This window comes from Streptomyces guryensis, from assembly GCF_021261325.1.
Taxonomy (GTDB): Bacteria; Actinomycetota; Actinomycetes; order Streptomycetales; family Streptomycetaceae; genus Streptomyces; species Streptomyces guryensis.
Genome location: NZ_JAJSBI010000019.1, coordinates 1 through 115343, shown reverse-complemented (window position 1 = coordinate 115343; position 115343 = coordinate 1). Strand labels below are relative to the sequence as shown.

The 115343-nt window shown below is 70.1% G+C and carries 94 protein-coding genes, 1 tRNA gene and 6 pseudogenes; 42 read left to right on the top strand and 59 right to left on the bottom strand.

Translation table 11 applies throughout. The features are described 5' to 3' along the window. Positions 1-273: 273 nt before the first annotated feature. From LJ657_RS31630 to LJ657_RS31555, 16 genes are all read right to left on the bottom strand, one after another. Positions 274-1599 (bottom strand): MraY family glycosyltransferase, encoded by a 1326-nt coding sequence (locus tag LJ657_RS31630; RefSeq protein ID WP_232652282.1) that lies wholly within the window; start codon positions 1597-1599, stop codon positions 274-276. 150 nt (positions 1600-1749) lie between these two features. Beyond that, positions 1750-2988 carry a serine hydroxymethyltransferase gene (gene glyA / locus LJ657_RS31625; protein ID WP_232652281.1) on the bottom strand — a complete coding sequence of 413 codons (1239 nt, stop codon included), beginning with the start codon at positions 2986-2988 and terminating at the stop codon, positions 1750-1752. A gap of 104 nt (positions 2989-3092) precedes the next feature. Next, a complete protein-coding gene (locus LJ657_RS31620) occupies positions 3093-3770 on the bottom strand; it encodes an arsenate reductase/protein-tyrosine-phosphatase family protein (RefSeq protein ID WP_232652280.1) in 678 nt (225 codons plus the stop codon). Further along, positions 3767-4414 carry an L-threonylcarbamoyladenylate synthase gene (locus tag LJ657_RS31615; protein WP_232652279.1) on the bottom strand — a complete coding sequence of 216 codons (648 nt, stop codon included), beginning with the start codon at positions 4412-4414 and terminating at the stop codon, positions 3767-3769. The genes LJ657_RS31620 and LJ657_RS31615 overlap by 4 nt, the downstream gene beginning before the upstream one ends. A 52-nt stretch (positions 4415-4466) precedes the next feature. Beyond that, positions 4467-5312 carry a peptide chain release factor N(5)-glutamine methyltransferase gene (prmC, locus tag LJ657_RS31610; RefSeq protein ID WP_232652278.1) on the bottom strand — a complete coding sequence of 282 codons (846 nt, stop codon included), beginning with the start codon at positions 5310-5312 and terminating at the stop codon, positions 4467-4469. Between the two features lie 39 nt (positions 5313-5351). Continuing rightward, positions 5352-6428 (bottom strand): peptide chain release factor 1, encoded by a 1077-nt coding sequence (gene prfA / locus LJ657_RS31605; protein ID WP_232652276.1) that lies wholly within the window; start codon positions 6426-6428, stop codon positions 5352-5354. A gap of 108 nt (positions 6429-6536) precedes the next feature. Further along, positions 6537-6761 carry a 50S ribosomal protein L31 gene (gene rpmE, locus LJ657_RS31600; RefSeq protein ID WP_019753312.1) on the bottom strand — a complete coding sequence of 75 codons (225 nt, stop codon included), beginning with the start codon at positions 6759-6761 and terminating at the stop codon, positions 6537-6539. 196 nt (positions 6762-6957) lie between these two features. Beyond that, on the bottom strand, positions 6958-8097 hold the full coding sequence (locus LJ657_RS31595) for an LCP family protein (protein ID WP_232652274.1): 1140 nt from the start codon (positions 8095-8097) through the stop codon (positions 6958-6960). A gap of 211 nt (positions 8098-8308) precedes the next feature. Further along, positions 8309-10192, bottom strand: coding sequence for a trypsin-like serine protease (locus tag LJ657_RS31590; RefSeq protein ID WP_232652272.1), 1884 nt, complete (start codon positions 10190-10192; stop codon positions 8309-8311). 109 nt (positions 10193-10301) lie between these two features. Further along, positions 10302-12302 (bottom strand): transcription termination factor Rho, encoded by a 2001-nt coding sequence (gene rho, locus LJ657_RS31585; RefSeq protein WP_232652270.1) that lies wholly within the window; start codon positions 12300-12302, stop codon positions 10302-10304. Between the two features lie 413 nt (positions 12303-12715). Further along, positions 12716-13633 carry a homoserine kinase gene (gene thrB / locus LJ657_RS31580; protein ID WP_232652268.1) on the bottom strand — a complete coding sequence of 306 codons (918 nt, stop codon included), beginning with the start codon at positions 13631-13633 and terminating at the stop codon, positions 12716-12718. Positions 13634-13893: 260 nt separating this feature from the next. After that, a complete protein-coding gene (gene thrC / locus LJ657_RS31575; RefSeq protein WP_232652266.1) occupies positions 13894-14952 on the bottom strand; it encodes a threonine synthase in 1059 nt (352 codons plus the stop codon). 6 nt (positions 14953-14958) lie between these two features. Further along, positions 14959-16251 (bottom strand): homoserine dehydrogenase, encoded by a 1293-nt coding sequence (locus LJ657_RS31570; RefSeq protein ID WP_232652264.1) that lies wholly within the window; start codon positions 16249-16251, stop codon positions 14959-14961. Positions 16252-16409: 158 nt separating this feature from the next. Then, on the bottom strand, positions 16410-17801 hold the full coding sequence (gene lysA, locus LJ657_RS31565) for a diaminopimelate decarboxylase (protein ID WP_232652262.1): 1392 nt from the start codon (positions 17799-17801) through the stop codon (positions 16410-16412). Between the two features lie 16 nt (positions 17802-17817). Continuing rightward, positions 17818-18804 (bottom strand): ArgS-related anticodon-binding protein NrtL, encoded by a 987-nt coding sequence (gene nrtL, locus LJ657_RS31560; protein WP_232652260.1) that lies wholly within the window; start codon positions 18802-18804, stop codon positions 17818-17820. Positions 18805-18913: 109 nt separating this feature from the next. Next, positions 18914-19393 carry a response regulator gene (locus LJ657_RS31555; RefSeq protein ID WP_232652258.1) on the bottom strand — a complete coding sequence of 160 codons (480 nt, stop codon included), beginning with the start codon at positions 19391-19393 and terminating at the stop codon, positions 18914-18916. A gap of 379 nt (positions 19394-19772) precedes the next feature. On the opposite strand from LJ657_RS31555, the gene LJ657_RS31550 reads away from it, so the two are divergent. Further along, positions 19773-19844: transfer RNA gene (locus LJ657_RS31550), tRNA-Arg, on the top strand. Between the two features lie 290 nt (positions 19845-20134). On the opposite strand, the gene LJ657_RS31545 is transcribed toward LJ657_RS31550, so the two are convergent. Beyond that, on the bottom strand, positions 20135-20317 hold the full coding sequence (locus tag LJ657_RS31545) for a hypothetical protein (RefSeq protein WP_232652256.1): 183 nt from the start codon (positions 20315-20317) through the stop codon (positions 20135-20137). Between the two features lie 122 nt (positions 20318-20439). On the opposite strand from LJ657_RS31545, the gene LJ657_RS31540 reads away from it, so the two are divergent. After that, positions 20440-21683, top strand: a protein-coding gene (locus LJ657_RS31540; RefSeq protein ID WP_232652254.1) for an IS3 family transposase whose coding sequence is annotated in 2 segments (ribosomal slippage) — positions 20440-20722 and positions 20722-21683 — 1245 coding nt in all. Because the reading frame shifts where the segments join, the coding sequence is not laid out codon by codon here. A 34-nt stretch (positions 21684-21717) separates the two neighbouring features. Here LJ657_RS31540 and LJ657_RS31535 read toward each other — a convergent pair. The 4 genes and pseudogenes from LJ657_RS31535 to LJ657_RS31520 all read right to left on the bottom strand — a co-directional run bounded on the left by LJ657_RS31535 (position 21718) and on the right by LJ657_RS31520 (position 26780). Further along, positions 21718-23003: pseudogene (locus LJ657_RS31535) on the bottom strand (IS256 family transposase). A 262-nt stretch (positions 23004-23265) separates the two neighbouring features. Then, positions 23266-23631, bottom strand: coding sequence for a hypothetical protein (locus LJ657_RS31530; RefSeq protein ID WP_232652252.1), 366 nt, complete (start codon positions 23629-23631; stop codon positions 23266-23268). 310 nt (positions 23632-23941) lie between these two features. Continuing rightward, positions 23942-24124, bottom strand: coding sequence for a hypothetical protein (locus LJ657_RS31525; protein WP_232652251.1), 183 nt, complete (start codon positions 24122-24124; stop codon positions 23942-23944). 208 nt (positions 24125-24332) lie between these two features. Then, on the bottom strand, positions 24333-26780 hold the full coding sequence (locus LJ657_RS31520; RefSeq protein ID WP_232652250.1) for a hypothetical protein: 2448 nt from the start codon (positions 26778-26780) through the stop codon (positions 24333-24335). A 396-nt stretch (positions 26781-27176) separates the two neighbouring features. Here LJ657_RS31520 and LJ657_RS31515 point away from each other — a divergent pair, with 396 nt between their 5' ends. After that, positions 27177-28694: an AAA family ATPase gene (locus LJ657_RS31515; RefSeq protein WP_232652249.1), complete on the top strand. Its 1518-nt coding sequence runs from the start codon at positions 27177-27179 to the stop codon at positions 28692-28694. A gap of 1197 nt (positions 28695-29891) precedes the next feature. Next, positions 29892-30042: pseudogene (locus tag LJ657_RS49390) on the top strand (ATP-binding protein); the annotation flags it as partial. 735 nt (positions 30043-30777) lie between these two features. On the opposite strand, the pseudogene LJ657_RS49385 reads toward LJ657_RS49390, so the two are convergent. From LJ657_RS49385 to LJ657_RS31495, 3 genes and pseudogenes are all read right to left on the bottom strand, one after another. Further along, positions 30778-31956, bottom strand: a pseudogene (locus LJ657_RS49385) (RHS repeat-associated core domain-containing protein); the annotation flags it as partial. A gap of 3504 nt (positions 31957-35460) precedes the next feature. Continuing rightward, positions 35461-35778 (bottom strand): annotated as a pseudogene (locus LJ657_RS31500) (tyrosine-type recombinase/integrase); the annotation flags it as partial. A gap of 52 nt (positions 35779-35830) precedes the next feature. Further along, a complete protein-coding gene (locus tag LJ657_RS31495; protein WP_232652248.1) occupies positions 35831-37420 on the bottom strand; it encodes a PucR family transcriptional regulator in 1590 nt (529 codons plus the stop codon). Positions 37421-37528: 108 nt separating this feature from the next. Here LJ657_RS31495 and LJ657_RS31490 point away from each other — a divergent pair, with 108 nt between their 5' ends. The 5 genes from LJ657_RS31490 (at position 37529) to LJ657_RS31470 (ending at position 42426) form a co-directional block, all read left to right on the top strand. After that, positions 37529-38446 (top strand): ABC transporter substrate-binding protein, encoded by a 918-nt coding sequence (locus LJ657_RS31490; RefSeq protein WP_232652247.1) that lies wholly within the window; start codon positions 37529-37531, stop codon positions 38444-38446. Beyond that, positions 38443-39426, top strand: a complete 984-nt coding sequence (locus LJ657_RS31485) for an amino acid ABC transporter permease (protein WP_232652246.1) — start codon at positions 38443-38445, stop codon at positions 39424-39426. The genes LJ657_RS31490 and LJ657_RS31485 overlap by 4 nt, the downstream gene beginning before the upstream one ends. After that, positions 39423-40199, top strand: coding sequence for an amino acid ABC transporter ATP-binding protein (locus tag LJ657_RS31480; RefSeq protein WP_269787145.1), 777 nt, complete (start codon positions 39423-39425; stop codon positions 40197-40199). Before LJ657_RS31485 ends, LJ657_RS31480 begins: the two co-directional genes overlap by 4 nt. Positions 40200-40327: 128 nt before the next feature. Beyond that, a complete protein-coding gene (locus LJ657_RS31475) occupies positions 40328-41089 on the top strand; it encodes a gamma-glutamyl-gamma-aminobutyrate hydrolase family protein (protein WP_232652245.1) in 762 nt (253 codons plus the stop codon). Next, complete coding sequence (locus LJ657_RS31470; RefSeq protein ID WP_232652244.1) at positions 41086-42426, top strand: type III PLP-dependent enzyme domain-containing protein; 1341 nt, start codon at positions 41086-41088, stop codon at positions 42424-42426. The genes LJ657_RS31475 and LJ657_RS31470 overlap by 4 nt, the downstream gene beginning before the upstream one ends. A 71-nt stretch (positions 42427-42497) precedes the next feature. Here LJ657_RS31470 and ku read toward each other — a convergent pair whose 3' ends face one another. Then, positions 42498-43535 (bottom strand): non-homologous end joining protein Ku, encoded by a 1038-nt coding sequence (ku, locus tag LJ657_RS31465; protein ID WP_443735568.1) that lies wholly within the window; start codon positions 43533-43535, stop codon positions 42498-42500. A 71-nt stretch (positions 43536-43606) separates the two neighbouring features. Between ku and ligD the strand changes: the two genes are divergently transcribed. Then, complete coding sequence (gene ligD / locus LJ657_RS31460; protein WP_232652242.1) at positions 43607-44488, top strand: non-homologous end-joining DNA ligase; 882 nt, start codon at positions 43607-43609, stop codon at positions 44486-44488. A 118-nt stretch (positions 44489-44606) separates the two neighbouring features. On the opposite strand, the gene LJ657_RS31455 is transcribed toward ligD, so the two are convergent. Then, positions 44607-45410: a nuclease-related domain-containing protein gene (locus tag LJ657_RS31455; protein ID WP_232652241.1), complete on the bottom strand. Its 804-nt coding sequence runs from the start codon at positions 45408-45410 to the stop codon at positions 44607-44609. Positions 45411-45520: 110 nt separating this feature from the next. Here LJ657_RS31455 and LJ657_RS31450 point away from each other — a divergent pair, with 110 nt between their 5' ends. The 6 genes from LJ657_RS31450 to LJ657_RS31425 all read left to right on the top strand — a co-directional run bounded on the left by LJ657_RS31450 (position 45521) and on the right by LJ657_RS31425 (position 51573). Further along, the gene (locus tag LJ657_RS31450) at positions 45521-46027 is read left to right on the top strand and encodes a protein-tyrosine phosphatase family protein (RefSeq protein WP_232652240.1); all 507 of its coding nucleotides are present in this window, start codon (positions 45521-45523) and stop codon (positions 46025-46027) included. Positions 46028-46096: 69 nt separating this feature from the next. Next, positions 46097-46822, top strand: coding sequence for a hypothetical protein (locus tag LJ657_RS31445; protein ID WP_232652239.1), 726 nt, complete (start codon positions 46097-46099; stop codon positions 46820-46822). Beyond that, complete coding sequence (locus LJ657_RS31440; RefSeq protein ID WP_232652238.1) at positions 46819-48066, top strand: ATP-binding protein; 1248 nt, start codon at positions 46819-46821, stop codon at positions 48064-48066. The genes LJ657_RS31445 and LJ657_RS31440 overlap by 4 nt, the downstream gene beginning before the upstream one ends. A gap of 219 nt (positions 48067-48285) precedes the next feature. Next, the gene (locus LJ657_RS31435; RefSeq protein WP_232652237.1) at positions 48286-48675 is read left to right on the top strand and encodes an SH3 domain-containing protein; all 390 of its coding nucleotides are present in this window, start codon (positions 48286-48288) and stop codon (positions 48673-48675) included. Between the two features lie 43 nt (positions 48676-48718). Continuing rightward, positions 48719-50098, top strand: a complete 1380-nt coding sequence (locus tag LJ657_RS31430; RefSeq protein WP_232652236.1) for an FtsW/RodA/SpoVE family cell cycle protein — start codon at positions 48719-48721, stop codon at positions 50096-50098. Continuing rightward, a complete protein-coding gene (locus LJ657_RS31425; RefSeq protein WP_232652235.1) occupies positions 50098-51573 on the top strand; it encodes a penicillin-binding transpeptidase domain-containing protein in 1476 nt (491 codons plus the stop codon). Before LJ657_RS31430 ends, LJ657_RS31425 begins: the two co-directional genes overlap by 1 nt. A 195-nt stretch (positions 51574-51768) precedes the next feature. Here LJ657_RS31425 and LJ657_RS31420 read toward each other — a convergent pair whose 3' ends face one another. After that, positions 51769-53733 carry a sensor histidine kinase gene (locus tag LJ657_RS31420; RefSeq protein ID WP_232652234.1) on the bottom strand — a complete coding sequence of 655 codons (1965 nt, stop codon included), beginning with the start codon at positions 53731-53733 and terminating at the stop codon, positions 51769-51771. Positions 53734-53900: 167 nt separating this feature from the next. Between LJ657_RS31420 and LJ657_RS31415 the strand changes: the two genes are divergently transcribed. Then, a complete protein-coding gene (locus LJ657_RS31415; protein ID WP_232652233.1) occupies positions 53901-54410 on the top strand; it encodes a DUF3291 domain-containing protein in 510 nt (169 codons plus the stop codon). Positions 54411-54528: 118 nt separating this feature from the next. Here the strand turns inward: LJ657_RS31415 and LJ657_RS31410 are convergent, their stop codons facing one another. Continuing rightward, a complete protein-coding gene (locus tag LJ657_RS31410) occupies positions 54529-55155 on the bottom strand; it encodes a hypothetical protein (RefSeq protein ID WP_232652232.1) in 627 nt (208 codons plus the stop codon). Between the two features lie 73 nt (positions 55156-55228). Next, positions 55229-56338 carry a ferritin-like domain-containing protein gene (locus LJ657_RS31405; RefSeq protein ID WP_232652231.1) on the bottom strand — a complete coding sequence of 370 codons (1110 nt, stop codon included), beginning with the start codon at positions 56336-56338 and terminating at the stop codon, positions 55229-55231. A 127-nt stretch (positions 56339-56465) separates the two neighbouring features. Here LJ657_RS31405 and LJ657_RS31400 point away from each other — a divergent pair, with 127 nt between their 5' ends. From LJ657_RS31400 to LJ657_RS31385, 4 genes are all read left to right on the top strand, one after another. Further along, positions 56466-57404 carry an AurF N-oxygenase family protein gene (locus LJ657_RS31400; RefSeq protein ID WP_232652230.1) on the top strand — a complete coding sequence of 313 codons (939 nt, stop codon included), beginning with the start codon at positions 56466-56468 and terminating at the stop codon, positions 57402-57404. A gap of 188 nt (positions 57405-57592) precedes the next feature. After that, positions 57593-58240, top strand: coding sequence for a TetR/AcrR family transcriptional regulator (locus LJ657_RS31395; protein ID WP_232652229.1), 648 nt, complete (start codon positions 57593-57595; stop codon positions 58238-58240). Positions 58241-58250: 10 nt separating this feature from the next. Continuing rightward, on the top strand, positions 58251-58568 hold the full coding sequence (locus tag LJ657_RS31390) for a DUF8847 domain-containing protein (protein WP_232652228.1): 318 nt from the start codon (positions 58251-58253) through the stop codon (positions 58566-58568). Positions 58569-58672: 104 nt separating this feature from the next. After that, on the top strand, positions 58673-59725 hold the full coding sequence (locus LJ657_RS31385) for a C40 family peptidase (protein ID WP_232652227.1): 1053 nt from the start codon (positions 58673-58675) through the stop codon (positions 59723-59725). On the opposite strand, the gene LJ657_RS31380 is transcribed toward LJ657_RS31385, so the two are convergent. Genes LJ657_RS31380 through LJ657_RS31360 form a run of 5 tightly spaced genes read right to left on the bottom strand, consistent with a single transcriptional unit; the run spans position 59722 to position 65233 of the window. Then, positions 59722-60972, bottom strand: a complete 1251-nt coding sequence (locus LJ657_RS31380) for a styrene monooxygenase/indole monooxygenase family protein (RefSeq protein ID WP_232652226.1) — start codon at positions 60970-60972, stop codon at positions 59722-59724. The two genes, LJ657_RS31385 and LJ657_RS31380, sit on opposite strands and share 4 nt — an antisense overlap. A 14-nt stretch (positions 60973-60986) precedes the next feature. Beyond that, entirely contained in the window at positions 60987-61598 is a 612-nt protein-coding gene (locus LJ657_RS31375; RefSeq protein WP_232652225.1) for a GTP-binding protein, read from the bottom strand. Further along, positions 61579-61989, bottom strand: a complete 411-nt coding sequence (locus LJ657_RS31370) for a DUF742 domain-containing protein (RefSeq protein WP_232652224.1) — start codon at positions 61987-61989, stop codon at positions 61579-61581. Before LJ657_RS31370 ends, LJ657_RS31375 begins: the two co-directional genes overlap by 20 nt. Then, positions 61986-62489, bottom strand: a complete 504-nt coding sequence (locus LJ657_RS31365; RefSeq protein WP_232652223.1) for a roadblock/LC7 domain-containing protein — start codon at positions 62487-62489, stop codon at positions 61986-61988. The genes LJ657_RS31370 and LJ657_RS31365 overlap by 4 nt, the downstream gene beginning before the upstream one ends. Continuing rightward, complete coding sequence (locus LJ657_RS31360) at positions 62486-65233, bottom strand: sensor histidine kinase (protein WP_232652222.1); 2748 nt, start codon at positions 65231-65233, stop codon at positions 62486-62488. The genes LJ657_RS31365 and LJ657_RS31360 overlap by 4 nt, the downstream gene beginning before the upstream one ends. Positions 65234-65611: 378 nt before the next feature. Here LJ657_RS31360 and LJ657_RS31355 point away from each other — a divergent pair, with 378 nt between their 5' ends. Beyond that, on the top strand, positions 65612-66400 hold the full coding sequence (locus tag LJ657_RS31355) for a protein phosphatase 2C domain-containing protein (RefSeq protein WP_232652221.1): 789 nt from the start codon (positions 65612-65614) through the stop codon (positions 66398-66400). A gap of 1 nt (position 66401) precedes the next feature. On the opposite strand, the gene LJ657_RS31350 is transcribed toward LJ657_RS31355, so the two are convergent. The 4 genes from LJ657_RS31350 to LJ657_RS31335 form a co-directional block, all read right to left on the bottom strand. Beyond that, entirely contained in the window at positions 66402-66599 is a 198-nt protein-coding gene (locus LJ657_RS31350) for a DUF397 domain-containing protein (RefSeq protein ID WP_232652220.1), read from the bottom strand. Continuing rightward, on the bottom strand, positions 66596-67036 hold the full coding sequence (locus LJ657_RS31345) for a DUF5753 domain-containing protein (RefSeq protein ID WP_232652219.1): 441 nt from the start codon (positions 67034-67036) through the stop codon (positions 66596-66598). Before LJ657_RS31345 ends, LJ657_RS31350 begins: the two co-directional genes overlap by 4 nt. Before the next feature lie 224 nt (positions 67037-67260). Beyond that, complete coding sequence (locus tag LJ657_RS31340) at positions 67261-67428, bottom strand: helix-turn-helix domain-containing protein (RefSeq protein WP_232652218.1); 168 nt, start codon at positions 67426-67428, stop codon at positions 67261-67263. 99 nt (positions 67429-67527) lie between these two features. Further along, complete coding sequence (locus tag LJ657_RS31335; protein ID WP_232652217.1) at positions 67528-68163, bottom strand: hypothetical protein; 636 nt, start codon at positions 68161-68163, stop codon at positions 67528-67530. 260 nt (positions 68164-68423) lie between these two features. Between LJ657_RS31335 and LJ657_RS31330 the strand changes: the two genes are divergently transcribed. The 3 genes from LJ657_RS31330 (at position 68424) to LJ657_RS31320 (ending at position 70916) form a co-directional block, all read left to right on the top strand. Continuing rightward, positions 68424-68888, top strand: coding sequence for a hypothetical protein (locus tag LJ657_RS31330; protein ID WP_232652216.1), 465 nt, complete (start codon positions 68424-68426; stop codon positions 68886-68888). 97 nt (positions 68889-68985) lie between these two features. After that, positions 68986-69654 carry a two-component system response regulator CseB gene (gene cseB / locus LJ657_RS31325; protein WP_232652215.1) on the top strand — a complete coding sequence of 223 codons (669 nt, stop codon included), beginning with the start codon at positions 68986-68988 and terminating at the stop codon, positions 69652-69654. 26 nt (positions 69655-69680) lie between these two features. Then, complete coding sequence (locus tag LJ657_RS31320; RefSeq protein ID WP_232652214.1) at positions 69681-70916, top strand: ATP-binding protein; 1236 nt, start codon at positions 69681-69683, stop codon at positions 70914-70916. Between the two features lie 183 nt (positions 70917-71099). Here the strand turns inward: LJ657_RS31320 and LJ657_RS31315 are convergent, their stop codons facing one another. After that, a complete protein-coding gene (locus LJ657_RS31315) occupies positions 71100-71591 on the bottom strand; it encodes a MarR family winged helix-turn-helix transcriptional regulator (protein WP_232652213.1) in 492 nt (163 codons plus the stop codon). Positions 71592-71827: 236 nt separating this feature from the next. Between LJ657_RS31315 and LJ657_RS31310 the strand changes: the two genes are divergently transcribed. Next, a complete protein-coding gene (locus LJ657_RS31310) occupies positions 71828-72652 on the top strand; it encodes a lysozyme (protein WP_232652212.1) in 825 nt (274 codons plus the stop codon). A gap of 83 nt (positions 72653-72735) precedes the next feature. Here the strand turns inward: LJ657_RS31310 and lon are convergent, their stop codons facing one another. From lon to LJ657_RS31295, 3 genes are all read right to left on the bottom strand, one after another. Beyond that, the gene (lon, locus tag LJ657_RS31305) at positions 72736-75150 is read right to left on the bottom strand and encodes an endopeptidase La (protein WP_232652211.1); all 2415 of its coding nucleotides are present in this window, start codon (positions 75148-75150) and stop codon (positions 72736-72738) included. Between the two features lie 232 nt (positions 75151-75382). Next, positions 75383-76153, bottom strand: a complete 771-nt coding sequence (locus tag LJ657_RS31300) for a rhomboid-like protein (protein ID WP_232652210.1) — start codon at positions 76151-76153, stop codon at positions 75383-75385. Positions 76154-76575: 422 nt separating this feature from the next. Beyond that, on the bottom strand, positions 76576-76839 hold the full coding sequence (locus LJ657_RS31295; RefSeq protein ID WP_232652209.1) for a cupin domain-containing protein: 264 nt from the start codon (positions 76837-76839) through the stop codon (positions 76576-76578). A gap of 118 nt (positions 76840-76957) precedes the next feature. Between LJ657_RS31295 and LJ657_RS31290 the strand changes: the two genes are divergently transcribed. The 4 genes from LJ657_RS31290 (at position 76958) to LJ657_RS31275 (ending at position 83706) form a co-directional block, all read left to right on the top strand. Next, on the top strand, positions 76958-77635 hold the full coding sequence (locus LJ657_RS31290; RefSeq protein ID WP_232652208.1) for a spermine/spermidine synthase domain-containing protein: 678 nt from the start codon (positions 76958-76960) through the stop codon (positions 77633-77635). Between the two features lie 132 nt (positions 77636-77767). Next, the gene (locus LJ657_RS31285; protein WP_123967420.1) at positions 77768-78505 is read left to right on the top strand and encodes a response regulator transcription factor; all 738 of its coding nucleotides are present in this window, start codon (positions 77768-77770) and stop codon (positions 78503-78505) included. Beyond that, positions 78502-79614 (top strand): HAMP domain-containing sensor histidine kinase, encoded by a 1113-nt coding sequence (locus tag LJ657_RS31280; protein ID WP_232652207.1) that lies wholly within the window; start codon positions 78502-78504, stop codon positions 79612-79614. The genes LJ657_RS31285 and LJ657_RS31280 overlap by 4 nt, the downstream gene beginning before the upstream one ends. Before the next feature lie 291 nt (positions 79615-79905). After that, positions 79906-83706, top strand: a complete 3801-nt coding sequence (locus LJ657_RS31275) for a multifunctional oxoglutarate decarboxylase/oxoglutarate dehydrogenase thiamine pyrophosphate-binding subunit/dihydrolipoyllysine-residue succinyltransferase subunit (protein ID WP_232652206.1) — start codon at positions 79906-79908, stop codon at positions 83704-83706. A 67-nt stretch (positions 83707-83773) separates the two neighbouring features. On the opposite strand, the gene fxsT is transcribed toward LJ657_RS31275, so the two are convergent. The 7 genes from fxsT to LJ657_RS31240 all read right to left on the bottom strand — a co-directional run bounded on the left by fxsT (position 83774) and on the right by LJ657_RS31240 (position 95022). Continuing rightward, positions 83774-86734 (bottom strand): FxSxx-COOH system tetratricopeptide repeat protein, encoded by a 2961-nt coding sequence (gene fxsT, locus LJ657_RS31270; protein ID WP_232652205.1) that lies wholly within the window; start codon positions 86732-86734, stop codon positions 83774-83776. A gap of 101 nt (positions 86735-86835) precedes the next feature. Then, positions 86836-88035, bottom strand: coding sequence for an FxsB family cyclophane-forming radical SAM/SPASM peptide maturase (locus LJ657_RS31265; RefSeq protein WP_232652204.1), 1200 nt, complete (start codon positions 88033-88035; stop codon positions 86836-86838). Next, positions 88032-88184, bottom strand: coding sequence for a hypothetical protein (locus LJ657_RS31260; RefSeq protein WP_232652203.1), 153 nt, complete (start codon positions 88182-88184; stop codon positions 88032-88034). The genes LJ657_RS31265 and LJ657_RS31260 overlap by 4 nt, the downstream gene beginning before the upstream one ends. Continuing rightward, the gene (locus LJ657_RS31255) at positions 88181-91516 is read right to left on the bottom strand and encodes an SAV_2336 N-terminal domain-related protein (protein WP_232652202.1); all 3336 of its coding nucleotides are present in this window, start codon (positions 91514-91516) and stop codon (positions 88181-88183) included. Before LJ657_RS31255 ends, LJ657_RS31260 begins: the two co-directional genes overlap by 4 nt. Positions 91517-91518: 2 nt before the next feature. Further along, positions 91519-92529: a MoxR family ATPase gene (locus LJ657_RS31250; protein WP_232652201.1), complete on the bottom strand. Its 1011-nt coding sequence runs from the start codon at positions 92527-92529 to the stop codon at positions 91519-91521. Between the two features lie 148 nt (positions 92530-92677). Then, on the bottom strand, positions 92678-94642 hold the full coding sequence (locus tag LJ657_RS31245; protein ID WP_232652200.1) for a VMAP-C domain-containing protein: 1965 nt from the start codon (positions 94640-94642) through the stop codon (positions 92678-92680). Continuing rightward, the gene (locus LJ657_RS31240; protein WP_232652199.1) at positions 94639-95022 is read right to left on the bottom strand and encodes a CU044_2847 family protein; all 384 of its coding nucleotides are present in this window, start codon (positions 95020-95022) and stop codon (positions 94639-94641) included. Before LJ657_RS31240 ends, LJ657_RS31245 begins: the two co-directional genes overlap by 4 nt. Positions 95023-95205: 183 nt before the next feature. Here LJ657_RS31240 and LJ657_RS31235 point away from each other — a divergent pair, with 183 nt between their 5' ends. Beyond that, entirely contained in the window at positions 95206-95385 is a 180-nt protein-coding gene (locus LJ657_RS31235) for a DUF6104 family protein (RefSeq protein WP_003992906.1), read from the top strand. A gap of 125 nt (positions 95386-95510) precedes the next feature. Here the strand turns inward: LJ657_RS31235 and LJ657_RS31230 are convergent. Beyond that, positions 95511-96319 (bottom strand): annotated as a pseudogene (locus LJ657_RS31230) (hypothetical protein). 147 nt (positions 96320-96466) lie between these two features. On the opposite strand from LJ657_RS31230, the gene LJ657_RS31225 reads away from it, so the two are divergent. Then, the gene (locus LJ657_RS31225) at positions 96467-97495 is read left to right on the top strand and encodes a DUF4097 family beta strand repeat-containing protein (RefSeq protein ID WP_232652198.1); all 1029 of its coding nucleotides are present in this window, start codon (positions 96467-96469) and stop codon (positions 97493-97495) included. Between the two features lies 1 nt (position 97496). Then, entirely contained in the window at positions 97497-98555 is a 1059-nt protein-coding gene (locus LJ657_RS31220) for a PadR family transcriptional regulator (protein ID WP_232652197.1), read from the top strand. Between the two features lie 39 nt (positions 98556-98594). Here the strand turns inward: LJ657_RS31220 and LJ657_RS31215 are convergent, their stop codons facing one another. The 5 genes from LJ657_RS31215 to LJ657_RS31195 all read right to left on the bottom strand — a co-directional run bounded on the left by LJ657_RS31215 (position 98595) and on the right by LJ657_RS31195 (position 102838). Beyond that, positions 98595-99182, bottom strand: coding sequence for a hypothetical protein (locus LJ657_RS31215; RefSeq protein ID WP_232652196.1), 588 nt, complete (start codon positions 99180-99182; stop codon positions 98595-98597). A gap of 169 nt (positions 99183-99351) precedes the next feature. Beyond that, positions 99352-99921: a Clp protease N-terminal domain-containing protein gene (locus tag LJ657_RS31210; RefSeq protein ID WP_232652195.1), complete on the bottom strand. Its 570-nt coding sequence runs from the start codon at positions 99919-99921 to the stop codon at positions 99352-99354. Continuing rightward, positions 99921-100130: a helix-turn-helix domain-containing protein gene (locus tag LJ657_RS31205; RefSeq protein WP_030038196.1), complete on the bottom strand. Its 210-nt coding sequence runs from the start codon at positions 100128-100130 to the stop codon at positions 99921-99923. The genes LJ657_RS31210 and LJ657_RS31205 overlap by 1 nt, the downstream gene beginning before the upstream one ends. Before the next feature lie 167 nt (positions 100131-100297). Next, the gene (locus LJ657_RS31200; RefSeq protein WP_232652194.1) at positions 100298-101263 is read right to left on the bottom strand and encodes a zinc-binding dehydrogenase; all 966 of its coding nucleotides are present in this window, start codon (positions 101261-101263) and stop codon (positions 100298-100300) included. A gap of 351 nt (positions 101264-101614) precedes the next feature. Further along, positions 101615-102838, bottom strand: a complete 1224-nt coding sequence (locus LJ657_RS31195) for an NAD(P)-dependent malic enzyme (RefSeq protein ID WP_232652193.1) — start codon at positions 102836-102838, stop codon at positions 101615-101617. Between the two features lie 580 nt (positions 102839-103418). Here LJ657_RS31195 and LJ657_RS31190 point away from each other — a divergent pair. The 3 genes from LJ657_RS31190 to LJ657_RS31180 are packed head-to-tail and all read left to right on the top strand — an operon-like array spanning position 103419 to position 106108. Next, positions 103419-104384: an ABC transporter substrate-binding protein gene (locus tag LJ657_RS31190; protein WP_232652192.1), complete on the top strand. Its 966-nt coding sequence runs from the start codon at positions 103419-103421 to the stop codon at positions 104382-104384. Positions 104385-104413: 29 nt separating this feature from the next. Then, complete coding sequence (locus LJ657_RS31185; protein ID WP_232652191.1) at positions 104414-105343, top strand: amino acid ABC transporter permease; 930 nt, start codon at positions 104414-104416, stop codon at positions 105341-105343. Between the two features lie 3 nt (positions 105344-105346). Next, on the top strand, positions 105347-106108 hold the full coding sequence (locus LJ657_RS31180) for an amino acid ABC transporter ATP-binding protein (RefSeq protein ID WP_269787139.1): 762 nt from the start codon (positions 105347-105349) through the stop codon (positions 106106-106108). 80 nt (positions 106109-106188) lie between these two features. Here the strand turns inward: LJ657_RS31180 and LJ657_RS31175 are convergent, their stop codons facing one another. Then, positions 106189-106968, bottom strand: a complete 780-nt coding sequence (locus tag LJ657_RS31175) for a class I SAM-dependent methyltransferase (RefSeq protein WP_232652190.1) — start codon at positions 106966-106968, stop codon at positions 106189-106191. A gap of 98 nt (positions 106969-107066) precedes the next feature. On the opposite strand from LJ657_RS31175, the gene LJ657_RS31170 reads away from it, so the two are divergent. Next, the gene (locus tag LJ657_RS31170; RefSeq protein ID WP_030928922.1) at positions 107067-107696 is read left to right on the top strand and encodes a CGNR zinc finger domain-containing protein; all 630 of its coding nucleotides are present in this window, start codon (positions 107067-107069) and stop codon (positions 107694-107696) included. On the opposite strand, the gene sodX is transcribed toward LJ657_RS31170, so the two are convergent. Then, positions 107600-108034, bottom strand: coding sequence for a nickel-type superoxide dismutase maturation protease (gene sodX, locus LJ657_RS31165; protein ID WP_030928924.1), 435 nt, complete (start codon positions 108032-108034; stop codon positions 107600-107602). The genes LJ657_RS31170 and sodX overlap by 97 nt on opposite strands. Positions 108035-108179: 145 nt before the next feature. On the opposite strand from sodX, the gene sodN reads away from it, so the two are divergent. Then, positions 108180-108575, top strand: a complete 396-nt coding sequence (sodN, locus tag LJ657_RS31160) for a superoxide dismutase, Ni (protein ID WP_007491258.1) — start codon at positions 108180-108182, stop codon at positions 108573-108575. A 7-nt stretch (positions 108576-108582) separates the two neighbouring features. Here sodN and LJ657_RS31155 read toward each other — a convergent pair whose 3' ends face one another. Both LJ657_RS31155 and LJ657_RS31150 read right to left on the bottom strand, forming a co-directional pair. Then, positions 108583-109737 (bottom strand): tyrosine-type recombinase/integrase, encoded by a 1155-nt coding sequence (locus LJ657_RS31155; RefSeq protein ID WP_232652189.1) that lies wholly within the window; start codon positions 109735-109737, stop codon positions 108583-108585. 21 nt (positions 109738-109758) lie between these two features. After that, complete coding sequence (locus tag LJ657_RS31150; RefSeq protein ID WP_232652188.1) at positions 109759-110262, bottom strand: helix-turn-helix transcriptional regulator; 504 nt, start codon at positions 110260-110262, stop codon at positions 109759-109761. A 120-nt stretch (positions 110263-110382) separates the two neighbouring features. Between LJ657_RS31150 and LJ657_RS31145 the strand changes: the two genes are divergently transcribed. From LJ657_RS31145 to LJ657_RS31130, 4 genes and pseudogenes are all read left to right on the top strand, one after another. Further along, positions 110383-110577 (top strand): helix-turn-helix transcriptional regulator, encoded by a 195-nt coding sequence (locus LJ657_RS31145; RefSeq protein ID WP_232652187.1) that lies wholly within the window; start codon positions 110383-110385, stop codon positions 110575-110577. 586 nt (positions 110578-111163) lie between these two features. After that, a complete protein-coding gene (locus tag LJ657_RS31140; protein ID WP_372487997.1) occupies positions 111164-112336 on the top strand; it encodes a DUF3631 domain-containing protein in 1173 nt (390 codons plus the stop codon). A 318-nt stretch (positions 112337-112654) separates the two neighbouring features. Next, positions 112655-113260, top strand: coding sequence for a MobC domain-containing protein (locus tag LJ657_RS31135; protein WP_232652186.1), 606 nt, complete (start codon positions 112655-112657; stop codon positions 113258-113260). Then, positions 113250-114945, top strand: a pseudogene (locus tag LJ657_RS31130) (relaxase/mobilization nuclease domain-containing protein). Before LJ657_RS31135 ends, LJ657_RS31130 begins: the two are co-directional and overlap by 11 nt. Positions 114946-115343 lie beyond the last annotated feature (398 nt).

The following is a 115343-nucleotide window of genomic DNA, read 5'->3' as shown; positions in this document are numbered from 1 at the left end:
TAACGCGAGAAGGTGTGGACGCTTCGGGCCAAAGGACCGTTCCGTCAAGGCCTTTCGAGCGCTTCACTCAACCGGTAGTGAACGCTATCACAAACTATTTGATGCGGTCTTTACCAAGAAGGTGTGCTTGCCGTCACACATGAGAGTGACCGTGCGCGTCTGTGCAAAAACTGGGTCGGTTTGCCTGCTATAGGGTGCTTTGCTCCCCCACGACTTGGCAATGCTCTAGTTAGATTCTTACCTTGCCAAGGTCAGCGCAAGGTCAGCACAAGGTCAGCGCGACGTACCGGCTTTCCGCCGGTCCAGGAAGCGCGGACGGGCGCCGCCGAGGGCGGTCGCACCGTTGACTCCCGCCACACCGGCCACAACAGGTGCGCGCTCTTCCTCGTCAACTGCGGCCGTGTGCGCGGGGGTCGACGCGGATTCGGCGACGGCCCGGCGGCGGCGGTAGCGCGGCGGGACGAAGTGCTCGGCCCAGCGCGGGGCGCGGGGCGCGAAGCGCGGCAGCAGGAGGAGCAGCAGGCCGATGGCGCTGAGGATCACGATGCCCAGCACGATCCACATGGAGGCCGAGTTGACCGAGTACGCCAGGGCGCCGAAGGCGATCAGCGCCGACCAGAAGTACATGATCAGCACCGCCCGGCTGTGCGAGTGCCCGATCTCCAGCAGCCGGTGGTGCAGGTGCCCGCGGTCGGCCGCGAACGGCGACTGGCCGCGCCAGGTGCGGCGCACGATGGCCAGGATCAGGTCGGCCGCCGGGATCGCGATGATCGTCAGCGGCAGCAGCAGCGGGATGTAGACCGGGACCATCTGGTGCACTGCCTGACGCTGGGACCCGCCGAACAGGCTGTCCGGGTCGACCTGCCCCGTGATGGAGATCGCGCCCGCGGCCAGCACCAGCCCGATGAGCATCGAGCCCGAGTCGCCCATGAAGATGCGCGCCGGGTGCATGTTGTGCGGCAGGAAGCCCAGGCACATGCCCATCAGGATGGCCGCGAACAGCGTCGCGGGGGCAGCGGCCTCGATGCCGTACGAGTACCAGAGGCGGTACGCGTACATGAAGAACGCGGCGGCGGCGATGCACACCATGCCGGAGGCGAGGCCGTCCAGGCCGTCCACGAAGTTGACCGCGTTGATGGTGATGACGACCAGCGCCACCGTCAGCAGGGTGCCCTGCCACTGGGTCAGCGCGACGGTGCCGACACTCGGGATCGGCAGCCACAGGATCGTCAGACCCTGCATGACCATGACGCCGGCGGCGATCATCTGGCCGCCGAGCTTGATCAGGGCGTCGATCTCGAACTTGTCGTCCAGGACGCCGATGAGCCAGATGAGCGCCGCTCCGGAGAGCAGCGCCCGCGGTTCGTTGGACTTCTCGAAGACCCCGTTGAGGTTGGTGAGATGGTCCGCGACCAGCAGGCCCGCGCACAGGCCGAAGAACATGGCGATCCCGCCGAGGCGCGGAGTGGGCTCACGGTGCACGTCACGGGCCCTGATCTCCGGCATGGCTCCGGCCACGATCGCGAACTTACGTACCGGCCCTGTCAGCAGATACGTCACCGCGGCCGTGATGCAGAGCGTCAGCAGGTATTCACGCACAGGCTTCCCCACAGGTCTCGCTGGCCATCTCAGCCCCACACCCTAGCGACGCACGCATATGAATGGGGACTGCCGGGTAGCGACGATGGTTGCACGCGTGCCTGTGCACGCAGGCTGCACCCAGTGGTACGCAGGTGCTTCTACCCCCGCTCAGCCGGTGTACGGCTGAAATCTACCGGTGAGCTCGCGCACCTGATCACGCGCCTTCTGGCTCTCGGTCCCGCCCCGCAGCACGTCCGCCAGCAGCGCGGCGATTCCGGCCATTTCCTCCTCTGCCATCCCCTGTGTGGTCACGGCCGCCGTGCCGAGCCGCAGGCCACGGGCGTCCCCGTGTGGCAGAGCACAGCAGTCCAGCACCATTCCGGCCGCGGCGAGTCGGCCGCGCGCGGTGCGTCCGTCGACGCCGAGGGGCGCCGGGTCGGCGGTGATCAGATGGGTGTCGGTGCCGCCGGTGGTGACGACCAGACCCTCGGCGGCCAGCAGGGCCGCCAGTGTCCTGGCGTTGGCGACCACCTGATGGGCGTACAACCTGAACGCCGGTGTTGCCGCCTCGCCGAAGGCGACGGCCTTGGCGGCGATGGTGTGCATCTGCGCGCCGCCCTGGGTGAAGGGGAAGACGGCCCGGTCGACCCGTTCGGCGAGCTCGGCGCCGCACAGGAGCATCCCGCCGCGCGGCCCGCGCAGCACCTTGTGCGTCGTCGCGCAGACCACATCGGCGTACGGCACCGGGCTGGGCGCCGCGCCCCCGGCGACGAGCCCGATGGGATGGGCGGCGTCGGCGATGAGATACGCCCCGACCTCGTCGGCGACCTCACGGAAGAGGGCGTAGTCGAGGTGCCTCGGATAGGCGATCGAGCCGCACACGATCGCCTTGGGGCGGTGCGTACGGGCGAGGGTGCGGACCTGGTCGTAGTCGATGAGCCCGGTCTCGGCGTCGACGCCGTAGCCGACGAAGTCGAACCAGCGGCCGGAGAAGTTCGCGGGCGAGCCGTGTGTGAGGTGGCCGCCGTACGGGAGGCCGAGGGCGAGGACGGTGTCGCCGGGCCGCAGGAGTGCCGCGTACGCGGCGAGGACGGCCGAAGACCCGGAGTGGGACTGCACGTTGGCGTGCTCGGCGCCGAACAGGGCCTTCGCACGGTCCACCGCGAGGCGCTCGGCGACGTCGACGATCTCGCAGCCGCCGTGGTGGCGGGCGCCCGGGTACCCCTCGGCGTACTTGTTGGCCAGGGGTGAGCCGAGCGCGGACAGCACCGCGGGCGAGGAGAAGTTCTCGGCGGCGATGAGCTGCAGCGTCGTCGACTGCCGGTCGAGCTCACCGAGCAGGATCTCGGCCAGCTCGGGGTCCTGCCGGCGCAGGACATCGGCCTCGAGGGTGTGAGTGACCGGCATGATGGGCTCCGGGGGCGTCGACGGTGACGTACGACCAATGTAGGCCTCGGACGCCTGGGGCGCCCGGTATCGGCGTCCCGGTCCCGGTGGGCGCCAGGAGTCGCCTACGCCTTCGCAGGCACCCCCGTCAGCGCCGTCACCACCGGATCCAGCGCCTGATGTATCTCGTCCCCGATGGACCGGAAGAAGGTCAGCGGGGCGCCGTACGGGTCGTACACCTCGTCCGCCTCGGCGGTCGGGGCCAGGAGCCACCCGCGTAGAGCCGCCGCGGCTCGGACCAGGGCACGCGCGCGTGCCACCACGCCCTCCTCCAGGGGCGGCAGGGTCGCGGGGTCGATCGCCCGCACCAGACGGGTGAACTCCTTCAGCGTGAAGGTGCGCAGTCCCGCCGAGTGGCCCATGGAGATGACCTGGGAGCGGTGGTCGCGGGTCGCCGTCAGGACGAGGTCGGCCATGATGACGTGCTCGTCGAGGAGTTCCCGGCCCATGAAGCCGGAGGCGTCCGCGCCGAAGTCGGCGAGGACCGCCTCCGCGTTGGCCTCCATGGGCGCACCCTCGTGGCCCCAGGTGCCCGCGCTCTCCACGATCAGCCCGCCCCACAGGGGGTCGCCGAGCCGGGCCGCCAGGGCATGGCGGGTCAGCCGCTCGGTGATCGGCGAGCGGCACACGTTGCCGGTGCTGACGTGGAGGATGCGGAAGCTGGTCATGGGAAGGCCCTGTTCGAACAGGCTCCCCGTCTCTTCCCCGTTGCCTATGCCACGCCCCGCGTCAGGGGCCGTCAATTCGCCACCTCGAGGTCGGGTACGACCTTCCGCAGCTCGTCCGGCGAGAGCGCGCCCTCGCGCAGCAGCACCGGCACGGGGCCGGTGACGTCGACGATCGAGGACGGGACGTTGCCCGGGGTCGGGCCGCCGTCGAGGTAGACGGAGACCGAGTCGCCGAGCATCTCCTGCGCGGCGTCGCAGTCCTCGGGGGCGGGGTGACCGGTCAGGTTCGCCGAGGACACGGCCATGGGGCCGACCTCGGTCAGCAGCTCGATGGCGACCGGGTGCAGCGGCATACGGACGGCGACGGTGCCCCGGGTCTCGCCCAGGTCCCACTGCAGGGACGGCTGGTGCTTGGCGACGAGCGTGAGCGCGCCCGGCCAGAAGGCGTCGACGAGCTCCCAGGCCAGCTCGGAGAAGTCGGTGACGAGACCGTGGAGCGTGTTCGGGGACCCGATCAGCACCGGGGTGGGCATGTTGCGGCCCCGGCCCTTGGCCTCCAGCAGGTCCGCGACCGCCTCCGAGGAGAACGCGTCGGCGCCGATGCCGTACACCGTGTCGGTCGGGAGGACCACGAGCTCGCCACGGCGGACGGCGGACGCGGCTTCGCGCAGACCGGTCGTGCGGTCCGTCGCGTCGTTGGTGTCGTATCGCCGTGCCATATCTAGCGGGCCTCCTCGTACACGTACATCTGGGATGGGGTCGTCGGGGTGGTCACGGCAGCGCCTTGCGGGCCGTCGCGAACCGGGGGCGGTTGTTGAGGTCCGGGTGGTCGGCCGCGTCGGCCCAGCCCCGCTCCTCGGTGAAGATCCACGGCACCTGACCGCCCTGGGTGTCGGCGTGCTCGATGACGACGACGCCGCCGGGGCGCAGCAGCCGGTGTGCGGTCCGTTCCAGACCGCGGATGAGATCGAGGCCGTCCTCCCCCGAGAACAGGGCGAGTTCGGGATCGTAGTCCCGCGCCTCGGGAGCGACGTACTCCCATTCGGTCAGCGGAATGTACGGCGGGTTGGAGATGACCAGGTCGACATGGCCGTCGAGGTCCCGGAAGGCGTCAAGGGCGTTGCCCTGACGGAGGTCGACGCGCGAACCCTCGACGTTCTTGCGGGTCCACTGGAGGGCGTCCTCGGACAGCTCCACGGCGTGCACGCGCGAGCGCGGGACCTCCTGGGCCAGCGCGAGTGCGATGGCGCCGGAGCCGGTGCACAGGTCGACGATGCGGGGCTCGACGACGTCCATGGCGCGTACGGCGTCTATGGCCCACCCGACCACGGACTCGGTCTCGGGCCGCGGCACGAACACGCCCGGCCCCACCTGGAGTTCGAGGTAGCGGAAGTAGGCCCGCCCGGTGATGTGCTGCAGCGGCTCGCGCTGCTCACGCCGGGCGATGACCTCCCAGTAGCGGGCGTCGAAGTCCGAGTCCTTCACGGAGTGCAGCGCGCCCCGCTTCACGCCGTGCACGAACGCGGCGAGCTCCTCCGCGTCGTTGCGCGGCGAGGGCACACCGGCGTCGGCCAGCCGCTGGGTGGCCTGTGCCACCTCTGCGAGCAGCAGGTTCACGCATTCCTCCGTGTCGTACTGGGTTGTGCGCAGGTGCCTTTAGGCAGCCGCCAGCTTCGCCGCCGAGTCCGCGTCGACGCAGGCCTGGATCACCGCGTCGAGGTCGCCGTCCAGGACCTGGTCCAGGTTGTACGACTTGAAGCCGACGCGGTGGTCCGAGATGCGATTCTCCGGGAAGTTGTACGTGCGGATCTTCTCGGAGCGGTCGACGGTGCGGACCTGGCTGCGGCGGGCGTCGGCGGCTTCCCGCTCTGCCTCCTCCTGCGCCGCCGCGAGCAGCCTGGAGCGCAGGATACGCATCGCCTGCTCCTTGTTCTGCAGCTGGCTCTTCTCGTTCTGGCAGGAGGCGACGACTCCGGTCGGAATGTGCGTGATGCGCACCGCGGAGTCGGTCGTGTTGACGGACTGGCCGCCGGGGCCGGAGGAGCGGTAGACGTCGATGCGGAGGTCGTTCGGGTTGATCTCGACGTCGACCTCCTCGGCCTCGGGCGTGACGAGGACGCCGGCGGCGGAGGTGTGGATCCGCCCCTGCGACTCGGTGGCCGGCACGCGCTGCACGCGGTGCACGCCGCCCTCGTACTTCATCCGCGCCCAGACACCCTGCCCGGGCTCGGTGGCCCCCTGGCCGCCCTTGGTCTTCACGGCGACCTGGACGTCCTTGTAGCCGCCCAGCTCGGACTCGGTGGCGTCGATGATCTCGGTCTTCCAGCCGACGCGCTCGGCGTACCGGAGGTACATGCGCAGCAGGTCACCCGCGAAGAGCGCGGACTCGTCGCCGCCGGCGCCCGCCTTGATCTCGAGGATCACGTCCTTGTCGTCGCTGGGGTCGCGCGGGACCAGCAGCAGGCGCAGTTTCTCGGTCAGCTCCTCGCGCTGCTTCTCCAGCTCCTTGACCTCGGCCGCGAAGTCCGGGTCGTCGGCGGCGAGTTCCTTCGCCGTCTCGATGTCGTCGCCGGTCTGCTTCCAGGAGCGGTACGTGGCGACGATCGGCGTGAGCTCGGCGTAGCGCTTGTTCAGCTTGCGCGCGTTGGCCTGGTCGGAGTGGACCGACGGGTCGGCGAGCTTCGTCTCCAGGTCGGCGTGCTCACCGACGAGTTCCTCGACGGCCTCGAACATCTTGGGCTCCTGTACTGCGTGGAAAAGGGCGGAAGGCGGGCGACCAAAAACGCCGGTCCCGGCGCGCCTGTTTCAGGGCGCGGCCGTGGACCGGCGGATGGGAGCCAGCTACTTCTTGGAGCCGGCCGCAGCCTTGCCGAAGCGGGCCTCGAAGCGGGCCACACGGCCACCGGTGTCGAGGATCTTCTGCTTGCCCGTGTAGAACGGGTGGCACTCGGAGCAGACCTCGGCGCGGATGGTGCCGCTGGAGATCGTGCTACGGGTGGTGAACGACGCGCCACAGGTGCAGCTGACCTGCGTCTCGACGTACTCGGGGTGGATGTCGCGCTTCAAGGTGTCTCCTAGTTTCGGGAGGGCACCGGGTCGCTCCTGCGGGGTGCGGGGGCGTGAACCGGGGCCGACGTACCAGTCTGCCAGGACTGGGGCCATCCCCCAAAACCGGGGGATGGGGTGATCTATTCCCCTGCGGGCCGGTGGGGGTTGATCGCGCCCGCGCGGCGGAGCCGCAGATCGACACAGCCCCGCGCCCCTAAGAGCTGCTCACCACACCCTTGGCTTCGCCGGTTGCCGTTCCCTCAGTGGCCGACTTCGGGATCGTACGGTCGTTCTTCAGGGCGTCCCAGACCTGCTGGGCCTTCGTCTTCTCCACGATGACCCGGTTCGGGTCCGACGGGTCGTACTGGACCGGCATCGTGATCATGTGCATGCTGTTCGAGCCGATGCTCTTCAGGCCGCCGGCGAAGGACATCAGGGAGTTGACCGAGCCGAGGTCGGAGTCGGTCGTCACGGCCTTGGTGGCGGTGTCGGCCAGGTCGTAGAGCTTCTTCGGGCTGGTGAAGACGCCGACGTGCTTGACCTGCTCGACCAGGGCCTTGATGAAGGCCTGCTGGAGCTGGATGCGGCCGAGGTCCGAGCCGTCGCCGACGCCGTGCCGGGTGCGCACCAGGCCGAGGGCCTGCTCGCCGTCGAGCTGGTGCGTGCCGGCCTTGAGGTTCAGGTGACTCTGGGAGTCGTTGATGCTCTTGGACGTGGTGACCTGCACGCCGCCGAGCTCGTCGATGAGCTTCTGGAAGCCGCTGAAGTCGACCTCGAGGTAGTGGTCCATGCGCAGCCCGCTGATCGACTCCACGGTCTTCACGGCGCAGGCGGCGCCGCCGGTGGAGTAGGCGGTGTTGAACATGACGCCGGACACGGCGGGATACGTCTTGCCGTGGGTGTCGGTGCACTCGGGGCGGTCGATGAGGGTGTCGCGCGGCATGGAGACCACGCTGGCCTTCTTGTGCCCCTTGTAGACGTGCACGATCATCGCCGTGTCGGAGCGGGCGCTGCCGTCGTCGGTGCCGCCGCCGAGCTTCTTGTTGCTGCCGGAGCGGCTGTCCGAACCGAGGACCAGGATGTTCTCGGAGCCGTTGTCGACCTTCGTCGGCCGGTTCGTGCCCAGGGCCGAGTCGATGTCGACGCTCTTGATGTTGCCGTTGAGCTTGAAGTACAGGTATCCGGCGCCGGTGCCGCCCAGCACGACGATGCCCGCGGCGGTCCACGCCGTGATCAGCAGGCCTCTGCGGCGCGTGCCGCGGGGCTTGCGACGGCGGCCCTTGGTGCGGCCGCGCGTGCCGGTGGTGCCGGACTCTCCCGGTATGCCGGGTTCCGGCGTGCTCTCGGCGGACATGTGCTCCTCGATCTCGTCCGGTCGGTTACCCCCTGCGTTCAGGGACAGGCCTGTCGGTCGCGGATACGCGTCGTACCGCACCATCGTCACTCCGTCGGGTCAGACGGGGAAACTCGAGAAAGGGTTGCACGACGCTCTGTGCCCAACCCGTGGGAGGCTGGACACAGAGCGTCACGGAGATGTGCCGGGCGTTCCCCGCTCACCTGCGGTTTCAGCCGAAGAGGTCGTACCCCTGGAAACCGGTACCGACCGAGATTCTTGTGGCAAAGATCTCGCTTGTGGCCTTACCGGTACCCGGGTACAGATAGAGCGTGCCACTGGACGTACGGGCCAGGAAGTCGGCCTTGCCGTCGCCCGTGACGTCACCGACCGCGTCGAAGGTGTTGTAGCCGGTCCAGGTACGGACGTTGATCCGGCTGGAGAACGCCCCGGAGCCGGCTGTGCCGGTGCCCCGGTAGAGGTAGACGTAGCCGGTGCTCTTGCTCCAGGCGATCAGGTCGGTCTTGCCGTCGCCGTTGAAGTCGCCGTGGCCGCGCAGGGCGCTGTACTGGCCCCAGCCGGAGCCCACCTCGACGCGGCTTGCGAAGGTGCCGTTGCCCTTGCCCGGGTAGATCCACAGGATGCCCGAGGAGTCCACCGAGAGCAGGTCGGGCAGGTAGTCACCGGTGACGTCACCGGGGGCGACGGTGAACTTCCGGCTGGCCCAGTTGCTGAAGATCTCGCTCTTGCTCCAGCTCTGGGTGGACGGGATGTAGTGCAGCCAGAAGACCGCACCGTCGCTGCTGCGGCGCAGGATGAAGTCCTGGTAGCCGTCCCGGTTGAGGTCCGTCTGCAGGATCGTGTTGTAGCCGCTGAAGCTGCCCCAGGAGACTCGGGCCGCGAACGAGGTGCCCTTGGAGTCCTTCTCGTAGCCGGTGTACGTGGAGTGGTCACGCACGAACAGGTCGGCCTTGCCGTCAGGGGTGGAGGTGGCGCCGTCGCTGAGGTTGGTGTCGTCGATGCGCGGGTAGGCGGCGCCGACGTACGACCTCACCTTGGTGAACACGCTGTACGCGCCCTTGGCGACGCAGTCCTGCACACCCCACGACACGATGCCGACGATGCGGTTGCCCACGATCAGCGGGCCGCCGGAGTCGCCGTTGCAGGCGGAGACGGTGCCGGAGTCGCTGCCGGTCGCCGGATTGCCCGCACAGACCATGTGGCCCGCGATGAACTCGCTGTTGTAGTAGCCGGAGCAGGTGCTGTCGGACTGGATGGGCAGCGTGGCGGACTGCAGGGTCCCCGAGATGTCGTTGCTGGTGGAGCTGGTGCGGCCCCAGCCATAGACCTTGGCGCCGGTACCGGCCGCGTAGGACGCCGTGTCGGTGGACGTCGTCATGCGGATCGGCGTGGCGGTGATCGGGGTGGCCAGGGTCAGGACGGCGACGTCGTTGTCGACGGTCGTCGAGTTGTACGACGGGTGGTTCCACTGCCGCCAGACGCCGGAGACCGTGCCGCCGTGCAGGTCGGTGTTGCCCGAACTGTCGGTGGTGGGCAGCTGGTCGGTGCCGGTGACGATCGATCCGTACGCGTGCCAGTTGTAGCCGTGGACGCAGTGCGCGGCGGTGAGGATCTTCGTGGGCGCCACGACGGCGCCACCGCAGAAGAAGCCGACGTCGTCGCCGGTGTCGCTGGTGCCCTTGTCGTCGTAGTACCAGAGCTGGGCCATCCACGGGGCCGAGGTGATGCTCGTGGTGGTGCCGCCGATGACCATCGGACTGACGGTCGAGGTCGACGAGGACCCGGACGAGGTCGAAGACGTGGAGGACGTGCTCGGGCCGCCCGTCTTCGTGTCCTTGGTCTTCGACGCCTTCCTGAAGTCCTTGTCGGTGGCGAGTGCGCCGGCGATGCGGTCCGTCAGGTCGGTCAGCGATGCGGAGCTCTTGCTGAGCTTGGCCGTCGGGTCCGCCGAGGCCGTCGCCGCGCCTGCGGACGAGACCGTCAGCACGGCGGCGACTGCGGCAGCGACGCCCGCGGCGGCGACAGGCAGGGCGATGCGTATCCGGCGTCTGTGACGACCACCGGACAGGGGTGTAGCCAAGGGAAGTCCCCCCATTGAGACACGAGTTAGGGAGGGGCACAGAGTGCGCCCCTCCCTAACTGCGCCAACAGGTCGCCCCCCCGTTACCGGAGTAACGGGGGGCGACCTGCGTGAAGGCTGTGCCTCAGTCGCCGTTGCCCGGCATGGGCGTCGTCTTCTGAATCTGCAGCAGGAACTCGGCGTTCGACTTCGTCTGCTTCATTTTGTCCAGCAGCAGCTCGATCGCCTGCTGCTGGTCGAGCGCGTGCAGCACCCGCCGCAGCTTCCAGACGATGGCGAGCTCATCGCTGCCGAGCAGGATCTCTTCCTTGCGGGTACCGGACGCGTCGACGTCCACCGCCGGGAAGATGCGCTTGTCGGCGAGCTTCCGGTCGAGCTTGAGCTCGGCGTTGCCGGTGCCCTTGAACTCCTCGAAGATGACCTCGTCCATGCGCGAGCCGGTGTCGACGAGCGCGGTGGCCAGGATCGTCAGCGAGCCGCCGTCCTCGATGTTGCGGGCCGCACCGAAGAAGCGCTTCGGCGGGTAGAGCGCGGTCGAGTCGACACCACCGGACAGGATGCGGCCGGAGGCGGGCGCGGCGAGGTTGTACGCACGGCCCAGACGCGTGATCGAGTCGAGCAGCACGACGACGTCGTGACCCAGCTCCACCAGTCGCTTGGCACGCTCGATGGCGAGTTCGGCGACCGTGGTGTGGTCCTCGGCCGGACGGTCGAAGGTCGAGGAGATGACCTCGCCCTTGACCGACCGCTGCATGTCGGTGACCTCTTCCGGACGCTCGTCGACCAGGACGACCATCAGGTGGCACTCGGGGTTGTTGTGCGTGATCGCGTTGGCGATCGCCTGCATGATCATGGTCTTGCCGGTCTTCGGCGGGGCCACGATCAGACCGCGCTGGCCCTTACCGATCGGCGCGACGAGGTCGATGATGCGGGTGGTGAGGATGCCCGGGTCCGTCTCCAGACGGAGGCGGTCCTGCGGGTACAGCGGCGTCAGCTTGTTGAACTCCGGCCGCCCGCGCCCGGAGTCGGGCGCCATGCCGTTGGTCGAGTCCAGACGGACCAGCGCGTTGAACTTCTCGCGGCGCTCGCCGTCCTTGGGCTGCCGGACCGCGCCGGTGACGTGGTCACCCTTGCGCAGACCGTTCTTGCGGACCTGGGCGAGCGAGACGTAGACGTCGTTGGGACCCGGCAGGTACCCCGACGTACGGATGAAGGCGTAGTTGTCGAGGATGTCCAGGATGCCCGCGACGGGGATCAGGACGTCGTCCTCGTTGAGCTGCGGCTCGGCGCCGCCCATCTCGTCACGGCCACGACGGCCACGACGGTCCCGGTAGCGGCCCCGACGGCCACGGCGGCCGCCGTCGAAGTCGTCGTCGTCCTGCGGGCCGTTGTCGCGCTGCTGACGGTCCTGGCGGGCGCCGCCCTGCTGCCGGTCCTGCCGGTCCGGACGGTCCTGGCGCTGCTGGCCACCGCCCTGGCCGCCCTGCTGCTCGTCGCCCTTGTTGCCGCGGCGGTCGCGGTCACGGCCTCCGCGGTCGCGGTCCCGACGGTCGCGCCGGCCCTGGCGGCCATCGCCGTCACCGGCGTCGCCCTGCGCCTGCGGGGCGGGCGTCTCTGCCTTCGGCTCGCTCTTGGCCTCGGCGGCGACCGTCTCGGGGCTGCCCGCCTCGGCGGTGGCGCGACGACGGCGACGCTCCGCGGGAGCGGCGTCCTCGCTGGCCGGCTGGCCGGGGATCTCGATCTGCTGCTGGGCCACGGCCTTCTCGGCCGGGGCGGCCGCCTTCTTCTCGACGGCGGGAGCGGCGTCCTCGCCCGTACGAGCCTTGGAGGTGGCGCGGCGCTTGGGCTTGGTCTCGGCGGCAGCCTCGGCCTTGGCCGGAGCGGCACCGCCGCCCGCCTGCGCCTCCTTGATGACCTCGATCAGCTGGCTCTTGCGCATGCGCGCGGTGCCCCTGATGCCGAGGCCGGATGCGACCTGCTGCAGCTCGGCCAGCACCATGCCCTCGAGGCCGGTACCGCGGCGCCGCCGGGAGCCTGCACCGTTGGCAGGCGCGGAGGCGTCCGTGGCGGGCGCGGCAGCGGTCTCCTCGACACGTGCGCCCATCAGATCGGTGGTGTCGCTCACGAAGGGTCCTTCCCTGGAGCGGACGTCGGCCTGTCTGGCTCGGCGACCGGTTGTGCTTCCGGCTTCGGTCCTTGCTGTGTGGACCGTGCCGGGGCGGTGGTCCGCCAAAGGTGGCGGAGGCAATATCTGGGATGGCGCTTCCCAAAGCCGTGACCGTGGCACCGAGTGTCGGTGTCACGTGGCTTGGTCGCACCGATTCCGGAGCGTGCCCGGCAAGTCGCTCAGTGCCCGCGTACGAGGTACTGCCCGCGTACGTCGTACGGAACACAGTGCGGCTTGGGAGGCTCCCGGAAGAATGTCTGTCCCGGACGGGGACACGAAGCACCTCGCCATGGTGGGGTCGGGTGCAGACTTGAGATTAACACTACCGGATCCAACAAACATTCCCCCTCTCGAAATCCGGCAACCGTGTGTCAGGTCGCAAGCGGCAGCACGCTCGCTCCCTGGGCGTCGAGGTCGAGCCGGTTCGCGGCCCACCCTTCGCCTGCCAGATGGGCGACCTTGTCGGCGCTGTCGGCGTCGGCCAGCGCCAGCACAGTGGGTCCCGCGCCCGAGATGACCGCCGGGACGCCGTCGGCCCGCAGCCGCTCCACCAGCGCGGCGCTCTCCGGCATGGCGGGCGCGCGGTACTCCTGGTGGAGGCGGTCCTCGGTGGCGGGCAGCAGCAGCTCGGGACGCCTGGTCAGGGCCTCGACGAGCAGGGCGGCGCGGCCCGCGTTGGTGGCGGCGTCGACGTGCGGCACGGTGCGCGGGAGCAGGCCGCGCGCGGTCTCGGTGAGGACCGGCTTTCCGGGCACGAAAACCACCGGAACGATGGAATCGGCGGCGTCCATCCTGATCGCGCGGGCAGCGCCCGCCTCCATCCAGGAGAGCGTGAAACCGCCGAGCAGACAGGCCGCCACGTTGTCGGGGTGGCCCTCGATCTCGGTCGCTAGCTCCAGCAGGGCCGTGTCGTCGAGCTTCGACTCCCCGCCTATGGTCACGGCGCGCGCGGCGACGATGCCGGCGCAGATGGCGGCCGAGGAGGAGCCCAGGCCACGGCCGTGCGGGATGCGGTTGGCGCAGACGATCTCCAGGCCGCGCGGCTGTCCGCCGAGCAGGTCGAAGGCGGTGCGCAGGGAGCGTACGAGGAGGTGTTTCTCGTCACGCGGCAGCGTCTCGCTGCCCTCGCCCGCGATGTCGACGTGCAGCCCGGAGTCGGCCACCCGGACGACTACGTCGTCGTAGAGCCCCAGCGACAGGCCGAAGGCGTCGAAGCCCGGGCCGAGGTTGGCGCTGGTGGCGGGGACGCGCACCCTTACGGCGGCGGCGCGGAAGGCGGGACCGGCCATCTCTCGATGACTCTCCTTGAGCTGCGTGATGGTCGAGAACATTCGATACGACATCGGATACGTACGGGGAGACCCTCAGGCCGTGGAGACGGCGCGGCACCGTCCAGATGCTCCATGGTCGGAGGCATATGCGGCGGGCGGGTTCGGTACAGCCTATCGAAGGATGCTTCTGTGGCGACATAGGGCGCACAGGAGGCGCACGATGCGTGCCGTAAGCCCCCTGTGCACCCTTCGGAGGGAGATCCCCGTCAGGCCGGACGTCAGGCCAGACCGAGGCGCTCGGCCGCCGTCACCGCGTCGACCGGGACGGTGACCGGCTGCGGGGCGCCGGCGACGGCCCAGTCCGGGTCCTTCAGGCCGTTCCCGGTGACCGTGCACACGATCTTCTGGCCCGGGTCGACCTTGCCCTGCTCGGCGGCCTTCAGCAGACCGGCGACGGACGCGGCGGACGCCGGCTCGACGAAAACACCCTCCTGCGCGGCCAACAGCCGGTAGGCGCGCAGGATCTCACGGTCCGTCACCTCGTCGATGAAGCCGCCGGACTCGTCCCGCGCGGCCAGGGCGTACTGCCAGGAGGCGGGGTTGCCGATACGGATCGCGGTGGCGATGGTCGAGGGGTCCTTGACGATCTCGCCGCGCACGATGGGCGCGGAGCCGGAGGCCTGGAAGCCCCACATGCGCGGGGTGCGCGTGGCGACGCCGTCGGCGGCGTACTCCTTGTAGCCCTTCCAGTACGCGGTGATGTTGCCCGCGTTGCCGACCGGGAGGACGTGGATGTCAGGGGCGTCGCCCAGCATGTCGACGATCTCGAAGGAAGCCGTCTTCTGGCCTTCGATGCGCACGGGATTGACCGAATTCACCAGCGCCACGGGGTAGTTGTCGCTCAGTGCGCGGGCCAGGGTGAGGCAGTCGTCGAAGTTGCCGTCGACCTGGAGGATCTTGGCTCCGTGGATGAGCGCCTGCCCCATCTTGCCGAGCGCGATCTTGCCCTGCGGCACGAGAACGGCCGAAACCATGCCGGCCCGTACGGCGTACGCGGCGGCGGAGGCGGACGTGTTGCCCGTGGAGGCGCAGATCACAGCCTTCGCGCCCTCCTCCTTGGCCCTGGTGATGGCCATGGTCATACCGCGGTCCTTGAAGGACCCGGTGGGGTTCGCACCCTCCACCTTGAGGTGGACCTCGCAGCCCGTGCGCTCGGAGAGCACCTGCGCGGGCACGAGGGGCGTGCCGCCCTCGCGGAGCGTCACGACCGGCGTGGTGTCGGATACCGGCAGTCTGTCCCGGTACTCCTCGATGATTCCGCGCCACTGGTGGGTCATTGCTGGTTACTCTCCTTCAACCCGCATGATGCTGGCGACACCCCGCACGGTGTCGAGCTTGCGCAGCGCCTCGACGGTCCCGGAGAGGGAGGCGTCGGACGCGCGGTGGGTGACGACGACCAGAGCGGCCTCGCCGTTGTTGCCCTGCTGCCGAACCGTATCGATGGACACACCGTGCTCGGCGAAGACGGTCGCGACCTGGGCGAGAACACCCGGTTTGTCCGCCACGTCGAGGCTGATGTGGTAGCGGGTGACGACGTCACCCATGCCCGACACGGGCAGCGCGGCATACGCCGACTCGCCGGGCCCCGTTGCCCCGCTGAGCCGGTTGCGGCAGACGGCGACGAGGTCGCCGAGCACGGCGGACGCGGTGGGCGCACCGCCGGCACCGGGCCCGTAGAACATGAGCTGCCCGCTCGCGTCGGACTCGACGAACACGGCGTTGTACGCGCCGCGCACGGAGGCGAGGGGATGGCTCAGCGGAATCATGGCGGGATGCACGCGCGCGGTGACCGATCCGCCGTCCCGCGCCCGCTCGCAGATGGCGAGGAGCTTGATGGTGCAGCCCATGTTCTTCGCCGAGGCGAAGTCGGCCGCGGTGACCTCGGTCATCCCCTCGCGGTAGACGTCGTCGAGGCGCACCCGTGAGTGGAAGGCGATACCGGCGAGGATGGCGGCCTTGGCGGCGGCGTCGAAGCCCTCGACATCGGCGGTGGGATCGGCCTCGGCGTACCCGAGCGCCGTGGCCTCGTCGAGCGCCTCCTGGTACCCCGCCCCCGTGCTGTCCATCTTGTCGAGGATGAAGTTGGTGGTGCCGTTGACGATGCCGAGCACACGGTTGACCTTGTCGCCGGCGAGGGACTCGCGCAGCGGGCGGATCAGCGGGATGGCGCCGGCGACGGCGGCCTCGTAGTAGAGGTCCTTGTCGTGCTGCTCGGCGGCGGCGTGCAGGGCGGCCCCGTCCTGGGCGAGCAGCGCCTTGTTGGCGGAGACGACGGACGCGCCGTGCTCGAAGGCGGTGGTGATGAGGGAGCGGGCCGGCTCGATGCCGCCGATGACCTCGACCACGACGTCGATGTCCCCGCGTTTGACGAGCGCGGTGGCGTCGGTGGTGACGAGGCTCGGGTCGATGCCGTCGCGGACCCGGTCGGGCCGCCGCACGGCCACACCCGCCAGTTCGACGGGCGCCCCGATCCTGGCGGCGAGGTCGTCGGCGTGCGTCGTCATGATGCGCGCCACCTCTGAGCCGACAACCCCACAGCCCAGCAGCGCCACCTTCAGCGGACGCGTACGCATCATCCGACCTCGTTTCCTCATACCGTCTACGGTTGGACCAGTCTCACTCACCGGACGGGAGTTTCTGTCCAATGTCCGGATCGTGAGACATCTATTTCATTTGTACGGGGGTGGAAGACAGGAGATCTTCCACCCACCGGGAGTTTTCCGGTTGTCCGCCCTCATCCGACGTCGAGACGCAGGAGGTCCTCCTCCGTCTCGCGGCGGACGATCACGCGCGCCTCGCCGTCGTGCACAGCGACGACGGGCGGCCGGAGCACGTGGTTGTAGTTGCTGGCCATGGAACGGCAGTACGCGCCCGTGGCGGGCACGGCGACGAGGTCACCCGGTGCCAGGTCGGAGGGCAGGAACGCGTCCTTCACCACGATGTCCCCGCTCTCGCAGTGCTTGCCGACGACACGGGCGAGCATGGGCTCGGCGTCGCTCGTCCGCGACACGAGAGCGACGCTGTACTCGGCGTCGTACAGCGCGGTGCGGATGTTGTCGGACATGCCCCCGTCGACGGAGACGTAGGTCCGCAGCCCGTCGAGAGGCTTGATGGTGCCGACCTCGTACAGCGTGAAGGCGGTCGGCCCGACGATGGCGCGCCCCGGTTCCACGGAGATGCGCGGGGTGCGCAGCCTCGCCGATTCGCACTCCCGGGTCACGATCTCGGTGAGCGCCTTGGCGATCTCGTGCGGCTCGCGGGGATCGTCGTCGCTCGTGTACGCGATCCCGAGCCCGCCGCCGAGGTCGATCTCGGGCAGCTCGACGCCGTGCTCGTCACGGATGTCCTTGAGCAGCCCGACGACCCGGTGCGCGGCGACCTCGAACCCGGACATGTCGAAGATCTGCGACCCGATGTGGCTGTGGATCCCGATGAGTTCGAGCGCGTCGAGCTGAAGGGCCCGCCGCACGGCCTCGGCGGCCTGCCCGCCGGCCAGGGGGATCCCGAACTTCTGGTCCTCGTGGGCGGTGGCGATGAACTCGTGGGTGTGGGCCTCGACACCGACGGTGATCCGAATCTGCACGCGCTGCCGCCTGCCGAGTTCCTGCGCGATGTGGGCGACGCGGACGATCTCCTGGAAGGAGTCGAGGACGATCCGCCCGACACCGGCGCGGACGGCCCGCTCGATCTCCTCCACCGACTTGTTGTTGCCGTGGAAGGCGATGCGGTCGGCGGGCATACCTGCGGACAGGGCGGTGGCGAGCTCGCCGCCGGAGCAGACGTCGAGGTTGAGCCCTTCTTCATGGAGCCAGCGCACGACAGCACGCGACAGGAACGCCTTCCCGGCGTAGAAGACGTCGGCGTCGGCCCCGAAGGCGCTGCGCCAGGCCCGCGCCCGGGCCCGGAAGTCGGCCTCGTCGAGGACATAGGCGGGGGTGCCGTACTGCTCGGCGATGGTCTTCACATCGATACCGCCGACGGTGGTCACACCGTCCTCGTCACGGGTGACCGTCTGGGCCCAGACCTTGGGGTCGAGGACGTTGAGGTCGGTGGGCGGGGCGGAGTAGTGGCCCTCGGGCAGGACGTCGGCGTGACGGGGCCCGGCGGGGTGTGCAGAACGGCTCATCTTCTTCGCTGGCTCTCTAGAGGTGTTGGGGTGCGTCGATACCGAGCAGGGACAGGCCGCCGGCCAGCACCGCCCCGGCGGCTTCGGCGAGCGCGAGCCGGGCACGGTGGGCGGCCGAGGGTTTCTCGTCGCCGCGCGGCAGCACCACGGGAAGGACGGCGAGAGCGGCGTCGGCGACGGTGACGAGGTGCCGGGCGAGGCTGTCGGGCGTGCGCTGTGCGGCTGCGCGCGCGAGAACGCGGGGGTGGTCGGCGAGGAGGGAGAGAAGGCCGCTCACGCCCTCTTCCATGTCTCCCATGTCTCCGGGCTCGGGGGTGAAGCCCAGGTCGGCGGCGTTACGGCTGAGGGCCCGGGTGCGGGCATGGGCGTAACGGATGCGGAAGAGAGGGTTGCTCTCGCGCTGGACCAGATGATCGGCGGTGATACGGGGCCGGTCGTGGGCGGCGGGGTGCAGAAGCGCCCAGCGGGCGGCGTCGGGACCGAGGAGAGCGGGGTCGTCGGAGGCCGGGACGGGCCGGAGGTTCACCGGCTCGCGGTGGCCGACCTCGACGCGGCCGCCCTGGGACCCGACGATGCGCACCAGGGCGTCGGCGACGACTTCGGCCCGGATGTCGTACGGGATACGCAGCTCGACGACTTCTCCGGCGAGGGCGTCGCCGTGACCGTATGCCGTGCCCTCGCGGAGGATCTCGCGAGTGAGCGCGGCGGCGGATGCGGCTGCCCCCTGCAGGCTGATGTTGATGAACCCCGGTCCGGTGACGACGACGTCGGCGACGCCGTCCGTCCGGGCGAGGTGCTGCTGCAGGATCTCGGCGACGCGCCGGGGCGGCTGCCCGGCCGGCCGCGCGAGCTGCAGGGCGATGCTGGTGGCGTAGTCGCCACAGCCGCCCGGACCGGGCGGCGCGACAACGGCCCGTTGCGGCACGGCCACGCTCAGCTCCCCCTCGTCGACAGCACGACGCACCGCGCGCAGCACGGTACGGGAGAGCTCGACGGGGGTCACGGCACAAGCGTATGGGAGGAGCGGGGTGGGTATGCGAGCCGGTTTGGGGAGGTTCCGGGATGTGGACGGGACATGCGCACGTGGCATGGACAGGAGGACGTGGTCCGAGTCAGCCGCCGGCCCGCCCGGCCCGCTCGGCCCGCTCGGCCTCACCGACCCCGAGAATGCCGCCGAACCCGGGCCCGTCCCCCTCTCCCTCACCCCTCGCACTCCTCTTCCGCTCGATCAACTGGTGCACGAGACGCACCAGTTCGGCAGGCTCGAAGGGCTTGGCGAGGAAGGCCTCGACCCCCACGTCCAGGCCGGCCTCGACCTCGTACGAGGTGCAGGCACTGACGATGGCCAAGGGCAGGTCCCGGGTGCGTGGATCGGAGCGGAGCCGGGCGGCGGTCCGCAGACCGTCCAGTCGGGGCATGACGACGTCGAGCGTCACGGCATCGGGCCGCACCTGATGAACGACTTCCAGACACTCGGCACCGTCAGCCGCGGTCACCACCTCGAAACCCTCCAGTTCGAGATTGACCCTGATCAGCTGCCGGATGACCTTGTTGTCGTCCACAACAAGCACCCGGCCCGACGCGCCTGGCACAACTCGAGAGTAGGTCGGCCCCGGCCACCGCGTCCGGCTTTTGCCTACTTCCGGCCCTTGCGGGGGACGGGGGTTCCGGGCCTTGCGGGGGACGGAGGTTCCGGGCCTTGCGGGGGACGGAGGTTCCGGCCCTTGCGGGGGGACTGGGGTTCCGGCCATCCGGACGGGTGCGGCTTCGGGGGGGGTGGGGGCGGTCGGCGGGGGCGGGGTGACGGCAGGGTTGGAGCGGGGGCTGTCGGGCGGCAGGGGAACAGCGGGGTGCCGGCGGGCGATGCGGCGCCGGGCGGCGCCCGGGCCGACGTCGCTAAACCCGTTCATGAACACCCGGGATCAGCTGGTAGGGTTCTACCCGTCGCCGCGCACGCAGCGCAGCGGACACGCCCCCGTAGCTCAGGGGATAGAGCAACGGCCTCCGGAGCCGTGTGCGCAGGTTCGAATCCTGCCGGGGGCACTCGCCTGTGCAACATAACTGCAGGTCAGTGCGCATTTTGGGGCAGCCCGGCAGCTGAGGGTCAGTCAGGTTTTCCTGGCTGACCCTCAGCTGTTTCGCCTTTGCGCAGGTCGGGGCTGGTCTGGGACTCTGCGCAGGTGGGCGCCACTGGGGGGACCCAGTACATGGGAACGCTGAATTCATGGGCTGCGGCTGCTCCAGCAACCGGATGGGCATGGCGGGAATCATCCCGCCGGGCGCCACGCTCTGGGTCCCGCGTGACACGTTCAGCGTGCAGGAGCACGGGGCAGTCACTCTGCGTTGCCGTCCATCTCGCTTATCTCGCTGTCGCACTCCGTGCAGCCCTGGTACGTGTACAGCCACACGAGGACCTCGCGGATGGCCTCGCCCTGCTTGGTCGCCAACTGCTCGCCTTCGGGCCCGTCCACGACGACGTACTCGACGACGACCTTGGGCGGTTCTCTGCGCCTCACCTTCCCCACTCTGCGCCGTGTCGTCGGTCGTTCTGCGGGGTCTGTGTAGCGAACGGTGGAACTCGGTCGGTTTGAACCGCTCCGGGTCTGATGGAGGCTCGATTCCTTGAGAGGATCGAGTCATGGCACGTCCGTCCCCTTACCCTCCCGAGCTTCGCGAGCGCGCGGTGCGCATGGTTGCGGAGATCCGCCCGAACTACCCCACCGAGTGGGCCGCGATGAAGGCGGTCGCGGCCAAGCTGGGGATCGGTGCCGCCGAGACGGTGAGGACCTGGGTCCGCAAGACCGAGGTCGACGCAGGCCAGCGGCCCGGAGTCACGTCGGAAGGGGCCGCGGAGATCAAGCGGCTGCGGGCCGAGAACGCCGAACTGCGACGGGCGAACGAGATCTTGAAGGCGGCCTCGGCTTTCTTCGCGGCCGAGCTCGACCGGCCGTCGAAGCGCTCGTAGCGTTCATCGACGCACACCGCCAGGTGTTCGGGGTCGAGCCGATCTGCCGAGTCCTGACCAGCCACGGACTGAAGATCGCGACGAGCACCTACTACGCCGCCAGGAACCGCACCCCCAGCGACCGGTCGGTCCGCGACAGGGAGCTGAAGACGCAGATCAGCCGCGTCCACGCCGACGATTTCGGCGTCTACGGGGTCCGGAAGGTCTGGCGTCAGCTGCACCGCGAGGGCATACCGGTGGCCCGCTGCACCGTCGCCCGGCTGATGCGCGACCTCGGCCTCGAAGGCGCCCGGCGCGGGAAGAAGATCCGCACCACCGTCCGGGACGATGGCCATGAGCGGTCCGCTGACCTGCTGCAACGTGACTTCACCGCGTCCAGGCCGAACGAGCGGTGGGTGGCTGACTTCACCTATGTCGCCACCTGGTCGGGGATCGTCTACGTCGCGTTCGTCGTGGACGTGTTCTCCCGGGCGATCGTGGGCTGGTCCGCCGCCACCAGCAAGCGGGCCAAGCTCGTTCTCGACGCGCTCGACATGGCCTTGTGGCGCCGCGACCGCGCCGGAACTCCCGCTGGCCCGGGGCTGGTTCATCATTCGGACGCGGGCAGTCAGTACACGTCTTTCGCGTTCACCGCGCACCTGATCGAGGCCGGCATCGACGCCTCGATCGGCACCGTCGGCGACGCCTTGGACAACGCGCTCATGGAATCCCAGATCGGCCTCTACAAGACGGAGTTGATAAAGCCGCGCAGGCCCTGGCACGGCCTGGCCGACGTTGAACTCGCCACCGCGGAATGGGTCGACTGGTTCAACAACCAGCGCCTCCACACAGCGATCGGCGACATCCCGCCCCACGAGCACGAGACCAACCACTACGCTCAACACCAGCCCCAACCGGCGGCTGGAGTCAACGCATAGAGCCTCCACCGATCCCGGAGCGGTTCAGTTTTGTTCAGCGGCGGCCAGCGGTGAGGCGGCCGTCGAAGGTGATGTCGAAAGCCTGGAGTGCTGCCTTCCAGCGCATGGTCCAGCGTTTGCGTCCGGTCCCGGTCGGGTCCAGGCTCATGACGGCCAAGTAGACGCACTTGAGGGCGGCCTGGTCGGTGGGGAAGTGCCCCCGGGCCCGGACGGCCTTGCGGATCCGTGCGTTGATGCTCTCGATTGCGTTGGTGGTGCAGATGATCTTGCGGATCTCCACGTCGAACTGGAGGAAGGGCACGAACTCCGCCCAGGCCGCTTCCCAGAGCCGGACGATCGCCAGATACTTCCCGCCCCAGGCGTCGGTGAACTCCACGAACCGCTCCAGCGCGGCCTTCTCGGTCGGCGCGGTGTAAACGGGCCTGAGCGCCTTCGCGATCTTCTCCCAGTCCTGCCGGGCCGCGTAACGGAAGCTGTTCCGCAGCAGGTGAACGACGCAGGTCTGGACGATCGTCGCAGGCCAGACGGTATTCACGGCGTCCGGGAGGCCGGTCAGGCCGTCACAGACCAGCATCAGGACATCGGCCGCGCCGCGGTTCTTGATCTCGGTCAGGACCTGGAGCCAGTACTTTGCGCCCTCCCCGCCGTCGCCGATCCACAGGCCCAGGATGTCCCGGTGTCCCTCGGCGGTGACCGCCACCGCCATGTAGACGGGCCGGTTGGCGACCTGCCCGTCCCTGACCTTTACGTTCACACAGTCGATGAAGACGACCGGGTAGACGCTGTCCAGCGGGCGGTTCTGCCATTCCATCATGCCGGCCATCACACTGTCGGTGATCGTGGAGATCGTGGACTTGGAGATTTCCGTGCCATACACCTCGGCGAGATGCGCGGAGATCTCCCCATGCGTCAGCCCTTTCGCCGACAGCGACAGGACCATCTCATCCACCCCGCCCAGACGCCGCTGCCGCTTCTTGACCAGTGGGGCTCGAAGGACCCGGCCCTGTCCCGCAGCACCGCGATCTCGACCGGCCCCGACTCGGTGATCACGGTCTTGGACCGGTGCCCGTTGCGGTAGTTGTCCCGACCGCCCTCGGCCCGCTCGCCAGGCTGGTGCCCCAGATGATCAGTGAGCTCGCCCTCCAGCGCGGACTCCAGCACCCGTTTGGTCAGCTGCTGCAGCAGGCCGCCCTCCCCGGTGAGTTTCACGCCACCGGCCTGGGCCCGGGCAACCAACTCGGCGACCAGCCCGTCATCCACGGCGCTCGTCCCACTCACAGGGGCTTGCAGGGCCTCGGTGTCACTCGTCACGTCAGTCATCAACTGTCGCTTCCAGCTCGGGAGTTACACCGCTCACCGTACAGACCCTCTCTGCGCCGTGTCGTCGGTCGTTCGCATGAGCTGGAAGAGTTGTGGCACTTCGGGATCGCTGCTTGGCACCGAAGAGATGGTCCACGACCGTCGGGGTTTCGATATGGATCACGGTCGCCAGAGCGCTGCGTCGCCCGGTCACGTCCATGGACTTCGCAGTGTCGGTAGCCTGACACCCTTCGCCGTGTAGTCGCAGGAGGTCACGTCGCCGTCAGCGCTCCAGTCCGCTGGCCCTGGCGATGCCCTCGACCTCACGGCGTAGGTACTCCCGCTCGGCGTCGCTCTGCACGGGTTCGGCTCCGGTGAGGGTGTTGAAATCGACGAGCGTGTGCGCACCGAACGGGCCCAGAAGATCCAGGAGCTGGTTCAGCCACCGCCCGAACTCGGGAGTGAACAGCTCCTGTTCTCGTGGGGACAGCTCGATGTCGATATCGACGTTGCGGTGGACGAGCGCGTCGTTCGTACCCTTGGGGATGCGCAGCAGCAGCTCGTACGACTCGGGGTCAAGGCCGCCTTGGAGTTCGGAGAGGTAGAGCGCGAACTGCTTGGTGCTCTCCAGGAATACGTCTTCGTCCATGCGCGTATCGTGCCGGATCCCTGGCAATGCTCCGGGGCGTTTCAGGCGATCGGATGTCATTTCGCCCACGGACTTGACAGGAGTGCGGGTTCCCGGCTCCCGAGACACCCCGGCCGACCGCATTCGCATAGCGGGCACCAGCTGGCATCCTGTCGTCAACACCCGGTGAACACCTCCGTCGGCGCCGACCGCGTCCACGTGCCGTCCGCCAGGACGCGATGTGATCACGGCACGTTGAGGGCTGCTGGCGAGCGACACGCACAGAGAGGCGTCGCTCCTCGTGAGGGCGCAACTCGCCGAGGCCAAAGGGTTATTCGGATGGACGCTTTTCCGTGAGGAGGCGGCTGGCCGCCGCCTTGGCCTCGGCCAGAGCGATCACGTGGGGGCTTTCGCGCGCCCGTTCGCGCAGCGCCTGGGTGATCTGGCGGACGTACCGCTTGCATTCCAGGCGCTGCTGCTGGATGGCCGCGAGAAAACGCCGGGCATTCAGCACCCTGATCGTCCGCAGCCCCGGCAGCCCGTCCTCGACGGAGAACCCGGCCTTGGTCTGCAGATGCGCCGGGTGCCGGTAGCTGGCGGGAAAGCGGTTCAGCAGGTCGGGGTCGAGCTTGAGGGACGTACCCGCCGCGAGGACGTGGAGGCGTCTGGGTGTACATCGCCGGTAGCTTCACGCGTGGGTGCAGAGGCGACCCTGCCCTGGTTCAGCGGTGCTTCCTGCGCTTCTTGCCCTTCTTCTTCCCGCCGTTCCCGTTTCCACCGTTCCCGCGCCGTGCTGCCAGCTGTGCCTCCTCGCACGCCTGGTACGCCAGCGCGGCGGGCCGGGCGATCTCCGTGTCCGGGTGGTCCGCCAGTATTTCCAGGGTGTGGGAGGCCGTGAAGGGGTCGGCGCGGGCGAGATCCGCCAGCAGCGCGGCGTCGCCGCCCGGCCAGTCGGCGGCGGCCTGCTCGAACCCGGCGTACAGAGCGCCGAGTTCGGGGGGCGGGGCACCGCCGTCCGCTCCGTCCGGCGATTCCTCCCCGGCTTCGTCCGGGGACGCCCCGCTCCGGGCGAAGGACGCACGCCAGGCCGGAACCGCGAGCGCGTGCAGCCGGTCCAGCCGCCACAGCAGCCGGGACGAGAGAGGCACGGTCTCTTCCTCGACCGTCTGCCCCGCCACCCGCAGCAGCTGAGCGGCCCAGGCGCCGAACACCGGGTCGCCGACGTACCCGGCGAGCAGCCCGGGCGGGGCGTCCGGCACAGTGTGGGCGACCAGCCTGCGATGGCCGGTCAGGTGCGTACGCGGCGCGGGTACGGCCAGCGCCGCAAGCAGCTCCGGCCAGCGGGCCGCGGGGCCCTCCCCGCCCGCCAGCCACGAGCGCAGCAGCCGGTGAGCGGCAGGATCGTCCCAGTCCCGAGCGGCGGCGACCAGCCGCTCGGCGTCCAGCGCGACAACCGCCTCCTCGGTGGGGAAGCGCTCCGCCACGGTCGACGGCGTCCACCCCTCCTGCTCCCCGTCACCCGCGGCCGACCCATCCGCCTCCTGCGCCGACTCACCGGCGCGCGGTGGCCAGCCGCCGCCGTACGCCAGCAGCAGCGCCTCGCGCAGCACCGCGGCGGCGAGCGGTGTCAGCCCGTACGCGTCACCGCGGCGCCACACCACACCGGCCGCGGCCAGCAGATCCAGGCGGGCGGCCCGCCGCCGTGCCGCCGACTCCAGCTCGGCGGCGTCCTCCTCGCCCAACTCACCCAGCTGCAGCAGCCGTTCGAGCTCCGCCAACGGCGGCAGGCGGTACGGCCCAGCAGTCGCCTGCCCCGACTCCGTCGAGTCCTTGTGCTCGTGCACCGGCGCGGCGAGCAAAGCCTCCGGCGGCACCGCCCAGTCGACCGCCGCGGCCGCCTCCCGCGCCACCGAGCGGGTCTCGCCCGCCGCGCCGTAGAGTGCCACCAGATCGCCCAGGATCTCGCCCTCGTACTCCTCCCCCACGTCCGGATCCGCGCCGAGCCGCGCGCACAACTCCACCAGGGCGCGCACGGCGAGCGCCGCGAGCTCGCCCGCATCCCGCTCGCGCCACACCTCCAGGGACGGCCCCGGCCGCGGCCTGCCCTCCGGATCCAGCACGAGAAAACCAGTAGCCAGCGCGAAACCAACGCCGTCCGCGTCGGCGTCGGCGGGCGGGGAGGCGGCGAGCTGCGCCGCGGGCGCGAGCAGCCCGCTGCCGCAAAGCACGGACACGAACCCGGCCCGGTCCGCGGGCAGCAGGTGCGGCGCCGCCAAGGGCTCCTCCCCCCGCAGCAGGTCGTACTGCTCGGCCACCTCGCCCACCGCGGTGACCAGCGCCATGTCGTGCGGACGCGGACCGGGGACGGGAAGCGCCGCCGAGGGCAGCTCGGCCGGACCGAACGACCAGCGCCGGGCCACGCTCAACCCGGCCTTCGTGGCCGCCTCGACCCACTCCTCCATCCCGTCCGCATCCATCAGACGCGCCACCCGCTCCGACCCGAGCAGGTCCAGCACCCACGGCGCCTCGTCCGACTCCGTCAGACACATGGCGAGGCGCTGCCCCAGCGCCATCCCGGCCGCCGCATGTCGTTCCATCGCCAGTCCGCGCCGGTAGGGGGCAAGTGCCCACGCCGCCGCGCCCTCGCCCGCATGACCAGCCTCCGGCAGGGAGAGTAGCCCGGCGCGCTCCGCGTACGGCAGCCCCGCCAACTCCTCCAGCCCGCCGCGCACCGCCTCCGCGTCCCGTACATCGACGCCACGCGCTCGCAACAGGCCGCCCCAGCAGCGCGGGAGCGTCAACTCGCGCGGATCGCGCATCACCCTCAAGTGCTCCTCGGCGCACGTGCCAATCGCATCGCGCAGCCGCGCGTGCCGCTTGGCGTTGAGCCGCCCGTCCGCCCTGGTGCGGTCCACCAGAATCCGCAGGACCGCGAGCGCCGCCCCCTCATCGCCGGGCGCGACGGACAGGAACTGTGGCAGCGCGTCCAGCAGCACCGCGCGCACCAGGTCGGGAGTGGCCTCGGGAAGCCCGCCGCGCACCTTGGCACCGCTCAACGCCAGCAAGTGCACGACCGCGTCCGCGGCCACCGGATCGAGACGTTCGCCCCGCTCCGCGCCCCAGGAGAGCAGCGAGCCGACAGCCAGACGGGATACCGATTCCTGTGTCACCCCCGCACCGTACAGAGCCGTGACTGCTCGGTGCGAACCCATCACGGAACGCACCCGCGGCCGGCGTACTGGCCCGCCGGCCCGGCACTGTTCCACCGGGCGGCGGCGGTCACCGCTGCGTCCACGGCACCCAGTGGAAGATCCGCGCACAGGCGCACCTGCTCCGCAATCCGAACCGGTGACCGTTCTCCGCCTTCCGCGGCGAGAGCGTGCAGGAACACGGCAGTCGGCTTCGCACTGCCGCGGACGCGGAACATTCCGAAACCAGGCAGGGCCACCGTCAGCGGTGAGAACGAGGGAGCCGGATGCCCGCGGCCTGGCGCTCACGGCCCTACTCAGTTTAGATTCAGCTGAACCAAATCGGTTAAGATGTACCTGAACAGATTAGGGAGGGTCATGGCTGGACAGCTGGGCAAGCCGGAGCGGCTGCTGGACCGTGATCACGAGTGGGCGCTGCTGAACGGCTTCCTCACCGATCCGGCCCCCGAGCTGCGGCTGGCCATCGTCTCGGGGCGACGGCGAAACGGGAAGTCGTTCCTGCTGGAGGCACTCACAGAAGCGGTGGGCGGGCTGTATCTGACCGCCGTGCAGGAGGAGGGCCGAGTGCCCGCGCTGCACCGCTTCACCGAGGCGATCGCCGCGCACGCGGGAGTGCGGCCCGGGGCGATGCGGCTGGACGACTGGCGGGACGTGCTCACCGCCGCGCTGGAGGTGGTGAACCGGGCATCGGGGGCGCCGCTGATCGTGATCGACGAGCTGCCGTACCTGCTGCAGCACTCCCCGGAGATCCCCGGCTACCTGCAACTGCTGTACGACCAATCGCAGTCGGGCAAGGCGCCCGGCGGCCGGATCGTCCTGTGCGGCTCGGCGATGAGCGTGATGTCCGAACTACTGTCCGGCACCAAGCCGCTACGCGGCCGAGCGGTGCTCGACCTGCGACTGCCGGCCTTCGACTACCGCACCGCCCGCACCCACTGGGGGATCGAGGACCCGGCAGTGGCGCTGCAGGTCGACGCCGTGCTGGGCGGCGCCCCCGGCTACCGGCCGCTGGCCGCCGGGCCGACGCCGCAGAGCGAGGCGGAATTCGCACCCTGGGTGGAACGCACCCTGCTGGACCCGGGGCGGGCCCTGTACTCCCGAGTGGAGGCGGAGTTCCTGCTCCGCGAGGACCCACGGATCACCCACCGCACGCTGTACTACGACGTGCTGTCCGCGGTCGCCCGGGGCGCCTCGACCCCGGCGAAGGTCGGCTCGATGCTGGAGCGGTCCCGCTCCGCCATGGTCGCCCCGCTGGAGCTGCTTGAATCCACCGGCTACGTTCGCAAGGAACAGGACCTGCTCAAGGCACGGCACCCTGTCATCAGCGTCGCGGACCCGGTAATCCGCTTCAACCAGCTGATCACGCTACCCATGGTGGATCTGGCGGAACGGCGGCGCGGAGCCCAGGTCTGGCAGTCGTCCCGGCCGACGTACCACTCGAAGATCCTCGGCCCGCACTTCGAGGAGGCCGCACGCGAGTGGGCACGCTCCTTCGCCATCGACGACACCAGCCTGTCGCTCGGGGCGGTGGGCACGGCGGAGATCGCCGACCCCACCGCCCGGACCAAGCACGAGGTGGACCTGCTCGCCATGGCCCCCGGCGAGCGCCCGCAAAGCCCACGAGCGACCATCGCCCTGATCGGTGAGGCCAAGGCCACCGTCCAGCCCCGCGGTCTCAAGGACCTCGAGCGCCTCGAACACATCCGGGCCCTCCTCGCCGACCAGGGGTATCGGACCGATGACGCGGCCCTCGCCCTGTTCTCCCTGCACGGCTTCCATCCCGATGTCATCGACGCCGCGCAGCGTCGCCGCGATGTCCTCCTAGTCGACATCGACGCGCTGTACGGCGACGGACCCGTTCGCGGCCTGACATGACATGCACCGCGGGAGTGCCTGATCATGCACCACGGGTCCAGCCCAGGGCGCTTCGGCACGGCGACGCCGACCCGGCACACGAAAGTGCGGCATTCAGGTCTATCGTTTCAGCGGGATGACCGCCTCGATGGTCAGCACAGCCCCGCTGACGTGCGGCTTTTCCAGTTCCCATGTTCCGTGTCCCCCGCCGGGGGCACCCGTACGATTTGCTTCGCCGCAGGTCAGGGTGTCCAGGCCCGTCTCCTTCAGACAGGAGACGGGCCTTTGCGTTATATATCGCGATGCTTGCTTCTCGGACATTGGCCGACATCTGTCCGCGCAAACTCGCAGGTCGGCCGCCCGATACGGTGCTTACCGCATTGAGCGCGAGGTTTGCGCAGGTGTGGGCCCTGCCGGACACCCAGAACATGGGAACGGAACGTGCTACGACACCCCTGTGCGGCCCGGTTCCTCTTCGACTCCCTGATGGAGCCCTTGCTGTTCAGCGAGGCACTGCAGGACATCCAGGATCGCTGCTGCCTGACGCCGCCCCAGCTCCTCCCCTTCAGGCCCATCCACAACGACATACTCAATGACGACCTTGGGCGGTTCGCTACGACTCACTCTTCATACTCTGCACCGTGGCGATGCCCGCTCGCGTGAGTTGGAAGAGTCGCGGCGCTTCAGGAATGTGTGTGCCGCCGACAGGACGATCTGCGACCACTCCGCGGCCACGGCCTGCGGGATAGGCGCGCCCGCCGACGACGCCGAAACTGTCGTAACCTACGAACTCCCCTATGACTCAGGCCCGTTACGTAGATTCGAGCGGTTCACCGAGGTCGTCGCACAGCGCGGCGCGAAAGCCGCGACGGGGGCGGAAGCATGTACATCAGGCCGGCCGACCGCCGCAGCCAGTCCTCCTTCACGGGATTCCTGCTCGCCGTCGTACCCCAGCTGATTCTGTGGCTCTTTCCGTACGTACGACGCCGGCTGCCGCCCGGAAGGAAGCCGCAGCCGCAGCGCAAGCCAAGGCGGCGCCCCGCACCCGCGCAACCCGGTGGATCGCAACTGCTGGTTCGCCCGTGCACTGGCCCTCACCTGCGTTGTCGTGATCGCCGCGACAACCGCCCTCACCTTCGATGAGACCAGGTCGAGTGGAGCTCCCCTGCCCCGCACGGCCGACCTCACCGCTCGTATCGACCAGGTCGCGGCGGGCGCTTCGATTTGATCATGCCCAAGACACTGACCACCGCCGCTGTCGACCGGCTCCTGCACCACGCTCACGTCGCGCTGCCCGAGGGCTCCTCGCTCCGGCTCACCCCAGGCCACGAGCGGACAGGGCGTCGAGCCCCTCACCCCTGCCAGCTGACCTGCCAACCGGGCGACGAAAAGTCATACCGCAACGGGAGACGAGTTGTCCGCCCAACAAGACCCGGACTGTCCGCTCACTCGGACGTCGCACTGCCCGTGGACAGCACTCTGCTCTCAACCTGCCGTGGCATCGCGACCAGGGTGCCCACATGCGGGTAAGGCGTTGCCAACTAGCCTTGCGGGACTGCGCGCTCAATCGCCTTCGCCGGTCCGGCTTCCTCCCCCACGCCTCGGCCACCGCACCACCACGGTGCCGGCTGCACGGTCGTACTTGCTGTGGTGGTAGGTCCCCCGGTCCTTGGCCATCTGCGCCAGCAGGATCGCGCCGATGAGTACGTTCAGCACCGGGATCGCCAGGAAGGCTGCTCGGTCGAATTCCCGGGTGAACGTGTCCTTCCATGACGGCGGGACTGTCCCGTCGGACCATCGCCGGACCTCCCGCTGTCGCTGCCACGCAGGCGACCACTCCGACGACCACGGCGGTGGCCACCACGGCCGCGATCACCGGGTGTTGTTGGATGGCGTGGTAGGTCTTGTGGGCCAGGTTGGACAGGTGGCAGGAGAAGGACCAGCCGCAGCTGTGGTGGTGCGAGCTTCCCCCGCCGCCTCCGCTGCTTCTGGTACCTCCGCTGGCGGTGCCGGTGGAGGGGGTGTCGCCACGCTCTGCCGCGGTGCAGTACTTGATGTCGTACTGGCAGGAGTTGGGCTTGGACCCGATTTCGAGACCGGTGGGATCGCTGTTGGTGAGGGGGTTGTCGGCGGCGTAGGTGTAGCCGTCGATCTGCTGGGCGTCGGTCAGTTCCAGGACCGGGTCGTCCGAGACGAACCGCCCGATCGTCGGGTCGTACTCGCGTGCACCCAGGAGGGTGAGGCCGCTGGTGGCGTTCTGGATGCCGTTGACGAAGCCCTTGTCGCCGAGCCACGCTCCCGAGGCCGGCTGAGTGCCGCGCGGGTTGCCGAACGGGTCGAGACGGCGGCGTGTGATCGCCTGCGAGCCGGCGTCCACCGCTGTCTCGGCCGTGTCGTGGCCGTCCGTGACCTGCCACTGGAGGCTGCCGGAGCTGGTACGAACGGCCACCGTTCGTCCGGCCCAGGTGTAGTAGCGGGTACCCGTGGTCGTGGACGTTCCCTTGGCGAGCTGGACTTCCGTGTCGCCCAGGTAGAGCGTCGTGCCGGAGTCGTCGCGGGCCAGCAGGCGGTTGCCGTCCGCGTCGTAGAGGTAGGAGGCCGACGTGCCATCGGCGTTGGTGACCTTGGCGAGGTGACCCTCGTCGTCCCAGTCGAGGGTCTGCTTCTTGCCGTCGAGGGTGCGCGTGCGGGTGTGGCCGGACGCGTCGTAGGTGTAGGAGTCCGTAGTGGTCGTGCTGCCGGTGACCGTGGCGGACGAGGTCAGAGTGTGGGGCTGGACCGAATCCGCGCCCTGCGGCGGATAGACGAACGACGTCTTGCTGTCGTCGGCCCCGGTCGTGGTCGCGTGGTCGACCTGCGTCTTGCGGTTGCCGAGGTCGTCGTAGGTGTAGCTGTGCCAGTACGGTGCCGGGCCGCCTAGGACGGCGGTCGAGGGATCGGCCGAGCAGCCGTCGGTGGCGGTCCAGGCCTCGGTGAGGCGGTCGTGGCCGTCGTAGCGGTAGCACTGGACGTCGTCGGTGCCGTCGGCGTGGGTGGCGACCTTTGTGGCGTTGCCCGCGTCGTCGTAGGTGTAGTTGGTGTCCTCGACGGGTGCGGTCTGGGCGTCGTCCGTGACCAGCTCACGCTTCAGACGTCGGGTGCCGTCCTCGTACGTGTTGGTGATCTGCAGCCACTTGGCAGTGTCCGACGAGGAAACCCCCAGCGTGATCTGGCCGATGCCGCCGAGCTTGGTGTAGCTCGTGTCCTGCACATAGCCCGTCGCGCCGTTGAGCGTCTTCGGCATGCTCAGGTCGTTGTAGCCGTACTCCAGGGATTCGGCGGGCAGTCCTCCGGCCGCCGGGTCTGCGAGGACCTGGACGGTCCCGTCGAGGTTGTAGCCCGTCGTCGACGTGTAAGTACCGGCCAAGGCCTCCTCGCCGGTGACCGACGGGATGGTGACCCGGGTCAGGGTCGGCCGGTAGAGGGAGTCGTAGGTGCCGACCTGGCTGACGTACGCCTTGCCGGATGAGCCGCCCACGTACCGGATCGCGGAGGTCGGCTGCCCCTTGGCCACGGAGTCGTACGTCCACTTGGCCAGCTCGTGGGCGGCATCCTTGGTGGTGCCGTCGTACATGTCCGTCTTGCGGCCGAGGGCGTCGTAGGAGTAGCTGAGGGTCTTCTCGTCGGAGGTACTGACGGCGTTGGTTGTGGAGGCCACCTGGTCCAGCTCGTTGTACGCCGTGGTGGTCTTGCCGGTGTCCGGATCCGTGGAGCTGATTTTGCGGCCCATCAGGTCGTAGTCGTAGGACCACTTGTTGCCGTCGTCGTCGACGACCTGCTTCAGCCGGCTCTTCGCGTCATACGCGTACTTGATCGACGTGTACGAGCCAGACGGGGTGCCGCTGTCGTACTGCCGGGTCTCGGTGGTGCGGCCGAGAGTGTCGGTCAGGGTCGTGGTGGCGATGCCGCCCTTGGGCGGGGTGACGGTGGTGCGGTCACCGCCGTAGGCCGTGGAGGTCGTCCAGCGCTTGGTGCCGAGGGCGTAGAAGTCGGCTGCGGTGGCGCGGCCAGCGCCGTCGTACGTCGTCAGGGTCTGCGACGGTACGGCGGAGGTGATGGTGGCGAGGGTGCTGGACGGGGAGGTGTTGTCGGTGTAGTCGGCGTCGGCCTCGACGGCCAGGCCGCGGCTGTCGTATTTGGTCTCCGCAATGACACGGCCGCCACCCGGAGCCGGGGTCTGCGTCTGACGCGGGCGCAGCAGGGCGTCGTACAGCGCGTACGTCGTGTCGTACGTCGAGCCGTCGTTGTTGAGCTTGCCGGTGGAGACCACCGAGGCAACGGTGTTGGAGATCGAGTAGCTGTAGACGAGATTCGCGGACTGAGGGGCAGACTTGCTGCGGTTGGGCAGCCAGAGACTCGTGAGGCGGCCGAGGCCGTCGTAGGCGTAGTCGGTGCGCTTCCCATTTAGGTCGACGACCGAGGTGGCCGTGCCCCGGCCGGGGTCGAAGGTGGTGGTGGTCGAGTAGTCCTTGGCGTCGTAGGTGACCGTGCTGGTCAGGGGACCGCCGGTGGAGGGGGTGTAGGTGGTCCTGCTGACGGTCGCCGAGTTGGTGTCCTTGACCGAGTCGACGCGGCCCTGGGTGTCGTAGTGGCTGGTGGAGACCGTCTGGTACACCGGGCTGCCGTCGCTGTTGTATGAGGTCAGCCGCTGGGTGGAGGTCTCGTCGCCGAGCTTGGGTGCGGCGCCGTAAGCCTGGCTGTCGTAAATAGTCCGCACATCGGATATGACGTCATCCGGGCGCTTGGTGGTGGCGTCGCAACCGACATCGACGGTCTCGACTCGGACGGGGAAAGCCATCAACCAGTCGGTGGTGTTGTTGGCGAAGGCGGTGCGGGTGCACTGCTCGTCGCCGGTGACGGCGTCGTCGCCCGAGTCGTCGATCATGGTCGCCGCGCCGGTCTTGTCGTCGTACGTCGTGGTGACCGTGGTGTTGCGGGTGCCACCCGAGGAGAGGTCAGTGCGGGTGTGGACGGCGTGCGCGCGTGTGTAAGTGCTGCTTCGTGTGCCGTCCGTGCCGGTCTGGTGGATCCACTGGTCGGTAATGGCTCCGGAGACCTCGGCGCTGCCGTTGTAGGTGATCGACTCGCGAAGCGCACCAGCTAGGGCATCGGGGTCGGTGACTGAAGTGCCCGTAGAGTCAGTGACCTTGGCGCTGTGACTGGTCCCGTCGGACTGTTTGTCGCCGTCCATGCCGCGGAAGTAGGTGGCGACCGTCTTGGTGCGGGTGGACTGTCCATCGCCCGTGGTCGTGGTCACGCTGCCGTAGCCGCGCCACTGCGACCAGGTCTTGCGCTTGCCGGGGGCGGTGACGTTGTCGGTGTCGTAGTGCCAGGCCGGTGTGTCGTTGTAGGCGTAGTCGGTCTCCTTCAGCGGCGCGCCGCCGGTCGGGTCCGACTCGGTAACCTGTTTGACGACGTATTTGTGGAACCAGTCCAGTTGCGGATCTGCTGTGTAGGGCGGCTGCCAGTAGGCGGGGAAGCAGCGCAGGGTGTTGGAATCCGGGCTGCTGGGCATTGTCGTGCCCGCGACGCACTGCGGGTCGTAGTAGTTGACAGTCAGGACCGAGCCGGTCTCCGAAGTGACCGTCCGCACCCGCCACTTGACCAGCGCGGCGATGTCGTCGTGGGTCGTGTCGACGCGGTTGAACATCTTTATGCCGGCGAAGGTGACCGGCGGCATGGCCGTGGTGGCGCCGTCCTTGCCGGTACGGGTGATGGACTTCAGCCACAGCCCGGCGGAGGTGCCGTCGCCGGGGTCGGGGAAGGACTGGTCGAGCTTCCAGGCGTCGACGTCCCGGTAGGCGGGGGTGGACAGGCTCGCGTCCCAAATGCTGGTGGTGACGCCGGTCAGGCGCTTGCGGGAGAAGAACGTCGGCCCCGTCGCGGAGCAGACCTTGCCCGAAGCGCAGATCTCGTCGAACGGCACGTCCGGCCAATGCGAGGCGGTGCTGGAGGTGAGCGAGGAGCAGTCCTCGCTGCTGGTCACCAGGCAGCGTTCGCCTGTGGTGAAGGAGACCTTCTCAGGAGCGTTGCCGAAGACGGTCGATGACGTGATGCCGTAGTCGATCCGGCTGAGGTAGCTGCCGCGGTCGTAGACGGTGCCGTTGTCGGTGGTGGTGCCGTTCTTGGCGTAGTAGTTGGTCTCCTTGGTGTACCAGTAGGACATCGCGTTGCCATGCGGGTCCACCACGTAGTCCAGGTTCCAGCGCCAGGCCTGGGTGAGTGCGCGTCCGGAGAAGCTGCTGCCCTGGTCGTATCCGGGTTCCCCGGAGTCGTCGCCGAATACCGGGACGGTGTCGACGGAGTTGGTGACGGGGTTGCCGGTGGCCCAGCCAGGCAGGCGGTTCTTGCCGAAGACGTACTGGGTGCCGTCCGACGTGGTGACGGTCCAGTACTCGCCGTCGTTGTCACCGTTGGTGGCGCCGGTGGAGTGCACGACGCGCTCGCCGTCGTCGGTCTTGGGGTGCCAGTCGCCGCTGGTCTTGTCCTTGATGAGCGGGCTGGACTTGCCGCCGAGAACGAGGGTGGCGTTGTCGTTCGCCCAGCACTCGTCGTTCTTGCCGTTCTGGCCGTCGTCGTCACAGGAGTCGTACGAGCGCTCGATATAGGACGTCGAGAGGTCGAAGCCCTCGCCGACCCAGGACGGCTGATTGTTGGTGGAGGGCAGCCGCCCTCGCCACGCTTGGCAGCCCGAAGCCGACGAGGCCCCGGGCAGTACGCCAGGGGCCTCGAACAGCATGTGGTGGTGTCAGTCGTACTCGCACAGCAGGTCCTCGATGCGCCGGTTGGCGACGTCCTGCCGTCCGTCGAGGCACTTCGCATAACGGCCCAGCAGGACCTCAACACTGTTGCCAGCGCGCTCGGCAACCTCGGTGGGATCGGCTCCGGCATTGAGCCAGGTCGACAGGGCCGAGTGCCGAAGGTCGTACGGTCTACTCGCGAGGGGCGAGGCCGCGACGGCCGGCGGGAGACCGAGCAACCGAGCCTCCTGCCAGATACGGTGGTAGGTCGACGACGAGACGACCGAGCCCTTCTCACTGAAGAAGAGCCGCCCGTCTTCCGCCGTGGGGCTTTCGGCATCCGCCCAGTGCCCCACGCCTCGTGGGGTGATGGTCGGCTCAGCGCTGGAGCAGGCGCAGTTGGAGCCATACCGCGAGTCGGTCGTCGGGCTGTTCCAGGGGCAAGCCGAAGAGTTCGGCGGTGCGTCGCAGGCGGTAGCGGAGGGTGTTTGTGTGCACGCCCAGGCGCGCCGCGGCCTCGGCGACGTTGCCCACCGCTTCCAGCCAGGCGAGGAGCGAGACGACGAAGTCCGTTCCGTTCTCGGTGTCATGAGCGACCATCGCGGCGACACCGGGGTGTCTCAGGCGGGGTTCGTGGCTGAGTTCGTCGCCGACGCGGGCCAGCAGGAGCCGTGCGCGCACGTCGTCGAGGGTGGCGACGGGCGGTGCGTCCGGGTGGGCGGTGGTCACCCGGAGAATGTCGTCCGTCTCGCGGCGCATCGCGGGCAGACTTGCCGGATCCGTGTCAGCAGGGGCGATCGCCACGCGTACGAAGTCGCCGAACGAGCCGCGGATCGAGGTGAGCGCGCCTTTGGCGAGGCGGGTCGCGGCCGCGGAGCCGCCGCCGGGCAGCAGGACGTAGATGGCGCGGGATGTCGTGGCGATGCTCGCGTCGGGGCGGACGGGCACGACGTAGCGGGTCAGGGCGTGCCCCAGGTGGGCTGTCAGGGCGAGGAGACCCCTGGCGTCGGCGGAGGCCGCGAATCCGAGAAGGCCGAGTTCGGCTCCTGGCGGGATGGACAGACGGAAGCTGGTCTCGTGGGTGGGCCACAGGCCCTCCAACGCGCCCAGGAGCGCGCTCTCGCGCTTTTGGAGTTCGAGTTCGCTCGCGTTGCGGTTGCGGAGAATGTGCAGTGCGGCCAGTCGTGCGCAGTCGATCAGAGCTCGTTCTCCGTCGGCGCCGATGCCGTCGGGGCTTTCGATCGCCCAGATCGTGCCGAGAGGCTGGGTGCCGGCCCTGATGGTGACGGCTGCTCGTGGCAGGGCGCCGAGGGCCTCGGGGAAGCGGACCACGCCTTCGGAGCCGAGCAGGACGCGATAGCGCTCCAGGTTGTGGTCGATCTCCGGGACTCGGCGGCTGAGAATTCCTTCGCGGCGCAGGGAGTCGATGCGCTGATCGGGAGATGACGAGTAGGCCATCACCCGTCGGTCCAGGTCCTCGATGGCCACGGACCCGCCGATGACGGCGCTGACTGCGTTCGCCAGAGCGAAAAGGCCGTCTCCGCTGTCCGCCGCCGACCCGCCGCCGACGCCTTGCGACCCCAGGACGGAGAGCAGCAACGCGTCGAGGTGGCGCCAGGAGACCTCGTCCGCGGCCGCCAGCAGGGGGAGGCCGCTGCCCTCCGCCTCGGTGACCAGCTCGGTGCCCTTCGCCCCCCTCAGCTTGACGACCATGGCGCTGTACCCGAGGCGGGCCGCTTCCCGTACGAGTTCGGCTGCCGCGGGCTGATCGGCCAGCAGCCCGGGCATCAGCAGCACCTGGTCACGCCCGGGGGGCAGCGGGTCGGCGGGGTCGTGGAGGACGGTGCCCCGCACCGGCTGTTCCAGCGCGCCCTGCGCGGTCAGCGCGTTGAGGATCGGCGCTCCGATGCCGTCGACGAGGTGACGGACGGTAAAGGTCCTGCTGCTTGGCCGATCGGACAACGACATGGCCAGATCCTAGACCATTCGGACTAGGACCCCTAGTGCGGGCGGAATGCAGAATCGCCGCAACACCCGCACCGGACCACACGTCCGACCGACCGAATGGAGACGCACATGGCCAGAACTCATCTCGTCACTGCCGTTGCCGCGACGACCATGGCAGTGCTCCTCACCGCCTGTGGCGGCGGGGGCGCGACCGCCGGCTCCGCGACGGACGGGGGCAAGGCGGCCACCGCACCGGTCGCCGCCGATGCGGCGGTCGCGAAGCTGCTGCCCGCACGCTTCAAGGACGGGATCAACGTGGCCAGCGGCGTCTACGCGCCGATGGAAATGCTCGACTCGCAGCAGAAGTTCACCGGATTCGACTACGACCTGGGGCAGGCGCTCGGAGCCAAGCTCGGCGTCCCCTTCACCTTCACCAACCAGGCGTTCGACAGCATCATCCCGTCGCTGCAGTCCGGCAAGCACCAGATCATCATGTACGGGATGAACGACACGCCGGCACGGCAGAAGAGCCTGTCTTTCGTCGACTACTTCCACGCCGGCATGGACATCGTCGTCAAGAAGGGCAACCCCGAGAAGATCCGCGGCGTGCTGGACCTCTGTGGCAAGTCCGTCACGGTCGCCAAGGCCACCACGCAAGCCGACCTCATGAGGGCGCAGGCCCCGAGCTGCAAGGCCGCCGGCAAGAAGCCGATCACCGTGGTCGAACTGCCCGCCGAGGGTGACTCCCTGGTCGCCGTCCGCGCGGGCAAGGGCACCGCCGACGTCCTCGACGCGGCGGTCGCCGAGTACACCGCCCGGACGGCCGGCAACGGCAAACAGTTCGAGGTCGTCCACGACGCCGCGCACCCCACCGGCTACGCGCCGGTCTTCACCGGCATCGGGGTTCTCCGCAAGGACCACGACCTCGTCCTGGCCCTCCAGGCGGCGCTGACCTCGGTCATCAAGGACGGCACGTACGGCAGGATCCTGACGAAGTACGGCCTGTCGTCGTACGGCGTCACCGCTGCGAAGGTCAACGCCGGATGACCGCCACGGACATGACCGTGAAGTCCACCGCCGGGGCAGACGACGTGGACGCGGTGCCCCGGAGCCACCCGGGGCGTTGGATCACCGCAGCCGCTCTGGTCGCCCTGTGCGCGGGGTGGGTGCTCTCCCTGTGGAACAACCGGAACATCGACCACGCCACCATCGCCGACTTCCTCTTCGACGGGCGGATCCTCCAAGGCGTCCTGCTCACGGTGGGCCTCACCGCCTGCTCGATGCTGCTGGCGACCACCCTCGCCGTCGCGCTCGCCGTGATGCGGCTCTCCGCGAACCCGGTGCTGCGCGTGGTCTCCTGGGGCTACACGTGGTTCTTCAGGGGCACCCCGCTGCTCGTCCAGATCGTCTTCTGGGGCTACCTCGGCCTGCTGTACGAAAAAATCAGCCTCGGTATCCCGTTCACTTCGATCCACTTCTTCTCCGCGAACACCAATACGATCGTGACCCCGTTCGTCGCCGGCCTGCTGGCGCTCGGGATGAACGAAGCCGCCTACGCTTCCGAGATCGTCCGCGCGGGTCTGCTCTCCGTCGACCACGGCCAGGTCGAAGCAGCCCACTCGCTGGGCATGTCACCGACGTACACCCTGCGGCGCATCATCGTGCCCCAGGCGATGCGGGTGATCATCCCGCCGATGGGCAACGAGACGATCTCGATGCTCAAGAACACCGCCCTGCTCCAGCTGATCGCGGTGCCGGAGCTCTACACGCGAGCGAGCTGGATCTCCGCGCAGAACCTCAGCCAGGTCGAGCTGCTGATCGTCGCGAGCGCCTGGTACCTGGTCCTCACCTCGGTGCTGTCCGTACCTCAGTACTACCTCGAACGCCGTTACGGCCGCGGTGCGGGCCGCAGCCTGCCCACCACGCCTTGGCAGCAGGCCCGGCACACGGCCACGCGGATCCGGACCCGCGTCGCACAGGTCGCTCACACCAATCCCCGGAACGCCAGGACGGAGGCGGACTCATGACCCCGAGCCCGTTGGTCGAGGCCAGGAACGTACGCAAACACTTCGGCGCCCACCACGTGCTCAAGGGCATCGACCTCGAAGTCCGGCGCGGGGAGGTGATGTGTCTGCTCGGGCCGTCGGGCTCTGGCAAGTCGACCTTCCTGCGCTGCATCAACCACCTGGAGAAGGTCGACGGCGGCCGTATCCATGTCGACGGCGAGTTGATGGGCTACGAGGAACACGCCTCTCGCAAGGGGCGAGCCAGGGAGATGAAGCCGAAGCAGATCGCGGCTCAGCGCCGCAGCATCGGCATGGTCTTCCAGCGGTTCAACCTGTTCCCCCACCTCACGGCCCTGGGGAACATCACCGAGGCCCCGGTCGGAGTGGCCCACCACAGCCGCGCGGACGCCCGGGCGCGCGGCATGGAACTGCTGCGGCGGGTCGGCCTCACCGACCACGCCGGCGCCTATCCGGCCCATCTGTCAGGAGGCCAGCAGCAAAGGGTCGCCATCGCACGCGCGCTCGCCATGGAACCGAAGCTGATGTTGTTCGACGAGCCGACCTCCGCGCTGGACCCCGAACTCGTCGGTGACGTGCTGAGCGTGATGCGCGACCTCGCGAGGAGCGGAATGACGATGATCGTCGTCACCCATGAGATCGGCTTCGCCCGCGAGGTGGCGGACCAGGTGGTCTTCATGGACGACGGCATCGTCGTCGAGTCCGGCGCGCCGTCCCGTGTCATCGACGATCCGCGGCACGAGCGCACGAGGGCGTTCCTCGACAGCGTCCTGTAGATCGATCACGCGTGCCGCACCCACGCACCCACGCACCCACGCACCCACGCACCCACGCACCCACGCACCCACGCACCCACGCACCCACGCACCCACGCACCCACGCACCCACGAGAGGCAACAACTCCGTGTCTGACAATGTCCATCGGCCCCTGATCGCGGTGACGGTCGGCCGGGACCTGCCCGACCGTCCATCCGTCCTGAGGCTGACGGAGAACTACGTACGGGTGCTGACCGATGCGGGCGCCATACCCATCGTCGTCGTGCCCGGAATCGACGTCGCCGCCGTCCAGTACGTGATGGAACGCGTCGACGGCCTGCTGCTGCCCGGCGGAATCGGCGCGCCCGACCCGCACCCCCGCCGATTCGGGGAGGAGCCGCGGCCCGAGACGGTCATCGACGCGGACCTCGACGCGCTGGAGATCGCCGCCATTCACCGTGCGGTCCGCCTGGGAATGCCCGTACTCGGCATCTGCCGCGGTTGCCAGATCCTCAACGTCGCCCTGGGCGGCAGCCTGATCCAGCACCTGGAGCCGGGCGACGTCTCCCACCTACCGGACCTTCCTCTGAACGCGGAAGCGCATGAGCTTCGTCTCGAAGACGGCTCCCGCCTCGCCGGACTGTCCGGAGCACGACTGCTCCGGGTCAACAGCCTGCACCATCAGGCCATCGCCAGGCCCGCACCGGCCCTACGAGTGGTCGGCAGAGCTGAGGACGGCGTCGTGGAAGCCGTCGAGTCGGCCGACCCCGACCGGTGGATCACCGGCGTCCAGTACCACCCGGAGGAGCTGACCAGCCAACCCGCCCACCGCCGGCTCTTCGAGGACTTCATCTCGTGGTCTGCCCGGTACGCGGCTGATCGCGACCAGGAAAGGAACGTTTCCGCATGACGAACTCCCCAGCAGGCGAGCGGCGCGAACGCATCCTGCGTGCGGCCGTGCGGGATCGTCTCGTCGAACCCGACAGCGCCGCCCTGACCGCCTTCGTCGACCTCGACGGCGTCGCGGCGAGTGTCGCCGCGCTGCACAAGGCGTTTCCGGACTCGGTGAACGTCCTGCACACCTTCGCGGCGAAGGCGAACTGTCTGGTGCCGGTACTGGCGGAGTTGCGCAGCCTCGGCATGGGCTGCGAGGTGGCCAGTCCGGGAGAGCTCGCGCAGGCGCTGGCCGCCGGCTTCGCGCCGGAACAGATCGTCTACGACTCCCCCGCGAAGACCCGCTCCGACCTTCGCCAGGCCCTTGAACTGGGCGTCGCGGTCAACGCGGACAATTTCCAGGAACTCGCCCGCATCGACGAGATCCTCGCGGAGGCCCCCGCCGCCACCTCCGAGTCCGCCTCCACCTCCGAGTCCGCCCCCGCCTCCCGGCTCGGCGTCCGTCTCAATCCCCAGGTCGGTGGCGGTGGAATCGCAGAGATGAGCACGGCCACCGCGACCTCGAAATTCGGCATCGCGCTGGAAGACGACGGAAATCGGCAGCGGCTCCTTGCCGCCTACCGTGACCGGCCATGGCTGACATGGGTCCACGCGCACGTCGGATCGCAGGGCTGCCCGCTCGAACTGATCGCCCAGGGCATCGCGAAGGCCGTGGCCTTCGCCGACGAGGTCAACTCAACCTGTGGCCGACGCCAGGTGATCGGCATCGACATCGGCGGCGGACTCCCCGTCAACTTCGCCGACGACGAGACGACCCCCGGCTTCGACGACTACGTCGCCACTCTCCGGACCCATGCCCCGGCCCTGTTCACCGGCGAATACCGGATCGTCACCGAGTTCGGACGATCCCTGCTGGCCAAGAACGGCTTCACCGCCGCCTGCGTGGAATACACCAAGGTCTCCGGCGGACGCCCGATCGCGATCACCCATGCCGGCGCCCAGGTCGCCACCCGGACGGTGTTCATGCCGACTGCCTGGCCCCTGCGCCTCACCGCCCACGGCCCAGACGGGATCCTGAAGCAAGGCGAACCCGTGCCGCAGGACATCGCGGGCCCCTGCTGCTTCGCCGGCGACCTGCTCGCCGAGGCCCGCCCGCTGCCCCTGCTCGCCCCGGGCGACATCGTCGCCCTCCTGGACACCGGCGCGTACTACTCCTCCACCCCCTTCCACTACAACAGCCTGCCCGACCCCGCAGTCCACGGAGTGCGCGTCGATCCCGACGGCCACGTCCACTTCAGGCCCCTCCGACAGGCTGAGACCCTCGACGATGTCCTCGCACGAACCGGCCACTGACACCGCCCGGAACGACAAGAAGGGCCGGCACCACGGACGTGCTCTCCGCCGCCGTCGATGTCACGCGAGCGTCATGCCGTGCGTTTGCGGGATGTCGTCTTCTTTGCCGCGGTTTTCTTTGCCGTGGTCTCTTTTGCGGTGGTTGTTTTTGACGCCGTCTTTCTCGCCCCCTGCGTCGACTTCGCCGTCGTCTTCTTCGCTGATGTCGACGCCGTCGACTTCTTCGCGGTCGTCTTCTTGGCCGTGGACGTCGACTTCTTTCCGGCTGTCTGCTTCGGGGCCGTGCGAGCGGACTTGCGGGCCGGGAGGTGTGTGACCTCCGCGTCCTCCTCGCCGCGTGACTCCTTGGCGGCCTTCACGCTCTTTTCCAGTGCTGCCATCAGGTCCAGGACCTTGCCGCCCTTTGCCGGTTCCGGGGACTCCGGTGGTGTCTCGCCGGCCGCCTTCGCCGCCACGACCTCCTCGAGCGCCTCGCGGTACTCGTCGTGGAGTTCGTCGAGGTCGATCCCGCCCAGGGTGTCCATCAAGGCGTCCGCCAGGTCGAGTTCCTTGTCGTTGATGTTGACCTTTGCGTCGGGAGCCACGCCCTCGGGGGCGCGGACCTCGTCCGGCCACAGGAGGCCGTGCATGGCGATGGCGTCCTCGACCACGCGCAGCATGCCCAGTCGTTCCCTGCCGCGCAGGGCGTACTTGGCGATCGCGACCTTGTTGCTGCGTTTGAGGGCCTCGCGCAGGAGGGTGTACGGCTTGGCGGCCGGGGCGCCGCCCGCCGCCAGGTAGTACGCCGCGTCCATCTGGAGGGGGTCGATGCTGTCCGCCGGGACGAAGGCCACGATCTCGATCGTCTTCGCCGTGGGGAGCGGCAGGTGGGCCAGGTCCTCGTCCGTGATCGGGACGATCGTGCCGTCCGCGTCCTCGTAGCCCTTGCCGATCTCCGCCCCGCTCACCTCCTTGTCCTCCAGTTCGCAGACCTTGCGGTAGCGGATGCGGCCGCCGTCCTCCAGATGGATCTGGCGGAAGGAGATCGAGTGGCTCTCGGTGGCGTTCACCAGCTTGATCGGGATGCTGACCAGGCCGAACGAGATGGCCCCGTTCCATATGGATCGCACACGCAGCACCCTTTCGGTCGGTTTGCGTCATTCACACAGTCCTCTTGCGTTTTGCGTGAGATTCTCATCGTATGACGCCGATCACAGAGGTGGAGGGGAGACGGCTCGCGCTCAGCAACCTCGAGAAGGTGCTGTATCCCGCGACCGGGTTCACCAAGGGTGAGGTGCTGCACTACTACGCCACCACCGCCGACCACCTGCTCCCTCACCTCCGCGACCGGCCCGTCTCCTTCCTGCGGTATCCGGACGGGCCGGACGGGCAGGTGTTCTTCGCCAAGAACGTGCCCCCCGGTACGCCCGACTGGGTCACCACCGCCGAGGTGCCGCGGATGGAGGGGCCCGCGCGGATGGTGCTCGTACAGGATCTGGCGAGCCTGATGTGGGCCGCGAACCTCGTCACCGAGTTCCACACGCCTCAGTGGGTCGTCCAGGACGCCGGTGTCGCCGACCGGATCGTCTTCGATCTCGATCCGGGAGCGCCCGCGTCCGTCGTCGACTGCTGTGAGGTCGCCCTCTGGCTGCGGGAGCGGCTCGCGGCCGACCGCATCGACGCCTTCGCCAAGACCTCCGGGTCCAAGGGGCTGCACCTGCTCGCAGCGGTACGGCCCACCCCGTCCGAGCAGGTGAGTGAGTACGCCAAGCAGCTCGCCGTCGAGGCCGAGCGCGCCATGCCCCGCCTCGCCCTGCACCGGATGACCCGGAGCCTCAGGCCCGGGAAGGTCTTCGTCGACTGGAGTCAGAACGCCGCCCGGAAGACCACGGCCACGCCCTACACCCTGCGCGCCCGGCCCGAGCCCACCGTCTCCGCACCGGTCACCTGGACCGAGGTCGAGGAGTGCGGGTCGCCCGCGCAGCTCACCTTCCAGGCAGCCGACCTCGCGCCCCGCCTCCAGGACTACGGCGATCTGCTCGCCCCGCTGCTCGACCCCGCCGGTGCGGCGCCCCTGCCCTGAATCCGCTGCCTGGTCGCACGGGCGCCGTCACTGGGGGCTGCGCCCCAGCCCCCCCCCTCGGCCTGAACGGCCTCGTCCTCAAACGCCGGACGGGCTGAAAGACACTGCCCGGCAGCCCTCACACCCGCGTCCACGTCCCCCGATCCCGTGCCATCGCGTGCAGCGCCTCCACGTCGGCCGGCTTGAGGACGCCGCCGAGGCGGGTCAGGCCCGCGAGGTCCGTGTCCTTCAGGACGCGGACCTCGCGGGGCGGGGCCGGGATCGCGACGTCCGCGGGTTCCACGAGGGCCAGGACCGGGTGGACCTCGGCCGTCAGCGCGTACGACGCCCGGTCGGCGTCCGCGCGGACGCGGCGCAGCAGGGGGTGGGGGTCGCGGCGGCCCAGGGTCACCATGGGGTCGGAGACCGTCACCTTCTGCTTACGGGCGTACACCGTGTGGACGGCGAACAGGCCGCCCGGGCCGATCCCCAGGTGGTGGATACGGTCGCCACCGGGCAGCGGGATCGAGTGCAGCACGTGCCAGCCCGCGCCGTCGAGGCGGTCCAGGGCCTCGCCGACCGTCTGCTCGGCCGCCAGCGCCCTGCGGCGGGGGTCCGGGCGCAGCCGGTGCGGCGGGCCGGGCTCCCGGTCCAGGGCGACCAGCAGCGCCTCGCCGGGACGGTTCGGCGCCAGGTCGTCGTCCGGGTGGAGGGAGAGCCGGGCCAGTTCGGCCGGGGTGGGGACCGGCGGCGGGCCGACGGCCACCGGGCCGGTGAGGAAGGGGCCCAGAGCCTGGAGCACGCCCTCCCGCTCGTCCTCACTGAGCAGGTTGACCCTGGCGGCCTCCCTGTCGTACCAGGCGACGTTCCGCCCGTCCGTGTGGCATACGTAGAGCCGTTCCTGGCCGTGCCGCCAGGACGGTACGACCCGCAGTCCGGTCATGCACCATCACCCCTTGACCATGGGAACAGGCGGGGTGCTCCGCGGGCAAGAACCCGGCTACCTTTGAGGAGGACTTGGGCTCCACGGAAGCGGCGCTTGGGGAGGCGTGATTGCGTACCCGCAGGAAGCAGCCCGACGTACCGGCTCCGGACAGTCCATGGAGTGAGATAGTGCCCGGACTGTGGATGGGCGGGCACGAGTTCAGGGGCCGCTCCGGGCAACTGGAGTTCGCCGTCGTGCGGGACGAGTTCGATCTCGTACAGACCCTGCTGAGACTGCCCGGACACGGGCCCGATCCCGGCGTGGAGCACCATGTGTGGGCGATACCGGACGGGCCGCTGGACGGCACCCAGCTCGCGGGCGTGATGCGCCTGGCACAGGCCGCGGGCGAGGCACTGGACGAGGGCCGCAAGGTCCTCGTCCGCTGTTACCACGGGTACAACCGCTCGGGGCTGGTCGTCGCGCACGCCCTGGTACGGCGGGGGCGCGGCACCGAGGAGGCGATACGGCTGATACGGTCCCGCCGCTCCCCCTGGGCGTTGCACAACGAACTGTTCGTGGACTATCTGAGGGCGGGGCTGTCCACGGCCCGGCTGCTGGAGGAGCTGGCCGAGTAGCGAGGTAATCGTTTCGCCGGACGAATAGGGTGTACCGGGTCACCGATCGTTCTCAGCCACAGGAGTACAGTGCTCCGCACTCGCGCCGCATGTACAGCGCTCGCCACTGCCGTCCTCGCCGTACTGGCGGCGGGCTGCGGTGACGCGGGCGGGCTGCAGGGCGCGGGGGCGACCCCGACCGCGACCAGCCCGGACAAGCTGTGGCCGAGCCTGAGCCCCGCGGCCAGTCCTGCCTGGGACTACGACAACGGCGAGGCCGAGGCCATGAAGGGCATCACCGCTCCGGTCGACGACATCCGCAAGGTCGACCCGGTGGCCGTCGTCAAGGCCGAGATGTCCCAGCACCCGTCCGACTACTCCGGCTCCAAGGCGCCGTACCGCGAGACGGCCCGCCGGATGGCCTACTGCGGCAGGACGCCAGCAAACCCGAAGTGTCCGCTGCTCAAGGCGTACTACCGCGACATCACCGGCGACGGGCACGCCGACCTCACGCTGGGCTTCCGGTTGCTGCCCGGCAACCAGACGGCCGTGCGCGTCTACACCGTGGAGGCGGGCCGGGTCGTCCAGGTCATGTCCAACAACGACGCGGTGAGCGGCGTCGAGCTGGCCGGGCGTTCCGTGATCATCCACGCGCCGTCCGATCTCGCCGACTACGAGTACCGCTTCCAGTGGACCTGGGACCCGAACCAGCGCGTGATGCTGCTGACCCACGACGAGATGCTGCACATCGGCAAGCGCGAGCGTCTGACGCACCCTTCCGCATCACCCTCCGCCTCCCCCTCGGCGACCTCATGACGAGGCTCGGGCTCCCCAGGTGGACCGGCACGCTCGCCCTGAAGGCCGCCGTCTTCATCACCGTGATGTGCTGTGCGCTCGCCGCGCTGCTCGGCGTGCTCGTGCACGTGTCGGTGACGAACCAGACCGTCGGCCAGGCCCGCGACCTCGCACTGTCCCGCCTGACGGACGCGACGAAGGCGTACGAGGCCGGGGACTCACTGCTGCCGGGCGCGGGCGTCGATCCTCCCGGGCTCCCCAGGGCGCTGCGGGAGCTGGCGGCGGACGGGGACCGCGGCACGATGGTCTCCGAGCACCACGGGCATCCCACGATGTGGGCGGCGGGTCCCGCCGACCGGAGCAGGGCGCTCGCCGTCGAGGTCGACTACTCGCAGCAGTCCCGTACGATCGTCGCGCTCGACCAGTCGATCCTGTGGTCTTCGGGCCTGGCGATCACCGTGACGCTGCTGGTGGGCGCGTTCGCGGTGACCCGGGTGACACGGCGGCTGCACGCCACGGCGCAGGTGGCCCGCCGGATCAGCGGCGGCGACCTGGACGCGCGCGTCGGCGACCCCCGTACCAAGGATCCGACGCACCCCCAGGACGAGGTGGCCGCCGTCGCCGCCGCGCTGGATTCGATGGCGGCCTCGCTGCAGGGCAAGCTGCTGAGCGAGCAGCGGTTCACCGCGGACGTGGCGCACGAGCTGCGCACCCCGCTGACCGGGCTGCACGCGGCGGCCGAGCTGCTGCCGCCGAGCCGGCCGACGGAGCTGGTACGGGACCGGGTGGCCGCGCTGCGCACGCTCACCGAGGACCTGCTGGAGATCTCCCGGCTGGACACCGGGCGGGAGCAGCTGGAGCTGGACGCGGAGGAACTGGGCGCGCTGGCCGCGCGGGTGGTGCGTGCGTCGGGGACCGACACGGAGGTCGTCGTGGTGCGGGACGCCCGCGTGGAGACGGACCGGCGGCGGCTGGAACGGGTGCTGGGGAATCTTGTGGCCAATGCGCACAAGCACGGGCGGGGGCCGGTGTCCTTGACGGTGGACGGGGCGGTGGTGACCGTGCGGGATCACGGGGACGGGTACCCGGGCTATCTTCTCGAGCATGGGCCGCAGCGGTTCCGTACCGAGGGGGGTGCCAAGGGGCATGGGCTCGGGTTGACCATTGCTGTCGGCCAGGCGGAGGTGCTGGGGGCGCGGCTTGAGTTCGCGAACGCGGTGGATGGTGGGGCGGTTGCGATTCTGACGCTCGGCCAGGCTGACTGAGAGCTCGGGACTTCCAGTGGTTCGTCGGGCGCGAGTCCGTTCGGGTTGATCGCGCCCACGCGGCGGAGCCGCAAATCGATACAGCCCGCGCCCCTCAAGGGGCGCTCCTGCGAGCCGCTCCTATGGACCAGCAGGACAGGCGAGCCTCGCCCCCTCCTCCTAATGTGGCGGGTATGTGGCGAATAGTCAGCTTCGCCCCCGTTCATGGAGGTATCCCCCATGTCGCTGCGCTCCACCCTCATACGCCTGGCCACCGCCACCGCCGCCTGTGCTCTCGTCAGTTCCGTGGCTGTCTCGCCCGCGCTCGCGGACGACGAATGGGGCGACGGTGGCGGTGACCACGGCTCCGGCCAGGAGGACGAACACCACAACGACCGGCTCGCGCGGGGCGTCGTCACTGCGGAGACACTGCTTCTGCGCAGTGCGCCGAACCGCGGCAGCCAGGTGATCCGGGTGGCCCACCGGGGCGAGCGGGTCTCGATCTTCTGCAAGACCCCCGGCCAGAGCGTCGACGGCGACAACCTCTGGTACCTCCTCCCGGACGGCACCTGGGCGTGGGGCGCGGCCCGCTTCATCGAAGTCACCGGCCGCGAACCGCGCTGGTGCTGAGACCCCGAGATCACAAGACCGACTAATTGGGTAGGTTCCGGACATGACCAACGCCGGACCCACCGTGGCGCAGGCGGGCATCCCGGACGCCCCCGCTCCCGTGACCCGCCTGCCCCGGCGCCGTGGCATCGAGCTCGCCCTCATCGTCGTCGCCGTACTGCTCTGTGTGTACGGCTACTGCGCCGTGGGCCTCGCCAGGAACGGCACCGTCCCGCCCGGCGCCGCCGGTTACGGCGCCGGGCTCGGCCTTCTCGCGCTGCTCGCCCACTGCGCGGTGCGGCTGCGGGCGCCGTACGCCGACCCGCTGCTGCTGCCCATCGGCGTGCTGCTCAACGGCATCGGTCTGGTCCTCATCCACCGGCTCGACCTGGAGACTCCCCACGACCATGCCGCTCCGGCCCAACTCGTGTGGTCCACGCTGGGCGTGACCCTGTTCACCGTGCTCGTGCTGATGCTCCGGGACTACCGGGTGCTCCAGCGGTACGCGTACGTCTCGGTCGTCGCCGCTCTCTTCCTGCTTGCGCTCCCGATCCTCTTCCCGGCCGTGAACGGTGCCCGTATCTGGGTCCGGGTCGCCGGGTTCTCCATCCAGCCGGGCGAGTTCGCGAAGGTCCTGCTGGCGGTGTTCTTCGCCGCGTATCTGGCGGCCAACCGCAGCGCGCTCGCGTACACCGGCCGTCAGGTCTGGCGGTTCAGGAAGGTCCAGCTGCCCACGGGCCGGGTGCTCGGCCCGATCCTCGCCGTCTGGCTGCTGAGCGTGGGCGTGCTGGTGCTGGAGCGCGATCTCGGCACCTCGCTGCTGTTCTTCGGTCTGTTCGTGGTCCTGCTGTACGTCGCCACCGGCCGCACCGGCTGGATCGCCGTCGGCCTGCTGCTGGCCACCGCCGGCGCCGTGGCCGTCGGCTGGCTGGAACCGCATGTGAACAGCCGGGTCCAGGACTGGCTGCACCCCTTCGCGACGATCGAGGCGGGACAGGGCGCCAGCCAGGTCGCCCAGTCCCTGTTCGCCTTCGCGGCGGGCGGAGTCCTCGGCACGGGCCTGGGCCTCGGCCACGCGGTGCTCATCGGCTTCGCGACGAAGTCCGACTTCATCCTCGCGACGGCCGGCGAGGAACTGGGCCTGGCGGGCCTGTCCGCGCTCTTCCTCCTCTACGGCCTCCTGGTGGAGCGCGGCTACCGGGCCGGCCTCGCGCTGCGCGAACCCTTCGGCCGTCTGCTGGCGGTCGGGCTGGCCTCGATCGTGGCGCTTCAGGTGTTCGTGATCGCGGGCGGGGTGACCGGGCTGATCCCGCTGACCGGCATGGCGATGCCGTTCCTCGCGCAGGGCGGTTCGTCGCTGGTCACCAACTGGGCGATCGTGGCGCTGCTGGTCCGGGTGAGCCATTCGGCACGCAGACACTACGACGGTGAGGTGGCGCCCTGATGGCGACGCACATCCGGCACTCCGCCTTCTTCTGCGCCCTCCTGCTGGTCGCGCTCCTCGTCAACGCCGTCCGCATCCAGATCTTCAGCGCCCGGTCCTTCGACGACAATCCCGCCAACCGCCGTGCCACCATCGCCCGTTACGAGCGGCCGCGCGGCAACATCCTGGTCGGTGGGAAGAGCGTCACCGGCTCCCGGGACTCCGGCGAGCAGCTCCGCTACGAACGGACCTACACGGACGGCCCGTTGTACGCCCCCGTCACCGGCTTCGCCTCGCAGGTGTACGGCACCACGCTGCTGGAGCACACCGGGGACCCCGTACTGGCCGGCACCGACCCGATGCTCTCGCCGTTCCCCCTGGTGAACGACCTGACGCGGGCCCAGGGCCGGGGCGGGAACGTCGTGACGACCCTCAACCGGGCGGCGCAGCGGGCGGCGTACGAGGGGCTCGACGGACGCAGGGGCGCGGTGGCGGCGATCGAGCCGGCGACGGGGCGGGTGCTGGCCCTGGTGTCGAGTCCGTCGTACGACCCGGCCGTGCTGTCGGGGAACGCCGCGGCGACGGCGCGGTCCTGGGCCCGGCTGAACGACGACCCGGACAAGCCGATGCTCAACCGGGCGGTACGGCAGACGTATCCGCCGGGTTCGACGTTCAAGGTGGTCACCGCGGCGGCCGCGCTGGACGCCGGTGTCGTCCTGGACATCGACCGGACGACCGACTCACCGGACCCGTACCGGCTGCCGGGTACGGCGACCATGCTGATGAACGAGGGCGACGGCTGCGAGGACGCACCGCTGCGGGAGGCCTTCGCGTGGTCCTGCAACACGGTCTTCGCGAAGCTCGGCGTGGACGTGGGGGCGAGGCGGATGGGGGCCGCGGCGAAGGCCTTCGGCTTCAACGACACCCGGCTGCGGATCCCCTTCTCGGTGGCGCCGAGCACCTTCGACACCCACGTCGACCGGGCGCAGCTCGCGCTGTCGTCGATCGGGCAGTACAACACGCGGGCCACGCCGCTGCAGATGGCGATGGTCGCCGCGGCCGTGGCCAACGCCGGGCAGGTGCGCTCGCCCTACCTGGTGGAGCGGACGACCACGGGCAACGGCGCCACGATGACCACGGCGGGCTCGCGCCCCGTGCGCCAGGCGATGCGCCCGGAGACCGCCGACGTCATGAAGCAGCTGATGGAGGACGTCGTGACGGACGGCACCGGCACGAACGCCGCGATCCCGGGCGCGATCGTCGGCGGCAAGACCGGTACCGCCCAGCACGGGGTCGGCAACGCCGGTATGCCGTACGCCTGGTTCGTGTCCTGGGCGCAGAGCGAGCGCGAGGTGATGCCGAGGGTCGCGGTCGCCGTCGTGGTGGAGGACGCGTCGGCGGAGCGGGGGGACATCACCGGGGGCGGGGTGGCCGCGCCGATCGCCCGTGAGGTGATGCAGGCGGTGCTGAAGTCCTCACCGGCCGACGGCAGTTGACTGTCGGCCCGGCGCCAGGTTGCCCCGGCTCGGCGAAAAACGCAGCGACGCCGTTGCCCTGAGTGGGGCGCGGTTCGACGTACGCCCCCCCAGGCCCGCCGTGAGAGAGCCGACGACGTGGCGGCCGGGAAACGGCCGGGGCGACGAGGAGCACGCCCGATCACCCGAATTGACCCACAGGCCGTGCTGAACCCCTCACCCGGCCACAGCAGCTGACGGCTGCTCCTGCACCAGCTTGGCCGGAAGGGCGACGTATGCGGTGACGCCCGCGCCCTGGGTGGGTCGCAGTTCGACGTGTGCGCCCAGGCGGGCCGCGAGGGCGCCGACGACGTGGTGGCCGAGGAAGCGGGTGGGGGCCGTGAGCAGGGCGCCGCCCCGGCCGGTGAGCAGGGAGTTGGCCTGCGCCATCCGTTCCCGCGTCATGCCGATCCCCCGGTCGACGACGGCGAGGCAGTACTCGGTGCCGTCCCGCCAGCCGTAGACCTCGACCGGCTGTTTGGGCGGGCTGAACATGAGGGCGTTCTCCACCAACTCGGCGAGCAAATGGGAGAGTTCGGCGACTGCGTGACCGCGGATGCGGCACTGTTCGAGGTCGACGGCGGCGACCCGCTGGTACTGCTCGACCTCCGCGACGGCCGACCGCACCACGTCGGCGACGGCGATCGTGCCGGACCAGGAGCGGGCCGGGGACTCCTCTCCGGCCAGCACGAGCAGCGACTCGGCGTTGCGGCGCATGCGGGTGGCGAGGTGGTCGAGCTCGAACAGCTCCCCGAGGGCGTCCGGGTCGAGTTCCTGGCTCTCCAGGGTGGTGATGAGGCCGAGCTGGCGGTTGAGGAGGCTCTGGTTGCGGCGGCCGAGGCTGGCCAGGGACTCGGTGCTGTTGCGTCGTAGCACGGCCTGTTCGGCGGCGAGGTCGACGGCGGTGCGCTCGACGTTGCGCAGGGCGGCGGCGAGGCGGGTGATCTCCCGTGCGCCGCCCGGGAGCCCGGGGCTGCCTTCCTGCGCGGGCGGCGGGGTGTCCGGGTCGGTCTGCTGGACGCGCCGGACCGCTTCGGGCAGCCGGCGGCCGGCGACGGCGTCCGCCTCGTCGGCGAGGGCGCCGAGGGGGCGGGTGATGGAGCGGGCGGAGATGACGGCGAGGGCGGTGGCCACGGCGAGGATCAGCGCGCCGAGGGCGAGGTAGCCGACGAGTTCCCGGGTGGCGGAGTCGCCGGTGTCCGCCGCTTGCGCCCGTACGTCGTCGCCCACCTGCTTCTGCACGCCGTGCAGATCGTCGACGAGGGTGGTCATGTCGGCCCACCAGCGGGCAGGGGCGACGTCCAGGGCGGATCCGTCGGCACCGGACTCGGCCTGCTTCTCGTACCCGGAGACACGGTGGGCGGCGGCGGTCGCGAAGGCCTTGTCGAGTGCCGACTCCTGCTGCGCGCCCGCGAGTTGGCGGAACTGGCCGAGGGCGGCGACACGGGTGGCGCGGATCTCGGTGAAGTCGAGGTACTCGCCGGAACGGAAGTGCTTTGCCGCGAACACGCCGTTCAGGGAGCCGCGTTCGAGGGCGACGGCCTCGGTGGCCCGGGCGAGCGCCTGGAGCGCCTGCACCCCCTGGGCGATCCGGCCGTCACCGCCCGGCGCCCCGGCGGACTCGGCGTCGATGAGGGCGGTGACGGCTTTGGTGTAGGTGTTCAGGGTGGCGGTGCGGTCGGCGGTGCCGGCGTCCACGCCGGTACGGGTGGAGGTGAGTGCGGCGAGGGGAAGCTCGGCGGCGTCGAGGGCGGTGACGGCGGCGCGGGGCAGGTCGCCGCGCTCGTCGTCGAGGGCCGCCCTCAGCTTCCCCTCCGCCGCGTCGGTCCGCTCCCGCTGCTTGCGTACGTCGTCCCGGTACTCCTCGGCGCCGCCCAGCAGCCCGTTGGTGAGGCCGCGTTCACGCTGCACCTCCCGTACGGCGTCCTGCACGCGCAGCAGGACGCCGACGTGCGCCTCGGTCGCCCGGGCGGCGGACCAGTCGGAGGCCCGGCCGGCCACGCCCAGCCCGGTCAGGGCGAGCAGGAGACAGGTCGGGACGGCCAGGACGATGGCCATGCGGCCGCGGATGGAGTTCCAGCCGGGCAGCGCGGGCAGGCGGAACCAGGCCGGTCGGAGGGTGGTCGATACGTTCCCCGTCATGCCCGCCGAGACTACGGACGGGCCGGTCAGAGCGCGGTTTCCCCGCCGTAAGGTGCCGGTGCACAGGAGCTCACTCAGGCGGTGGGAGGACTGTGAAAGGCGGACATTGCTCACATGCCGAGACCGGGTCTGGGATCGAGCGGCCCTCCCGACCTATCGTTCGGTCCATGACGACACCCGATGCCGCGTACCAACTCGCCCAGGTCAACATCGGACGCCTCAAAGCCCCGCTGGATTCACCGCAGTTGAAGGACTTCGTCGACAACCTCGACCCCGTGAACGCCGACGCCGACGCGGCGGACGGTTTCGTCTGGCGGCTCCAGTCCGACGGGGGCGACGCGACGGACATCGCGGTCTTCGGGGACGAGTGGCTGATCATCAACATGTCGGTATGGCGGGACGGCAACGCCCTGACCGCGTACATGTACCAGGGCCGCCACCGCGCGATGCTGGCCCGCCGCCGGGAGTTCTTCGAACGGGTGCAGGAGGCCATGGTGGCCCTGTGGTGGGTCCCGGCCGGCCACCGCCCGACGGTGGCGGAGGCGGAGGAACGCCTGCTGCACCTGCGGGCGAACGGGCCCACGCCATATGCCTTCACACCGCGGACGCCGTTCCCGGCGCAGGGGACGGAGCCGGTGTCACTGGCGGTTCCAGAGGATCTGGGGTGCTCGGTCTAGCGGCGGCGGTTCCTCCGAGACGACCTCGACGGCGATCACGACGTCTTCCGGGCGATACCAAGTCTGCTTCGGCCCCGTGTCGGCCCCGGCACGGAACACCAGGATGTTGGCGCTCGCCTCATTCGATCGCCTTCCGCATCTCCGAGCGGACCTGGAGCGTGGTCGCCGCCGCCTTGTCCAGGTCCACCTCCGACGGGTCCTGGGTCATCGTGGCGGTGGTGATCTGGCCCACCGACGCGCCCGTGTTGGCATCCGTCCAGGCGCAGACGGGAACCGTCATCTCCCTGCCGAGCTGGGTCTTCGTGAGGACCTCGCAGGTGACGGTGATGCCGTCGGAGCCGTCCGGGTGGAAGTCCTCCGGCGCCACGGCCACCTCGGCGCCCTCGCCCTCCCCGGCCCCCTTCATCATGTTGTTCCGCGACAGGTCGGGCTCCTTGAACCGCCCGTACATACCCGACACGACGATCTGGCCCGCGCTCGCGTCACCGGCCAGGGTGTACTGCCCGACCGCGGCTCCGTCGACCTTGGCGTCCCAGGAGCCGTCCGCCTCGTCCACGACCTTCTGGCCCGCGGAGCCGGAGAGGTCCTGGGCGAGTTCGTAGCGGCCGTTCAGCAGGGTCTTGGGGACGGAGAGGGTGAACCTGGCCTCCGGGAAGCCGGTGTTCTTCGCCGCCGACCCGAGCATCGCGATCACCGCGACGATCGCCAGGATCAAGGCGACAGCCCCGCCGACAATGCCGATCACCAGTCCGGGCCGCCGCTTCGGGCTGATATGGAGACGTGGGCACGTCAGAACGTTACTGCATGCGAGTGATCCGTCACGCCTCGGCGACCCCTGCCTCGATCGCCTCCTCCACCTCGGCGACCCGCTCCAGTTCCTCCGCGGCGAACCGTTCCGCGTCCAGCCGTTCCGCGATCTCCTCGTCCTGGGCCATCAACAGATCCAGGTTCGAGTCGCCCATCTCGAACACGCCCATGTCGGCGTACGCCTGCTGCAGCCGCTTGCCCCACAGGCCGATGTCCTTGACGCAGGGGACGATCCGGGAGAACAGCAACTGCCGGAACAGCGCGAGGAACTCGGACTGTTCGCTGTACTCCTCCGCCTCGGCCGTCGGGATGCCGAAGTTCTCCAGGACCTCGACCCCGCGCAGCCGGTCCCGCATCAGGTAGCAGCCCTCGATCACGAACTCCTCGCGTTCGCGCAGTTCGGCGTCGGTGAGCTGCTTGTAGTAGTCGCGCAGCGCCATCCGGCCGAAGGCCACATGCCGGGCCTCGTCCTGCATGACGTACGCGAGGATCTGCTTCGGCAGGGGCTTGTCGGTGGTGTCGCGGATCATGCCGAAGGCGGCCAGGGCCAGGCCCTCGATGAGGACCTGCATACCGAGGTAGGGCATGTCCCAGCGGCTGTCGCGGAGGGTGTCGCCGAGCAGGGACTGCAGGTTGTCGTTGATCGGGTAGAGCATCCCGATCTTCTCGTGCAGGAAGCGGCCGTAGATCTCCGCGTGCCGCGCCTCGTCCATGGTCTGGGTCGCCGAGTAGAACTTCGCGTCCAGGTCAGGGACCGATTCGACGATCCGTGCCGCGCAGATCATCGCCCCCTGCTCGCCGTGCAGGAACTGGCTGAACTGCCAGGAGGCGTAGTGCTTGCGGAGTTCGCCCCTGTCGTTGTCGGTCATCCTGGCCCAGTGCTTGGTGCCGTACAGGGACATGGCCTCGTCGGGGGTGCCGAGGGGGTCGTTCGGATCGACTTCGAGATCCCAGTCGATCCGCTTCTGACCGTCCCACTGCTTGTCCTTGCCCTTCTGGTACAGGGCGAGCAGCCGGTCGCGGCCGTCGTCGTACTCCCAGCTGAAGCGGGCCGCGCCGGTCGCCGGCACCTGCCAGTGGGGGTCTCCCGAGTCCATGGCGTACAGGTCGTATGTCGGCATGCCTCGCAGGCTCACACGTGGTAGACGCCGGGTCAACAAGTCGCGCGCAGGGGATTGACGAGCTTGCTGACAAGCAGTCTCATAAGCGGTGGAGGATGTGACCCCGGGTAACAGAGGTGGGAGAACGATGACGACCCTGACGGAAGCCGACGCGCTGGACGGTCTGCGCGACGCGCTCGGGCTGCTCAAGGACCGCGAACAGGTGGCCGAACGGCTCCTCGCATCCTCCGCCAAGCACTCCTTCGACCCGGACCAGGAACTCGACTGGGACGCGCCCTTCGAGGAGGGCAAGTGGTTCTGGCCGCCGGAGCTGGTGTCGCTGTACGACACGCCCCTGTGGAAGCGGATGGGCGAGCAGCAGCGGATCCTGCTGTCGCAGCACGAGGCCGCCGCGCTCGCCTCGCTCGGCATCTGGTTCGAGCTGATCCTGATGCAGCTGCTGGTCCGGCACATCTACGACAAGGCGGCCACGAGCGCGCATGTGCGGTACGCGCTCACCGAGATCGAGGACGAGTGCCGGCACTCGAAGATGTTCGCGCGGCTGATCTCACGCGGGGACGCGCCGTGGTATCCGGTGGCCCGGGCGCACCAGAACCTGGGGCGGCTGTTCAAGACGATCTCGACGACTCCGGGGTCCTTCACGGCCACCCTGCTCGGCGAGGAGGTGCTCGACTGGATGCAGCGGCTCACCTTCCCGGACGAGCGGGTGCAGCCGCTGATACGGGGGGTCACACGCATCCATGTCGTCGAGGAGGCGCGGCATGTGCGGTACGCGCGGGAGGAGCTGCGGCGGCAGATGGTGACGGCGCCGCGGTGGTCGCAGGAGTTCACGAGGGTGACGTCGGGTGAGTTCGCGCGGGTGTTCTCCGTCGCCTTCGTCAACCCCGAGGTGTACACGAATGTCGGGCTGGACAAGCGGGAGGCGATGGCGCAGGTGAAGGCCAGTGGGCATCGGCGGGAGGTCATGCAGACCGGGGCGAAGCGGTTGACGGACTTCCTGGATGACATCGGCGTGCTGCGGGGCGTCGGACGACGGCTGTGGAAGAGCTCGGGGCTGCTGGCCTGATGCGGTCCGCGGGCCGGTGGGGGCTGGTCGCGCCCACGCGGCGGAGCCGCAAATCGATACAGCCCCGCGCCCCTGAGCGGGATGCGGTCCCCCGCTGCGTGACCGTACCCACCCAGGGGTCACCCAGGGGCGCGGGGAACTGCGCGACCAGCCACGACGCACCCGCAGCCGCCCACTACGCTGCATCCATGAGCCCTGCCGCGCCGGCCTACCGCCGCCTGAGCGTCGAGGAGCGGCGAAGCCAGCTGCTCGAAGCCGCGCTGAACCTCTTCGCGCACCGCGCCCCCGAGGACGTCTCCCTCGACGACGTGGCGGAGGCGGCCGGGGTCTCACGGCCGCTCGTCTACCGGTACTTCCCCGGCGGGAAGCAGCAGCTGTACGAAGCCGCGCTGCGGTCCGCCGCGGACGAGTTGCAGCAGTGTTTCGACGAGGCGCGGGTCGGGCCCCTGCTGCCCCGGCTGGCCCGGGCCCTCGACCGGTATCTCGCGTTCGTCGACCAGCACGACGCCGGGTTCAGCGCGCTGCTGCAGGGCGGCAGCGTTGTCGGGACGTCCCGGACGACGGCCATCGTGGACGGTGTGCGGCGGGCCGCCGCCGAGCACATCCTGAGCCATCTGGGGGTCACGGACCCCGGGCTGCTGCTGCGGATGACCGTGCGGATGTGGATCACCGCGGTCGAGGCGGCCTCCCTGATCTGGCTCGACGAGGACAAGCAGCCGTCGCTCGACGAACTGCGGGACTGGCTGGTCGAGCAGTTCGTGGCCGTCCTCTCGGTGACCGCGGACCGGGACCCGCAGACCGCCGCGCTGGTGCGGGCGCTGGCCGAGGATGGCTGAGACTGGTGCCGTGAAGAGCGAACAGACCCCGTTCGAGGGCGGTCCGATGGACGGCCGTGTGCTGCCGGTCCTGGTGGGCCCCACCGGGCACCCGCCCAAGACATACCGCATCCCCGTACCGGACGCCGCCGGCGGTCCCCCCACCGTGCACGTCTACCACCGTGAGCCGCGCGGTCACAGCAGGCGGCTGGGGCTGCCGCAGGGGTGGAAGTACCGGTACGACCCCGAGGGGAAGGCCGCGGACGGCAGGCTGAAATGGCCGTGGTCCAAGCCGGACACCGGGCCAGACGCCACGCCGGGGCGCAAGCCGGACGACACCGACGGGTGACGAGGTTGCGCCGAACCGCGCACATGCGGCGCGCGTTCGTTGCGGCGACGGTCAACACCTGACTGTGCGGAGCGGAGGGGCTGCCCCGCACCGGAGGTGATGATGTGTCGGGAAAGCTTCTGCGCCTGGTCTGCACGGTGGCGATGGCCGCCGGCGCCCTCCTCGTACCGCCGCCCGCCGCGGCCGTACCCGGGCCGGAGCCCGGCACACGCACCGTCGCAGCACAGCTGACGGACCTTCAGCGGCTTTACCGGGAGGCCGAGAAGGCCGCCGAGACCTACAACGCCACCGCGGAGAAGCTGACGAAGCAGCGCGCCGAGGTGGCCCGCCTCGACCGCGAACTGGCCGGGGCCCGCCGCTCCCTGCACGACAGCCGGGTCGCCGCGGGCCGCCTGGCCAGGCAGCAGTACCAGGGCAGCACCGAGATCTCCGCGTACGTACGCCTGCTGCTCGCCCGCAACCCGCAGCAGGCGCTCGACGAGGGGCATGTGATCGGCCGGCTGGCGCGGGAGCGGTCCGAGGCGGTCGACCGGCAGACCGAGAGCGAGAAGAAGGCCACCGCACTGGCCCGCGCGGCCCGCACCGCCCTCGACGCCCAACTCGCCCTCGCCGAACGGCAGAAGAAGGACCGCGACGACGTACAGGCGCGGCTGGAGGACGTCGAGAAAGCCCTTGCCTCCCTCACCCCCGAACAGCTGGCCGCGCTCGGCGAACTGGAGAAGCAGGACACCGACAGGGCGCAGCAGCGGCTCATGGCGTCCGGCACGCTGAGCCGGGAACACCGTCCGTCACGGGCAGGCGCCCGGGCCCTCGGGTACGCCGTGCGGCAACTCGGGAAGCCGTACCGATGGGGGGCACAGGGCCCGAAGTCGTACGACTGCTCGGGCCTGACCTCTCAGGCCTGGGGCAAGGCCGGCAGGCCGATCCCCCGCACCAGCCAGGAGCAGTGGGCGCAGCTGCCGCGGGTCCCGCTGAAGAAGCTGCGCCCCGGCGACCTGGTGATCTACTTCCCGGATGCCACTCATGTGGCGATGTACCTGGGCGAGGGCATGATGATCCAGGCGCCACGGACGGGCGAGAGGGTCAAGGTCTCGCCGGTCGCGTCCTACCCGATCCTGGGAGCCGTACGTCCGGACCAGCGCCCCGAGGACACCTAGCCGGTCACTTCCGCGAGGTAGGCCGCCGTCTTCTCGGGCTCGTAGAAGAAGTTCTCGTAGTCGGACGGGTCGTTGAAGCCGTTGGCGAAGCGGTCGGCGACCGGCTGCAGCTGACCGGCGGCGCCGATCAGGTTGAGGATGTGCTCCGGCGGCGGGGCCAGCATCGCGTTCGTCCACTTGGTGACCTGCTGGGCGGTGTCCCAGTAGCGGTCGAACGTCGACTGCATCCAGGTCTCGTCGAACTCCTTCTCACCGTTCTCCAGGATCGACGCGAGGTACGAAGCGGCGCACTTGGAGGCGGAGTTGGAGCCCTGGCCGGTGATCGGGTCGTTGGCCACGACGACGTCCGCGACGCCGAGGACCAGTCCGCCGCCGGGCAGCCGGCCGATGGGGTTGCGGACGGTGGGGGCGTAGCGGCCGGACAGCACGCCGCCCGCGTCGGTCAGTTCGACCTTCCTGGCCCGCTCGAACTCCCAGGGCGTGAACTTCTCCATGAGTTCCAGGGTCAGGGAGAGGTGCTCCGCCGGGTCCTTGACGCCGTTGAAGACGTCGAGCGGGCCGCCGGGTATGCCCTCCCAGAAGAGGATGTCGGCGCGGCCGGAGGTGGTGAGCGTCGGCATGACGAACAGCTCGCCCACGCCCGGGACCAGGTTGCAGCGGACCGCGTCGTGGTCGGGGTGCTCGGGGCGGGGGCCCAGACCGTGGACGTAGGAGACGGCGAGGGCGCGCTGCGGCTCGGAGTACGGCGAACGGGAGGCGTCCCGGCCGAACATGGAGACCAGCTCGCCCTTGCCCGCCGACACCAGCACCAGGTCGTACGTACGGGAGAAGTAGTCGAGGTCGGAGACCGCAGCGCCGTGGATGACCAGCTGGCCGCCGCGCTGTGCGAAGGTCTCCATCCAGCCGGCCATCTTCACCCGCTGGTCCACCGACTGCGCGTACCCGTCGAGCTTGCCCACCCAGTCGATCACGCGCTGGGTCGGGCCCGGGTCGTGCGAGCCGGGGGCCGCGACCGAGACGCCGAGTCCTTCGATCTTCGGGGCCTGGGACTCCCAGAAGTTCAGCTGGAGATCGCGCTCGTGCTGCAGTGCCGTGTGGAACATGCACTGCGTCGACATGACCCGGCCGGAGCGGATCTCGTCCGCGGTCCGGTTCGACATCAGGGTGACCTCGTACCCGTGCGACTGGAGTCCGAGGGCGATCTGGAGACCGGACTGGCCGGCTCCTACGACGAGTATCTTCCGCATGCGGGACTGTTCTCCTAGTCGGGGGTTTCGTCCAGAGCGTGGGCGACGAGGGACAGCAGGGTCTCGATCACCGTGATCCTGCGCCGCGCATCCATGATCATTACAGGTATGTGCGCGGGGACGGTCAATGCCTCGCGTACGTCCTCCGGTTCGAAGCGCTCGCTGCCGTCGAAGTGGTTGACCGCGACGACGTACGGCAGTCCGCAGCTCTCGAAGTAGTCCAGGGCGGGGAAGCAGTCCTTGAGGCGGCGGGTGTCGGCCATGACGACCGCGCCGATCGCGCCGCGCACCAGGTCGTCCCACATGAACCAGAACCGCTGCTGGCCCGGCGTGCCGAAGAGGTAGAGCACGAGGTCGTCGTCAAGGGTGAGACGGCCGAAGTCCATGGCCACGGTGGTGGTCAGCTTGCCGGGCGTGGCGGTGAGGTCGTCGGTCTCCTCGCTCGCCTCGGTCATCAGCGCCTCGGTCTGCAGGGGCGTGATCTCCGAGACGGCGGTGACCAGGGTCGTCTTGCCGACCCCGAAGCCGCCCGCCACGACTATCTTCGTCGCGATCGGGGCGCGGGTGCGGTCCGTCTGCCAGGACTTCAGGTCCTCATCGGTGTCTTCAAAGACGACGGAGTCCACTCAGCACCCTTTCGAGCAGTGCGCGGTCCGGACGGCCGGTGCCGTGACCGGTACCGGTTCCGTACACGCGGATTCTTCCCTGGTCCGCGAGGTCGCTGAGCAGCACGCGGACCACGCCCAGCGGCATCTTCAGCAGCGCCGCGATCTCGGCCACCGTGCGCATACGGCGGCACAGCTCGACGATGGCCAGCATCTCGGGCATGACCCGGGTGCTGAGGGAGCCCTTCGTCAGTTCCTTGCGCTCCTCGGGGGCGTCGAGCGCCGCCACGAACGTCTCCACGAGGAGGACGTGGCCGAAGCGGGTACGGCCGCCGGTGAGCGAGTAGGGGCGGACACGAGCCGGCTTGCGGTCGCCGCCGCGGACGGGAAGCTTCTCGGGCCCACTGCTCATCGGGGGCCCCCGGCGGACTCCGACTCCAGGGATTTTCGTAGCTCGCTGCGGAGTTCGGGCGTCAGGACGTGGCCGGCGCGGCCCACGAACAGGGCCATGTGGTACGCCACCACGCTCATGTCGCAGTCCGCCGAGCCGTGCACGCCGAGCAGGCTGCCGTCGCTGATGGACATCACGAACAGACTGCCCTCGTCCATCGCGACCATCGTGTGCTTCACGCTGCCGCCGCCCATCAGCCTGGCCGCCCCGATGGTGAGGCTGCCGATGCCGGAGACGATGGTGGCGAGGTCGGCGGAGGAGCCCCTTGGGCCGGTGGGCCTTGTGCCGCGGGCCTGGCGGGCCTCGTCGTTGCGGCCGGGGTCGGAGGAGAGCAGCAGCAGGCCGTCGGAGGAGACCACCGCTACTGACTGGATGCCCGGCACCTCCTCGACCAGGTTCGTCAGCAGCCAGTGCAGGTTGCGGGCTTCACTGCTCAGTCCGAAGGTACTGGGCGCGGTCAACTGCTTGCCTCCTCGACAGTGCCCCCCGTGGATTCCTCGGATACGGCTGGTCCGGTGGCCGGCACCTGGTTCTGGGCGGTCTGTTCTGCGATCTCCGCCTCTACGGCGCGGTAGCCTGCCTGGGCGCCTGTGCGGAATCCGCCGAGTCGCCGGCGGAGGGCTTCCGCGTCCACGGATCCGCTCCGGGGCCGCTGCGCCGGGGCCGGTGCGGTGATCTTAGGGGTGCGCTTGGGCAGGCCCTTGTCGGTGAGCTGCTCGTCCTCGGCACGCTCGTGTTCCGTCTCGGCTTCGCCGTCGACGGACGTGGTCCCACCCTCACCGCCCGTCTCCCCTTCGTCGGGTGCCGGTGACCCCTGTGGGGGTTCCCCGCCATCGGCGACCGCGGGCTCCTCGTGGGTCTTCTCCTGCTCCGGTCCCGTCGTCTGCGCCGGGATCAGGAGTTCCATCGTGGTCTCGGCCGGAGGCACCTCGTGCTGCAGGGCCTGCTCCGCCAGGGCCACCAGTGGGTCGCTCGGCTTCTGGCGGCCGTGCAGTTCGTTGGAGTTGGCCTCGGCGTCCGCCCCGGGGAGGGAGAACGTGAGCGTGCCGCCGGGGGCCTGGGAGGACGACGACGGGACCGCGGCGGACGGGGAAGCCGTCAGCAGGGAGTTCGGGAGGACCACCACCGCTGCGACACCGCCCTGCTTCTGCTCCCGCAGCTGGACGCGGACGCCGTGGCGGTGGGCGAGGCGGGCGACGACGTAGAGGCCGAGGCCCAGGCCCTCCTCGCCCTCCTGGTCGTAGGGGGACTCGGGGTCGAACTCGGCGAGCCGGGTGTTGAGGCGGGTCATGCGCTCGGCGGTCATGCCGATGCCCTCGTCCTGGACGGAGAGCATGACCTCGCCGTTCTCCAGGAGCCAGCCGGAGACCTCGACGGGCAGATCCGGCGGGGAGAACGAGGTGGCGTTCTCCATCAGTTCGGCCAGCAGGTGGGACAGGTCGTCCGCGGCGAAGCCCGCCACGTGCGCGTGCGGCGGCAGCACGGCGATGCGGACGCGCTCGTAGCGCTCGATCTCGCTGACCGCGGCGCGGACGACGTCGACGAGCGGGACGGGGTGCGCGCTCTGCTGGACGTGCTCGGTACCGGCGAGGACCAGGAGGTTCTCGCTGTGGCGGCGCATGACCGTCGCGAAGTGGTCGAGCCTGAAGAGGGTGGCGAGGCGCTCCGGGTCCTGTTCGCGCTCCTCCAGGCTCTCGATCACGGCGAGCTGGCGTTCGACCAGGCCGAGGGTGCGCAGGGAGAGGTTCACGAACGTGCCGCCGATGCTCTCGCGCAGCCGCTCCAACCGGGCTGCGGAGTCGGCGAGTTCGGCGCGCAGCTCCTCGCGGGCGTCCGCCATCTTCTGGCGCTGGCCGACCAGGTGCTTACGGTCGGCCTCCAGCGTGACGATGCGCTCGCTGAGGGCGGCGGCGTGCGCGTGCAGGGTGTTGACGGAGCGGACGACCTGCGCGAACTCGTCGTTGCGGCCGGTGAAGGTGACCGGTTCCTCGGCGGCGGGGTCCGTCGCCTCGGCGAGCCGGGCCGAGCCGCGGCGCAGCACGGAGAGCGGGCGGGTGAGGGTGCGGGCCATGGCCGTGGCGATGCCGACGGCGAGCAGCATCAGGGCGCCGAGGACGGCGATACGGAGCTCCAGCGCGCTGACGTCGTCGTCGCGCAGCCGGGCCAGGTCCTTGGTGCGGCGGTCGTACAGGGCGGACTCCGCGCCGCGCATGGCGTCGACACGGGCGGAGAGCGCGGCGTCGAGCTTCGAGGCGCCGGTGCCGAGTTCGGACGTGGAGAGCGTCGGCTGCTCGGTGAGGGCGGCGAGGTACCTCTCGGCGGAGTTGACCTCGGGACCGGTGACCGTGGAGTCGTACGACGTCCGGGCGGCCCTGGTGGCGGTGTCGTGGAAGTCGGCGAGGGCCGCGTCTGAGCGCAGCCGGGCCTGCTGGGCGGCGGCGGTCAGCGCGCCCCGCTGTTTGGTGTCGGCGGCCGAGGACGTGGTGACCGTGGTCGGCAGGCCGGTCGTCGGGCTGATGACCGTCTGCGTGGACGTCGGCACGTTGAGCGCCGCGAGGAGCAGGCCTCGGGTGGCGGCGGCCTGCTGCACCGCGGAGTCCAGCTCGGCCAGCGCGTACGCGCCGGACCCGGCGCGGGGCGGCATCTGCTGTGCCAGCTGCTCGGCGAGCCCGTGCAGTTCGGTGATGGCTGCGGAGTAGGCGTCGTGCGTCTGCAGGGCGTCGCTCTTGCCGGTGAGCGCGGAGCGGCGCAGGGCGGCGATGCCGTCGAGGTCGCCGCGCAGGGAGGCGGGTGTGTCGGTGTTCTCCCGCAGGTCCTCGACCTGCCGGTCGACGCGGGCGCTGCGCTGCTCGGAGGGCGCCTTGGACTTGGGCCGCCCGGCGGCGATGTAGGACGTCACCTCGTCCCGCTCGTCGGCGAGCGAATGAGCCAGGGCCAGGGCGTCCTGGGTCTGCCCGGCGAGCGTCACCAGGTTCTGGGAGTCGCTGAGCTGCCCGGAGGCGGTGAGGACGGAGGGGACACCGGCCCCGGCTATGGCGGCGGCCACCACGGCCACGGCGACGACGAGCCGGTTGCGTACATGCGTGGGCCGGCCCTTGCCGGTGGTGGTGCCGGTGCTGGTGCCGGTGCTGCCGGGCGTGCGCTCCGCGCCGCCCGCTGCGGGGTCCGTCTGCTTGCCTGTGCGACGAGGCCGCGTCTTCTGCACCGGTGCTCGCATTCCTGACTCGTACTACTCATGGGCCCGGGATGACGCTCCGTCAACTGACGTCGACCGTGCGTACTCCCAGTACGGTGCCGACCCTCCCAGTGCCGGTGGGCAGTGGACGGGCATCACCCGGCCCGCCACCCGAAGGAGTGAACCCCGGAGGAGAGTTGGCGGGCAAGTTTCCCGGACGCGCTCAGCGGCCCTGAGCGGCAGGCCGGTTGGACGTCCGCGCCGGGCGGTGGCAGTATTCGCCGCCACGGCTTCCCGGAACAACGGATTCCACCCCAAACAGGGCGTCTGACCTGCGCCGGTGCGTCAATTCGGCGATCAATGCCGGGCTTTGGCGAACCTTGTGAAGACGTCGTGCAGACTGGCCGAATGCATACGGAACTTGTCTCGGAGCCCGGTGATCCCGCCCGCCCCAACGAGGACTTCGCAGCGGCCGCACTTCCCGCTTGCGGCCAGGGTGGCATCCTCGTCGTCCTGGACGGAGTGACGCCACCGCGGAGCGAGACGGGCTGTCTGCATTCGGTCCCCTGGTACGTCGCCCGCCTGGGCGGGGCCCTGACCGAACTGACCGTTTCCCTCCCGGATGTTCCGCTGCAGGATGCCCTGGCCCGCTCCATCGCGCGTACGGCCGAGGCCCATGCCGAGACCTGTGACCTTTCTCACCCACGCACCCCACAGGCAACGGTGGTGGTGGCGCGGTGGGGTGTTGAGCGGGTCGAGTACCTGGTCCTCTCGGACTCGGCCCTGCTGGTGGAGTCGCCGGAGGGCACGGTGACATCCCTCCTGGACGACCGCCTGTCCCGGCTGCCGCGCTCGTCCCTGGCCACGGACGCCATCGTGGACTCGACGGTCCGGAACAAGGAGGGCGGCTTCTATACGGCCGCCGCGGACCCGGCCGTGGCGGCACGGGCGGTGACGGGCGCGCTGCCGCGGGGCGACGTACGGGCCCTGGCCGCGCTGACGGACGGCGCCACCCGGTGGGTGGAGAAGTTCCGGGAGGGTGACTGGGCGGACTGCTTCCGTTTCGTGCGGAAGGAGGGGGCGCAGGTGCTGGTCGACCGGGTACGGCTGCTGGAGCGGGCCGACGCGGAGGAGCGGAGGTATCTGCGGCGCAGCAAGACGCATGACGACGCGACGGTCGTGTACGTCGTCCTGTGACCTACTTGGCCGCTGCGTGGATGAAGGACGTCCAGGCCGCCGGCGACACCAGCAGGATTGGGCCGTCGGGGACCTTGCTGTCGCGGACGGGTATGACGCCGCGGAAGTTGTCGGCGACCTCCACGCACTCTCCGCCTTCCGCGTTGCTGTACGAGGACTTGTGCCAGCAAGCGGACCGCAGGTCGTGCGTGCTGTTCATGGTGTGAAGTCCTCCGCGAGTAGCCGATCGACAAAGCCCAGGGACGCTTCCGGGGACATGGCCGCGGCCCTGGCCAGATCGTATGACTTAGCGATGCTCGCGACTACGGCCGGATCCTCGATCAGTTGGCCGGTGTGGGCAGTCTCCGTGTAGGCGGCGGACGGCTCCTCGGAAAAGGTCATGACCCTCATCGGGCCGTACATGAGTGGAGTCATCCCGGCTGAGAACGGCAGGACCTGGATGACCGCCTGATGGTTCCGGGAGACGCCGGCGATGTGTTCCAGTTGTTCGCGCATCACCTCGGTTCCGCCGACATGAGTGCGCAGCACGGCCTCATGGATGACGAACCACAGCTCGGGTTCCAGAGGGTTCTTGAGCAGAGCCCCGGCCCGCTCCTGCCGGGCGCCGACGATTTGCTCGATCTCCTGCTCGTCCACCAGGGGCCGGAGCGAACGAATGAAGGCCCGCGTGAAGGCGGGCGTCTGGAGAAGCCCGGCACGACGGTCGTGGCGAAGTCGCAAATGGTCAGGGCCCGTTGCTCCAGCTCGGCTGCCGCCGCGAAATAACCCGCGAACTTGGACCCCTTGAGAACGGCCTCGCACAGCCGCCGGAAGAACCCGTCCGTCTTCAGGACGGAGTCGAACTGCTCGGACATGTCCAACTACGGGTTGCGACCGGCCATTTCCAGGTACCCGATGTACACCCCCGAGCAGAACACGAGATCTCCGAGCCCGGACTGCGACAGCCCCGCTTCCTCGCGGCGCCGCCTGAGCTCGGCCCCGTAGAACTCCTTTATGGAGGCGGGGTCAAGATTCTTCGGCTGAGGCATGCTTCGAGAATAGGCACGCTTCGGAGCCGATCGGGCACGGAAGGTGAAAGTCACGGAACCCCCGGGCTCCCGTCCCGGGGGTTCCTGCCGGACCTGGACTTACTGCTGCTTGCCGAGGTAGGTGAAGCTGTTGTAGTGGTCCCGCGTGAACCACACGTCACCGGTGCTGATCGCACGCACGAACCGGTCCTGGCCCGTCCTCTCGCCCTCCCCGCTGGGGTCGTGGTCGAAGGTGGTCGCGACGTACTCCTGGAACGTTCCCTGGTAGTTCTGCGACGACGAGCCCGCAAACCCCTCGTTCATGAAATCCCGGAGAGAGCCGCCGTTGTCCCAGTATCGACCGCCCGTCTCGACCCACTCACCGTGCTGGCGGCGCTGCTGGTCGACCCAACTGCTGACCTGAATGGAGGTGTCACGGTCGCCGATGTTGCGCCAGTTCGGCCAGCCGATGCGCTGCCAGGTCTTCAGGGTCTTGTCCTGCATCTTTCCCGGAGTCAGCCTTCCGGGGTGCTCTTCGTCGCCCGAGACCGGCGCCTTGCCCTTGTTGGCCGCCCCGCAGGATGGGGGCGCCCCAGGGGGGCACTGCGGGGCGTCGGCGGCGTGCGCGGTGGCGGACAGGCCGAGCCCGCCGACGGTGAGGCTGAGCAGCATGGCGGGAATGGCGACCATCCGGGCACGCCGTGCGCGGCCGCGCCGCTTCTCGGGCGGCGTCTCCAACATCTCGGATGAGGACATGGTGGCTCCTTGGTCTTGTCTCGGATCCTGGTTCCGGACCCTTTCCGGGGCCGTGCGCCCCGGCTGACCACAGAGGACCAGCCGCGCATGACACTGGTCCGGCGGCCGGATCACGGCTGCCGGACGGAAATGACGTACGGCTGTTACAGAGTTGTGGGAGCGATTCCATGCATTGCCGAGTCCTTGCTGTCAGGACATTTCTCGTTCACCGGGGACCGTGAAGGTGGTCGTCCCGTGGGCGCAGGCGGAAAGGGAACGGCATGCGATACGGCGGATCGGCGCGGTACCTGCTGCTCGCCATGAGCTTCCTGGGCCTCGCCGGATGCGGCACGGGGGCCGGTGTTGCGCACGTCGAGGGCCCGGCACCGACCGCGGTCCGCTGGACCGGGCCGGTCTACGTCGACGACGCACGCTCCATCTCGCGGCAGCGCCCCGACGTGATGGATCTGACCGAAGTCACCACTCTGTACGGCATGAAGTGGCGCGGCTGGGGCACGCCCCGGGCGGTCGGGACCGGGCTGGTGGTCGACTTCTCCTGCCAGTCGTTCTGTCCCCACGGCAAGGACAACCCGCCGTACTACCGGGTGCGTCTCGTCCTCAGCGGCCTGATCAAGCGCGAGTACGCCGCCTACTACAGCCACGCCGTGCTCAGCCCCGACCCCCCGCCCGCGCCCCACTGGGCGCGGGACGTCGGTGACCTGCGCCTACGCGTGCCGGCGGCATGACAACGTTTCCGCCCCGCGACTGTGAACCCGCCGCCGGGTCACCGACACATAGGACTGGTCCTCTTGGGCCGGGAGCACCACGTTTCAGGAGACACACATGCACGAGGTCCTGCTGGTCGAGGACGACGAGATGATCCGGGAGGCGACCCGTCTCACCCTGGAGAGCAGCGGTTACGCGGTGCGCACCGCCGCGGACGGGACGACCGGCCTCGCCCTCTTCCGGGAGCAGGCGCCGGACGTGGCGGTCCTGGACATCATGCTGCCCGGCCTGAACGGGGTCAGCCTGGCCGGCCGTATCCGCGAGGAGTCGGGAGTGCCGGTTCTGCTGATCTCGGCCCGCAACGATCCCGTGGACGTGGTGATGGGCCTGGAGGCCGGGGCCGACGACTACGTCACCAAGCCGTTCGACGGGATGGTGCTGGCCGCCCGGATCCGCGCCCTGCTGCGCCGCGCCGCGCCTGCTGAGCATCGGCCGGACAGCACCCCGCTCACCTTCGGTGACCTGGCCTTCGACCCCGAGACGCTGGACGTGTGCCGGGAGGGAAAGCCGCTCGCCCTCACCACCACGGAACTGAAGCTGCTGCAGGAGTTCACGGCCTCGCCCGGCACGGTGCTGACCCGGGACCTGCTGCTGGAGAGGGTGTGGGACTACGCCTGGTCCGGTGACACCCGGGTGGTGGACGTCCACATACGGCGACTGCGCTGCAAGATCGGCCGTGAACGCATCGAGACGGTGCGCGGCTTCGGCTACAAGCTGCGCCCGTAGTGGCCCGGCACATCGGTACGGCTCCCATGAACATCGGCACGAAGGTGGCCCTGGCCGTCGCAGTGGCGGCCGTCTGCGTCGCGAGCGCGGTCGGGCTGCTCGTCCACCGCATCACCGCCGCGGACCAGCTGGCCTCGGCCCGCTCCGACATGGACCGGCGGCTGATGAGCGCCGTCTACGACCAGGCGGCCGGGCGCAAGTCGGAGGCCCGGCTCGACCCGCCGGACCTGCCCGCGGCCGTGTCGGAGGCGGTGCGCCGCGGCGTCCGTGTCACCTACCTCCAGGACGGACCCCATCCGGTGCTGTGGGCGGCGACCCGCGTCTCCGACCGGACCGTGCTCGCCTTGTCGCGTCCTTACGGCTGCGAGGCCGATGAGCTGGCCGAGTTGGACCGGACGCTGGTCACCACGGGCGCGGCGGCCACCGTGGTCGTGTCCCTGGCCGGTCTGGCCCTGGGCGTGCGGATGGGCCGTCGGGCCAGGGCCGCCGCCCATACGGCCGAACGCATCGCGCACGGCGACCTGGACGCCCGTATCGGCCCGCAGGGGCGGGACGAGATCGCCCGGCTGGCGGCCTCCGTGAACGCCATGGCCGACGCCCTCGGCGCTCGGCTGGAGGCCGAGCGACGGGTGACCGCCGACATCGCGCACGAACTGCGCACCCCCGTCGCCGCCATGGTGACCGCCACCGGCCTGCTGCCGCCCGGTCCGGCCGCCGAACTGGTGACGGGCGGGGTGCACAAACTGCGCGGCCTCGTCGAGGACGTCCTGGAGGTCGCCCGCCTCGACGCCGACGCGGTGCCGATGGAGACCGAGACCCGCCAGGTCAGCGCGATGGCCCGGCGTGCGGTAGCCGGGCTCGACGCAGCAGAGGGCGTGGTCGGGGTGCGGATCGTCACGGACGCGCTCGCGGAGACCGATCCACGGCGCGTGGAACGGATCCTCACCAATCTGGTCGCCAACGCGCTTCGTCATGGTGCCCCGCCGGTGACGGTGGAGGTGGACGTCGAGCGGGACCGGGACGGCGACGGACCGGTCGTCAGGGTCCGCGACCACGGTCCCGGCTTCCCGCCGGACCTGCTGACCGTCCTCACCACCTCCGGTCCGCAGCGATTCCGCACCGGCTGCGGGTCCGCGGGAACGGGCCTGGGCCTGACCATCGCCTCCGGCCAGGCCCGCCTCCTCGGCGCCCGCCTCACCTTCCGCAACCACCCCGACGGCGGCGCAGAGGCCAACCTGCGCCTCACCGGGGACGACGCATGAAAGGCAGCCGGACAACCAGCCCGGGAACGGACCTTGCCCTCACCATCTCCCCGGCCAGGCCCGCCTCCTCGGCGCCCGCCTCACCTTCCGCAACCACCCCGACGGCGGCGCAGAGGCCAACCTGCGCCTCACCGGGGGCGGCTGTGCCGACGCCAGGAGCGCGGCTGGGTGACCGGTGTCGGCCTACTTCTCCATGCCCCGGTTCAACTCCCCCAGCAGCCGGGCCAGTTCCGCCACCTCGCGGCGGTCCCAGTGGGCCAGCTGCCTGACGTAGCGCGCCCGCCGGGCGTCACGGACCTTGCTCACCCGGCGGTGTCCCTCCTCGGTGAGGCGGACCAGCCAGGCACGCCCGTCCGCCGGGTCGGGTTCGCGGGCGACCAGGCCCAGGTCCTCCAGGGCGCGCAGCTGGCGGGACATGGTGGCCTTGCCCACGCCGATGTAGGCGGCGAGCTCGGTGGCGCGCAGCCGGTCGTGCTCGTCGAGGCGTACGAGCAGGCCGTACGCGGCGGACTCCAGGTCGGGGTGGACCTCGCGGGCCATCTCGCCCTGGCTGGCCCGGGCGCGCCGCAGCAGAACCGTCAACTCACGCTCCAGGGACAGGTACTCGATGTCCGCGCCGCCCGGTGCCGTCCGGTCCGAGAGCCGGCGCTCGTCCCCGTTTCCGCCTTCGTGCACGTCAGCCCCTGCCTCGGTTTTCCCGATCCTGAAAGTTTCCGCCAGACCCCGTCGTTGCCGCAGCTCCTCAAGTATTTCGCAGGGCTAGACCAACGGCAGACTCCGGGCCCCCTTCCCACCCGCTCTTCTACGTGCGTAGCTTCCTTACCAGGAAACGGTCGACATGCCCACACCAACAGCATCTCGGCGCTGCAGCGCTTCCCCACCGAGCATCACCGAGCCCTCGGAGGCACGCCATGCCCGTGCACAGACCCGGATCGGTCCGCCCCCGGCGCCTCTTGTCCGCCGGGCTCCTGCTCGCCGCCCTCTCCCTGGGCCTCACCGCCCCGGCCGACGCGGCTGACACAGCCAGGCCGCCGCGCGGCTCAGCCCACATGGGCATGGGCGTCCTCGCCCACGACGGGCAGCACGGCACCCCCGCCCCCACCGCCGCCACCCAGACGGAAGGCGTCGACGTCGCCGGCTACCAGGGCAATGTCGACTGGCCGACCTTGTGGAGCAGCGGGGTCAAGTGGGCCTATACGAAGGCGACCGAAGGGACGTACTACACGAACCCGTACTTCGCCCAGCAGTACAACGGCTCGTACAACGTCGGCATGATCCGCGGCGCGTACCACTTCGCGACCCCCGACACCACCAGCGGCGCCACCCAGGCGAACTACTTCGTCGACCACGGCGGCGGCTGGTCCAAGGACGGCAGGACGCTCCCCGGCACCCTCGACATCGAGTGGAACCCGTACGGCGCCGAGTGCTACGGCAAGTCGGCGAGCGCGATGGTCGGCTGGATCGCCGACTTCCTGAACACGTACAAGGCGCGCACGGGGAGGGATGCCGTGATCTACACGGCGGCGAGCTGGTGGAGCGACTGCACGGGGAACTACGGCGGCTTCGCGTCCGCCAATCCGTTGTGGATCGCGCGGTATGCGTCGGAGGTGGGGACGCTGCCGGCGGGGTGGGCGTACTACACGGCCTGGCAGTACACCTCGTCCGGCCCGACCGTCGGCGACCACGACAGGTTCAACGGGGCGCTGGACCGGGTCGTGGCGCTCGCCAACGGCTGATCCTCCCCTCCCTCCCCGTACGCACGGCGAAGGCCCGGGCCTCCCTCACGAAAACCCGGGCCTTGCCTATCCGGTGGCGTCCGTCACGCCGCCACCGGAACCTCCGGCTTCGCGTCGCTCGTGGCAGGCGCGAGGGCCAGCTCCAGGACCTGGCGGACGTCGGTCACGGCGTGGACGTCGAGCTTGTCCAGCACCTCCGCGGGGACATCGTCCAGGTCGGCTTCGTTGCGCTTGGGGATGATCACCGTGGTGACACCCGCGCGGTGCGCGGCGAGCAGCTTCTGCTTCACGCCGCCGATGGGCAGGACACGGCCGGTCAGCGAGACCTCGCCGGTCATCGCCACGTCCGTGCGGACCAGGCGCCCGGACAGGAGGGACGCAAGGGCCGTCGTCATCGTGACGCCCGCGCTGGGGCCGTCCTTCGGGACCGCGCCCGCCGGGAAGTGGATGTGCACTCCACGGTCCTTCAGGTCCGCGACCGGCAGCTCCAGTTCGGCGCCGTGGCTGCGCAGGAAGCTCAGCGCGATCTGCGCCGACTCCTTCATCACGTCACCCAGCTGCCCGGTGAGGGTCAGGCCCGCCGCACCCGTCTCCGGGTCGGCCAGGGACGCCTCTACGAAGAGGACGTCGCCGCCCGCTCCCGTGACCGCGAGACCCGTCGCCACACCCGGGACCGCCGTGCGGCGCTCCGCCGGGTCCTGGGCGGACTCGGGCACGTGGTGCGGCCGTCCGATCAGGGCGCGCAGGTCGCCGTCCGTGATGGTGAACGGCAGCTCCCGGTCGCCCAGTTCGTGCTGCGCCGCGACCTTGCGGAGCAGCCGGGCGATCGAGCGTTCCAGGGTGCGGACGCCCGCCTCGCGGGTGTACTCGCCGGCGAGCTTGCGCAGCGCGCCCTCGTCGATGGCGACCTCGTCCGACTGCAGTCCCGCACGCTCCAGCTGGCGCGGGAGCAGGTGGTCGCGGGCGATGACGACCTTCTCGTCCTCGGTGTAGCCGTCCAGGCGGACCAGCTCCATACGGTCGAGGAGCGCCTCCGGGATGGCCTCCAGGACGTTCGCCGTGGCGAGGAACACGACGTCGCTCAGGTCGAGTTCGACCTCCAGGTAGTGGTCGCGGAAGGTGTGGTTCTGCGCCGGGTCGAGGACTTCGAGCAGGGCGGCCGCGGGGTCGCCGCGGAAGTCCGAGCCCACCTTGTCGATCTCGTCCAGCAGGACGACCGGGTTCATCGAACCGGCCTCCTTGATGGCGCGGACGACCCGGCCGGGCAGGGCACCGACGTACGTACGGCGGTGGCCGCGGATCTCGGCCTCGTCGCGGACGCCGCCGAGCGCGACCCGGACGAACTTGCGGCCCATGGCGTGCGCGACGGACTCGCCGAGCGAGGTCTTGCCGACGCCGGGCGGGCCGACGAGGGCCAGTACGGCACCGCCGCGCCGGCCGCCCACGACCCCCAGGCCGCGCTCGCTGCGGCGCTTGCGCACCGCCAGGTACTCGGTGATGCGCTCCTTCACGTCCTCCAGGCCGGCGTGCTCGGCGTCCAGGATCGCCTTGGCTCCCTGGATGTCGTAGGCGTCCTCGGTGCGCTCGTTCCAAGGGAGTTCGAGGACGGTGTCCAGCCAGGTGCGGATCCAGGAGCCCTCGGGGGACTGGTCGCTGGACCGCTCCAGCTTGTCGACCTCCTTGAGGGCCGCCTCACGGACCTTCTCCGGCAGGTCGGCGGCCTCCACGCGGGCCCGGTAGTCGTCGGACTCCTCGCCGTCCTGCTCGCCGTTGAGCTCGCGCAGTTCCTTGCGTACGGCTTCCAGCTGGCGGCGGAGCAGGAACTCCCGCTGCTGCTTGTCGACGCCCTCCTGGACGTCCTTGGCGATGGTCTCGGCGACATCCTGCTCGGCGAGGTGGTCGCGCAGGTGCTGGGTGGCGAGCTTGAGGCGGGCGACCGGGTCGGCGGTCTCCAGCAGCTCGATCTTCTGGTCGGTGGTCAGGAAGGGCGAGTAACCGGAGTTGTCGGCCAGGGCGGAGACGTCGTCGATGGCCTGCACCCGGTCGACCACCTGCCAGGCGCCGCGCTTGCGCAGCCAGGCGGTGGCAAGGGCCTTGTACTCCTTCACCAGTTCGGTGACGTGACCGGGCAGCGGCTCGGGCACGCTCTCGTCGATCCTCGTCCCCTCGACCCACAGCGCCGCACCCGGGCCGGTGGTGCCGGCGCCGATCTTCACGCGGCCGCGGCCGCGGATCAGGGCGCCCGGGTCACCGTCGGCGAGCCGGCCGACCTGCTCCACGGTGCCGAGCACGCCTGTGCCCGGGTAGCTGCCGTCGATGCGTGGCACCAGCAGGACCCTGGGCTTTCCCGGCCCGGAGCGGGCGGCGGCCTGGGCGGCCTCCACCGCGGCGCGTACGTCGGTGTCGTTCAGGTCCAGCGGAACCACCATGCCGGGCAGCACGACCTCGTCGTCGAGCGGCAGCACGGGCAGGGTGAGCGGTGTGGACGTCGAAGCCATGATCTACCCTCCGGCAGTCAAGTTGAGTTATGCCGACTCAATGCATGGCGCTCCGCGAATGTTCCCGGGACCCCGTTCGCTGTCAGCGATCACGGTGGTGAGGTGGGCGTTTACTGGGGGCTGCCGCCCCCGGACCCCCGCTTTCGGCCTGAACGGCCTCGTCCTCAAACGCCGGACGGGCTGAAGAAGACAACGCCGGGCGAGGTGAGAAGAATCCGCAACCGGGCGGCAGTCAGACGGCCGCCGTGGCCGTGCGGTACCAGCGGCGGATCATCGGCCAGGTCGCGATGCCTATGGCCAGGGAGATCAGGTGGCCCCAGTTGGTCATCGGGTCGGTGAACTCGATGAGGTCCTCGACCAGCATGCCGGCGAACAGGACCAGCACCGGCCAGCGCAGCCAGGGCGTGAGCAGCCCGGCCAGGGCGCCGACGCTGGCGGCGACGCCGAAGCTGATGCCGTAGTCGAGGCGGTGCAGGGAGCTGTCGGGGAGGTGGCCGACGAGCACGGCCAGGCCCACCGGGACCTCGGTCGCGAGCGTGGCCAGGACATGCCCGAGCAGGAAGACGACGGCGGTGCGCGCACCGCCTATCCGCCGCTCCAGCGCCGTCAGGACGAGCAGGAAACAGATCGCGTACGGCGACGCGAGCCCGCCCGCGATCCACAGCGCGCTGGTGAGCAGCACGAGCACGGGCGTCTGCACGAGGTGCGCGACGTCCGTGCTGGAGGCCTGGTACAGGGTGACGACGAGGGACGGGGAGGCGTACGTGGCGAACAGTGAGGTGAGGGCCAGGACCGCCGCGTAGACGAAGGTGAACGGCGTACCCGTGGGGGTCGGCAGAAGCCGCCAGGGGCGGAGGGTGCGGGCCGCGGGGACGGGCATCCGCACGGTCGGGACGACGATGCTCGCCGCGCCGCGCTGACGCGGCATACCGTCCAGGAGTTCGGACACGTCGGGAAGGGGCGCGACCGAGGGCTCGTTGTCGGCCGTCGCGATGGGTTCCACGTTGCGGCGCTCCTTCCGTTGCGCCCCACCCTTCGCAACCACAGGGGCCCCTGTCTGTGACCGACGCCACGCGAGAGGCGATTCACAGCAACCTCTCATGCTTTTCATGCGTCACAGGACAACCCCCGCCCTCCTCGATGGGTTTCTCACGGCCTCAGGAGGTCGACCTGCTTCGCGTGCGCGGCCCGTGTCGCCGGGTCCCAGTCACCGGTGCAGTAGAGGGACGCCTCACTGACGGCGCCGTCGCGGAGGTCGGCGCGTATCGGCTCCCTGCAGTACCAGGTGCCGCCCTGCTCGTCCTCCCACTGCTTCTCGAACTCGAGGACGAGGCCGGTGGGCGTGGCGTCGACGCGGTGCGCGGCACGGTGGCGAGGAAGGGGTGTTGGTCCCCAGGAACCGCACGAAGAGGTCGGCGACTTCCTTCACACGGGTGCCGGTGTCGGTGGCCATGACTGTGCTCCCGCCACGATGCGGCCGACGACCTCCATCGTGCGGTTCGGTTCCGCGGTGGGGCTGAACTCGACGATCTCGGTACCGGCGAAGATCAGGGGGAGGTGGCCGGGGGCGCCGTAGCAGGCGTCGCCGGCGTGGAGGACCTCGTCGTGGTCGGTGTACCGGAAGACGATCTTCCCGGCGACGGCCTGGCCCCAGTGCGGGCACTGGCAGCGGTCAAAGAGCGTAGGCACGCCCCGCCGCGGGCGCGAGGCGCGCGACGCACCCCGCCCGACCGCCCGCGCCCCCGGCAAGCCCCCGTTCCCCGGTAATTCCCCCGGCCGCAAAGCCGAGTTCGTGCAGGATGGAGCCATGACCGCCACCTACGACATCCCTGAGGTCCTGGACCGTCGCGAGGGCCCGTACGGCGAGGTCGTGTTGCGCCGGCACGGCGAGTTGCTGCAGATCATCGCCAACGGGTGCTTTCTCATGGACACCTCGGACGGCCGCTCGGAGCGGCTCCTCGTGGACGCCGCGCTCGACGCCCTGGGCCCCCGGGAGGCGCCGAACGTGCTGATCGGAGGCCTGGGTGTGGGGTTCTCGCTCGCGCGTGCGGCGGCCGACCCGCGCTGGGGCGCGATCACGGTCGTGGAGCGCGAGCCCGCGATCATCGGCTGGCATCTGAACGGCCCCCTCGCCGCGTTGTCGGCCCGGGCCGTCGCAGATCCGCGCACGGAGATCGTGGAGACGGATCTGATCGAGTACGTCCGTGAGACATCCGCCACTTATGACGCCCTGTGCCTGGACATCGACAACGGCCCCGACTGGACCGTCACCGAGGGCAACGACGGCCTCTACTCGGCCACCGGACTGACAAGCTGCGCAAGAGTGTTGAAGCCGGGCGGGGTGCTGGTCGTGTGGTCCGCCCAGCCGTCTCCGGATTTCGAAGAAACCTTGCGGAATGCCGGGTTCCAACGGGTGCGTACCGAAGAGATCCCGGTTGCCCGTGGCGTTCCCGACGTTGTGCACATCGCCGTCCGACCTGGATAGCCGAGGGACGGTGACTCCCCGTACTCTGCTTCTCTGGCGCAGATCATTCAAGCGTCAATCGCAAGCATGCGCAGGCATGAGCCAGATAACGGATCACCCCACGGATTCCGGAAAGCAACTCAGGGGCGGGCGATGGAGCAGACCCACACATCCCACAACGGCACGACGGCGACCCCGGGCGCACAGCGCAGGGTCCTGGTGGTCGAGGACGACGCGACCATCGTCGACGCCATCGCGGCCCGCCTGCGCGCAGAGGGATTCCTCGTGCAGACCGCGGGAGACGGCCCGGCCGCCGTCGACACCGCCGAGGCCTGGCAGCCCGACCTGCTGATCCTCGACATCATGCTGCCCGGCTTCGACGGCCTGGAGGTCTGCCGCCGTGTGCAGGCCCAGCGCCCGGTGCCGGTGCTGATGCTGACCGCGCGCGACGACGAGACCGACATGCTTGTCGGGCTCGGCGTGGGCGCCGACGACTACATGACCAAGCCCTTCTCCATGCGGGAGCTGGCCGCACGCGTGCATGTGCTGCTGCGCCGGGTGGAGCGGGCCGCACTGGCCGCCGCGACGCCCAGAAGCGGCATCCTGCGCCTCGGCGAGCTGGAGATCGACCACGCCCAGCGACGGGTGCGCGTGCACTCCGAGGACGTGCATCTCACGCCCACCGAGTTCGACCTGCTGGTGTGCCTCGCGAACACCCCGCGCGCGGTGCTCTCCCGTGAGCAGCTGCTGGCCGAGGTGTGGGACTGGGCGGACGCCTCCGGCACCCGTACGGTCGACAGCCACATCAAGGCGCTGCGCCGGAAGATCGGCGCCGAGCGCATCCGCACGGTGCACGGCGTGGGCTACGCGCTGGAGACCCCGACGCCATGAGCGGCGGTCCGGCCGGCCGGAGAAGCCCCGGTGAGCCCGAGCCCTGGGGCGGTGTGAGCCCGTTCTCGATCAAGACCAAGCTGGGCGCACTGGTCGTCATCGCCGTCCTCATCACCACCGGGCTGATGATGATCGCGATGCGCACGGCGACCGAGCTGCGCTTCATCACGGTCTTCTCGATGATCGCCACTCTGCTGATCACGCAGTTCGTGGCCCATTCGCTGACCGCGCCGCTGGACGACATGAACGCCGTCGCCAGCGCCATCTCGCACGGCGACTACACCCGCAGGGTGCGCGAGAACCGCCGTGACGAGCTGGGCGACCTGGCGCAGACGATCAACCGCATGGCCGACGACCTGGAGGCACAGGACCGCCAGCGCAAGGAGCTGGTGGCGAACGTCTCGCACGAGCTGCGCACGCCCATCGCGGGCCTCAGGGCGGTACTGGAGAACATCGTCGACGGTGTCTCCCCGGCCGACCCGGAGACCATGCGTACGGCCCTGAAGCAGACCGAGCGGCTCGGCCGGCTGGTGGAGACGCTGCTGGACCTGTCCCGGCTGGACAACGGGGTCGTACCGCTGCGCCGGCGGCGCTTCGAGGTCTGGCCCTACCTGTCGGGCGTGCTGAAGGAGGCCAACATGGCCGTGCCCGCGCGCGCGGGCATCGCCTCGGGCTCCGGCAGCCACACACGGACCGACGTCCATCTGCACCTCGACGTGTCCCCGCCGGAGCTGACCGCGCACGCGGACCCCGAGCGCATCCACCAGGTAGTGGCGAATCTCATCGACAACGCGGTCAAGCACAGCCCGCCGCACGGCCGCGTGACCGTGAAGGCGCGGCGCGGGACGCTGCCGGAGTCGCTGGAGCTGGAGGTCCTGGACGAGGGGCCCGGCATTCCGCGCTCGGAGTGGCACCGGGTATTCGAGCGGTTCAACCGGGGCGGCGCGGGCGCATCCAACGGGCAGGGCGGCGACGGCGGCACGGGGCTGGGCCTCGCGATCGCGCGCTGGGCCGTCGACCTGCACGGTGGCGGGATCGGAGTGGCCGAATCCGAGCGGGGCTGCCGGATTCTCGTCACCCTCCCGGGAGAGACATCCGTTCCAAGTTGACGTAAAGTCCGAACCGGAGCCTCAAGATCCACCGCGGTCCGCGCCAGTGGACACGTGTGATCAGGCACACGCCCGCACGCTGAGCGTGCAGGGCTTGCCTCGGCGTTTCCCGCCACCCTCGTTCCGTACCGGAACCGCGTTTGTTTCCCGCCATTTCCAGGCCCGAAACACGGTTCCCGGTGTGACTTACACGACGATGAACCTGCCCGGCCTGACCTTCCGGGTCTTGGGGGCGTAGCCTTTATTCCCGCTGTCCATCACCTTGTGAAGCGGAAGAGGGCGGTTGCCGCCGTGTCGCCACAGTCCCCCAGTAACTCGAGCATCTCGACCGACGCAGACCAAGCGGGCAAGAACCCCGCTGCGGCGTTCGGCCCCAACGAGTGGCTCGTCGACGAGATCTATCAGCAGTACCTCCAGGACCCGAATTCGGTAGACCGAGCCTGGTGGGACTTCTTCGCCGACTACAAGCCGGGCGCGGCTGCCGCCTCGGCTCCGGCGGGTACTGCGGCCGCGGGGGCCGCAGAGACCACCACCACCCCGGCACCCGCGGCCCCCGCCCCGGCCGCGCAGGCTCCGGCCGCCCCCGCGGCGCCCGCTCCGGCTCCCGCGGCCCCGAAGCCCGCGGCCGCCGCACCGGCGCCCGCTCCGGCGAAGGCCGCCCCGGCTCCGGCCAAGCCCGCCGCCGCCAAGGCCGCTCCCGCGACCGAGACCGCCGACGGCCCGGAGCTGGTGACCCTGCGCGGTCCCGCCGCCGCCGTCGCGAAGAACATGAACGCCTCGCTGGAGCTGCCCACGGCCACGTCCGTGCGCGCGGTCCCGGTGAAGCTCCTGTTCGACAACCGCATCGTCATCAACAACCACCTCAAGCGCGCCCGGGGCGGGAAGATCTCCTTCACGCACCTGATCGGCTACGCGATGGTGCAGGCCATCAAGACGATGCCGTCGATGAACTGGCACTACGCGGAGAAGGACGGGAAGCCCACCCTCGTCAAGCCTCCGCACGTCAACTTCGGCCTGGCGATCGACCTGGTGAAGCCGAACGGCGACCGCCAGCTGGTCGTCGCGGGCATCAAGAAGGCCGAGACGCTGAACTTCTTCGAGTTCTGGCAGGCCTACGAGGACATCGTCCGCCGCGCCCGCGACGGCAAGCTGACGATGGACGACTTCACCGGTGTCACGGTCTCCCTGACCAACCCCGGCGGCCTCGGCACCGTCCACTCGGTCCCGCGTCTGATGCCCGGTCAGTCGGTCATCATGGGCGTCGGCTCCATGGACTACCCGGCGGAGTTCCAGGGCACCAGCCAGGACACCCTGAACAAGCTCGGCATCTCGAAGGTCATGACGCTCACGTCGACCTACGACCACCGGGTCATCCAGGGTGCCGCCTCCGGCGAGTTCCTGCGGATCGTCGCGAACCTCCTGCTCGGCGAGAACGGCTTCTTCGACGAGATCTTCGAGGCCCTGCGCATCCCCTACGAGCCGGTCCGCTGGCTCAAGGACATCGACGCCAGCCACGACGACGACGTCACCAAGGCCGCCCGGGTCTTCGAGCTGATCCACTCCTACCGGGTCCGCGGCCACGTCATGGCCGACACCGACCCGCTGGAGTACCGCCAGCGCAAGCACCCCGACCTGGACATCACCGAGCACGGCCTCACCCTGTGGGACCTGGAGCGCGAGTTCGCCGTCGGCGGCTTCTCCGGCAAGTCCCTGATGAAGCTGCGCGACATCCTCGGCGTGCTGCGTGACTCGTACTGCCGCACCACCGGCATCGAGTTCATGCACATCCAGGACCCGAAGCAGCGCAAGTGGATCCAGGACCGCATCGAGCGCCCGCACTCCAAGCCGGAGCGCGAGGAGCAGCTGCGCATCCTGCGCCGGCTGAACGCGGCGGAGGCCTTCGAGACCTTCCTGCAGACGAAGTACGTCGGCCAGAAGCGCTTCTCCCTGGAGGGCGGCGAGTCCGTCATCCCGCTGCTCGACGCGGTCATCGACTCCGCCGCCGAGTCGCGCCTGGACGAGGTCGTCATCGGCATGGCCCACCGCGGCCGCCTGAACGTCCTGGCCAACATCGTCGGCAAGTCGTATGCGCAGATCTTCCGCGAGTTCGAGGGCAACCTCGACCCGAAGTCGATGCACGGCTCCGGCGACGTGAAGTACCACCTGGGCGCCCAGGGCACCTTCACCGGCCTGGACGGCGAGCAGATCACCGTCTCACTGGCCGCCAACCCGTCCCACCTGGAGACGGTCGACCCGGTCATCGAGGGCATCGTCCGCGCCAAGCAGGACATCATCAACAAGGGCGGCACGGACTTCACCGTCCTGCCGGTCGCCCTGCACGGCGACGCGGCCTTCGCGGGCCAGGGCGTGGTGGCCGAGACCCTGAACATGTCGCAGCTGCGCGGCTACCGCACCGGCGGCACGGTCCACATCGTCATCAACAACCAGGTCGGCTTCACCGCCGCCCCGGAGTCCTCCCGCTCGTCGATGTACGCCACCGACGTGGCCCGCATGATCGAGGCCCCGATCTTCCACGTGAACGGCGACGACCCGGAGGCCGTGGTCCGCGTCGCGCGGCTGGCCTTCGAGTTCCGCCAGGCGTTCAACAAGGACGTGGTGATCGACCTCATCTGCTACCGCCGCCGCGGTCACAACGAGTCGGACAACCCGGCCTTCACCCAGCCGCTGATGTACGACCTGATCGACAAGAAGCGCTCGGTGCGCAAGCTGTACACCGAGTCCCTCATCGGTCGCGGCGACATCACCCTGGAAGAGGCCGAGCAGGCCCTGCAGGACTACCAGGGCCAGCTGGAGAAGGTCTTCACCGAGGTCCGCGAGGCCACCTCGCAGCCGGCCGTCGCCCCGGTGTCGGACCCGCAGGCCGAGTTCCCGGTCCCGGTGACCACCGCGATCACCTCGGAGGTCGTGAAGCGGATCGCCGAGTCCCAGGTCAACATCCCCGACCACTTCCACGTCCACCCGCGTCTGCTGCCCCAGCTGCAGCGCCGGGCGTCGATGGTCGAGGACGGCACGATCGACTGGGGCATGGGCGAGACGCTGGCCGTCGGCTCCCTCCTCCTTGAGGGCACCCCGGTCCGCCTGTCCGGCCAGGACTCCCAGCGCGGCACCTTCGGCCAGCGCCACGCGGTCCTCATCGACCGCGAGACGGGCGAGGAGCACACCCCGCTCCAGTACCTCGCCGAGGAGCAGGCCCAGCAGGCCCGCTACAACGTCTACAACTCCCTGCTCTCCGAGTACGCGGTCATGGGCTTCGAGTACGGCTACTCGCTGGCCCGCCCCGACGCGCTCGTGATGTGGGAGGCACAGTTCGGCGACTTCGTCAACGGCGCACAGACGGTGGTCGACGAGTACATCTCGGCGGCGGAGCAGAAGTGGGGCCAGACGTCCGGCGTCACCCTCCTGCTCCCGCACGGCTTCGAGGGCCAGGGCCCGGACCACTCCTCGGCCCGGATCGAGCGCTTCCTGCAGCTGTGCGCGCAGAACAACATGACGGTCGCGATGCCGACCCTGCCCTCGAACTACTTCCACCTCCTGCGGTGGCAGGTGCACAACCCGCACCACAAGCCGCTGGTGGTCTTCACCCCGAAGTCGATGCTGCGCCTCAAGGCCGCCGCGTCGAAGGCGGAGGAGTTCACGTCGGGTCAGTTCCGCCCGGTCATCGGCGACTCCACGGTCGACCCGGCCGCCGTCCGCAAGGTCGTCTTCGTCGCGGGCAAGCTGTACTACGACCTGGAGGCCGAGCGCACCAAGCGCGGCGCCACGGACATCGCGATCATCCGCGTCGAGCGCCTGTACCCGCTGCCGGGTGCCGAGCTCCAGGCGGAGATCGCCAAGTTCCCGAACGTCGAGAAGTACCTGTGGGCCCAGGAGGAGCCGGCGAACCAGGGTGCCTGGCCGTTCATCGCCCTCAACCTGATCGACCACCTGGACCTGGCGGTCGGCGCGGACGTCCCGCACGGGGAGCGGCTGCGGCGCATCTCGCGCCCGCACAGCTCTTCGCCGGCGGTGGGTTCCGCGAAGCGGCACCAGGCCGAGCAGGAGCAGCTTGTTCGTGAGGTCTTCGAGGCGTAGGTCTCGACGGCAGTGCACAAGGGCCCGGTCCCCTCGGGGGGCCGGGCCCTTGTGCGTTGCGGCGCGGTCAGATCGGCTGGGGTTCGAAGTCCCAGTAGGGGCTGTGCCGTTCGAGGATGTCGTCGGCGTGCGGGTGGTCGGCGCCGAGCAGGGCGGTGAGCCGGTTCGCCGCCTCCGTGCGCAAAGCCCCGGCCTCCTCGCGCTGCCCGAGTTCGGCGAGGTCCAGGGCCAGCCCTGCCCTGAGGCTGATCGTCAGGATGTGCGAGTCGCCCAGGGTACGGGCGGACCGCTCGGCGGCCTCCCGCCCCAGGGCGGCTGCGGCGTCGGTGTCGCCGACGGTGGCCAGCGCGGCGATCCGGTTCTTGGCGCAGCCGATGGCCCAGGGGTGGTCCTGGCCGACCGCCTGCTCCATCTGGTGCGTGGTGTGCCGGGAGAGTTCCAGTGCCGCACGCTTCTCGCCCATGTCCCGCATGACGACGGCCACGTTGTCGCGGGCTCCGATCGCGTACGGATGGCCGTCGCCGAGCTGGGAGGCGTACTGCGTGGCGGTGGTCTCGGCGAGCTCCCGGGCCTCCGTGCCCAGCCCTATGTGGCGCAGCAGCATGGCGTAGTCGCAGGAGACCATGAGCGTCTCCGGATGCAGCGCTCCCCATCGGCGCAGCAGCTTCTCGCGGACTCCACGCATCATGGCGTGCGCGAACTGCAGGTCCCCCACGCGCCGGCAGCACAGCGCCAGATTGTGCTCGGCGCGCACGGTCTGGCTGTGGGTGCGGTCGAGGATCTGGCTGTGCACACGGGAGTTGTGGCCCTGGATCTGCAGGGCCTCGCGGTACTGGCCGAGCAGCCTCAGCATCCAGGCGGTGTGCAGGGCCGAGTTGAGCGTGGCCGCGTTCTTGCCGCCGAGGAGTTCGACCCGGGCCTCGAAGATCCGCCGGTGCAGCGCGAGCGATTCGGTGTAGCGGCCCTGCAGGCCGATGGCGACGGCGAGGTTGCTGCGGATGGTGAGGGTGCGCGGCACCGTCTCGCCGCCCAGTTCGGCGGCGGCACCGGCGGCGGCCTCCTCGAACAGGGCGCGTGCCTCCGTGTACCGGCCGAGCGCCATGAGCGTTCCGCCGAGTCCGTCCTTGGCGCGGATCAGCTCGATGGGCCGTACGTCGCCGGCCTCGGTCAGCCGCATCAGGTTCTCCCGGCCGACCTCCTCCGCCTCGCGGTAACGGCCGAGCCGGCGCAGCATGTTGGCGAGCTGGTGGACGGCGACGAGCACCGAGCGGTCGGCGTTGCCGAAGGCCGCACGCCAGTTCTCGACGACCTGCCGGCTCAGCCACCAGCCCTCGTGGTACTCGCCTCGCATCCGCAGGTACTCGATGCAGTTGAGGACGAGTCCGCGCACCTCGTCGTCGGCCGCCCGCAGCGCCCCGGACGGCTCCAGGTGCGGTATGAGCTCGGCGTACCGGGCCCAGTTGCCCGCTGAGGAGGAGTCGCGCGGGTCGGCGGAGACCAGGACCCTGCGGGCTGCGGCCGAGTAGTACGCGGTGTCGTCGGGCGACTGGATGGAGCGTACGAAACGGTGGAAGAGCCGGTGCATACGGAGCGTGCTGACGGTCTGGGTGTCCAGGCGCGGGCTCTGCTCGTACTCGATCCGCATGGAGGTGATCTCGGACAGCTTGCGCAGTGCGCTGTTCCAGTTGCTGGGCTCGGCGACCAACTCGGCCAGTTCGGGCGGCAGATCACCGTGGCGGGCGGTCTGCAGCAGCCGTACCGGCACCACGTCGGGCGAGAAGCACGCGAGCAGGTTGAGCAGCTTCCAGGCCGGCTCGAAACCCTCGCGCAGCGTGTTGACGAGCTTCGCCCAGGCGACCTCGAAGCGCGGGTACCCGCCGGAGTGCACCACTCCGAACCGGTCCGGCCTGCCCTCGCCGACATCCCGTATGTAGTCACCCACGGACGCGGTCGGGGTCTGGTCCAGCCACGCGGCCATCTGGTCGAGAAGCAGCGGCATGTCCTCGACGGCCTCGGCGAGCCGCCCCGCCTCGTCGTCGGTCAGGCGGTCGGCGCGGCGCCGGACGAACGCGACGCTCTCCCGGCGTTCGAAGGCCGGCACGGTGATCGTCTCGGCGTGGGCGCCCCACTCCGTGCGGTGGGTGGTGACGAGGACGTGCCCGCGCCCCTGCGGCACGATGTCGAGCAGTCGCTCGGGATCGCCGGTCGCTCCGTCCAGGACGAGCAGCCAGGGGCGTGCGGTGCTGTCGAGTTCGCGCCGTACGGCCTTGATCGTCGCCGACAGGTCGCCGCCGTCCGGCACGCCCAGCTGCGAGGCGAGCTCGGCGAACTGCTGGCGTGCGGTGATGCGTTGGGCGGCGGTGACCCACCAGACGATGTCGTACTCGCCGGCGAAGCGGTGCACGTACTCAAGTGCCAGCTGGGTCTTGCCGAAGCCGCCGGGGCCGAGCAGGGCCACGGCGGCGCCGTCCCGGCCGGCCGCGGAGAAGGCGCCGTAGACCTTCTCCAGGAGTTCGGTGCGGCCGATGAAGCGGCGGTTGCGGCGCGGCGCCTGCCACACCTCGGGCGGGTCGTCGGGGAAGCGGGGGCCGCGGGAGAGGGCGACGAGGGTGCCGGGGGCCGGGATGCCCGCGCACTCCAGGACGCGGCTGCGGGCCACCTCCGGCCTGAGGCCGCGCAGTTCGACGGGGGCCAGGGCGATGACGGCCTCCGGCATGGGCTGTGCGGTGATGCTCACTGCGGCGATCCGGTCCCGGTGGGCCGGGAGCACCTGCCGCAGGACGTCGGCCCAGGCCTCGAACCTGCCGTGTCCGAGCCGCTCGTACCAGTCGTCGATGACGAGGAGGATGCGGCCGGGCGCGCTCAGCAGGTCGGTCAGGGAATCGGGGGTCGGCGGGCGGCGCAGCGGATTCCAGCGCACCAGCGTGGCGGCGCGCCCGGCGGCCCGGACCTGGTGATCGATCCATTTGGCCCAGGACTCGCTCTGCCCGGCGAAGACCACCGTGACGTGTCCGAGTTCTGCCGCCATCTCTCAGTTCCCCTCGACCGATCCTGGCCACAACTGTGCACAGGCTATTCGATTGTGCGTCAAAAAGGTTTCCGCAATGAAGAGTTGAGGTCCGCTCGGTCTCATGTGGATCCTCGAACGGTCCGGTTCAGCCGGTGCGCGACATGGCGGATGAGCCGTTCGAGATCCGCGCAGTACACGCTGGGATGCAGAAACCCGCTGCCGGGTGCGTAGCGGTGCACGTAGTTGCCGCCTCCGCACACCTTGCCCACCGGGCACGCGCGGCACTCGTCCGCCAGTCCCTGCTCGCCCAGTTGCCGGGCCGCGACCCCGGGATGACGCAGCGCCTGGTCGAAGCTGTGCCGGAAGACGTCGAGGCCCGTCCGCGAAGCCCCCGCGTACGCCGACCGCAGCGAGTCGACCTGGTCGATGGAGCCGTCCGTCTCGACGACGACGGCCGCCAGCGGGGACAGCCCCACCGCCTCGGCCCCACTCGGCGCTCCGAGCAGCAGGGCGGCGATCTCCTGGAAGAGCCGCACCCGCGTGCGCAGCCGGCCCTCGTCCCACCAGGCGTCGAAGACGGCTACGAGCCAGTCGCCGTAGGGCGTGGGGCGGGGGCGGTACCGGCCGGGGGAGGACGGGGCCAGGCCCGGTGGCGGGTGGGCCCAGTTGGCGTGCGGCAGAAGGAAGTCGACGCCGGGCGGACCGAGTTCCAGCAGTGACCGGTACACGTCGAGCGGGTCCGCCCCGAGATCGATCGTGCAGAGGATCCCGGCATACGTCTGCGGGTGCGCCGTCAGCCGCAGCGCCGCCGCACGGGCGGCGGGCCAGGCGGGGCGGCCGGCGCGGTCGACGCGACGGGCGTTGTGGGCGCCGCGCCCGCCGTCGAGGCTGAGCCCCACCCGGATGCCGGCGGCGGCCAGCCGCTCCAGGGCGGCCGCGGTGAGGCGGGTGCCGTTGGTCTGGACGGTGGCGGTGACATGGCAGTCCGCGGGGACGGCCTGTCGTACGGCACGGGTGTAGGCGAGGACGGGGTCCGGGCCGGTGAGAAGCGGTTCACCGCCGTGGAGTTCGACGCGGATGCCGTCGAGGCGGTGGGCGCGTACGTGTTCGGCGATCCGGTGCGCGGTGCGCAGCATCGTGGCTTCGGGGGTACGGGCCGGCCGGTCGCGCCAGCCGTGGTCGGCACCCTGGTACAGGTAGCAGTACGAGCAGTCGAGGTTGCAGCGGCCGTGGACCTTCAGCACGAACTGGTGGAAGGGGGTGGCCTGATGGGCTGCGGTGTCGAGCTCGGCGTAGGGCCAGCGTGGGTGGGTGGTCACGGGGCGTCTTCGTAACGGGCGACGACCACGGCCTGCTCTTCCCTGGCGTGGAGTTCGGCGAGGATGGCGGAGAGAACCGGGTGGTCGGTGTGGTCCGGGCGGGGGATTTCGGGCAGAGGTATGGGGGTGTCCTGGGGTGGTGCGGTCACTCGGGGGCCGTTTCGGGGTTCAGGCGGGCGAGGGCGGACCTGAGGTCGCGGGCGCGGTCGGGATCCTCGGTGAGTTCCAGAGCCTGCGCGTAGTGCCGTACGGCCACGTCGGCCTCGCCGAGCGACTCGCGGACCCGTCCGCGGCTCATCAGCACCTCGGCCGTCAACTCCGGCATGCTCGCCGCTTGGGCACTGCTGAAGGCGTTCGCGTAGTGATTGTTCGCGTTGTACAGGTGACCGACATCGCCCGTGCGGGCGTGCAGGGCCTCGCACACCCGCCCGCGCTGCAGCCGGCAACGGGCGAGGAACTCGTGTGCCCCTTCGGCGGAGCCGTGGATGGCCGCTCCGAGTATCCATTCCGCCTCGTAGAGATCGGAGAGGACTCCCTGGACCGAGAAACGCCTCCAGTGGGCGAGCGCCAGCTGGCGTTGCCGCTCAGCCAGTCGGGGATCTCCCGAGGGCGTCTCCTCGACGGCGGTGCGCAGCAGCTGCACGGCCCGGTTGACGTCCTCGGCGGATCCGGTGGCCTCGCCCCGCCGGAGCAGGTCGACGCCGAACTCGGTCAGCACCTCGCGCTGCTGCGCGTCGTCCTCGCCGAGCAGTGAGTCGGCCGCCGTCCACGCCTCGACGGCACGGTCCAGATGGGCGAGGTCCCCGGTCCGCTCGAAGCGGTCCCGGTAGACCCTTGCGGCCCACAGATGGCAGTCGAGCAGGAGTGCCTCGTCGTCACCGGCGGCCGCGAGGGCCTGCTCCACTGCCGACATCATCAGCCGGCGTTCCCGGCCGTCCTCACGCGGCGGCTGGAGGATCTCGACGGACGCCGCCACCGTCAGCCAGATGCGGCAGCGCTCTGCGGACGGCAGCACGGTCTCGTCGCGGACCGCGACCAGCAGGTCCTCCACGGCGCGCTCGGCCGCGAGGGAGGCGCGCTCCGGGTGGGGCCGTGCAGTGGCCGGCCCCGACCCCGCGTAGTGCTGGGCCACTTCGAACCACAAGGCGCCCCGCAGCGCGTGGGCGCCCTCCGGCTCGGGGAATTGGATGCGTGTCCCGGCCGCCTCGATGGCCCGATGCAGGTGCGCGAGATACCGCTGCTCGGGATCCGGCACCGGGACGGAGGCTTCCTGGCCCTCCGTCAGCAGTGTGGACCGCGCGACGGCCCGCCGGACGTGCACCAGCGTCTCAGCCGCGATCCGCCTGCGGTCGAGCGCGTCCGGTGTGGTCTCCGCGTCGTCGAGGACCAGGGTGAGGTCCCGGTCGGCCAGGTAGAGCAGCACGGCCTGCGCATGCGCCGTTCCGTCCGGCACCCCCCGGGCCCACTCGCGCAGACTGTCGGGGATCCCGGCGAACTCGACACCCACCCGGCTCGCCTCGCGCGACTGCAGCCAGCAGACCGTCCCCCGGATGAGACACGCCCGCCCGGTCACCGGCCCGTCGCCGACGGCCTCCCACGCGTCCCGGAGGTCCTCCCCCACTCCCCGCACCCGCCACCGGGACAGGAGCGCGTTGGCCAGTTCCTCGGCCGCCGATGCCCGTTCCTTCCCGGACCGTGCGGCCTCCACCGCCTGCCGCAGATACTCCACCGCGGCGTCGAGCTCCCGGGTGGACCCCTGCGTCTCGTACCGCCCGATCGCCTCCCTCCCCCTGCTGAGCAGTTCCCGGGCGTTCGGCGCGGGCAGCGTCGGCACCAGCTCCGGCGCCGCCGGGATCCGCGCGCCGAGGTCGCGCAGCACATCGGCCGACACCTCCGCGAACGCCCGCAGCCCGGCCGGCTCGGGCACATCCGTGCGGGGGTCGGCCACGGGCGCCGGGCCCGGGTCGACGGCCCCGCGCAGGAACGCTCCCGCCATGGCGGGGAAGTTGCGCACGCTGCGGCCGAACTTCCGCTCCACGTAGTCGGAGAGGTGCTTGAACAGCAGCTCGGCCTCGTCGACCGCCAGCCGTTCCCGCAGCCGGGGGGCCACCCCCGGCAGGAATTCGTAGCGCACCGCCTGCGGGTCGTCCGCGTCGTCACGGCGCCGTACCAGCCCGCCGAGCAGCACCTCGGAGAGCACCTCGGGGCCGGTCCCGGCGAGCATCGCGTGCTGTACCAGCTGCATCACGGGCAGGTACAGCGGCACCGCGGACAGGTGCACGGCCAGCCTGCGGGCCTCCCGGGACGCGTTGCGCCGGAACACCCGGACGCGTTCCTCGGCGCTCAGGTCCTGCGCCGCCCGCACCGGCGCGATGGACGCCGCGTGGTCGGCGCGCACCCAGCCCGCGGCGGCCGTCAGGGACTGCCCGCGGGCCCCCGACAGCAGCCGGGCCCAGCCCTCCACCGACCCGCGCCGCAGGGCCAGCACGGGGATCGGCGCCGCGGCCGGGTCGACCCGTCCCTTCTCCGGCGTGAACCCCAGGGTCCCGGCGGGCCCTTCACGCCGGTGCAGCACCCCGCGCCGGGCCGGCAGATGGGTGCGCGTCCACATGCGCTGCGGCAGCGGCTGTACGACGGCCACGGGCGCGGTCGCGGCCCAGCGGTGCAGCAGCTGCTGCATCCGCCCGCTGCGCCACATGGGGCCCGCGCAGTCGCTGAGCACCAGGGTCAGCCTGCGCCCGGTCGGGTCGCTGAGCTGCTCCGGGGCATGCAGCGGACCAGTGCGCTCGGGGGTGGCCGCGAGGCCGGGCAGGCCTTCGGCGGTCTCGTGCAGGTACTGCATCCGCACCTCGCGGAAGGCTCCGGCGCGCTCGCAGACCTGGCGCAGTTCGTCGAGCGCCTGCTGCCACACCGCCATGGAGGTGGAGACGTCCATCACGAGCAGCAGACGCGCCTCACGGCGGCGATCGGCGCGCAGCACCGGCAGCACGAGCCCGGACTCGGCGGCCCGTTCGGCGGTGGCCTGCTCGTCGAGCGTCCTCGGTACGGGGCGCACGGGAGCGCGGTACCGCTGAAGGGGACGTAACGCCCGTTGCAGCGCGAGGGGTTCGGGCAGTGCGGGGGCGGCGGGCACCCGGACCGGCGTCATCCGGACGGCCGCCCGCTCGCCTCCCGCTCCCGGCGCGAACAGCCCGGCCCGGTCCTGCTGTTCGCTCTCGACGGTGGGCGTGACGGGCCCCGGCTGCGGCACCGAGATCGCGGTGGTGTCCGGCCCGCCGTCGGGCGTGGTCGTCAAGTCCCCCGTTCCGTCTGCGCCTTGAGGGGCGGCTTCGCTCGGCCCCGGCAGCCAGCGGGCCAGCCACAGGGCGTCGGCGAGCTCCTCGACCCCGGGCGCGATGCCCGCCTCGCGCAGCCGCGCGACCAGCGCCGTGAGCTCGGGGCTCACCTCGCCGGCCGACGGGTCCGGGGCTCGGGCCGGCATCGCTACCTGGGCCCCTGGTCCAGGGGCCGCATCAGCAACTGCGCGATCTCCTCGCGGCCGATCGCGTCCCGGGCTGCGTGCTGGGTGAGGAAGATGGCGTTGAGAAGCTGGTCGGTGGGGCGCATCGCCCCGTCCGCCTCCGCCTCGGTGAACTGCTCGACGATGTCGCGGTTGTCGTCGTACGCGCTCTGCCCGAAGTGGGCCTGGACGAGTGCCGCGAGGCGCTGGTCGCGGGGGGCCCTGAGGTCGAGAGGGACGCACCGGCGCAGCAGCGGGGCGGGGAAGTCGCGCTCGCGGTTGCTGGTCATGACGACGAACGGGAAGGCCCGGCAGCGGACCTGGCCTCCCGTCACCTCGACCCGGCGCCCGTCGTCGGTGAGCACCTTCACCACCGGTGTCCGGTCGGAGATCCGCTCCAGTTCGGGAATGGGGAACTTCCCCTCCTCAAGGACGTTGAGGAGGTCGTTCGGCAGGTCGATGTCGCTCTTGTCCAGCTCGTCGATGAGCAGCACCCGGGGCCGTTCGGCGGCGAGCAGCGCGGTGCCGAGCGGACCGAGCCTGATGTAGCGGCCGATGTCCTGCGAGACCGGCTCACCCGTGTCCGTGGAGCGCTCCAGCTGTGCGTCCTGCAGCCGGCCGATGGCGTCGTACGTGTAGAGCCCGTCCCGCAGTTCACTGCGGGAGACGATCGGCCACTCCAGGACCCGGCCGAGGCCGAGTTCGTGCGCGACGGAGTGCGCGAGCGTGGACTTGCCGACGCCCGGCTCGCCGGTGACGAGGAGGGGACGCCTGAGGTACAGGGCCGCGTTGACGAGTTCCAGGGTCTCGACGTCCTGGATGGGCAGCGGGACGGTGCGCTCGCCGAGCCGGCGGCGGGTCGAGGAGTCGAGGCCCGGGACCTCGTACGGGATGGGCGGGGCGTCGAACGCCCGCCACGGCGGCGGGACCGGCAGCCGGCCGACCTTGTCCGGATCCCGCTCCCCGGTCCCCTCGTAGACGAACCACTGGCTCATGCTGTGCTCCTCGCCGACGGTCGGTGGTGTTCCACGGCCTGGCCGGCGGGGGCACGGGGCGCCCACAACGGGCCCATGGAAATGTACCCAGCCCAGCGCGTTGACACCGCCGGTTTCGGCCAGCCGTCGTATGAGTACCGGATGCCGTTCACAGCGGCGCGTCCAGTGGTCCGGAGTCCTCCGCCGGCAGGGGCCGGCGGGGGTCGTCGTAGAGCAGCGCCAGCGGTTCCGCCCAGCGGCTCTCGGCGTGCTGCTCGCTGATCTCCTGCCGAATGGACCGCAGCCGGTCGGGGAGTTCGGCGAGGGAGCCGAGGGTGCCGAGCAGGGTCCCGGCCCGGACGTGCAGGGTGTCGCAGTCGTCCGAGCAGATGTGGGCGGCCTGGCCGCCGATGCGCCACAGAGCGACGCCGTGGCCGTTCTCCAGGGCGAGCCGCATCGCGTTCTGCCCGGCGCCGCACCCGGCCGGGCGGCACATGACGGGCACGAGGCCGTGGTCGGCGTTGTGGTAGTCGCGGGCGTTCTGGACGACGCCCCGCACGGGAATGCGCCAGCCTCTGAAACGGGGCTCGGCGGTCATGGCCTGCCAGCGATCCGTCCAGAGTTTGTCCGGTTCTCCACGGCGCTCGAGGGAGCGCAGTACGACGCCCCGGCGCGCGCCCAGGGCTCCGGGGTCGTCCAGTTCGGCGATGTCCTCCAGCCGCCAGCGATGCACGGCGGTGTCGAAGAGGCCGGCGGGCAGGGCGACTTCGAGCGGCACCGGCCGGCCCGCCCGGTCCTTGCGGCGCAGCAGGTCGTTCAGCGGAGCGCGCAGTGCCTGCACGAGGTCACGCGGCAGGACGCCGTCCGCCGAATCGTCCGCCTCGACCAGTTCGGGTTCGCTCCCGGGACCGCCTTCGTCGAACCAGATCTGCCAGAAGAAGCGGCTGGGATCATCGATCACGGGATCGAGCAGGACGGCGACGGTGGGGCCCTCGCCGGGGCCGGGGTAGGGGATCACGATGCGTTCCGGCCCCGCCCCGGGCGCGGGCAGCAGCGCCTGCGGGAGGCTGGCCTCCCGGACGAAGTCGTGCATGGGCCGGTACGGGTGCCTGCGCAGCCGCTTCTCGATCCACCTGCTCAGCTCCTCGCACTCACCGCCCCGGGAACGGGTGTACTCCGCCGCGAACCTCAGGTACCGAAGGAACGCGAGCGAGTCGAGCGGATGCGTTCCCTCGTAGAGCAGTCCGTGTCCGTCGCGCCAGGTGAGCAGGGCCGGGGTCTCACCCGGCCACCGGTTGTTGCTGCGGGCGCGGGCCGCGAGGATCTCCACGGTGTGCGTGTCGGGCGGTGTGGGCAGCGAGGCGAGCAGGCGCAGCGCCTCACGCCGGTCGCCGGGCGTCCACCGCTCGCCGTCACCGGCCCGCGGGCCGGCCTGCAGGTCGATCCAGTTGTCGCCGGCCTCGGAAACCGGCTCCTCGCCGTGCCACCGGTCGTGGGCGGCCATGACCGTGCGGTACGTCTCCTCCCCGAAACGGCGCAGGGCTGAGATCGACACCGCCATTCCGCCGTCCTTCTGCACGCGGCGCGACTTGACCAGTCCGACGACGGCTCCGCTGTCGGGATCGACCAGCGGCCCGCCCGACAGCCCGCTGGGAAACTCGATGTCCGGCTTGATGATCAGCCCGTACGTGTCCTCGTGGCCGTTGATCTCGGCGATCACCGGCCGTTCGTGGATGTACGGCGGCACCGGGTAGGAGCCGTAGACGTGGACGGCGCCGAAGTGCTGCACGGCCCGGTCGGGCAGCCACATGCACTCGTGAGGGTGGTCCTCGGGGTCACCGGTCAGCCGGACCAGGGCCAGGTCCTCCTCCAGCGGGATGCGGGCCCGGCCCGGATCGGTGAGCAGCCACTGCTCCAGTCGGGCCGCGGCGTCGACGCCCACGCCACGCACCCGGAATTCCTTCTGACGATCGCCCTTGAGGTGTGTGCTCAGTACGTGCGCGACCGTGAGGACCCAGCCGGGCGCGACGAAGAACCCGCTGCCCCAGGTGGGCCCGTCGCCGCCACCGGCGTCCAGTATCTGCACGGTGGCGGCTCTGGCGAGCGCGTCCAGGCGCTCGTTGACCCGGGTCACTGCGCGGTCGGGTCGAGGGAGGTGTCCGGTGCGGGTGGGACGGCGGGCGGGGCCGGTTCGGGCGGGCCGTCGAACTTCCAGGTCAGTGTGACCTCCAGGGACGCCTTGGCCTCCCCTCGGGCGAGTACGGCCACCGCCAGTCCCTCCTTGGCGGTGAGCTCGACCCCGAAGGTGATGGCGGCCTCGGAGGGCCGGGCCGCGCGCGCGGCGTCGAGCACGGTGCCGCCGACCCCTCTGATCAGCTCCTGGAGCTGCTGGACCTTGGCGAGGGCGGCTTCGGTGAAGCCGACGTCCTCCTGGTCCCCGTAGGCGTCCCCCGCACCGATCCTTGCGGTGATCACCGTGCCGTCAGGCAGTTCGATGTCCTGGATGTGACTCATCCCGCTCCCCCGTCGAGCTCGCACCGCCCGGTCAACGGACCGGGTTCGACGTCCACTTGAACTGCGACGAGGCTAATGCGCCACTCGGTTGCACGCGACCCCGCCTGCTTCCGGATCCGGGCGGGCACGGCACGGAATATCCTGGGGAGGCAGGCCCAGGCTCGTCCGCATCAGGAGCAAGAGTTGTACTTCACCGACCGAGGCATCGAAGAGCTCGAGAAGCGGCGCGGCGAGGAGGAGGTCACCTTCGAGTGGCTCGCCGAGCAGCTGCGTACGTTCGTCGACCTCAACCCGGACTTCGAGGTGCCGGTCGAGCGGCTGGCGACGTGGCTGGCGCGGCTGGACGACGAGGACGACGAGTAGCAGAGCCGAGTCCGGCTGTCGGGGCGCCCGCGTGGCGCCCCGTTTTCGTGCCTCTCGGTTCCATGGCCCGCGCAGCCCTCGGTCCCGGGACTGCGTGGCCCGCGGCCCCGGGGCTCACATGCCCCTCAGTCCCACGGCCACAGCAGTTCGTACGCCAGCCCCAGCGCCCCGTGCGCCAGCAGCAGCGCCCCGGCCGCGGTCCAGCCGCCGCTGCGGCGCCGCAGGCCCCATGCCGTGAGCGGGAGCCCCGCCGCCACCTGGGCCAGGGCCAGAGCGTGCGCCCGCGGCGTCCCCGACCAGGGCAGCCACGGGCCCAGGTGGCTGCTTTCGACGGCGTCGGGTTCCGCCCGTACCGCCTGGCGCCAACCCGGCCACCCGACCGGGCGGGCGTCCGGCAGAGCGTGCGCGGCCTCGCGGAGGCGGTCGGCGGGGTCGCCCGGGGTGATGCCGTCGGGGAGGGCGACTCCCGCGCGCGTGAGGAAGCGATGAGGGCGCGCAGCCGGGCGCGGGCGTCGGACCCGGGGTCGGGTTCGGTGAGGTGGTCCAGGGCCTGCACGTCGAGGACCGGGTCCAGGCCCAGGCGGGCCGCGAACGTGCGCATCGCCTCGTCCTCGCCTGCCGGGGTGCCGTTCGCGAGCCAGACGTAGCCGACGGGGCGGCGGAAGCCCGACGCGAGGGTGAAGCCGGCCCGGTCGGCGTCCCACCACAGGGCGAGTACGGGCCAGGGGGCGCCGACGGCGAGAGCGGTGGCCCAGCCGGTCAGGACGCGGTCGACGGGTTCGCCGCCGTGCAGCCAGGGCCAGCCCTCGGGAAGGAGGACGCTCCAGGCGTCACCGGCGGGGCTGAGCAGCATGCTGTCGCGCAGCAGGTGGGCGACGGGGGCGACGGACTCGGGCTGCGCCCGGCACAGGAGCAGGGCACCGACGTTCGACATGCTCACACGCTAGGGCGGTTCGACCGCTTTGGTCATTTTTGCGAGCTTGGAGATCACCAGAAAGAGTGTCTTGACTTTCCCCGTCCGCGATATATCGTGAATTGCAGGAGACGCGATATGGCGCGTTGGGACGGGGAGGTCTGCACCATGTCCGAGTGGTCTGTCGGTGAGCCGCGGAAACTCACCTTCGACAAGCCCGTGCGCGAACTCCACGTACGCATCGTCAACGGCACGGTGAACGTGGTGGGCACGGACGAAGGTTCCGCCCGACTGGAGGTCTCCCGGATCGAGGGACCACCCCTGCTGGTGAGCCAGCAGGGCGGCACGCTCACGGTCGCGTACGACGACCTGCCATGGAAGGGCTTCCTCAAGTGGCTCGACCGCAAGGGCTGGCGGCGCAGCGCCGTCGTCTCCCTCGCGGTCCCGGCCGACACGCGCGTGGAGGTGGGCGTGGTCGGCGCCGCGGCCGTGGTCTCCGGGATCGACGGGCGTACGGAGGTGAAGGGGGTCACCGGCGACACCACCCTGGTGGGACTGACGGGCCCGGTGCGCGCCGACACCGTCTCGGGGAACCTGGAGGCGCAGGCCCTGCGCGGCGACCTCCGTTTCAACTCCGTCTCCGGGGATCTGACGGTGGTGGAGGCGGGGTCCTCGGTCAAGGCGGACTCGGTGAGCGGCTCGATGATCGTCGACCTCGACCCGGCGAGCCGCCCGACCGACATCGTCCTGGCGAACGTCTCCGGTGAGATCGCCATCCGGCTGCCCCACCCGGCGGATGCGGAGGTGGAGGCGAACACCGCGAGCGGGACCGTCTCCAACGCCTTCGAGGACCTGCGCGTGAGCGGCCAGTGGGGGGCCAAGAGGATCACCGGCCGGCTCGGCTCGGGCAGCGGAAGCCTGAAGGCGACGACCGTCTCGGGTTCGATCGCCCTGCTGCGGCGGCCCCCGGCGGAGGACGAGCCGTGGGACGTGGAGCGGCAGGACATCGGCCCCCTGGTCGAGGACGCGGCTCCGGCGGGTTCGGAGCCGGCCGCGGGGGCCGGCCCGGCGAGCACCCCGGCACACACACCACACAGCGACTCGGGGGACAATTCCGTTTCCGGCCAGGACGGCGACTCGGCGGACGCCCCGAGCGACGACCCGGCCGACGGCACGACCGACAAGAAGGTGCTCTGACATGCCTCCCGTCTTCGCCCACGGCCGCCTCCGCCTCTACCTGCTGAAGCTGCTGGACGAGGCCCCGCGCCACGGCTACGAGGTGATCCGCCTCCTTGAGGAGCGGTTCCAGGGGCTGTACGCACCGTCGGCGGGCACCGTCTACCCCCGCCTGGCCAAGCTCGAGGCCGAGGGCCTGGTCACCCACACCACCGAGGGCGGCCGCAAGGTGTACGCCATCACGGACGCGGGCCGCGCCGAACTGGCCGACCGCAGCGGCGAGCTGGCCGACCTGGAGCTGGAGATCCGCGAGTCGGTCGCGGAACTGGCCGCCGAGATCCGCGCCGACGTACGCGGCGCGGCCGGCGATCTGCGGCGCGAGATGCGGGCCGCGGCCACGGAGGCCCGGCGCGGCCCCGGCGTCGAGGAGCGCGGCGAACGGGAGGGCCCCCCGGGAGACTTCGGGGAGTACGCCGACAACGAGTCCTGGCGCGCCGCCAAGGAGGAGATGCGACGCGTCAAGCAGGAGTGGAAGGAGCAGGCGCGGCGCGCCAAGGACGAGAGCCGCAGGGCCCGCGAGGAGGCCCAGCGCGCCCGGCGCCAGGCCAAGGAGGCGCAGGAGCAGGCCCGGGCCCAGGCGCAGGAGGAGCTGCAGCGCATCGCCAAGCGGGTGCAGGAGCAGGTGCAGGACCACTTCGCGCGGGGCGACTGGCCGACGGGGGTGCGGGAGGGCCTGACCGAACTGGCCAAGGAGTTCGGTGACTTCGGGAAGGACTTCGGCAGCAAGTTCGGAAAGGACTTCGGGTTCGGACGCGCCGGCACCGGCACCTCGGCACCGCGGCCCGAGTACTCGCACACCAAGGAGGACTTCCCTGCGGAGTACGAACCGTCGTGGGCGCACGAGGACACCACCGGAGACCCGTCGCGCGACCTCGACCGCCTGCTCGACCGTTTCCGGGACGACATCCGTGACGCGGCCCGGGACCACGGCGTCACGGACGGTCAACTCCGCGACGCCCGCCGCCATCTGTCGACGGCGGCGGCCCACATCGGAGCGATACTGCGCACGCCGACGGTGTAGCAGCCGGCGGGCCGCCTTCTGCTCAGGCGAAGGCAGTCGTCAGGTGCACTGCCAGAGGAAGCGGCCCTCCTTGCCGTCCGGCGAGAGGAAGGCGTAACCGACGCCCCCATCACCGAAGTCGACACCGAAGGGCAGCTCTCCGGAGTCCAGCTGGACCACCAGCCGCCATCCGTCGCCGGGCGTCTCGTCGCCCTGGAGCCAGTGCGGTTCGATGCCGGGTCCGCCGAGGAACTGCCAGGGCCGACGGTCCTCTTCCGCACCGGAGTGCTGTGGGAGGCCGATGTGCCGCGGCAGATGGTCGGGCCCCGCGCTCGGCCCCTGCGCCCGTCGCTCGACCGTGACGAATTCCGGGATGCGGCCGCCGGGTTGGATCACCAGGGCGTTCTCCCCGCCCTCCGGCTCCCAGGTGCCGTCGACATGTCCTCCCCCGCTCATGAACAGACAGGCGAGCCGGCCGCCCTCCAGGGCGAACTGGCCGAGGAACTCCATCGGCCGGCCCGTCCGACGCGACAGCGGCCACTGCGGCCCCTCCAGCCAGACGGGCTGTCCGCCCACCTTCGTCACCGCCTCGCGCACGGCCCCGTCCGCGGGGACGAACACGAGCGGCACGGGCTCGGACACGGTCATGAGGGCTCCTTCGAAGGACCAGGCCAACCTCGGCGGGCCCCCACCCTAGGACCCACCACGGGCACGCCGGGCCCAGCACACCTGCCTCCGTCGACCGCGCTCCGGCCGCGCCCATCTACGCCCGGCAGCCCGGAACGCTCCGGTCACGTGCGCCAGGCCAGGTGCACGCTCAGCCGGCCTTCGCCTCGCCACCCCCGCCGAACAGCACCCGTATCAGCGACTCGTGCGTCACCCCGTGGTCGGCGAGGATCTCGGCGGGGAAACCGGGACGGGCGGTCAGCGCCAGGAGGATGTGCTCGTCGCCGATGTGCCGGTCGCCGCGGGCGAGGGCGGTGCGCAGCGACGCCTCGAGGATCTGCTTGGCGCCCCTACCGAAACTGCGGCGCCCCGACCACCAGCCCATGTCCTTGCGGCCGCCGGACATCGCCCCGACACCGTGCACCTCCTCGACCCGGGCGACGATCTCCGACACGTCGATCCCCAGCCCGGCGAGCGCAGCGGTCTCGGCCTGGGACAGCCCGGCCCGCCGCCGGGCCTCGGCCACCGCCTCCCGTACCGACTCCTTGCCTGCACCGGTCACCCCGAGCGAGGTGAGCGCGAACGAGGCGCGGCTGCCTTCACGGTCGAGCAGTGCGAGCAGTATGTGCTCGGCGTCGACGGACGACGCCTCCGCGCGTTCCGCGTGCTCGACCGCCGCCCGCACCACCCCTCGGGCGTCTTTCGTGAACCGCTCGAACATCAATGCCTCCCGTACTTCTTGTGCACGGCCTGCCTGCTGACTCCGAGTTCCGCGGCGATCTCCTGCCACGACCAGCCCTGATGGCGCGCACTGCGCACCTGCACCGCCTCCAGCTGCTCCAGCAGCCTGCGCAGTGCGGCGACGGCGCGCAGTCCGACCCGTGGATCGCGGTCGCCCGCGCGCTCGGCGAGATCCGTTGCTTCGGTCATGATGTCAACTTACGTTGACACCCCCGGCATGTCAATCACGGTTGACAAACGCCGACGGCCGACCCGGTTCCGGGTCGGCGGTCGGCGAAAGGGGCTGTGGGTCGTTCGCGAAAGCGGCTGTGGGCTGTTGACGAGACCGGCTGCGGGTCGTTGGCGACAGGGGGCTGTCAGTCGTTCGTGAGCACGATCTTTCCGAACTGCTCCCCGGACGCCATCCGCTCGAAGCCCTCCCGCGCCCGGTCCATCGGCAGCACCTCGTCGATGACGGGGCGTACACCGGTGGCGGCGCAGAAGGAGAGCAGGTCCTCCAGCTCGTCCTTGGTGCCCATCGTGGAGCCGACGACCTTGAGTTCGAGGAAGAAGATACGGGTCAGCTCGGCATGCGAGGGGCGGTCACCGCTCGTCGCACCCGAGATGACGAGCGTGCCGCCGGGCTTCAGCGACTTCACCGAGTGCGACCAGGTGGCGGCGCCGACGGTCTCGATGACGGCGTCGACGCGCTGCGGCAGCCGCGCCCCCGACTCCAGCGCCTCGACGGCACCCAGTTCCACGGCCCGCTTCCGCTTGGCCTCGTCCCGGCTGGTGGCGAAGACCCGCAGCCCCGCCGCCTTCCCGAGCACGATCGCGGCCGTGGCGACACCGCCGCCGGCACCCTGCACGAGGACCGAATCGCCGGGACGTACGCCCGCGTTGGTGAAGAGCATGCGATACGCCGTCAGCCAGGCCGTGGGCAGACAGGCGGCCTCCGCGAAGGAGAGCTCCTTGGGCTTGGGCAGGATGTTCCAGGTCGGCACGGCGACCTGCTCGGCGAACGTGCCCTGGTAGTGCTCGGTGAGGATGGAACGGGGTTCCCTGGGGCCGACGCCGTGACCGCTCTGTCCGATCACGGAGTGCAGTACGACCTCGTTGCCGTCCTCGTCGACACCGGCGGCGTCGCAGCCGAGGATCATCGGCAGTTTGTCCTCGGACAGGCCCACGCCCTTGAGGGACCAGAGGTCGTGATGGTTGAGGGAGGCGGCCCTGACGTCGACGACACTCCAGCCGGGCCGGGCCTCGGGAGCGGGCCGGTCCCCCAACTCAAGGCCGTTCAGTGGCTGGTCACGGTCGATCCGGGCGGCGTAGACGGCGAACATGACCTTGACGATAGGCGGCACACCGGGCCGACGGAACCACAGAGCTCTGTGACACACGCCCTCTTGCACTACAAGCGCGTCCGACTACCACTACAAGCCCGTCCGGCTAGCACTACAGGCCCGTCCGGCGTTTGAGGACGAGGCCGTTCAGGCCGAAGGGGGGTCTGGGAGCACAGCCCCCAGGCCACGAGCCCCCACCCACCCGCAGCCGCCGACGGTGAACCCCACCCATGACAGGCGTCCACCCCGCCCCCCACCCATGGCAGGCGTCCACCCCGCCCCCGACCCGGGCGGGCGGGCAAAGAAATGGCCCCGCCCAACCGGGCGGGGCCATCAAAGGCCGACGGCACGTCAGCGCCGAGCAACGCCTTCGGCACGCGCCGCGGCAGCAACAGCCGCCGTCACTGCCGGAGCGACCCGCTCGTCAAAGGGTGACGGAATCACATAGTCCGCAGCGAGGTCGTCCCCGACGACCCCGGCGAGCGCCTCGGCCGCCGCGATCTTCATCCCCTCCGTGATCCGAGAGGCACGAACCTGCAGCGCGCCGGCGAAGATGCCGGGGAACGCGAGCACGTTGTTGATCTGGTTCGGGAAGTCGGACCGCCCGGTCGCCACGACGGCCGCGTACTTGTGCGCGACGTCGGGGTGGATCTCCGGGTTCGGGTTGGCCATGGCGAACACGAACGCGCCTTCGGCCATCGAGGCGACGGCCTCCTCCGCGACCGTACCGCCGGAGACGCCGATGAAGACGTCCGCGCCTTCCAGCGCCGCGTCCAGCGACCCGGTGATGCCGGCCTTGTTGGTGAACCCGGCGAGCTCTCGCTTGACGGACGTCAGGTCGTCCCGGTCGGACGAGACGACACCCTTGCGGTCGGCGACCGCGACATCCCCGATACCGGCCTCGACCAGCATCTTGGCGATGGCGACACCGGCCGCACCGGCGCCGGAGATGACGGCGCGCAGATCCGCGATGGCCCGCCCGCTCAGCCGCGCGGCGTTGCGCAGGGCCGCCAGCGTCACGACCGCCGTGCCGTGCTGGTCGTCGTGGAAGACCGGGATGTCCAGCCGCTCCTGGAGCTTCCGCTCGATCTCGAAGCACCGCGGTGCCGAGATGTCCTCGAGGTTGACACCGCCGAACGAGGGCGCGAGCCGCACCACGGTCTCGACGATCTCGTCGACGCCCGTGCACGCGAGCGCGATCGGCACGGCGTCGACGCCGCCGAACTGCTTGAACAGAATCGCCTTGCCCTCCATCACCGGGAGGGAGGCCTCGGGACCGATGTCCCCGAGACCGAGCACGGCCGTGCCGTCGGTGACCACGGCCACGACGGACGACTTCCACGTGTAGTCGTGGACGAGCTCCGGCTGCTCGGCGATCGCACTGCACACTTTCGCGACGCCGGGCGTGTACGCCAGGGACAGGTCGTCCTTGTCGCGGACCGGCACGGTGGCCTGCACGGCCATCTTGCCGCCGCGGTGCAGCGCGAACGCCGGATCGAAGGAGTCCAGGGGCTCGGCCCCGCCGTCCTGATCCGTACTGCTGTCGCTGCGAGGATTGACGATCTCCGCTGCCACTTTGTTTTACCCCTTAAGTCTTCATTGGTTGAGGGTGGCCACTCCTGGTGAGGGGTGGGCGGGCACCGCGTCAGTCCCGGTCGGTGTTGCGTACGGGTCCTGCGCGACGGGCGCGCCGCACACGCGCCCTGAGCCCCGGATGAGGGGTGTAAAGAACCTTCTTACCGGACCACCGGGCCAAGGACGAGTCCAATCAGTGCAAGGTCACATCGCGGAACCCGAAGGTCACATCTCGACCACAAGGTTCGTCCCGAAATATAAGGACTCGTCCTCGGCGAATACTCGACGGACCCTTGACCGGCGGCCGAACAGTGATCAACGCCTCGGAGCGCAGGTCCGCATCGCGAGATGCGTCGAAGATCTTCCGGCCGGAAGGTCGGATTCCCGCAGATGGTCCGGTCATGTTGTACCGACCTGGTGCGATTCGGGGGTCACCCGTTATCCGATTTTGACATGACGGGTCCCCTGAACGGCCGAGTCCGAATGGCAGGATGCGGTGACCACACGAGGTCGCGACACCCGAAGGTGTGTTTCTCGTCGACCCATCGGCAACTCCACCCATCCGCCGGAGGAACCCAACATGACCGCAGGCTCAACCCGTCGTACGACCGCCGCACACACCCGTCTGGCAGCGGTCGGTGCGATCGCGGTCGCAGGCGCCCTGATCCTCACCGGCTGCGGTGACCACACGGACAAGGGCGGCAACGGCAGCAGCTCGGGCACGTCCTCGTCCTCGGCGCCTCTCGCCTCCAAGCTGCCCGCCGACATACGCAAGGCAGGCGTCATCCAGGTGGGCTCCGACATCGCGTACCCGCCGGTCGAGTACATGGAGAGCGGCAAGGCCGTCGGCATCGACCCCGACATCGCGGACGCCCTCGGCAAGCAGCTCGGCGTGAAGTTCGAGTTCCAGAACGGCAAGTTCGACAACCTGATCGTGGGCCTGCAGGCCAATCGCTTCCAGGTGATCATGTCGGCGATGAACGACACCAAGGACCGCCAGAACGGCATCAACTCCGACAACGGCCAGAAGGTCGGCAACGGTGTCGACTTCGTCGACTACTTCACCGCCGGCACCTCGATCCTGGTCCAGAAGGGCAACCCGAAGGGCATCAAGTCCCTCGACGACCTGTGCGGCAAGGTCGTGGCCCTGCAGAAGGGCACCACGTCGGAGGGCATCGCCAAGACCCAGAACAAGAAGTGCACGAAGGACGGCAAGAAGGCCATCAACCTGCAGACCTTCGACACCGACCCCGAGGCGCTGCTCCGTCTGAAGCAGGGCGCCTCCGTCGCCGACCTGAACGACTTCCCGGTGGCGGCCTACAACGCGAAGACCTCCGGCGGCGGCAAGGACTTCGAGGTCGTCGGCGACCAGATCGAGGCGGGTCCGTACGGCATCGCCGTCAGCAAGAGCAACACCCAGCTGCGCGACGCCCTCCAGGCCGCGATGAGCGCGATCATCAAGAACGGCGACTACACCAAGATCCTGCAGAAGTGGAACGTCACGGACGGCGCGGTCACCGAGTCGAAGATCAACGGCGGCTCGTGAGCCAGGCGCAGGACTGAAAGGCAGTCACCGTGACTGACACTGTCGACAAGGCTCAGGCGGCCTCGGTGCCGCCGGAGCAGATCAAGGCCATCCCGGTGCGCCACTACGGCCGCTGGGTGGCCGGCGCCGTGGTCGTCGCCCTGGTGGCGCTGATCGGCGTCGCCTTCTCCAACGCGAAGATCAACTACAGCATCATCCCGGACTACGTGTTCGACAGCGGCATCGTGAACGGCGCCTGGACGACGCTGTACATATCCGTGCTGGCCATGGTGCTGGGGGTCGTGCTCGGCATCGTCCTCGCCGTGATGCGGCTGTCGTCGAACCCGGTCACCAGCACCGTGTCCTGGTTCTACATCTGGTTCTTCCGCGGCACCCCGGTCCTGGTCCAGCTGCTGCTCTGGTACAACATCTCGCTCGTCTTCCCCATCCTGAACCTGGGGTTCTACAAGAACGAGATGACCCAGGTGATGACGCCGGTCCTGACGGCCCTGCTGGGGCTCGGCCTGAACGAGGCCGCGTACATGTCGGAGATCGTGCGGGCCGGCATCCAGTCGGTCGACGAGGGCCAGACGGAGGCGTCGCACGCGCTGGGCATGACCCAGGGCCAGACGCTGCGGCGCGTGATCCTCCCGCAGGCGATGCGGGTCATCGTACCGCCGACGGGCAACGAGTTCATCAACATGCTGAAGACCTCGTCGCTGGCGTACGCGGTTCAGCTCCCCGAGCTGATCAAGAAAGCCACGGACATCTCCAGCACCTCGCTGGCGGTCGTCGAGATGTACTTCGTGGCCTGCATCTGGTACCTGCTGCTGACCACGGTCTTCAGCATCGTGCAGTACTACGTCGAACGCCGTTACGCCCGCGGAACGACGCGCAACCTGCCGGCGACGCCGTTGCAGAAGATCAGAACCAACCTGACGAAGATGAACATGCTCTCCCTCTCCAGCTGGCGGCGATGACCCATGAACGCAATGGTGAAGGCTGAGGGCGTCCACAAGTCCTTCGGGCCCGCGCACATCCTCAAGGGCATCGACCTGGAGGTGAGCCCGCGCGAGGTGTTCTGCCTGATCGGCCCGTCCGGCTCCGGCAAGTCCACGTTCCTGCGGTGCATCAACCACCTGGAGAAGATCAACGCCGGCCGGCTGTACGTCGACGGCACCCTGGTCGGCTACCGGCAGAGCGGCGACAAGCTCTACGAGCTGAAGGAGAGGGAGGTCGCCGCGCAGCGGCGGGGCATCGGCATGGTGTTCCAGCGCTTCAACCTCTTCCCGCACATGACGGCGCTGGAGAACGTCATGGAGGCGCCGGTCCAGGTCAAGCGCGAGTCGAAGGCGGTCGCCCGGGAGCGCGCGCAGCGGCTGCTGGACCGCGTCGGCCTCGGCGACAAGACCGGCCACTACCCGTCCCAGCTCTCCGGCGGTCAGCAGCAGCGCGTCGCCATCGCCCGCGCACTGGCGATGGAGCCCAAGCTGATGCTCTTCGACGAGCCGACCTCGGCCCTCGACCCGGAGCTGGTCGGCGAGGTCCTCGACGTGATGCGGGACCTCGCTCAGGACGGCATGACGATGATCGTCGTCACCCACGAGATGGGCTTCGCCCGGGAGGTCGGCGACTCGCTCGTCTTCATGGACGACGGCGTGGTGGTCGAGTCCGGCCACCCTCGCGAGGTCCTGACGAACCCGCAGCACGAGCGGACGAAGTCGTTCCTGTCCAAGGTGCTGTAGCAGTACGACGGACAGGGGCGGTACGGGTGTCCCGTACCGCCCCTGTCAGTTCCGGTCTTCTCGGTTCCGGCCGGACGACATCACTTCAGGGCGAGCAGCAACGTGTCCGCCGGCGAACACCACACCGCCCGCGCCTCCCCGAAGCCCTTCTCCCGCAGCACGCGCGCGTGCCACTGCGCCGAGGGCATGTCGCCGTCCGCGTGCTCGCCGTAGATCTCGTAGCGACGGGCCGTGGGGCCGGCGAGGACCGGGTCCTCGGCAGCGAGCTGCCACCACTGCGCCCAGTCCAGAGCACCGCTTCGCATGGCCTGATCCATGCGGGCATGGCGCTGGTCGCGCTCCGCCGCGTTGATCCGCGGCGTGCTCTCGTCGATCATGTGGTCGGCGTTCATGAAGACGCCGCCGTGGCGGACGAGTTCCGCGACCTGGCCGTAGAGGACCGCGAGGGGCTCGCTGTGCAGCCAATGGAGGGCCGTGGCGGTGAGGACCGCGTCGTACGACTCGTACGGCAGCCGCGCCGGCCAGTCCGGGGCCTTGAGGTCGGCCTCGACGAAGCCGACCCGGTCCTCGCCCTCGAAGGTGCCGCGGGCGATGGCGAGGAGCGCGGGGTCGAGGTCGATGCCGGTGCTGGTGGCGCCCGGGAAGCGGGCGAGCAGGCGGGCCGTGATGCTGCCGGTGCCGCAGGCGAGGTCGAGGATGCGCGGCTCGGGTCCGACGCAGGCCTCGACCATGTCGAGCATGATGCGGAAGCGTTCCTCGCGGTCCGGCATGTACGTCTCCTGCTGCCGGTCCCAGCTCTCCTGCCAGGCCCGCCAGTCGGTCCCCGTCGTACCGGCCCCGGTCGCAGTGGTTTCCGTCATGGAATCCCTCTTCCCTCACCCGCGTAATACCCTGGAAGTACAGGCAGTCGTTACCTCTTCACATCCACGACCATAGAGCGCCTTCGTAAGGACCACAAGTGGAACTGGCCTATTACTCGGACTACGCCGTACGACTCGTCAACAGCGAGGAACCGGCCCGGGGCAAGGACAACCTGACCTCGGTCGAGGCCGTCCGTGATCTGTTCGGCGGCAACGCGTCGGCGGCGCGCCGCGCCACGGACGCCGACGTCACCCGGTTCCGCTCGGTCAGGGCCCGGCTGCGCGCGGTCTTCGAGGCCGCCGACAAGGGCGACGAGACGCTCGCGGTGGACCTGCTGAACTCACTCCTGCTGGAGTTCCCGGTCAGCCCGCAGATCTCGGGCCACGACTTCCGGGACGACGACGGCCGCCCGCTGTGGCACATGCACCTGGCCGACCATCCCTCGAACGCGACCGCCGGCTACGCGGCCATCGCGGCGATGGGCCTGGCCTTCCACCTGACGGAGTACGGCGTCGACCGGCTGGGTCTGTGCGAGGCGGCGCCGTGCCGCAACGCCTACCTGGACACCTCCACGAACCGCTCCCGGCGCTACTGCTCCGACCGCTGCGCGACCCGCGCCAACGTGGCCGCCTACCGCGCCCGCAAGCGCCTGGAGGCCGACCGGTCCGACAGGACGGGCCTCGCGGCCGACAGCGCCCAGCGCGCGAGCGCGAACGGCGAGCGCTGATCCGCCTTCAGCGGCCGGTACCGAAAGCGCACCTTGCCGAGCACCAGGTCCTCCGGGACGGTCCCGTAGTCCGTGCTGTCGCCGCCCGCGTAGGCGTTGTCGCCGAGCACCCACCAGCCGCCGTCGCGCCGCTCGGCGGCCCGCTTCACCACCAGCAGGTCCTGCTGGAACGGATGCCGCAGGACGACCACGTCACCTGGCCGGATCCGGGCGCCGTACTGCACCACGAGCCGGTCCCCGTGGTGGAGCGTGGGCACCATGGACGGGCCGGTCACCTCTGCAGCCCCGAAGGGCAGCAGCGCCCGCCCACGCTCGATCTCCTGCGACAGCTCCGGCATCCCCGGCACCTCCCCGGTACGTTCCTCCACCAGTCTCAGTCTCACCCCGGACTTTTGTCCTAAGCCCATGGGGGCACTCGCGAAATCCCCTCTCCCAGGGAGTAATGTCCCACCTGAGAAGACGATCACGAGGAAGGAATGCTCCATGCTTTCCCGCCTGTTTGCCCCCAAGGTCAAGGTCAGCGCACACTGCGACCTGCCCTGCGGTGTGTACGACCCGGCCCAGGCCCGCATCGAGGCGGAGTCGGTGAAGGCCGTGCAGGAGAAGATGGCCGCCAACGACGACCCGCACTTCCAGGCTCGCGCCACCGTCATCAAGGAGCAGCGCGCCGAGCTCGCGAAGCACCACGTCTCCGTGCTCTGGAGCGACTACTTCAAGCCCCCGCACTTCGAGAAGTACCCGGAGCTGCACCAGCTGGTCAACGACGCCCTGAAGGCCCTCTCGGCCGCCAAGGGTTCGACCGACCCGGCCACGGGCCAGAAGGCTCTGGACTACATCGCCCAGATCGACAAGATCTTCTGGGAGACCAAGAAGGCTTGATCTTTAATCATGCCTTCTGACCTGCGATTTCTTTGGTTGCAGCGTCTCCCAGTCCGCACCCGGTCCGCAGGCCGCCGAGAACGGCGTCCATGACGGTCCGGGTGCGGTCTTCTTCACCCGGCCACAGGTGGGCGTAGATCCGCAGGGTGATGACGGCGGACGCGTGGCCGAGGACCAGCTGAACCTGCTTGACGCTCGCTCCGCCGGCGATGAGGGCGGAGGCGTAGAAGTGGCGCAGGTCGTGGGTCACCATGTGCGGCAGCTCGACGGGCTTGCGGCCCTCGCGCTCGGCCGCCTCGTTCTCTGCCTTCTGCAGATCCTTACGAGCGCAGTTCCATTCGGTCTTCCAGCGGCGGTAGTTGAGCGGCTCGCCCTCCTCCATCGTGAACAGCCACTCCTTGGAGGGGCGTGCGGCGAGGTGTGTGAGGAGCGCGTCGGTGACGACCTCGCCGACCGGGACGGTACGCCGGGACTTGGCGGTCTTCGGCGGACCGATCTTCCCGGACTGGAGGCGCTGGCGCTCGACGCGGATGGTGCCGGCCTTGAAGTCCACGTCCGACACCTTGAGGCCGAGCAACTCGCCTATTCGCAAGCCTGATCCGGCAAGGGTGACGATGGCCGCGCGGATGTACGGCGGCATCGCGCGAGCCATGGCCTCGACCTGCGCGACCGTGGGCGGGGTGACCTCCTCATCCGGCATCGGCGGGAGGGTGATGCGGCGGCACGGGCTGGAGGCGATGACCTTGTCCTCGACAGCCGCGGTCATGAGGCGTACGAGGACGTCGTAGACGTTGCGCACGCTGCCGGGGCTGAGCTGCTCCGACAGGCTCTTGAAGAGCACCTGGAGGTCATTGCGGCGTATCGCCGCCATGGCGCGGGCGCCAAGCGCCGGGACGAGGTGGAGCCGGAGCGCGTTGTCGGTGATCCGCTCGCCCGCCTCGCTGGCGATGAGCGACTCCTCCCACTTCTTCGCGTACTTCTCGAAGGTGATCCGTCCGGCCTGCGGGTCGACGTACTGGCCCGTGACGATGCTGGCCGTGACCTCGTCGAGCCAGCGCTGGGCGTCGATCTTCCGGTCGAAGTGGCGGGCGTGCTCCTTGCCGTCGAGGTCACGGTAGCGAGCCCGCCATTTGCCGTTGGGGCGCTTCTGGATGTTCGCCAAGTGGCTTCTCCCTTGGGTTGGTTATCGGTGGTAGCCGCCGCCCTCGATGTGCTCGGTGAGGGTGCGGGCGTCGCGCTCGTCGCCCATGAGGCGAAGGCACTGCTCATGGATGGCCCGTGAGCTGTCGGGGTGGGTCTGGATGTACTCGGCGATGCCGACGACGGCGTGGTGCAGCCTGTCCTCGGCGTCGCGTGTCTCGTAGTACGCCTCGACGGCTTCCTGGACGAGCCGTCTGCTGTCGAGGCCCAGCCCTTCCAACGGCGGGGACATCAGCTCTTCGAGGGGCAGCTCGAAGACGCGGGCGAAGGCGAGGGCTTCGTCGACGTTGATACGGCGGCGTGGGGTGCCGTTTTCGATGCGCCAGACGGCGGTCTGGTTCATCTTGACGCCGGCCTTGGACACCCGGTCCGCCAGCTCGATCGTGCTCCACCCTCTGACCTCGCGCTCCAGTGCTACCCGCGCGGCGATGTTGCCTTCGCTGTAGAGCAGCGGCACCTCACCGCCGTCGATCGCGTCGCCTGCCATCGGACCTCCATCCTGACCATCACTTTCCTAATTGAAACACATGCTTGCCGATTTGGTTAACCGGTGATCGTCGGGTACAACCTATGCAGACCGGATTGCCGCCTAGTCGATTGGGAATGCATGCGATACCTGACCACCGCCGAGGTCGCCGAGCGCTACCGCACAGCGGAGAGCACCGTCCGCTACTGGCGCCAGATCGAGAAGGGCCCGCGCGGCATCAAGATCGGCAAGCGGGTGCTGTACCCCGAGGCCGAACTGCTGCGGTACGAGCAGGCGCTGATCGACGGCGGCGACGAGTGGGGTCTGGCCTCCTGAGCCGTCGGAGGCCGGGGACACGGAAACGGCCCTCGGCGCGCCAACGCCGAAGGCCGGAGAGTCCCCCGCACACCGCCCATCCCTGAACGAACAAGCCGACGAGGGGCTGGACCTTGCCCGTCCTGCCCCTCGTCTGAGAGGAACGTCTATGGAGGACTCTACGTCCCCCACCAACCCGAACACGGTCCCCAAGGTCAGCTGGCCCGAGGTCGCGGTCCCCGGCGAAGGCGTCCCCGGACGCCGCGGGGACGAGCATTCTGCTGCTGCGGTATCAGGGGACCGTCCCCTCGATACATCCGCTCCGCTGTCGGCGCGAGCTACGGTCCCCATACCCACATCCGTTGGAGACGTGCAGGTCAGCGGCATTGGCGCGCCAACCGGGACCGGTCCCCAAGACTCTGGAGTTGCACCAGGGGACCGCAGTGGGGACGGGGACAGCGGCCGTCACCTGTCGCCGGGGACGGCCGTCCCCGTGGAGCGGGCCGAGCGACAAGAGATCGCAGCCACCGATGGCGGGACACGCGCCGGCAGCCATGAAGGCGCCGGTGCTCAGGTAGGCGCTGACGGGGTCGCGCTGCTGGACGAGTTGCGGGCAACGATCGGTAAGTACGTGGTGCTGCCCAGCGAGGAGGCGCTGACCGCGGTCACCCTGTGGGTGGCGGCCACGCACATCCAGACGGCTCTGCAGCATGCTCCGCGTCTGGCGGTGGTGAGCCCGACGAAGGGGTGCGGCAAGTCCCGGGTTCTCGACGTACTCCACGAGACAGTGCACCAGCCGATGATGACGGTGAACACCTCCCCGGCGGTCATCTTCCGGATCATCGGCAAGAACCCGCCCACCCTGCTGGTGGATGAGGCGGACACCATCTTCGGCCCGAAGGCGAGCGGTGACAGTGAGATCCTGCGCGGCCTGCTGAATGCCGGGCACCAGCGCAATCGGCCCGCCTGGCGAATCTCCGGTCCGGAGCACAAACCGACCCCGTTCCCCACCTTCGCCATGGCCGCCATCGCGGGGATCGGCGACCTGCCGGACACGGTCATGGACCGGGCGGTCGTTCTGCGGATGCAGAAGCGCAAGCCGGGCGAGAAGGTCACCCCTTTCCGCTCCCGGTATTCGGTGCCCGAACTCAACGCGCTGCGTGATCAGCTGGCCGCCTGGCTGGGCCCGCTGCGCGGGCAGGCTGCCCGCATGGTGCCGCACATGCCGGTGGAAGACCGGGCGGCGGACACCTGGGAGCCGCTGGTCATCATCGCCGACATGGCTGGCGGCCACTGGCCCGCCCAGGCTCGTGCCGCCTGCCTGGCCATGACCCGACACGAGGCCGTCCAGGACGAGCAGTCCAGCCTGAAGACGCGGCTGCTGCGTGACATCCACCGCATCTTCAGGCAAGCGGACAACCCCGAGGCCCTGGCCACTCAGGATCTGATCGCCTCGCTGCTCCAGGACGCTGAGGCCCCGTGGGCGGAGTACGGCACCAAAGGGCTGAACGCGTACCACCTGAGCAACCTGCTGCGGGACTTCAACATCAGCCCGGCCAACTACCGGTTCGACAAGGGCAGGCAGGCCAAGGCGTACATGCGCAACCGGTTCCTGGACGCCTGGGCCCGCAACTGCCCGGACCTCGTCGAGGCCGCACCCGAGCCCGAACGCGGCGCCGCCCCCGCCCGCATGCCGCAGGGCAGGCCGCTCGCCGCCCTGGCGGGGACGCTGCCTGTCGGCCCGCCCGGTGGCCCCGCCGGACCGAAGCGCGCTCTCTGATCCCACCGGGTCCGTATGACTCCGTCGCATCCGTCCCCGCGCAGGTCAGCGCGAGGACGGACTCTGCCGCCGGGACGGAGTTCTCCGTACCTGCCCGCGTCTCCGTACCTGCATTGACCAGGCATGCGACGGATGCGACGGACGTGACACAGCCCGATCCCCCCTCTCCTGCGGAGCACCACCATGCACACCGAGAACGACACGAACCCCTCTTCGTCCCGCCGCTGGGGTTGGTTCAGCCTGGCCCGACGAACAGCAGCAAGCTGGAGCGAACGAGCCCCTAAAGAGGCTTCGTCCGCGCTTGCCCCCGCCCCTGGGGTGGCGGAGGGAGAGGGGCCCGGGCGCCAGCGGGCGCCCGAGCCTGAGGAGGGGGTGAACGAGCCCCGCACCGCGTCTCCCGCCGACAGCGCCGAGCAGCCAGTCACCGACTCCAACACCCCACTCGCCGAGCCGTCTGTCAGTCAAGCGCCCGCCGCCGTTGAGCAGCCCTCGTGGCGTGAGCCTGACGCCCCCGCGCTGCCCGCGCGGATGAACCGCAAGCGCACCATCGAGAAGCGCGACCAAGAGAAGAAGATCCGCTTCACGCCGACCGCAGTCCGTCTCATCGACGCCGAGGCCAAGCGGCGCCACCAGAAGTTCGCCGGCTTCGTCGGCGACGCCGCCCTCGCCGTCGCGCTCGGCAAAGCGGGGATGGTCGGCAGCCCGGAGGACGACCCCATCCGCCCGCTGGTGGAGGCCATCGAAGCGCACACAAAGGCGCTGAACCGAATCGGCACCAACCTCAACCAGATCACGGCAGCCGTCCACTCCGGCGCGATACCCGAGCGCACCGAGGCCGTCCTCGACCGTATCGAGCAGGCCGCCCAGGCCAGTTACGCACTGATGGACCAGCTCCTGGCGGAAGCAGCCAGTCATGGTGCCTGACGTCTCCACCGGCTCCAGCACGCTCGGCCTGATCAACTACCTCTTCGGCAAGGGGCGGCGCGACGAGCACACGGACCCCCACATCGTGGCCGCCTGGGACATGGCCGGCGCCCCTGACCCCAGCCGCGACCCCGAGGCCACCTATACCCAGCTCGCCCGGCGTCTGGACCACCACGTCGACCTGCGCACCCGGGAGCTCGGCGGAAAGCAGCCACCGCAGCATGTGTGGCACTGCCCGGTGCGCACCGCGCCCGGCGACCGCTACCTCACCGACGCTGAGTGGGCCGAGGTTGCCCGCCGCGTCGTAGCCGCCACAGGCATCGCCCCCGAGGGAGACGACAAGGCGTGCCGCTGGATCGCGGTCCGGCACGCCGACGACCACATCCACATCATGGCCACCACCGTCCGAGCCGACGGCCGCCGCCCTCGTACGAACCGGGACGGCTGGCGGGCACAGCTGGAATGCCGAAAGATCGAGGCCGAGTTCGGGCTGCGCCGCCTGAAGTCCGGTGACCTCACCGCCCCGCGTACCCCGACCGGCGCCGAGCGGGCGAAGGCTGAACGCCAGGGCCGGGAGGAGACCGCGCGGGAGTGGCTGCGCGAGCAGGCGTACGCGGTCGCCGCCGCCGTACGCAGCATCGACGAGTACTTCACCGTGCTGCGCTCCCTCGGCATCCAGGTCAGGCCGCGCATCGGCCCCGAGACCGGCGAGGTGACCGGCTACAGCCTGGCCGCGCCCGGCGACACGGCCAACGGCGAGCCGGTCTGGTACGGCGGCTCAAAGCTCGCCCCCGACCTGTCCTGCAACCGTCTGCGCGAACGCCTCCCGACCCAGGAGCTGGCCGACCGCCCTCAACCGGTGGCGGACCCGGCCGAGCCGTGGCACCGCGCCGAAACCGCCATCCGCCACGCGCACGCCGTCCTCGACTCAGGTGGCGAGGCCGTGGCCCAGGGCCACCTGGATGCCTTCGGCGACGCCCTCCACAACCTGGCCCTCGCCACCCACGGCTCGCACCGGACCGAACTGCAAGCAGCAGCACAGGTGTTCAACCGCGCCCGCCGTTCGGCGATCCGGGCCGACCATCAAGCCGCCACCGCTCTGCGGGAAGCCGCCAAGGAACTCGCCTACGCCACACACGGTCCGGGCGGACTCGCCATCGCCCTGATCTTCGCTGCGCTCCACCTGTCTCGGGCAGCTGCCAAGTGGCACGAACAACGCGGCCACGAGCAGCAGGCCACCGCAGCTGAGCAAGCCTTCCGTCACCTGCAAGCCGGTTACCAGGACGCCGCCGCGCCGGTCCGGGCGGATCTCACCCGACGCGCGCCACGCGCCACCACCATCAGCCGCTTCGAGCAGGATCTACGCGCAGCCCTCCCCGACCAGGCCGACCGCATCCTTGGTCGATCCCGCCTGGCCAGCCTTGACCACAACCCTCGCCCGCGCCGAGACCGCCGGCCACAACCCCCGGCGTCTCTTGGCCGAAGTCGCCGCCCAGCGAGAACTCGACACCGCCGAACGCCCCGCCGAGGTCCTCAACTGGCGCATCACCGTCCAGCCGAATAGGCGAGCACAGGCAGCACGCAAGCGAAGCGGCACACCCGCAGCGTCCTCTGCGCCCCTGGCGCTCCAGCCCTCGGCCACGGCACTGGCCTCCAGGCCCGAGGAACGCGGACGACATCGATAGATCAAGCAGTTGGCTGTGGGACGGTGTTGACGTCCTGCTCTGTGATCACTTCAGGCTGCTTCGGCTCCAGGAGCAGAAGCGGATTCGCCGGCTGGCACGACGGACAAGCAGCCAACCCATTCCATGACTTCAGAAGCCGTATCTCAACCGATCATGGAACGTGCGGGTCGAACACGTTTCCCGCCGGGGTGATCTTCCCGTTGTGCGCGCATGAAGACAGGGCCTCTCGGTAGCTCGGAGATGCGAATCTGACCGAGCAGTGCCGGGAGGCCCTAGTGTCGTTGTTGTACGCGTCCGAGCCCGTCCAGTTCAACTCGGCTGCACCATCGTGTGATTGCCTCGCGCACGTGTACGGCAACGCGGCCGATCATCCTGACCGGGTGCGCCGGTATCCGTCG

What these genes read in the sequence shown, in the direction of transcription:
- LJ657_RS31380 (WP_232652226.1), bottom strand. Translation starts at nt 60,972, where the DNA reads ATGCGGAAGATACTCGTCGTAGGAGCCGGCCAGTCCGGTCTCCAGATC.
- LJ657_RS31335 (WP_232652217.1), bottom strand. Translation starts at nt 68,163, where the DNA reads ATGTCCTCATCCGAGATGTTGGAGACGCCGCCCGAGAAGCGGCGCGGC.
- LJ657_RS31180 (WP_269787139.1), top strand. Translation starts at nt 105,347, where the DNA reads ATGAACGCAATGGTGAAGGCTGAGGGCGTCCACAAGTCCTTCGGGCCC.
- LJ657_RS31615 (WP_232652279.1), bottom strand. Translation starts at nt 4,414, where the DNA reads ATGGCACGGCGATACGACACCAACGACGCGACGGACCGCACGACCGGT.
- LJ657_RS31205 (WP_030038196.1), bottom strand. Translation starts at nt 100,130, where the DNA reads ATGACCGAAGCAACGGATCTCGCCGAGCGCGCGGGCGACCGCGATCCA.
- LJ657_RS31425 (WP_232652235.1), top strand. Translation starts at nt 50,098, where the DNA reads ATGGCGACGCACATCCGGCACTCCGCCTTCTTCTGCGCCCTCCTGCTG.
- ligD (WP_232652242.1), top strand. Translation starts at nt 43,607, where the DNA reads ATGACGCCGATCACAGAGGTGGAGGGGAGACGGCTCGCGCTCAGCAAC.
- lon (WP_232652211.1), bottom strand. Translation starts at nt 75,150, where the DNA reads ATGGCTTCGACGTCCACACCGCTCACCCTGCCCGTGCTGCCGCTCGAC.
- LJ657_RS31470 (WP_232652244.1), top strand. Translation starts at nt 41,086, where the DNA reads ATGACGAACTCCCCAGCAGGCGAGCGGCGCGAACGCATCCTGCGTGCG.
- LJ657_RS31480 (WP_269787145.1), top strand. Translation starts at nt 39,423, where the DNA reads ATGACCCCGAGCCCGTTGGTCGAGGCCAGGAACGTACGCAAACACTTC.
- LJ657_RS31455 (WP_232652241.1), bottom strand. Translation starts at nt 45,410, where the DNA reads ATGACCGGACTGCGGGTCGTACCGTCCTGGCGGCACGGCCAGGAACGG.
- sodX (WP_030928924.1), bottom strand. Translation starts at nt 108,034, where the DNA reads ATGCCGGAGCTGTCGCAGGAGATCGAGCGTGGGCGGGCGCTGCTGCCC.
- LJ657_RS31190 (WP_232652192.1), top strand. Translation starts at nt 103,419, where the DNA reads ATGACCGCAGGCTCAACCCGTCGTACGACCGCCGCACACACCCGTCTG.
- LJ657_RS31495 (WP_232652248.1), bottom strand. Translation starts at nt 37,420, where the DNA reads ATGTCGTTGTCCGATCGGCCAAGCAGCAGGACCTTTACCGTCCGTCAC.
- LJ657_RS31310 (WP_232652212.1), top strand. Translation starts at nt 71,828, where the DNA reads ATGCCCGTGCACAGACCCGGATCGGTCCGCCCCCGGCGCCTCTTGTCC.
- LJ657_RS31290 (WP_232652208.1), top strand. Translation starts at nt 76,958, where the DNA reads ATGACCGCCACCTACGACATCCCTGAGGTCCTGGACCGTCGCGAGGGC.
- LJ657_RS31280 (WP_232652207.1), top strand. Translation starts at nt 78,502, where the DNA reads ATGAGCGGCGGTCCGGCCGGCCGGAGAAGCCCCGGTGAGCCCGAGCCC.
- LJ657_RS31215 (WP_232652196.1), bottom strand. Translation starts at nt 99,182, where the DNA reads ATGACCGTGTCCGAGCCCGTGCCGCTCGTGTTCGTCCCCGCGGACGGG.
- LJ657_RS31220 (WP_232652197.1), top strand. Translation starts at nt 97,497, where the DNA reads ATGCCTCCCGTCTTCGCCCACGGCCGCCTCCGCCTCTACCTGCTGAAG.
- LJ657_RS31255 (WP_232652202.1), bottom strand. Translation starts at nt 91,516, where the DNA reads ATGCCGGCCCGAGCCCCGGACCCGTCGGCCGGCGAGGTGAGCCCCGAG.
- prfA (WP_232652276.1), bottom strand. Translation starts at nt 6,428, where the DNA reads ATGTTCGAGGCCGTCGAGGAACTCGTCGGTGAGCACGCCGACCTGGAG.
- sodN (WP_007491258.1), top strand. Translation starts at nt 108,180, where the DNA reads ATGCTTTCCCGCCTGTTTGCCCCCAAGGTCAAGGTCAGCGCACACTGC.
- LJ657_RS31210 (WP_232652195.1), bottom strand. Translation starts at nt 99,921, where the DNA reads ATGTTCGAGCGGTTCACGAAAGACGCCCGAGGGGTGGTGCGGGCGGCG.
- LJ657_RS31175 (WP_232652190.1), bottom strand. Translation starts at nt 106,968, where the DNA reads ATGACGGAAACCACTGCGACCGGGGCCGGTACGACGGGGACCGACTGG.
- LJ657_RS31150 (WP_232652188.1), bottom strand. Translation starts at nt 110,262, where the DNA reads ATGGCAGGCGACGCGATCGACGGCGGTGAGGTGCCGCTGCTCTACAGC.
- LJ657_RS31355 (WP_232652221.1), top strand. Translation starts at nt 65,612, where the DNA reads ATGCATACGGAACTTGTCTCGGAGCCCGGTGATCCCGCCCGCCCCAAC.
- thrC (WP_232652266.1), bottom strand. Translation starts at nt 14,952, where the DNA reads ATGACCCACCAGTGGCGCGGAATCATCGAGGAGTACCGGGACAGACTG.
- LJ657_RS31415 (WP_232652233.1), top strand. Translation starts at nt 53,901, where the DNA reads ATGACGACACCCGATGCCGCGTACCAACTCGCCCAGGTCAACATCGGA.
- LJ657_RS31430 (WP_232652236.1), top strand. Translation starts at nt 48,719, where the DNA reads ATGACCAACGCCGGACCCACCGTGGCGCAGGCGGGCATCCCGGACGCC.
- LJ657_RS31590 (WP_232652272.1), bottom strand. Translation starts at nt 10,192, where the DNA reads ATGGGGGGACTTCCCTTGGCTACACCCCTGTCCGGTGGTCGTCACAGA.
- LJ657_RS31370 (WP_232652224.1), bottom strand. Translation starts at nt 61,989, where the DNA reads ATGAGCAGTGGGCCCGAGAAGCTTCCCGTCCGCGGCGGCGACCGCAAG.
- LJ657_RS31330 (WP_232652216.1), top strand. Translation starts at nt 68,424, where the DNA reads ATGCGATACGGCGGATCGGCGCGGTACCTGCTGCTCGCCATGAGCTTC.
- lysA (WP_232652262.1), bottom strand. Translation starts at nt 17,801, where the DNA reads ATGAGCCGTTCTGCACACCCCGCCGGGCCCCGTCACGCCGACGTCCTG.
- LJ657_RS31240 (WP_232652199.1), bottom strand. Translation starts at nt 95,022, where the DNA reads ATGAGTCACATCCAGGACATCGAACTGCCTGACGGCACGGTGATCACC.
- glyA (WP_232652281.1), bottom strand. Translation starts at nt 2,988, where the DNA reads ATGCCGGTCACTCACACCCTCGAGGCCGATGTCCTGCGCCGGCAGGAC.
- LJ657_RS31485 (WP_232652246.1), top strand. Translation starts at nt 38,443, where the DNA reads ATGACCGCCACGGACATGACCGTGAAGTCCACCGCCGGGGCAGACGAC.
- LJ657_RS31340 (WP_232652218.1), bottom strand. Translation starts at nt 67,428, where the DNA reads ATGCCTCAGCCGAAGAATCTTGACCCCGCCTCCATAAAGGAGTTCTAC.
- thrB (WP_232652268.1), bottom strand. Translation starts at nt 13,633, where the DNA reads ATGGCCGGTCCCGCCTTCCGCGCCGCCGCCGTAAGGGTGCGCGTCCCC.
- LJ657_RS31320 (WP_232652214.1), top strand. Translation starts at nt 69,681, where the DNA reads ATGAACATCGGCACGAAGGTGGCCCTGGCCGTCGCAGTGGCGGCCGTC.
- LJ657_RS31225 (WP_232652198.1), top strand. Translation starts at nt 96,467, where the DNA reads ATGTCCGAGTGGTCTGTCGGTGAGCCGCGGAAACTCACCTTCGACAAG.
- LJ657_RS31440 (WP_232652238.1), top strand. Translation starts at nt 46,819, where the DNA reads ATGACGAGGCTCGGGCTCCCCAGGTGGACCGGCACGCTCGCCCTGAAG.
- LJ657_RS31395 (WP_232652229.1), top strand. Translation starts at nt 57,593, where the DNA reads ATGAGCCCTGCCGCGCCGGCCTACCGCCGCCTGAGCGTCGAGGAGCGG.
- fxsT (WP_232652205.1), bottom strand. Translation starts at nt 86,734, where the DNA reads ATGGCGGCAGAACTCGGACACGTCACGGTGGTCTTCGCCGGGCAGAGC.
- LJ657_RS31400 (WP_232652230.1), top strand. Translation starts at nt 56,466, where the DNA reads ATGACGACCCTGACGGAAGCCGACGCGCTGGACGGTCTGCGCGACGCG.
- LJ657_RS31570 (WP_232652264.1), bottom strand. Translation starts at nt 16,251, where the DNA reads ATGATGCGTACGCGTCCGCTGAAGGTGGCGCTGCTGGGCTGTGGGGTT.
- LJ657_RS31200 (WP_232652194.1), bottom strand. Translation starts at nt 101,263, where the DNA reads ATGTTCGCCGTCTACGCCGCCCGGATCGACCGTGACCAGCCACTGAAC.
- LJ657_RS31405 (WP_232652231.1), bottom strand. Translation starts at nt 56,338, where the DNA reads ATGCCGACATACGACCTGTACGCCATGGACTCGGGAGACCCCCACTGG.
- LJ657_RS31490 (WP_232652247.1), top strand. Translation starts at nt 37,529, where the DNA reads ATGGCCAGAACTCATCTCGTCACTGCCGTTGCCGCGACGACCATGGCA.
- LJ657_RS31595 (WP_232652274.1), bottom strand. Translation starts at nt 8,097, where the DNA reads ATGTCCGCCGAGAGCACGCCGGAACCCGGCATACCGGGAGAGTCCGGC.
- LJ657_RS31145 (WP_232652187.1), top strand. Translation starts at nt 110,383, where the DNA reads ATGCGATACCTGACCACCGCCGAGGTCGCCGAGCGCTACCGCACAGCG.
- LJ657_RS31515 (WP_232652249.1), top strand. Translation starts at nt 27,177, where the DNA reads ATGGCTGGACAGCTGGGCAAGCCGGAGCGGCTGCTGGACCGTGATCAC.
- LJ657_RS31530 (WP_232652252.1), bottom strand. Translation starts at nt 23,631, where the DNA reads ATGGACGAAGACGTATTCCTGGAGAGCACCAAGCAGTTCGCGCTCTAC.
- LJ657_RS31250 (WP_232652201.1), bottom strand. Translation starts at nt 92,529, where the DNA reads ATGAGCCAGTGGTTCGTCTACGAGGGGACCGGGGAGCGGGATCCGGAC.
- cseB (WP_232652215.1), top strand. Translation starts at nt 68,986, where the DNA reads ATGCACGAGGTCCTGCTGGTCGAGGACGACGAGATGATCCGGGAGGCG.
- LJ657_RS31285 (WP_123967420.1), top strand. Translation starts at nt 77,768, where the DNA reads ATGGAGCAGACCCACACATCCCACAACGGCACGACGGCGACCCCGGGC.
- LJ657_RS31435 (WP_232652237.1), top strand. Translation starts at nt 48,286, where the DNA reads ATGTCGCTGCGCTCCACCCTCATACGCCTGGCCACCGCCACCGCCGCC.
- LJ657_RS31420 (WP_232652234.1), bottom strand. Translation starts at nt 53,733, where the DNA reads ATGACGGGGAACGTATCGACCACCCTCCGACCGGCCTGGTTCCGCCTG.
- LJ657_RS31350 (WP_232652220.1), bottom strand. Translation starts at nt 66,599, where the DNA reads ATGAACAGCACGCACGACCTGCGGTCCGCTTGCTGGCACAAGTCCTCG.